The sequence below is a fragment of the Streptomyces sp. MJM8645 genome (assembly GCF_001625365.1).
GTDB lineage: Bacteria > Actinomycetota > Actinomycetes > Streptomycetales > Streptomycetaceae > Kitasatospora.
Genome location: NZ_LJJF01000001.1, coordinates 3713288 through 3828630 on the forward strand (window position 1 = coordinate 3713288; position 115343 = coordinate 3828630).

At 72.5% G+C, this 115343-nt stretch carries 99 protein-coding genes, 3 tRNA genes and 1 riboswitch (2 of these 103 running past the window's edge); of the genes, 43 read left to right on the plus strand and 59 right to left on the minus strand.

The window, feature by feature from the left end; translation table 11 throughout:
- From A6F73_RS15895 to A6F73_RS15905, 3 genes are all read left to right on the plus strand, one after another.
- Positions 1-632, plus strand: partial view of a LacI family DNA-binding transcriptional regulator gene (locus tag A6F73_RS15895; protein WP_063348415.1) — the 3' portion only. 526 nt of this gene lie to the left of the window's left edge; only the last 632 of its 1158 coding nucleotides appear in the window; its start codon lies off the left edge, out of view; its stop codon occupies positions 630-632.
- 114 nt (positions 633-746) lie between these two features.
- The gene (locus tag A6F73_RS41480) at positions 747-1994 is read left to right on the plus strand and encodes a metallophosphoesterase (RefSeq protein ID WP_159398468.1); all 1248 of its coding nucleotides are present in this window, start codon (positions 747-749) and stop codon (positions 1992-1994) included.
- A gap of 240 nt (positions 1995-2234) precedes the next feature.
- Positions 2235-3068, plus strand: a complete 834-nt coding sequence (locus tag A6F73_RS15905) for a hypothetical protein (protein ID WP_079135721.1) — start codon at positions 2235-2237, stop codon at positions 3066-3068.
- Here the strand turns inward: A6F73_RS15905 and A6F73_RS15910 are convergent.
- Positions 3026-3517, minus strand: coding sequence for a hypothetical protein (locus A6F73_RS15910; RefSeq protein WP_063348417.1), 492 nt, complete (start codon positions 3515-3517; stop codon positions 3026-3028). The genes A6F73_RS15905 and A6F73_RS15910 overlap by 43 nt on opposite strands.
- A 212-nt stretch (positions 3518-3729) precedes the next feature.
- Entirely contained in the window at positions 3730-4179 is a 450-nt protein-coding gene (locus A6F73_RS15915; RefSeq protein ID WP_063348418.1) for a DUF5994 family protein, read from the minus strand.
- Positions 4180-4435: 256 nt separating this feature from the next.
- Between A6F73_RS15915 and A6F73_RS15920 the strand changes: the two genes are divergently transcribed.
- Positions 4436-4867: a CBS domain-containing protein gene (locus A6F73_RS15920; protein ID WP_063351243.1), complete on the plus strand. Its 432-nt coding sequence runs from the start codon at positions 4436-4438 to the stop codon at positions 4865-4867.
- A 45-nt stretch (positions 4868-4912) separates the two neighbouring features.
- On the opposite strand, the gene A6F73_RS15925 is transcribed toward A6F73_RS15920, so the two are convergent.
- From A6F73_RS15925 to A6F73_RS15950, 6 genes are all read right to left on the minus strand, one after another.
- The gene (locus A6F73_RS15925) at positions 4913-5320 is read right to left on the minus strand and encodes a type II toxin-antitoxin system VapC family toxin (protein WP_063348419.1); all 408 of its coding nucleotides are present in this window, start codon (positions 5318-5320) and stop codon (positions 4913-4915) included.
- The gene (locus A6F73_RS15930) at positions 5317-5547 is read right to left on the minus strand and encodes a hypothetical protein (protein ID WP_063348420.1); all 231 of its coding nucleotides are present in this window, start codon (positions 5545-5547) and stop codon (positions 5317-5319) included. The genes A6F73_RS15925 and A6F73_RS15930 overlap by 4 nt, the downstream gene beginning before the upstream one ends.
- 109 nt (positions 5548-5656) lie before the next feature.
- Positions 5657-7534 carry a phosphomethylpyrimidine synthase ThiC gene (gene thiC, locus A6F73_RS15935; RefSeq protein WP_079135724.1) on the minus strand — a complete coding sequence of 626 codons (1878 nt, stop codon included), beginning with the start codon at positions 7532-7534 and terminating at the stop codon, positions 5657-5659.
- Positions 7530-7664, minus strand: a riboswitch (TPP riboswitch). It overlaps the preceding gene by 5 nt.
- A gap of 139 nt (positions 7665-7803) precedes the next feature.
- Entirely contained in the window at positions 7804-8004 is a 201-nt protein-coding gene (locus A6F73_RS15940) for a DUF5326 family protein (RefSeq protein ID WP_063348421.1), read from the minus strand.
- Positions 8005-8220: 216 nt separating this feature from the next.
- Entirely contained in the window at positions 8221-8889 is a 669-nt protein-coding gene (gene tenA / locus A6F73_RS15945; protein WP_063348422.1) for a thiaminase II, read from the minus strand.
- A gap of 66 nt (positions 8890-8955) precedes the next feature.
- On the minus strand, positions 8956-9273 hold the full coding sequence (locus A6F73_RS15950; RefSeq protein WP_063348423.1) for a cupin domain-containing protein: 318 nt from the start codon (positions 9271-9273) through the stop codon (positions 8956-8958).
- Between the two features lie 153 nt (positions 9274-9426).
- Here A6F73_RS15950 and A6F73_RS15955 point away from each other — a divergent pair, with 153 nt between their 5' ends.
- Positions 9427-9807: a phage holin family protein gene (locus tag A6F73_RS15955; RefSeq protein WP_063351244.1), complete on the plus strand. Its 381-nt coding sequence runs from the start codon at positions 9427-9429 to the stop codon at positions 9805-9807.
- A gap of 136 nt (positions 9808-9943) precedes the next feature.
- Here the strand turns inward: A6F73_RS15955 and A6F73_RS15960 are convergent, their stop codons facing one another.
- Both A6F73_RS15960 and A6F73_RS15965 read right to left on the minus strand, forming a co-directional pair.
- Positions 9944-10369, minus strand: a complete 426-nt coding sequence (locus tag A6F73_RS15960; protein ID WP_063348424.1) for an SsgA family sporulation/cell division regulator — start codon at positions 10367-10369, stop codon at positions 9944-9946.
- Between the two features lie 250 nt (positions 10370-10619).
- Positions 10620-11495 (minus strand): helix-turn-helix domain-containing protein, encoded by an 876-nt coding sequence (locus tag A6F73_RS15965; protein ID WP_079136277.1) that lies wholly within the window; start codon positions 11493-11495, stop codon positions 10620-10622.
- Positions 11496-11822: 327 nt separating this feature from the next.
- Here A6F73_RS15965 and A6F73_RS15970 point away from each other — a divergent pair, with 327 nt between their 5' ends.
- Positions 11823-12365: an NUDIX domain-containing protein gene (locus tag A6F73_RS15970; RefSeq protein WP_063348425.1), complete on the plus strand. Its 543-nt coding sequence runs from the start codon at positions 11823-11825 to the stop codon at positions 12363-12365.
- Positions 12366-12389: 24 nt separating this feature from the next.
- Here the strand turns inward: A6F73_RS15970 and A6F73_RS15975 are convergent, their stop codons facing one another.
- The 4 genes from A6F73_RS15975 to pdhA form a co-directional block, all read right to left on the minus strand.
- The gene (locus tag A6F73_RS15975; protein WP_244293405.1) at positions 12390-14069 is read right to left on the minus strand and encodes a globin domain-containing protein; all 1680 of its coding nucleotides are present in this window, start codon (positions 14067-14069) and stop codon (positions 12390-12392) included.
- 223 nt (positions 14070-14292) lie between these two features.
- Positions 14293-15615 carry a dihydrolipoamide acetyltransferase family protein gene (locus tag A6F73_RS15980; RefSeq protein WP_208869176.1) on the minus strand — a complete coding sequence of 441 codons (1323 nt, stop codon included), beginning with the start codon at positions 15613-15615 and terminating at the stop codon, positions 14293-14295.
- Entirely contained in the window at positions 15615-16619 is a 1005-nt protein-coding gene (locus A6F73_RS15985) for an alpha-ketoacid dehydrogenase subunit beta (RefSeq protein WP_063348427.1), read from the minus strand. The genes A6F73_RS15980 and A6F73_RS15985 overlap by 1 nt, the downstream gene beginning before the upstream one ends.
- Positions 16619-17758 carry a pyruvate dehydrogenase (acetyl-transferring) E1 component subunit alpha gene (gene pdhA / locus A6F73_RS15990; protein WP_063348428.1) on the minus strand — a complete coding sequence of 380 codons (1140 nt, stop codon included), beginning with the start codon at positions 17756-17758 and terminating at the stop codon, positions 16619-16621. The genes A6F73_RS15985 and pdhA overlap by 1 nt, the downstream gene beginning before the upstream one ends.
- Before the next feature lie 164 nt (positions 17759-17922).
- Between pdhA and A6F73_RS15995 the strand changes: the two genes are divergently transcribed.
- Entirely contained in the window at positions 17923-18369 is a 447-nt protein-coding gene (locus tag A6F73_RS15995; RefSeq protein ID WP_063348429.1) for an Lrp/AsnC family transcriptional regulator, read from the plus strand.
- A gap of 29 nt (positions 18370-18398) precedes the next feature.
- Here A6F73_RS15995 and A6F73_RS16000 read toward each other — a convergent pair whose 3' ends face one another.
- A complete protein-coding gene (locus tag A6F73_RS16000) occupies positions 18399-18983 on the minus strand; it encodes a TetR/AcrR family transcriptional regulator (RefSeq protein ID WP_063348430.1) in 585 nt (194 codons plus the stop codon).
- A gap of 128 nt (positions 18984-19111) precedes the next feature.
- On the opposite strand from A6F73_RS16000, the gene A6F73_RS16005 reads away from it, so the two are divergent.
- The 6 genes from A6F73_RS16005 to A6F73_RS16030 all read left to right on the plus strand — a co-directional run bounded on the left by A6F73_RS16005 (position 19112) and on the right by A6F73_RS16030 (position 29461).
- Positions 19112-20380 (plus strand): glycosyltransferase family 39 protein, encoded by a 1269-nt coding sequence (locus A6F73_RS16005; RefSeq protein ID WP_063348431.1) that lies wholly within the window; start codon positions 19112-19114, stop codon positions 20378-20380.
- 174 nt (positions 20381-20554) lie between these two features.
- Positions 20555-22255 (plus strand): phenylacetic acid degradation protein PaaN, encoded by a 1701-nt coding sequence (paaN, locus tag A6F73_RS16010; protein WP_063348432.1) that lies wholly within the window; start codon positions 20555-20557, stop codon positions 22253-22255.
- A gap of 156 nt (positions 22256-22411) precedes the next feature.
- Positions 22412-23899, plus strand: a complete 1488-nt coding sequence (locus A6F73_RS16015; RefSeq protein WP_063348433.1) for an FAD-dependent monooxygenase — start codon at positions 22412-22414, stop codon at positions 23897-23899.
- A gap of 461 nt (positions 23900-24360) precedes the next feature.
- Entirely contained in the window at positions 24361-26508 is a 2148-nt protein-coding gene (locus tag A6F73_RS16020) for a protease pro-enzyme activation domain-containing protein (protein WP_063348434.1), read from the plus strand.
- 299 nt (positions 26509-26807) lie between these two features.
- Positions 26808-27821: a hypothetical protein gene (locus A6F73_RS16025; protein ID WP_079135727.1), complete on the plus strand. Its 1014-nt coding sequence runs from the start codon at positions 26808-26810 to the stop codon at positions 27819-27821.
- A 299-nt stretch (positions 27822-28120) separates the two neighbouring features.
- The gene (locus tag A6F73_RS16030) at positions 28121-29461 is read left to right on the plus strand and encodes a peptidoglycan-binding protein (RefSeq protein WP_063348435.1); all 1341 of its coding nucleotides are present in this window, start codon (positions 28121-28123) and stop codon (positions 29459-29461) included.
- 234 nt (positions 29462-29695) lie between these two features.
- Here the strand turns inward: A6F73_RS16030 and A6F73_RS16035 are convergent, their stop codons facing one another.
- Complete coding sequence (locus A6F73_RS16035; protein ID WP_063351248.1) at positions 29696-30451, minus strand: RNA methyltransferase; 756 nt, start codon at positions 30449-30451, stop codon at positions 29696-29698.
- 14 nt (positions 30452-30465) lie between these two features.
- Positions 30466-31203, minus strand: coding sequence for a TetR/AcrR family transcriptional regulator (locus A6F73_RS16040; protein ID WP_063348436.1), 738 nt, complete (start codon positions 31201-31203; stop codon positions 30466-30468).
- A gap of 99 nt (positions 31204-31302) precedes the next feature.
- On the opposite strand from A6F73_RS16040, the gene A6F73_RS16045 reads away from it, so the two are divergent.
- Positions 31303-31971, plus strand: a complete 669-nt coding sequence (locus tag A6F73_RS16045; protein WP_063348437.1) for a hypothetical protein — start codon at positions 31303-31305, stop codon at positions 31969-31971.
- A 70-nt stretch (positions 31972-32041) separates the two neighbouring features.
- On the opposite strand, the gene A6F73_RS16050 is transcribed toward A6F73_RS16045, so the two are convergent.
- The 4 genes from A6F73_RS16050 to A6F73_RS44025 all read right to left on the minus strand — a co-directional run bounded on the left by A6F73_RS16050 (position 32042) and on the right by A6F73_RS44025 (position 37504).
- A complete protein-coding gene (locus A6F73_RS16050; RefSeq protein WP_063348438.1) occupies positions 32042-34162 on the minus strand; it encodes an FUSC family protein in 2121 nt (706 codons plus the stop codon).
- A gap of 10 nt (positions 34163-34172) precedes the next feature.
- Entirely contained in the window at positions 34173-35288 is a 1116-nt protein-coding gene (locus tag A6F73_RS16055) for an HTTM domain-containing protein (RefSeq protein WP_244293636.1), read from the minus strand.
- Positions 35289-35506: 218 nt separating this feature from the next.
- Positions 35507-36166: a DUF5819 family protein gene (locus A6F73_RS16060; RefSeq protein WP_063348440.1), complete on the minus strand. Its 660-nt coding sequence runs from the start codon at positions 36164-36166 to the stop codon at positions 35507-35509.
- A gap of 147 nt (positions 36167-36313) precedes the next feature.
- Complete coding sequence (locus A6F73_RS44025; protein ID WP_063348441.1) at positions 36314-37504, minus strand: rhodanese-like domain-containing protein; 1191 nt, start codon at positions 37502-37504, stop codon at positions 36314-36316.
- Between the two features lie 355 nt (positions 37505-37859).
- On the opposite strand from A6F73_RS44025, the gene A6F73_RS16070 reads away from it, so the two are divergent.
- Positions 37860-40673: a SpoIIE family protein phosphatase gene (locus tag A6F73_RS16070; RefSeq protein WP_244293406.1), complete on the plus strand. Its 2814-nt coding sequence runs from the start codon at positions 37860-37862 to the stop codon at positions 40671-40673.
- A gap of 37 nt (positions 40674-40710) precedes the next feature.
- Here the strand turns inward: A6F73_RS16070 and A6F73_RS41485 are convergent, their stop codons facing one another.
- Both A6F73_RS41485 and A6F73_RS16080 read right to left on the minus strand, forming a co-directional pair.
- Positions 40711-41508 carry a hypothetical protein gene (locus tag A6F73_RS41485; RefSeq protein WP_159398469.1) on the minus strand — a complete coding sequence of 266 codons (798 nt, stop codon included), beginning with the start codon at positions 41506-41508 and terminating at the stop codon, positions 40711-40713.
- Positions 41509-41680: 172 nt separating this feature from the next.
- A complete protein-coding gene (locus tag A6F73_RS16080; protein ID WP_063351250.1) occupies positions 41681-43450 on the minus strand; it encodes a phosphatidylglycerol lysyltransferase domain-containing protein in 1770 nt (589 codons plus the stop codon).
- A gap of 401 nt (positions 43451-43851) precedes the next feature.
- Between A6F73_RS16080 and A6F73_RS16085 the strand changes: the two genes are divergently transcribed.
- Positions 43852-44502: a response regulator transcription factor gene (locus tag A6F73_RS16085; protein WP_244293637.1), complete on the plus strand. Its 651-nt coding sequence runs from the start codon at positions 43852-43854 to the stop codon at positions 44500-44502.
- Positions 44499-45647: a histidine kinase gene (locus A6F73_RS16090; protein ID WP_063348442.1), complete on the plus strand. Its 1149-nt coding sequence runs from the start codon at positions 44499-44501 to the stop codon at positions 45645-45647. The genes A6F73_RS16085 and A6F73_RS16090 overlap by 4 nt, the downstream gene beginning before the upstream one ends.
- A 51-nt stretch (positions 45648-45698) precedes the next feature.
- Here A6F73_RS16090 and A6F73_RS16095 read toward each other — a convergent pair.
- Positions 45699-45782, minus strand: a tRNA-Leu gene (locus tag A6F73_RS16095).
- A 418-nt stretch (positions 45783-46200) separates the two neighbouring features.
- Between A6F73_RS16095 and A6F73_RS16100 the strand changes: the two genes are divergently transcribed.
- The 6 genes from A6F73_RS16100 to pknB all read left to right on the plus strand — a co-directional run bounded on the left by A6F73_RS16100 (position 46201) and on the right by pknB (position 54722).
- Positions 46201-47064 (plus strand): DUF3662 and FHA domain-containing protein, encoded by an 864-nt coding sequence (locus tag A6F73_RS16100; protein WP_063348443.1) that lies wholly within the window; start codon positions 46201-46203, stop codon positions 47062-47064.
- Positions 47065-47110: 46 nt separating this feature from the next.
- The gene (locus tag A6F73_RS16105) at positions 47111-47653 is read left to right on the plus strand and encodes an FHA domain-containing protein (RefSeq protein ID WP_063348444.1); all 543 of its coding nucleotides are present in this window, start codon (positions 47111-47113) and stop codon (positions 47651-47653) included.
- 53 nt (positions 47654-47706) lie between these two features.
- The gene (locus tag A6F73_RS16110) at positions 47707-49332 is read left to right on the plus strand and encodes a protein phosphatase 2C domain-containing protein (RefSeq protein WP_063348445.1); all 1626 of its coding nucleotides are present in this window, start codon (positions 47707-47709) and stop codon (positions 49330-49332) included.
- A 160-nt stretch (positions 49333-49492) separates the two neighbouring features.
- Positions 49493-50869, plus strand: coding sequence for an FtsW/RodA/SpoVE family cell cycle protein (locus A6F73_RS16115; RefSeq protein WP_063351252.1), 1377 nt, complete (start codon positions 49493-49495; stop codon positions 50867-50869).
- Entirely contained in the window at positions 50866-52323 is a 1458-nt protein-coding gene (locus A6F73_RS16120; protein ID WP_063348446.1) for a penicillin-binding transpeptidase domain-containing protein, read from the plus strand. Before A6F73_RS16115 ends, A6F73_RS16120 begins: the two co-directional genes overlap by 4 nt.
- A gap of 260 nt (positions 52324-52583) precedes the next feature.
- Entirely contained in the window at positions 52584-54722 is a 2139-nt protein-coding gene (gene pknB / locus A6F73_RS16125) for a Stk1 family PASTA domain-containing Ser/Thr kinase (RefSeq protein WP_063348447.1), read from the plus strand.
- A gap of 156 nt (positions 54723-54878) precedes the next feature.
- On the opposite strand, the gene A6F73_RS16130 is transcribed toward pknB, so the two are convergent.
- The 5 genes from A6F73_RS16130 to A6F73_RS16150 all read right to left on the minus strand — a co-directional run bounded on the left by A6F73_RS16130 (position 54879) and on the right by A6F73_RS16150 (position 58619).
- Entirely contained in the window at positions 54879-55682 is an 804-nt protein-coding gene (locus A6F73_RS16130) for a class E sortase (protein ID WP_063348448.1), read from the minus strand.
- A 37-nt stretch (positions 55683-55719) separates the two neighbouring features.
- On the minus strand, positions 55720-56871 hold the full coding sequence (locus tag A6F73_RS16135) for a class E sortase (RefSeq protein WP_244293407.1): 1152 nt from the start codon (positions 56869-56871) through the stop codon (positions 55720-55722).
- A gap of 5 nt (positions 56872-56876) precedes the next feature.
- Positions 56877-57548, minus strand: a complete 672-nt coding sequence (locus A6F73_RS16140) for an aminodeoxychorismate/anthranilate synthase component II (protein WP_063348449.1) — start codon at positions 57546-57548, stop codon at positions 56877-56879.
- Between the two features lie 63 nt (positions 57549-57611).
- Positions 57612-57791: a hypothetical protein gene (locus A6F73_RS16145; RefSeq protein WP_063348450.1), complete on the minus strand. Its 180-nt coding sequence runs from the start codon at positions 57789-57791 to the stop codon at positions 57612-57614.
- A 69-nt stretch (positions 57792-57860) separates the two neighbouring features.
- Entirely contained in the window at positions 57861-58619 is a 759-nt protein-coding gene (locus A6F73_RS16150) for a DUF881 domain-containing protein (RefSeq protein WP_063351254.1), read from the minus strand.
- 175 nt (positions 58620-58794) lie between these two features.
- Between A6F73_RS16150 and crgA the strand changes: the two genes are divergently transcribed.
- Positions 58795-59043: a cell division protein CrgA gene (crgA, locus tag A6F73_RS16155; protein ID WP_063348451.1), complete on the plus strand. Its 249-nt coding sequence runs from the start codon at positions 58795-58797 to the stop codon at positions 59041-59043.
- Between the two features lie 334 nt (positions 59044-59377).
- Here crgA and A6F73_RS16160 read toward each other — a convergent pair whose 3' ends face one another.
- Complete coding sequence (locus tag A6F73_RS16160) at positions 59378-60223, minus strand: rhomboid family intramembrane serine protease (protein ID WP_063348452.1); 846 nt, start codon at positions 60221-60223, stop codon at positions 59378-59380.
- Positions 60224-60417: 194 nt separating this feature from the next.
- Here A6F73_RS16160 and A6F73_RS16165 point away from each other — a divergent pair, with 194 nt between their 5' ends.
- On the plus strand, positions 60418-61176 hold the full coding sequence (locus tag A6F73_RS16165) for a DUF5324 family protein (protein WP_063348453.1): 759 nt from the start codon (positions 60418-60420) through the stop codon (positions 61174-61176).
- Positions 61177-61292: 116 nt separating this feature from the next.
- Here the strand turns inward: A6F73_RS16165 and A6F73_RS16170 are convergent.
- From A6F73_RS16170 to dnaA, 13 genes are all read right to left on the minus strand, one after another.
- Positions 61293-61365, minus strand: a tRNA-Ala gene (locus tag A6F73_RS16170).
- A 210-nt stretch (positions 61366-61575) separates the two neighbouring features.
- On the minus strand, positions 61576-61704 hold the full coding sequence (locus A6F73_RS42520; protein WP_014137031.1) for a DLW-39 family protein: 129 nt from the start codon (positions 61702-61704) through the stop codon (positions 61576-61578).
- Between the two features lie 246 nt (positions 61705-61950).
- Positions 61951-62316, minus strand: coding sequence for a DUF6191 domain-containing protein (locus A6F73_RS16175; protein WP_063348454.1), 366 nt, complete (start codon positions 62314-62316; stop codon positions 61951-61953).
- A 121-nt stretch (positions 62317-62437) separates the two neighbouring features.
- Positions 62438-62514 (minus strand) — tRNA-Ile (locus A6F73_RS16180).
- Positions 62515-62530: 16 nt separating this feature from the next.
- Entirely contained in the window at positions 62531-63925 is a 1395-nt protein-coding gene (locus tag A6F73_RS16185) for a cyclopropane-fatty-acyl-phospholipid synthase family protein (protein WP_063348455.1), read from the minus strand.
- 260 nt (positions 63926-64185) lie between these two features.
- Positions 64186-64929 carry a DUF3566 domain-containing protein gene (locus A6F73_RS16190; protein WP_244293408.1) on the minus strand — a complete coding sequence of 248 codons (744 nt, stop codon included), beginning with the start codon at positions 64927-64929 and terminating at the stop codon, positions 64186-64188.
- A gap of 150 nt (positions 64930-65079) precedes the next feature.
- Positions 65080-67692: a DNA gyrase subunit A gene (gene gyrA / locus A6F73_RS16195; RefSeq protein ID WP_063348457.1), complete on the minus strand. Its 2613-nt coding sequence runs from the start codon at positions 67690-67692 to the stop codon at positions 65080-65082.
- 59 nt (positions 67693-67751) lie between these two features.
- Complete coding sequence (gene gyrB, locus A6F73_RS16200; RefSeq protein WP_063348458.1) at positions 67752-69767, minus strand: DNA topoisomerase (ATP-hydrolyzing) subunit B; 2016 nt, start codon at positions 69765-69767, stop codon at positions 67752-67754.
- Between the two features lie 268 nt (positions 69768-70035).
- Positions 70036-70575: a DciA family protein gene (locus A6F73_RS16205; RefSeq protein ID WP_063348459.1), complete on the minus strand. Its 540-nt coding sequence runs from the start codon at positions 70573-70575 to the stop codon at positions 70036-70038.
- A gap of 106 nt (positions 70576-70681) precedes the next feature.
- Positions 70682-71815 carry a DNA replication/repair protein RecF gene (gene recF / locus A6F73_RS16210; RefSeq protein WP_063348460.1) on the minus strand — a complete coding sequence of 378 codons (1134 nt, stop codon included), beginning with the start codon at positions 71813-71815 and terminating at the stop codon, positions 70682-70684.
- A 37-nt stretch (positions 71816-71852) separates the two neighbouring features.
- Positions 71853-72728 carry a phosphogluconate dehydrogenase (NAD(+)-dependent, decarboxylating) gene (gene gnd / locus A6F73_RS16215; RefSeq protein WP_063348461.1) on the minus strand — a complete coding sequence of 292 codons (876 nt, stop codon included), beginning with the start codon at positions 72726-72728 and terminating at the stop codon, positions 71853-71855.
- A 182-nt stretch (positions 72729-72910) separates the two neighbouring features.
- The gene (dnaN, locus tag A6F73_RS16220; protein WP_063348462.1) at positions 72911-74041 is read right to left on the minus strand and encodes a DNA polymerase III subunit beta; all 1131 of its coding nucleotides are present in this window, start codon (positions 74039-74041) and stop codon (positions 72911-72913) included.
- A 951-nt stretch (positions 74042-74992) separates the two neighbouring features.
- Positions 74993-76828, minus strand: coding sequence for a chromosomal replication initiator protein DnaA (gene dnaA / locus A6F73_RS16225; protein ID WP_063348463.1), 1836 nt, complete (start codon positions 76826-76828; stop codon positions 74993-74995).
- Between the two features lie 470 nt (positions 76829-77298).
- Here dnaA and rpmH point away from each other — a divergent pair, with 470 nt between their 5' ends.
- The 9 genes from rpmH (at position 77299) to A6F73_RS16270 (ending at position 84086) form a co-directional block, all read left to right on the plus strand.
- A complete protein-coding gene (gene rpmH / locus A6F73_RS16230; RefSeq protein ID WP_030392420.1) occupies positions 77299-77436 on the plus strand; it encodes a 50S ribosomal protein L34 in 138 nt (45 codons plus the stop codon).
- A gap of 18 nt (positions 77437-77454) precedes the next feature.
- Positions 77455-77883: a ribonuclease P protein component gene (gene rnpA, locus A6F73_RS16235; RefSeq protein ID WP_063348464.1), complete on the plus strand. Its 429-nt coding sequence runs from the start codon at positions 77455-77457 to the stop codon at positions 77881-77883.
- Complete coding sequence (gene yidD / locus A6F73_RS16240) at positions 77880-78251, plus strand: membrane protein insertion efficiency factor YidD (RefSeq protein WP_063348465.1); 372 nt, start codon at positions 77880-77882, stop codon at positions 78249-78251. The genes rnpA and yidD overlap by 4 nt, the downstream gene beginning before the upstream one ends.
- Positions 78248-79420: a membrane protein insertase YidC gene (yidC, locus tag A6F73_RS16245; protein ID WP_063348466.1), complete on the plus strand. Its 1173-nt coding sequence runs from the start codon at positions 78248-78250 to the stop codon at positions 79418-79420. The genes yidD and yidC overlap by 4 nt, the downstream gene beginning before the upstream one ends.
- Positions 79421-79502: 82 nt before the next feature.
- Entirely contained in the window at positions 79503-80033 is a 531-nt protein-coding gene (locus tag A6F73_RS16250; protein WP_063348467.1) for a R3H domain-containing nucleic acid-binding protein, read from the plus strand.
- 178 nt (positions 80034-80211) lie between these two features.
- A complete protein-coding gene (rsmG, locus tag A6F73_RS16255) occupies positions 80212-81054 on the plus strand; it encodes a 16S rRNA (guanine(527)-N(7))-methyltransferase RsmG (protein ID WP_079136282.1) in 843 nt (280 codons plus the stop codon).
- Between the two features lie 283 nt (positions 81055-81337).
- Positions 81338-82288 (plus strand): ParA family protein, encoded by a 951-nt coding sequence (locus tag A6F73_RS16260; protein WP_279634954.1) that lies wholly within the window; start codon positions 81338-81340, stop codon positions 82286-82288.
- Positions 82285-83349, plus strand: a complete 1065-nt coding sequence (locus tag A6F73_RS16265) for a ParB/RepB/Spo0J family partition protein (RefSeq protein WP_063348468.1) — start codon at positions 82285-82287, stop codon at positions 83347-83349. Before A6F73_RS16260 ends, A6F73_RS16265 begins: the two co-directional genes overlap by 4 nt.
- Before the next feature lie 119 nt (positions 83350-83468).
- Positions 83469-84086, plus strand: a complete 618-nt coding sequence (locus A6F73_RS16270; RefSeq protein WP_063348469.1) for a GNAT family N-acetyltransferase — start codon at positions 83469-83471, stop codon at positions 84084-84086.
- Between the two features lie 92 nt (positions 84087-84178).
- Here the strand turns inward: A6F73_RS16270 and trxA are convergent, their stop codons facing one another.
- From trxA to A6F73_RS16305, 7 genes are all read right to left on the minus strand, one after another.
- Positions 84179-84505, minus strand: a complete 327-nt coding sequence (gene trxA, locus A6F73_RS16275) for a thioredoxin (protein WP_063348470.1) — start codon at positions 84503-84505, stop codon at positions 84179-84181.
- 143 nt (positions 84506-84648) lie between these two features.
- A complete protein-coding gene (gene trxB / locus A6F73_RS16280; protein WP_063348471.1) occupies positions 84649-85617 on the minus strand; it encodes a thioredoxin-disulfide reductase in 969 nt (322 codons plus the stop codon).
- Between the two features lie 202 nt (positions 85618-85819).
- Positions 85820-86785, minus strand: coding sequence for a hypothetical protein (locus tag A6F73_RS16285; protein ID WP_063348472.1), 966 nt, complete (start codon positions 86783-86785; stop codon positions 85820-85822).
- Positions 86782-87510, minus strand: coding sequence for an RNA polymerase sigma factor SigM (gene sigM, locus A6F73_RS16290; RefSeq protein ID WP_063348473.1), 729 nt, complete (start codon positions 87508-87510; stop codon positions 86782-86784). Before sigM ends, A6F73_RS16285 begins: the two co-directional genes overlap by 4 nt.
- A gap of 42 nt (positions 87511-87552) precedes the next feature.
- Entirely contained in the window at positions 87553-89553 is a 2001-nt protein-coding gene (locus tag A6F73_RS16295) for a protein kinase family protein (protein WP_079135731.1), read from the minus strand.
- 307 nt (positions 89554-89860) lie between these two features.
- Entirely contained in the window at positions 89861-92329 is a 2469-nt protein-coding gene (murJ, locus tag A6F73_RS16300) for a murein biosynthesis integral membrane protein MurJ (protein WP_063348475.1), read from the minus strand.
- A gap of 57 nt (positions 92330-92386) precedes the next feature.
- Positions 92387-94966, minus strand: a complete 2580-nt coding sequence (locus A6F73_RS16305) for a DUF6049 family protein (RefSeq protein WP_063348476.1) — start codon at positions 94964-94966, stop codon at positions 92387-92389.
- 331 nt (positions 94967-95297) lie between these two features.
- Here A6F73_RS16305 and A6F73_RS16310 point away from each other — a divergent pair, with 331 nt between their 5' ends.
- Entirely contained in the window at positions 95298-96722 is a 1425-nt protein-coding gene (locus A6F73_RS16310; RefSeq protein ID WP_063351256.1) for a CCA tRNA nucleotidyltransferase, read from the plus strand.
- 58 nt (positions 96723-96780) lie between these two features.
- Here A6F73_RS16310 and A6F73_RS42205 read toward each other — a convergent pair whose 3' ends face one another.
- The 5 genes from A6F73_RS42205 to A6F73_RS16335 form a co-directional block, all read right to left on the minus strand.
- Positions 96781-97833, minus strand: a complete 1053-nt coding sequence (locus A6F73_RS42205; RefSeq protein WP_063348477.1) for a hypothetical protein — start codon at positions 97831-97833, stop codon at positions 96781-96783.
- A gap of 34 nt (positions 97834-97867) precedes the next feature.
- A complete protein-coding gene (locus A6F73_RS16320; RefSeq protein WP_063348478.1) occupies positions 97868-98527 on the minus strand; it encodes a hypothetical protein in 660 nt (219 codons plus the stop codon).
- Positions 98528-98623: 96 nt separating this feature from the next.
- Complete coding sequence (locus A6F73_RS16325) at positions 98624-99961, minus strand: MFS transporter (protein WP_244293410.1); 1338 nt, start codon at positions 99959-99961, stop codon at positions 98624-98626.
- Between the two features lie 140 nt (positions 99962-100101).
- Positions 100102-101184: an inositol-3-phosphate synthase gene (locus tag A6F73_RS16330; RefSeq protein ID WP_063348479.1), complete on the minus strand. Its 1083-nt coding sequence runs from the start codon at positions 101182-101184 to the stop codon at positions 100102-100104.
- Between the two features lie 126 nt (positions 101185-101310).
- Positions 101311-102012, minus strand: coding sequence for a PadR family transcriptional regulator (locus A6F73_RS16335; RefSeq protein ID WP_063348480.1), 702 nt, complete (start codon positions 102010-102012; stop codon positions 101311-101313).
- 516 nt (positions 102013-102528) lie between these two features.
- Here A6F73_RS16335 and A6F73_RS16340 point away from each other — a divergent pair.
- Positions 102529-105033: a transglycosylase domain-containing protein gene (locus A6F73_RS16340; RefSeq protein ID WP_063348481.1), complete on the plus strand. Its 2505-nt coding sequence runs from the start codon at positions 102529-102531 to the stop codon at positions 105031-105033.
- Positions 105034-105195: 162 nt separating this feature from the next.
- Entirely contained in the window at positions 105196-106764 is a 1569-nt protein-coding gene (locus A6F73_RS16345; RefSeq protein WP_063348482.1) for a glycosyltransferase 87 family protein, read from the plus strand.
- 31 nt (positions 106765-106795) lie between these two features.
- Here the strand turns inward: A6F73_RS16345 and A6F73_RS16350 are convergent, their stop codons facing one another.
- The 3 genes from A6F73_RS16350 to A6F73_RS16360 all read right to left on the minus strand — a co-directional run bounded on the left by A6F73_RS16350 (position 106796) and on the right by A6F73_RS16360 (position 109439).
- The gene (locus tag A6F73_RS16350) at positions 106796-107830 is read right to left on the minus strand and encodes an alanine racemase (protein ID WP_063348483.1); all 1035 of its coding nucleotides are present in this window, start codon (positions 107828-107830) and stop codon (positions 106796-106798) included.
- A 13-nt stretch (positions 107831-107843) separates the two neighbouring features.
- Complete coding sequence (locus A6F73_RS16355) at positions 107844-108962, minus strand: peptidoglycan bridge formation glycyltransferase FemA/FemB family protein (RefSeq protein WP_063348484.1); 1119 nt, start codon at positions 108960-108962, stop codon at positions 107844-107846.
- 177 nt (positions 108963-109139) lie between these two features.
- Positions 109140-109439, minus strand: coding sequence for a hypothetical protein (locus A6F73_RS16360; protein WP_063348485.1), 300 nt, complete (start codon positions 109437-109439; stop codon positions 109140-109142).
- A gap of 315 nt (positions 109440-109754) precedes the next feature.
- Between A6F73_RS16360 and rpsF the strand changes: the two genes are divergently transcribed.
- The 4 genes from rpsF to rplI all read left to right on the plus strand — a co-directional run bounded on the left by rpsF (position 109755) and on the right by rplI (position 111543).
- On the plus strand, positions 109755-110045 hold the full coding sequence (rpsF, locus tag A6F73_RS16365; RefSeq protein ID WP_063348486.1) for a 30S ribosomal protein S6: 291 nt from the start codon (positions 109755-109757) through the stop codon (positions 110043-110045).
- A 96-nt stretch (positions 110046-110141) separates the two neighbouring features.
- A complete protein-coding gene (locus A6F73_RS16370; protein WP_063348487.1) occupies positions 110142-110762 on the plus strand; it encodes a single-stranded DNA-binding protein in 621 nt (206 codons plus the stop codon).
- An 80-nt stretch (positions 110763-110842) separates the two neighbouring features.
- Positions 110843-111079, plus strand: a complete 237-nt coding sequence (rpsR, locus tag A6F73_RS16375) for a 30S ribosomal protein S18 (RefSeq protein ID WP_030304537.1) — start codon at positions 110843-110845, stop codon at positions 111077-111079.
- Positions 111080-111096: 17 nt separating this feature from the next.
- On the plus strand, positions 111097-111543 hold the full coding sequence (gene rplI, locus A6F73_RS16380) for a 50S ribosomal protein L9 (RefSeq protein WP_063348488.1): 447 nt from the start codon (positions 111097-111099) through the stop codon (positions 111541-111543).
- A gap of 128 nt (positions 111544-111671) precedes the next feature.
- Here rplI and A6F73_RS16385 read toward each other — a convergent pair whose 3' ends face one another.
- Complete coding sequence (locus A6F73_RS16385; protein ID WP_063348489.1) at positions 111672-113012, minus strand: MATE family efflux transporter; 1341 nt, start codon at positions 113010-113012, stop codon at positions 111672-111674.
- A gap of 452 nt (positions 113013-113464) precedes the next feature.
- Here A6F73_RS16385 and dnaB point away from each other — a divergent pair, with 452 nt between their 5' ends.
- Positions 113465-115099, plus strand: a complete 1635-nt coding sequence (dnaB, locus tag A6F73_RS16390) for a replicative DNA helicase (protein WP_167745861.1) — start codon at positions 113465-113467, stop codon at positions 115097-115099.
- Positions 115100-115179: 80 nt separating this feature from the next.
- Positions 115180-115343: the start of an acyltransferase gene (locus A6F73_RS16395; protein ID WP_079135734.1), read on the plus strand. It continues 1303 nt past the right edge of the window; the window shows 164 of its 1467 coding nt (coding positions 1-164); the start codon lies at positions 115180-115182; the stop codon falls past the right edge of the window.

The following is a 115343-nucleotide window of genomic DNA, read 5'->3' on the forward strand; positions in this document are numbered from 1 at the left end:
TCGACAACGACCACGAGGCCGCCGTGCTCGGCATCCTCGACCACCTCTCCGAGGCCGGCGCCCGCCGCATCGGCCTGCTCACCGGCACCAGCACCGACACCTACACCCGGCTCTCCACCGAGGCCTACCTCGGCTGGTGCGCCAAGGTCGGCCAGGAGCCGGTCTACGAGGCCTACCCCGCGCACGACCCGGCCGCCGGCGCCGTCGCCGCCGACCGGCTGCTCGCCCGCCCCGACCGGCCCGACGCCGTCTACGGCCTGTTCGACCCCAACGGCACCGACCTGCTCGCCGCCGCCCGCCGCTACGGCCTGCGGGTCCCCGACGACCTGCTGCTGGTCTGCTGCAGCGAGAGCGACGTCTACGCCACCACCGAACCGCCGATCACGACGCTCTCCCTCAAGCCCCGCCGGATCGGCACCACCGTGGTCAACCTGCTCATCGACGCCATCGAGGGCGTCGACTCCGGGACGGGCGTCGACATCGCCCGGCTCTTCCCGCCGCGCTTCCGCACCGCCGGCACCGGCCCGCCACCGGGCACCCTGATGCCGACCGAGCTGATCGTCCGCGCGTCCTCCCTGCGCCGGAGCCCGCGCACCACCGTCAGCCCTCCCCGACCCCCGGGCGAGGTCTAGACCATACCGAGCCGGGACAAAACGGACCTTGCGGGACGGCCCGGCTGACGCTCCGGAGGATTGGATACCCACCAGGTGACGACGCCGGGAGAGTGGTCTTCCTATGATGGGCGAATGACACCCGAGGACCGCTTCCCCGGGCCTGAACACCCCGACTCAGGCCCCCGCCACCAGCCGGACCTCGACGTGCTGCCGTACGGCACCTACTACGAACCGGAGCCCGCCACCGGCTACCCCGGCACGCCGTACGAAGCGGAGACCTACAGCGGCTACGGCGGAGCCCGCTACCTGGAGCAGCACTGGCCCGCCGACGGGCAGGACCACACCGTGCACGCCCCGGAGAACGCCCCGGTCTTCCACCAGGACCACCCCGGTTCCCACCAGGACCACCCCGGCTACGAGCCGACCCTGCCCGACCAGCAGTCCCCCGGCCACCAGGCCCCCGCCCACCAGGCCCCCGGCCGCGACGACCCGCCGACCATCGAACTCGGCCCGCCGCTGCCCGACCCCTCCGCGCCCAGCTACCCGTACCCCGCCCCCGGCCCCGGCGAGCCCCCCGGCCCGCTCTACGTCGTCGGCGACGTGCACGGCTACCTGGAGGAACTGCGCGCCGAGCTGCGCCACCAGGGCCTGATCGACGCCGAAGGCCACTGGTCCGCCGGCCGCTCCCGGATCTGGTTCCTCGGCGACTTCACCGACCGCGGCCCCGACGGCATCGGCGTCATCGACCTCGTGATGCAGCTCGCCGCCGAAGCCGCCGCCGCCGGCGGCTACTGCCGCGCCCTGATGGGCAATCACGAACTGCTCTTCCTCGGCGCCGCCCGGTACGGCGACGAACCCGTCCAGTCCACCGCCGGCACCGCCTCCTTCCTCGCCGCCTGGCGGCTCAACGGCGGCCAGCAGCACGACCTGGACCGCCTGGAGGGCCACCACATCAGCTGGCTCTCCCGGCTGCCCGCCATCGCGCTGGAGGACGGCCACCTGCTGCTGCACTCCGACACCACCGCGTACCTGGAGTACGGCGAGTCCATCCCCGACGTCAACGACGCCGTCCACAGCCTGCTCGCCGACGAGGGCGTCGACGAGTGGTGGGACTGCTTCCGCCGCTTCACCAAGCGCTTCGCCTTCCGCGGCGACGCCGGCCCGACCGCCGTCCACGAACTCCTCGACACCTACGGCGGCACCCGCATCGTGCACGGGCACAGCCCCATCCCGTACCTCACCGGCGCGGTGCACGCCGACGACGGCCAGCCGCCGCACATCCCCGGCCCCTACGTCTACGCCGACGACCTCGCGGTGGCCATGGACGGCGGCGTCACCATGGAAGGGCGCCTGCTCGTCGCCCGACTCCCCGTCAACTGAGGCCCGCAGGCCAGGGTCGGTCGAACGGGCGTTCCCGGCGCCCGGGCCGCCGCACGCGCGCGGGCCGGGGCGCGAAATTCCGGAAACCGACTGTCAGCACGGCCGCGCCCGCCCCTACCATGAGGCACACCACACCCGGCCGCCCGTCCGGCGGCCCGCCTCCGCGCCCGTTTCGGCGCCCCTGAGGGTCCCGCGGCCCCTGGGGCGGAGCGAACCGGGGTGCGCATGAACGGGGTCCCCATGTCCAACCCCCCGCCGCTGCTCGCCGAGGACCGCCCGGAATACGAGCGCCTCCTCGCCGAAGCCCTGCGCGACCGCACCGTCCTCACCGCCCTGCGCGCCCCCGGCGCGCTCACCACCGACCAGCTGCGCATCCGCGCCCTGCGCGACGCCGACGCCATCGCCGCCGCGGCCGCCACCGAGTACACGCACTACACCCGGCTGCGCGAGACCCTGCGCACCACACCCCCGCCGCCCCCGGGCGCCGAACCCATCGCCCCCGGACTGCTCACCCAACTGCGCTCCGCCAACGGCGGCGCCGGGCTCTTCCCCGTCCTCACCGTGCTCACCCCGGTCCTCGCCTGGACCGCCGCCCTCGTCCTGCTGCTCATCGGCTACCTGCTGCGCGCCGCCAACCCCGACCTCACCCTCGCCCGCAGCCTCGTCACCGCCGGCTGGGTCGCCCTCGCCGCCGGAGTCGCCGCGATGGCCATCGGCATCATCGGACTCGTCCTCACCGCCATACGCGACGGCGGCGCCGCCGCCCCGGCCGGCACCGACCCCGAACTCGCCGCCGAACTCGCCGACGCCCGCCGCGAATGGCGCACCGCGCTGCGCGACCGCGGCCTGCTCCCCTACCTGCACACCCACCTGCCCGCCGTCCCCGCCGGCGCCCCCGACTTCACCAGCCCGGGGTACACCTCACCCGACTTCTCCAGCCCGGGCCCCGTCCCCACCGCCGACTACACCTCGCCCGACTTCACCAGCCCCGGCACCGTCCCCACCCCGGCCCCCGACTTCACCGCCCCCGGCTACACCAGCCCCGCCTTCACCAGCCCCGACGACGTCACCTGAACACCGGACACCGGCGGCCGCCCGCCCAGCAGCCGCTCGCCCAGCGCCCGCTGGCCGCGCGCGAGCCACCCCACCGGCCAGCGCAGCAGCACGTACAGGCAGAGCCCCCAGCCGGCCGCGTGCACCGCCCACACCCCGGCCATGGTCGGGCCGCCCCAGGCCTGGTGGTAGTCCGTGTCCAGGTACCAGACCGGGTACCCGAAGTTCCGCACCGAGTTGAAGAGCGAGTACCCCACCAGCAGGAACGCCGCCGCGTCCAACGGCAACCCGAGCGCCGCCCGCCCCAGCACCCGGCCACCGGTCCAGCCCCGGCCCCCGGACACCCACGCCTGCCACCGCGCGGCCCGACCGGGCCGGCCGGCGAGCACCAGCGCCGCCCCCACCACCCCGGCCGGCAACGCCAGGAAGGCCCGGGCGGCGGTGCTGGTCTGACGGCGGATCGCGGACATCTTCGGGCTCCTCACCCTCGTTCGGCTGTTGGCCTCACCCTCCCGTGACACCGACCGGGCGGTCGTCACACCACGGGGCCGGATCAACCGTCATACCCCGGTACGACGTCCGGTGGTGCGCCGCTGCTCCCCCGCACGGGGGAGCCGGTTCCCCCCGGGTGCAGACCGTCGTCTTCCGGCTCGGTTCACCGGGTGCCGGTGGGCAACAGCCGTCAGGAGGTCAGCAGTTCGGCCGCCGGGGTGTGGTTCCCGGTCGCGGACGCCCCCGCCATCGCCGTGGAGGCCTTCTCCGGGTCGGTACGGGGCGGCACCACCAGGAGGAGGAAGTGGTCCTGGAATCCCCGGGTGACGCTGATGGTCGCGTGGCTGCTGGTGAGCCAGTTGACCCTGATCAGGAGGCCGTTCACCACGACGGACCGGGGCACGCCGTCCCAGGCCGAGGTGTCGAGGCCCACCCGGATGATGCGCCCCAGGTGGGCGCCGAGCGCGGTGACCAAGTCCGGCAGTTCGGCCAGCACCCGGTTCGAACGCGGCCACCAGGCGCCGTCGAAGACCCCGCCCCGCGACATCGTCGGCTCCAGCACCAGACGTGGCAGCAACGGGACGCCGGGCACGGACCACGGCCCGGGGGTGGCGGGAACAGGGAGGGGGATCGGCAGCATCAGAAGCCGCCCGTCCGGTCCGCAGGGACCTGTCATGACCTAGGGCGACACCAGCGCCGGTACCGGTATACGGAATGTCCTCGGTTGTCTCCCAACGGTACTCCGCGGCACCCTCCGACGGGCCTCCCGTCACGGGAGTACGCTCGAAGACATCCAGGGCATTCCGCATCCCGGTACCCGTTCCGGCTTCGTTCTGGGTGAAGGGTCGTCCGAGCCGTTCCGGCCGGGCACCCGGGGACGGGAAGCGGTGACCACCATGACCACTCACGCCCCGCAGGCGGCACGCACCGGTCACGGCCTCACGGTCGCCGACGCGATGGAGCCCTGCGAGTACCAGATAGCCGACGACAGCACCGTCGACCAGGCCAACGACATCCTGCGCGGCGCCCACGTCGAGTACCTGCTCGTCCGCGACCACGACGGCCGGTGCGAGGGGCTGGTCACCCGCACCGGGCTCCACACCTTCCTGGAGCACCCCCGGACCACCGAGCGGACCTCGATCGGCGCCACCGTGCACCAGCGCGGCCCGTTCGCCTGGCCGGCCCTGGGCCTGGCCCTGGCCGCGATCACGATGCGGATCAAACGCATGGCGGTCTGGCCCGTCGTCGACGACGACGGCTACATCCTCGGCATCCTCACCGCCGACCGCGCCACCGGCCTCCTCGAACCCGCCGCCGTCCTCGCCTGACCCGCACCGCACCGACGAAGGCACCGCTGAGGCGCGCTGCTCCGGCTAGGGGCCGATCGAGGCGAAGACCTCGATGTCGCACTTCGCCGCGCCGCTGCGCCTGATCCTCGCGTCACTGGTGATCAGCGGTGCGCCGAGGGCCTCCGCCAGGGCGACGTACTGGGCGTCGTAGGCGCTGAGGTTGGCATGCAGCTTCTTCACCCTGTCCCAGAACGCCAGCGTCTCCCGCTTGGCGATGGGAAGGATCCGGTAGGCGGCGACCGCTCGTTCCACTTCCCGCTCGGTCAGCTTGCCGCCCCGCTGCATGCCGAGAAGGGCCGACTGGATCTCGTAGTCCAGGAGGGTGGGGGCGTAGACGTCCCCCGCTGCGGCCACCCGGCCCCGGACGAGTTCTCCGTCCGGGCCGTGCGCCGTGAGGACCAGGACCAGGGCGGAACAGTCGATGACGATCAACGCCCGGCTCGCCCCTCGTCGATGGCCGCGACGACGTCGGCGGCACTGACGCGGGCGGTGGTCTCGCGGTCCAGCCGCGCCATCATCTCCGCCATCGTGGGCCTGGACGTCTCCCTGGCGATCAGGTCCTGCATGAACGCCTGCAGCGACTGGCCGGCCTGGGCGGCGCGGACCTTCAGAGTCTGGATCTGGTCGTCCGGGACGTCCCGGATGGTGAGCGCTGTCATGTCTGCATTCTAGCGCCGATGACTGCACAATGCAGATATCCAAGCCCGGGCTGTTCGACCGCCGAGCCCTCCCCCGCATCCGGGGGAGGGCTCGCCGTGCGCGGCAGCCTCAGTCGGCGAGGGGCAGGTACACCCGGTTGCCCTGGGCGGCGAACTCGGCGGACTTCTCCGCCATGCCCGCCAGGGCCTCTGCGTCGAACTCGGTCTCCACGGCGCTGGAACCGTCGCCGTGCTCGGCGCGGATCTTCTGACTGATCTTCATCGAGCAGAACTTCGGGCCGCACATGGAGCAGAAGTGGGCCGTCTTGGCGGGTTCGGCGGGGAGGGTCTCGTCGTGGAAGGCGCGGGCGGTCTCCGGGTCGAGGGCCAGGTTGAACTGGTCCTCCCAGCGGAACTCGAAGCGGGCGTCGGAGAGGGCGTCGTCCCAGTCCTGGGCGCCGGGGTGGCCCTTGGCGAGGTCGGCGGCGTGGGCGGCGATCTTGTAGGTGATCACGCCGGTCTTGACGTCGTCGCGGTTGGGCAGGCCCAGGTGCTCCTTGGGCGTGACGTAGCAGAGCATCGCGGTGCCCCACCAGGCGATCATCGCGGCGCCGATGCCCGAGGTGATGTGGTCGTAGCCGGGGGCGACGTCGGTGGTGAGCGGGCCGAGGGTGTAGAACGGCGCCTCGTCGCAGATCTCCTTCTGGAGATCCATGTTCTCCTTGATCTTGTGCATCGGGACGTGGCCCGGGCCTTCGATCATCACCTGGACGTCGCGCTCGCGGGCGATCCGGCCGAGTTCGCCGAGGGTCTGCAGTTCGGCGAACTGCGCCTCGTCGTTGGCGTCCGCGATGGAGCCGGGGCGCAGGCCGTCGCCGAGCGAGAAGGTGACGTCGTAGCGCGCGAGGATGTCGCAGAGCTCCTCGAAGTTGCTGTAGAGGAAGTTCTCCTGGTGGTGCGCCAGGCACCAGGCGGCCATGATCGAGCCGCCGCGCGAGACGATGCCGGTCTTGCGCCGGGCGGTCAGCGGGACGTACCGGAGCAGGACGCCGGCGTGGACGGTCATGTAGTCGACGCCCTGCTCGCACTGCTCGATGACGGTGTCCCGGTACACCTCCCAGCTCAGGTCCTCGGCCTTGCCGTCGACCTTCTCCAGGGCCTGGTAGAGCGGCACGGTGCCGATCGGCACGGGGGAGTTGCGCAGGATCCACTCGCGGGTGGTGTGGATGTTGCGGCCGGTGGAGAGGTCCATGACGGTGTCGGCGCCCCAACGGGTGGCCCAGGTCATCTTCTCCACCTCCTCCTCGATCGAGGAGGTGACGGCGGAGTTGCCGATGTTGGCGTTGATCTTCACCAGGAAGTTGGTGCCGATGATCGCCGGCTCCACCTCGGGGTGGTTCACGTTGACCGGGATGACGGCCCGGCCGCGGGCCACCTCGGCCCGCACGTACTCGGGGGCGAGGCCCTCGCGCAGCGCCACGAACTCCATCTCGGGGGTGACCACGCCCCGCTTGGCGTAGGCGAGTTGGGTGACGGCGGCACCGCCGCGGCCGCGCAGGGGGCGGCGCGGGCGGCCCGGGAAGACGGCGTCCAGGTTGCGCAGGTTCCCGCCGCGCGGCGAGGTGTGCTTGATCCCGTCGTCCTCGGGGCGGGCCTCGCGGCCGTCGTACTCCTCGACGTCGCCGCGCAGGCGGATCCAGGCGTCGCGCAGGGCGGGCAGGCCGCGCCGCACGTCGGGTTCGTAGGCCTGGTCGGTGTACGGGCCGGAGGTGTCGTACAGCGGGACGGTCCTGCCGTTGGTGAGCTGCACCTCGCGGTACGGGACCCGCAGGTCGGGCCGGGACCCTTCGCGGTAGGCCTTGCGCCAGGCCGGGGTGGGGTAGCCGGTACCGGCGCTGGTGACGGTGGCGGTGGCGGTGGCGGCCTCGCCGGCCTCGCTGCCGCCGGCCTCGGTGCCGCTGTTCCCGGTGCTGCGGGCAGGCTGCGGCTGTGCTTCGAACGTGGTCATCTGACCTCAAACTCCCTACGCCGGCATTACCCGGTCAGGTTCCTGCGGTCGACGCAGCCGTCGGTCCGTCCGTCGACGTTCCGGTCAGCGCCCTCTCAGCCCGGTGCTCCGAGCTCCCGCGTCGGCAGGCGGTGTTGCCTGCACATGACGCCCAACACCGTAGCGAGCCGATCGCCGCAGGTCCAGCACGCCTCCGGCCGGCCGGACGCCGCGCCGGGAACGCCGAAGGCCCGGCCCCCCGTCCAGGGAGCCGGGCCTCGGGCGGTTGCTCAGCCCTTGGCGGCCTTCTTCACCAGGACCACCACGGCGGCGGCGATGCCGGCGACGACCAGCACCTTGATCATGATGCTCAGCAGGGCGCCGACGACACCGAAGACGAATCCCACGATGTTCCAGAGCAGCACCAGGACCAGCACCGGGATGACGATGTTCCGCACCCAGGAGGGCAGCGACTTCCAGAGCTCAGCCATGACCGTTCCTTCTCTCCCCGTGGGGTCGGCTGCCGTCCGGTGCCGCATCCCGCTTGCTTTCGGTACTTCGATCGTACGGGGACACGAGTGCCGGAACGAGGCCCGATGGCCCGGAGAGAACCCCTAGATCACCCCGACCCGGGGCCCCGGGGAGACCCGGGTACGGGCCTCGGGGACGACCCCCGGGAAGGGCGCCGCACCCCCTGCGACCAGCGGTCAGACCGGCCAGCGCTCGCCGCGCCAGGCGGCGTCCCAGAACATCCACTCGTAGCGCGAGGTGGTCGTGAAGTGCTCGACGACCCGGCGCCGTTCGGCCGGGGAGATCTCCTCGCCGAGGCGGTCGGTGAGCGCCAGCACCCGGCGGACGACGGACTGGAACGCCTCGTCGCCGTAGGTGGCGATCCACTTGGCGTACAGCGGGTCGGGGGAGCCCTGGGCGAGCAGCGCCTCGCCGACCCGGGCGTAGATCCAGTAGCAGGGCAGCACCGCGCCGACGGCCTCGGCGAAGGAGCCGCCGTAGACGGTGGCCAGCAGGTAGCTGGTGTAGGCCCGGGTGGTGGGCAGCACCGGTTCGGCGGCGGCCTGCTCGGCGCTGCCGCCGAAGGCGGTCAGGAACTCGGCGTGCATGCCCTGTTCGGCGGCCAGCGCGCCGACCGCGTCGTCGGCGAAGGCCCGCACGTCCTCCTCGCCGGGCGCCTTGGCGGCGCAGACGGCGAGCGCGCGGGCGTAGTCGCGCAGGTAGTGCGAGTCCTGGACGACGAAGTGGCGGAAGGCCGCACGCGGCAGGGTGCCGTCGGTGAGGCCGCCGATGAAGGGGTGGGCGAGGATCTCGGCGTACACCGGCTCGATGGCCGCCCAGAGTTCTTCCGTCAGGCTCTTGCTCATGCCCAGGACCCTAGACGGTCTGCCCCAAGCCGGTCTCCGGTCGGCCCCCGGCAGGTCCGCAGACGGTCAGCCCTCGGGCGGGGAGAACACCACCAGGACCCGCAGCTCCTCGGTGACGTGGTGGAAGCGGTGCTCGGTGCCGGCCGGGACGTAGACGACGGTGCCGCGCCCGACCGTGGCGGTCTCGGCGCCGACGGTCAGTTCGGCGCGGCCGCTGATCACCTGGTAGATCTCGTCCTGGTCGTGCGCGGTCTGCGGGTCGGTGTCGCCGGGGGAGAGCGCGTAGAGCCCGGCGGACATCCGCGGTTCGCGCAGGAAGCGCAGGTACGCGCCGTCGTTCGCCGCGCGTTCGACGTCCAGTTCGTCCAACCGGAACAGCTTCACCGCTGCTCCCCTCCTTCGTCCATCCACCGTGCGGGCCACGGGCATTCAACACCACGGGCGCCGGACCGGGGGCGCCAAGATGTCCGGCGGGAGCGCCAACATGTCCGAGGAGAGCTTCCCCCGGGGCGGCGGGGCCTGCCAGGCTTGGGCGTCATGAAGGGTTTCCTCATCAAGACAGTGATCAACGCGGTGGCCATCTGGGTCGCCGCCTGGATCGTCAACGGTATCCAACTCGCGAGCGGCAAGGCCGACCTGGGACACAAGGCCCTGACGGTGGTCGCCGTCGCCGTGGTCTTCGGCCTGGTCAACTTCCTGATCAAGCCGCTGGTCAAGCTGTTCTCGTTCCCGCTGTTCATCCTCACCCTGGGGCTGATCACCTTCGTGATCAACGCCCTGATGCTGTGGCTGACCTCCTGGGCCGCGGGCAAGCTGCACCTGGACTTCAACGTCACGGGCTTCGTGCCGGCGCTGCTCGGCTCGCTGATCATCAGCCTGGTCTCGTGGGGGCTGCACCTGGCCCTGGACGACGACTGACCTCGGCCGTGGCCGGGCACCGACTGGCCGAACCCGACCTGGCCGGTCACCGACCGGCCGAACACGAGAGGGGCCCGCGCCCGGGTGGTTCACCCGGCGCGGGCCCCTTCGTCGGTGGCGGCGGCGCGGCCACCGCTCACCCCGCATTCTCACATCCCCGGAGGATGTCCGCGAGCTGGGCGTCGAGTTCCTGCCCGGTGATCTCCTGGCCCATCGGCACCAGCCGGTCGGTGCGCGCCAGGAAGGCGACCAGCGGCGGCGCCGAGGCCCGCAGCAGGGCGTCCCCCTCGGGGGAGTGCAGCACGATGCAGACCTCGGTGAGCTCCTCGCCGACCGGGTGGATGTGCACGTCGCCCTCGCCGGAGGGCCGGCTGATGCCGTCGAGCAGCAGCTCGCGCGCGAACACCCAGGTGACGGGTTCGTCGCCGGGCAGGTGGAAGGTGAACCGGACGGCGTACGGGTCGTCGGGCTCGTACGCCAGGTCCACCACGATGCGGAAGGAGAGCTCGTGCGAGACCACGAGGTTCATCACCAGGTGTCCCTGGACTGTGCTGTGCTGCATGGCGCCAGTACCTCTCGTGGGGCGTGGGGGGGCGGCCGGGTGGGCCGTGGGGTGGAGGGCGGTGGGCTTCGGATGCGGGGGGCTTCGGGCGTGGGGCCGGGATCGTCAATTGCTGGGCTTGGGGCGGTTTCTGACGGTTTTGTGCAACCAATCCCTGTTAGATCACCATCGTCCACGTTTGGGGACGTAGTGGACAAGGTGTGCTTTTTCAAATGGTGAACGGACGGGATCCGTACCGGCGCGAGGAGCGTCAGAGGACGAACGACGGGCCCATCGCGCCCACGCTGCGCCGCAGTTGGCCGGCGACGACGGTCAGCCGGTCGGCCTGTTCGACCGGCAGCGACAGGGCCATGGTGGCGACCATCGGCCCGACGGTGATGGGGACGGCCGCGCAGACGGTGCCGAGCGCGTACTCCTGACGTTCCAGGACGGGCATGGTCGGCCGCAGCGAGGCGAGCCGGCGCAGGACGGCGGCCTCGCCGGTGACGGTGGAGGGGGTGAGCCCGACCGGCGGGTGGCGGGCGAGGTGGTCACGGCGCTCCTCCTCGGACAGTTGGCCGAGCAGGCACTGGCCGATGGCGTGCGCGTGGCCGGTGGCGCGGAGGTCGGCCCAGGGCTGGACGGCGGGGCGACCGGGGTCGTCGGCGACGTCCACCACGTGGATCTCGCCGTCCCGGTAGAGCGCGAAGTAGACCGGGGCCCCGAGTTCGTCCCGTAACCGCTGCATCCGCGCGCGCAGGTCGTGCCGGTCGGACTGCCGGTCGTCGGCCCGGCCTATGCCGTTGACCGACTCCCCGTAGAAGAACCGGCCGTCGGAGCGCCGGAGGTAGCCCTCGTGGGTGAGGGTGCGCAGCAGGTGGTAGGCGGTGCCGAGCGGCAGTCCGGCGGCGCGGGCCAGTTGCTTGGCGGTGGCGCCCTGCCGGAATCCCCCGACGGCCTCCAGCAGCCGCAGCGCCCGCTGGACGGAGCCGATCAGGGTGGGGCCGCGGCCCTTGCCCGGAGAGGTCGACGGCGAGGAGGACGGTGAGGTGGGCGTCGGCGGGCTGCCGGGCGGCGAGGTGGGCGTCGGCGACCTGGCGACGCGCCCGGTGCGGACCGTCCTGGACGGCTCTGCGATCTGATCCATGGCCACGTCCATCCCCCAGCCCGAGTCAATGCACAGAAAGGGCATCCGGAGCGAAGCCCTCCGATCTGCCCGATAGTGGCTCATTGCAGCACAGGGATGACCTCCCTGCAATCACTCTTACAGCGATCACTCGGCAAAATCCTTCGATTCGAAGGTAAATATCAGAATCGATCGACATTTGGAAGATCAGTTCAAGATTCACCTTCGCTATCCAAGATCTATCCGCAGTTACTCCCCGCCCCCGAACGGACGCACCGGTTCGGGCGGGTTTCGGCCGGACCGTCCCGCGGGAGACTCCCGCACAACGCTCCAGCCCCGGAGGTCGCCATGGGCCCCGACAACCGAACCCCGCCGCCCCGCCCGGTGGTGAAGCGCACCGCGCGGGCGATCCTGCTGGAGCTCGACCCGGACGACCCGTACGGCCCGGCCTCGATCGTGCTGATCCGGCGGGTCCGGCCCGGCTCGCCCCAGCCGTACTGGATCACTCCCGGCGGCGGAGTCGAACGCGGCGACCGCACCGTGGTCGAGGCGCTGCACCGCGAGGTGGACGAGGAACTCGGCGGCAAGATCGTCGACGTGGTGCCCGCCTTCGTCGACACCATCAGCCACACGCACCATGACGACGGCACCCTGCTCCACCCGCACGGGGTCAAGGTGCAGCACTTCTTCGCCTGCCGGCTCGCCTCGATGGACCTCAGCCGGCGGCACGGCCCCGAGGTGGACGAGCCCAACGGCGAGTACCAGGTGGTCCGGCTGCCGTTCACCCGCGAGGGGGTGACCTCCGTCAACGTCGTCCCGCCCCGGCTGCGGGCGTACCTGGCGGCCAACATCGAGGGCGTCCGTGCGCTGCTCGCCCCGGACCTCGGCTGACCGACCGATCACCCCGCCGCCCGCTCACCCCGCCGCGAGGTCGCCCACCAGGTCGTGCCGGATCCGCTCGGCCGGCACGCCCGAGCGCAGCAGCACCCCGACGCCCCGGCGGACCATCGCGGGCGGCCCGCTGAGGAACGCCTCCCGCCCGGCCCACGGCCCGAACCGCCCTACCACCTCGGGGAGTTCGCCGGTCAGCGCACCCTCGGCCGGCCCGGCGCCGGAGAGCACCGGCCGCACCGTGAGCCACGGCAGCCGCCGGGCCAACTCGTCCAGCCCGTCCAGCTCGTACAGGTCGGCGGCGCGGCGGGCCCCGTAGAACACGTCGACGGCGCCGACCGGCGTGCCGCGCTCGGCCACCTCCTCGACCAGCGCGCGGATCGGCGCGATGCCGGTGCCGCCGCCGAGGCAGAGCAGGTCCGCGCCGGCGACGTGGTCGGCGGTCATCGTGCCGGCCGCCGGGCCCAGCCGCAGGACGTCCCCGGGCGCGGCCCGGTGGACGAGCGCGTTGCTCACCCAGCCCGCCTGGACGGCCTTCACGTGGAAGGTCAGCAGCCCGTCCGGCCGGGGGGCCGAGGCGAACGAGAAGTGCCGCCAGACCCGCGGCCACCAGGGCGTCTCCAGACTGGTGTACTGCCCGGCCCGGTACGGGTACGCCTGGTCCGGCCGGACGGTGATCACCGCGACGTCCCGGGTGCGGCGCTCGTGCCGGACCACCTCGCCCTGCCACCAGGGCGGCGAGGTGCGGGCGGCGTCCTCGGCGGCCTCGATCATGATCGAGGAGACCAGCCGGTAGACCCGGCGCCAGGCCAGCTCGGTCTCGGCGTCCCACCGGCTGCCCGCGTACCTGGCCAGCGCCTGCACCAGGCACTCGCCCACCGGGCCGTAGTGGCCGGTCAGCGTGCCGTACCGGCGGTGGCCGCGGCCGAGCGCGCCGAGGTAGACGCGCAGGCCGGCCGGGTCGTCGGCGCTGCGGGCGGCGGCCAGCAGCGCACGGAACAGGCGGTCCCGCTGGACGTCCATGGCGGCGGGGAAGAGCGCCCGGACCTCGGGGTGGTGCAGGAAGATCAGCGCGTAGAAGTGCGCGGTGGCGCGGTCGGCGACCGGCTCGACGACCGCCAGGCTGGCCCGGATCAGCTCCACGTCCCGTACGGTGAGCGGCTGTTCGACGGCGGAGGCGCCGCGGCCGGGGGCGCCGCGGTCGGGGGCGGGCAGCGGGGCCGACAGTTGGGTCGGCCGGCCCTCGGCGGGCTCCTGCGCGACCCAGGCCCTGGTCCAACTGTCGCCGGGTCCAGCCCAGTTGAGGCCGGGAGCATCGGCGAACAGCGGCCGGAACGCGGGGGCGGCAGGCGGCTCGGCAGGCGGCTCCGGGTAGCCGGGCGCGGGGACGGCCGGCGGCTGCACCGGCGGGGCGGGCACCCACGGGAGGGCGGGCACCGCCGGGAGGACGGCCGTCGGCACCTCGGCCGGGATCTGCGGCGGGAGGTCCGGCGGGTCCAGCGGCATCGGCGGCCGTTCGGGCCCCGCCCCGGCCGCCCTCGCGGCTGCCATCCCGGCCGCCATCCCGGCCGCCGTCACCTCGGCCGTCACGTGTGCCGTCGGGTCCGCCGCCGCGTCCGCCGGGAGCTCCGGCAGGCCCGGGACGGAGGCGGCGCCCGCCGAGCCGTACCCGGTGCGGACCAGAAGTGTTCTGCGGGACTTCACCGCAACGTTTCGAGTACCCAAGAGAATCGTTTCGCCTCCGGCCGCCCTGCGCCACCACCTGGCTTGTCTCTGCTGGCGCCTAGGCAGCGTGGCACGCCCGAACTGCTCATCCGACAAATCACGCGAAGCCCGGACACCCGGGCCCGGGACGCGCTACTCTCCCTCGATTCACGCCCCGTCGCCCTGGGTGCGGAGCACGCCACCCAGGGCGACCGAGCCGTGCTCAGAGCTGCCGCAGCAGCGTCCCCGGCCGCTCCACGCAGTCCGCGACGAACCGCAGGAAGCCGCCCGCCGTCCCGCCGTCGCAGACCCGGTGGTCGAAGGTGAACGACAGCTGCACGACCTCGCGCACCGCCAACTCCCCCTCGTGCACCCAGGGTTTGGCGACGATCCGGCCGACCCCGAGCATCGCCGCCTCGGGGTGGTTCAGGATCGGGGTGGAGCCGTCCACGCCGAACACCCCGTAGTTGTTCAACGTGAAGGTGCCGCCGGTCAGTTCGGCCGGCGTGAGCGAGCCGTCGCGCGCCGCCTCGGTCAACCGGCCCAGCTCCTCGCCGAGTTGCTCGGTGGTGCGGGCGTGGGCGTCCCGCACCACCGGGACGACCAGGCCCCGCTCGCCCTGCGCGGCGAAGCCCAGGTGCACCACCGAGTGCCGGATGATGCCCGAACCATCCTCCGTCATACTGGAGTTGAGCTCCGGGAAGCGGGCCAGCGCGACCGTGCAGATCCGGGCGAGCAGCGCCAGCACGCTCACCTTCGGGCCCGGGGCGGCATTCAACTGCCGCCGCAGCAGCATCAGTTCGGTGGCATCGGTGTCCACCCAGCAGGTCACGGCGGGGATCTCCCGGTGGCTGCGGCTGAGCTTCTCGGCCACCGCCTTGCGCAGCCCGCGCAGCGGGACGACGCCCTCCCGCGCAACCGGCGCCGGAGCCGTCGGCGCCGTCGGGGCCGCCGCCTTCACCGCGACCGCCCGTTCGACGTCCGCGCGCATGATCAGCCCGTCCGGGCCGCTGCCGGAGAGCGCGGCCAGGTCGACCCCCTGTTCCCGGGCCAGCCGCCGCACCAGCGGCGAGATCACCGGCACCACGCCCGGAACGGTCCGCACCACCAGCGCGGGAGCAGCAACAACAACCGGAACAGCAACAGGAACGACAGCAGGAACAGCACCCCCCACCCGGCGCCGCCGCCCGCCCTTCCCCGGCTCGGCGACCCCGTACCCGACCAGCGGCCGCTCCACCTCCGCCGCCGCCTCGGCCAGCATCCCGGCCGCCGCCTCGACCAGCAGCGAGGCCCCGTCCGCCGGAGCCACCGCGACCGTCACCAGCGGCGCGCCCACGGCGATCTCCTCGCCCTCCCCGCCGTACCGGGCGGTGACCACCCCGCCGTACGGGCAGGGCACCTCCACCACGGCCTTGGCGGTCTCCACCTCCACCACCGGCTGGTCGACCGCGATCACCTCGCCGACCTCGACCAGCCACCGCACCACCTCGGCCCCGGTGAGTCCCTCACCGAGGTCGGGCAGCCGGAACTCGCGCACGACGGGCATCATCCTCGGTCCTCCCACTGCAGCCGGGCGACCGCGTCCAGGATCCGGTCCACCCCGGGCAGGTGGTGGTGCTCCAGCATCGGCGGCGGGTACGGGATGTCGAAGCCGGTCACCCGCAGCACGGGCGCGGCCAGGTGGTGGAAGCAGCGCTCGGTGACCCGGGCGGCGATCTCCGCGCCGGTGCCGCCGAAGCCGCTCGCCTCGTGCACCACCACGGCCCGGCCGAGCGAGCGCACCACCCGACAGACCGTCTCGTCGTCGAACGGCACCAGGGTGCGCAGGTCCAGCACCGCGAGGTCCCAGCCCTCGGCCTTCGCCGTCTCGGCCGCCTCCAGGCAGACCGGCAGCGAGGGCCCGTAGGTGATCAGCACGGCGGAGGTGCCGGGCCGCCGCAGCACGGCCCGGCCGATCGGCTCGACCGGCGCGGCCGGGTCGAACCCGTCCTTGCCCCAGTAGAGCCGCTTGGGCTCCAGGAAGACCACCGGGTCGTCGGAGGCGATCGAGGCCCGCAGCAGCCCGTACGCGTCGGCGACCGTCGCCGGGGTGACCACGTGCAGGCCGGGGGTGGCCGCGTAGTACGCCTCGGAGGCGTCGCTGTGGTGCTCGACGCCGCCGATGCCGCCGCCGTACGGGATGCGGACGGTGATCGGCAGCGGGAGCCGGCCGGCCGTGCGGTTGCGCATCTTGGCGACGTGCGAGAACAGCTGCTCCAACGCCGGGTAGGCGAAGGCGTCGAACTGCATCTCGACGACCGGGCGCAGCCCGTACATCGCCATGCCGATCGCGGTGCCGAGGATGCCGGCCTCGGCCAGCGGGGTGTCCAGGCAGCGGTCGGGGCCGAACTCGGCGGTCAGCCCGTCGGTGATCCGGAAGACGCCGCCGAGCGCGCCGACGTCCTCGCCGAGCACGTGCACCGCCGGGTCCTCGCGCAGGGCGTCGCGCAGCGCCGCGTTGAGCGCCTGCGCCATGGTCGCCGTACGGGTCGGTGTGGCCGTCTGGTTCATCAGTGCTGCACCTCGGCCTCGGCGGCCAGCTCGGCGGACAACTGGGCGGCCTGTTCCCGCAGTTGCGGGGTCGGCTCGGCGAAGACATGGGTGAACAGCGCCATCGGGTCCAGCTCGGGGTCGGCGTGGAACTCGGCCCGCATCCGGGCCGCCAGCGCCTCCGCCTCGTCGGCCGCCGACTGCACCAGCGCGTCGTCCAGGACGCCGAGTTCGCGCAGCGAGCGGTCCATCAGCAGGATCGGGTCGTACTCCCGCCAGGCGGCCACCTCCGGATCGGTGCGGTAGCGGGTGGCGTCGTCGGCGTTGGTGTGCGCCTCGACCCGGTAGGTGAGCGCCTCGACCAGGGTCGGGCCGCCGCCGGTCCTGGCCCGCTCGACCGCCTCGGTCAGGACGCCGTGCACGGCGGGCGCGTCGTTGCCGTCCACCAGCCGGCCCGGCATGCCGTAGCCGACGGCCTTGTGGGCGAGGGTGGGCGCGGCGGACTGCGCGCTGAGCGGGACGGATATCGCGTAGCCGTTGTTCTGCACCAGGAAGACCACCGGTGCCTGGAGCACCGCGGCGAAGTTCAGCGCCTCGTGGAAGTCGCCCTCGCTGGTGCCGCCGTCACCGAGCATGGCCAGTGCGACCACCGGCTCGCCGGCCAGCCGGGCGGCGTGCGCCAGCCCGACGGCGTGCGGGGCCTGGGTGGCGAGCGGGGTGCAGAGCGGGGCGGTGCGGGTGGCGCGCGGGTCGTAGCCGGTGTGGGCGGTGCCGCGCAGCAGGGTCAGCGCCTCCAGCGGGTCGACGCCCCGGGAGACCACCGCGAGGGTGTCGCGGTAGCTGGGGAACAGCCAGTCGGCCTCGCCGAGCACCAGCGCGGCGGCGACCTGGCAGGCCTCCTGGCCGGTGGACGCCGGGTAGACGGCCAGCCGGCCCTGCTTGGTCAGGGTGGTGGCCTGCTGGTTGAAGCGGCGGCCGACCACCAGGCGGCGGTACAGCTCGCGCAGCAGTGCGGGGTCGTACTTCTCCAGCGCGGGGGTGCCGAGCACCCGGACCGGTGAGGCGTCCGGGAGCAGGGGGGCCGGGTCGGTCCGCGGGGCGGTGGCCCCGGGGGTCCAGCCGGGCACCGCCGTGTGGTGTCTGTGGTCGAGAACGGTCATCTCGGGGCACCTCCTGGGGTGGCGGGGGCTCCCTACCGATTGTTCGGTCGTCTGTTCATCTTGACCAGAAGCGTGACAAGGTGGTGGACATTCGGCCTGAGCGGCGGTCGACTGGTGGCAGTGTGTCCAATCGGCGAGGGTGGGGGGTCATGTCGGCTGAACAGATGTCCAGACTCGACCGGGTCGACCGTTCGATCCTGCGGCTGCTGCAGCAGGACGGCCGCGCCTCGATCCGCTCGGTGGCCGAGCGGGTGCACGTGTCCCGGGCGAACGCCTACGCCCGGATCTCCAGGATGGTCGAGGACGGCATCATTCGCGGCTTCACCGCCCGCGTCGACCACGAACGGGCAGGTCAGGGCGCGTCCGCGTACATCACCCTGAAGATCGTCCAGAACTCCTGGCGTACGGTCCGGGAGCAGCTGCTGCAGCTCCCCGGGGTCGCCCACATCGCCCTGGTCGGCGGAGACTTCGACGTCCTGCTGCTGGTGCACACCGCGGACAACCACGCGCTGCGGGAGCTGGTGCTGGGCAGCATCCAGTCCATCCCCCAGGTGCTCGGCACCCGGACCATGCTGATCTTCGAGGAGACCGACCAAGTCCCCCCGGACTGACGGCCGGGCCACCGGCCGGCCGGTGGCGGCTACCGCGCGCGCAGCCCGTCGAAGGCCAGGTGGACGACCGCGTCCGCGACGCCGTCGGTGCCCTTGAGGCCCGGCCGGTACCACTCCACGATCGAGTTGATCATCCCGAACAGCAGCCGGGTGGCCAGCCGCGGCTCGACGTCCGCGCGCAGCGCACCGTCCGCGACCGCCGCCCGCAGCAGCTCGGCGACCTGGTGGTCGAACTCCCGGCGCCGCTCCAGCGCCCACTGCTCGGTCACCGTGTTCCCGCGCACCCGCAGCAGCAGCGTCACGTACGGCAGTTCCGCGAGCAGCACCTCGGCGGTGCGGCGCACCACGTGCTCCAGCCGCTCCACCGCCGGGCCCCGCACCGCCGCCGGCTCGGCCAGGATCGCGAACAGCCCGTCCAGCGCCCGCCCGACGGCCAGCCGCAGCAGCTCCTCCTTGCCGCGGACGTGGTGGTAGATGGACGACTTGGAGATCCCGGCCGCCCGGGACAGGTCCTCCATCGAGGTGCCGTCGTAGCCGCGCTCGTTGAACACGTCGACGGTCACCGCGAGCAGTGACTCCACGGTGTAGGCGGTACGCGTGCTGTGATCGGCCATCCTCCGAGTATCCCCGGCCGCCCCGCGCCGTACGCGATCGGGTCGGTTGGTCCACACCAGGCCCCGATGCGCAGGCCCTAGACTCGGCGGACGATCGTCCACGTCCAGCAGGGTGGGGTCCAGTCCGAATGAACGCAATACCGGCCGTCGCCTCCGACGTGCCCGAGCAGCGCAGCGATGATCCGGGGGGCGTGCCCGGCAGCGGCTGGCGGGAAGGCGCCCGCGCCCTGGTAGTCCGGTTCGGGCCGGCGGTGTGGTGCTACGCGGTGCTGAAGCTGATCGGCTTCACCGTCTTCATGAAGCTGCTCTCCTTCTCCGGCGACTACCTCAAGAAGCCGGCCCGGTTCGGCGGCGGCGCCAACCCCTGGGACGTGCTGGCCACCTGGGACGGCTGGTGGTACCAGCAGGTGGCCCAGTTCGGCTACCACCCGGCGCTGGTCACGATCCCCAACGGCCCGGTCGGCTTCTCCGTCGAGCAGAACTCCGCCGCGTTCTTCCCGCTCTACCCGGGCCTGATGCGGATGACCTCGGACGTCACCGGCCTCGGCCTGTACGGCGCCGGGATGCTGGTGTCGGTGGTGGCCTCGCTGTTCGCCGCCGCCGGGATCTACGCCGTGGTGGACCGGATGGCCGGCCCCAAGGCGGGCGTGATCGCGGCCGGGATCTGGGCGATCGCCCCGGGCTCGGGCGCCGAGTGGGCGGTCTACTCGGACTCCACCTTCGTCGCGCTGGCCGCCTGGGCCTGCTACTGCGTGATGACCAAGCAGTGGGTCGCCGCCGGGGTGATCACCCTGGTCACCGGGCTCAACCGGCCGACCGCCGCGGCACTGATCGGCGCGGTCGGCCTGGCCGCGCTGGTGGAGCTGTACCGGCGGGAGAGCGGCGTCCTGCGCCCGCTGACCGCGATGCTGCTGGCCCCGGTCGGCCTGCTCGGCTACGTGGCCTGGGTGGGCTGGCGGATGGGCGAGTGGGGCGGCTACTTCCGGCTCCAGCACGACGCCTGGCTGCACTACTTCGACTGGGGCCAGGGCACCTGGCACGCGATCCGCGGCGTGCTGCTGGGCCGCAACGACTACCCGTTCGCGTTCCCGGTGCCGGACCTCTTCGCCACCCTGATCGTGCTCACCCTGCCGGTGCTGATCGTGCTGCTGATCCGGCTGCGCCCGCCGCTGGTGCTGACCGCCTACACGCTGGCCACGATCGTCTCGGTGCTGGGGAGCCTCGGCATCTTCGGCAACGTCTCGCGCTACCTGCTGCCGGCGTTCCCGCTGCTGATCGCGCTCGCGGTGGCGATGCGCAAGCTCAGCTGGCCGGTGCTGGCCGCGGTGCTGGGGTTCGGCGCGGTCGCCTCCGGCTGGTACGCGGGGTACGTCATCTTCGAGCTGGGCGTGCCGTAGGCCCTGCCCGGCACCGGCCCACGGGGGCGCGTCCACCACGGACGCGCCCCCGCGCGTTTTCCGGACACCACCCCCGTGCGTTTTCCCGGATTCCGTCCCCTGCACCCTCTTGAGCCGACCGATCGTTCGGTTACCCTGTGACGTGTCCCGTCCTCCCTCCTGAGGAGCGCACAGATGTCCGCAGCGGTCACCCACCCCCTCGTCGGCGAGCTGGTCGAGCGCCACCAGGCCACCCTGGACGCCGCCCTCGACGCCGCCGCCAAGCGCGACTACTGGTCGCCCTACCCCGAGTTCCCGAAGGCGTACGGCGAGAGCGGCCCGGCGGACGGCAAGGCCGCCTTCGACGCCCTGCTCGGCAAGCCGTTCACCCTCGACGGCCACCCCGCCGACGGCGACCTGGTCGGCGGCGAAGCCTCCCCGTACGGCATCGAGCTGGGCATCGGCTACCCGCACGCCGAGCCGGACGCGCTGATCGCCGCGCTGAGCGCCGCCCGGCCCGACTGGGCCGCCGCCACCCCGCTGGAGCGCGCCGCCGTCTGCCTGGAGATCCTGCACCGGATCAACGCCCGCTCCCACGAGTTCGGCCAGGCCGTCATGCACACCACCGGCCAGGCCTACGGCATGGCCTTCCAGGCCGGCGGCCCGCACGCCCAGGACCGCGGCCTGGAGGCGGTCACCTACGCCTACGCCGAGCAGACCCGGCTGCCCCGCCGGGCCGGCTGGACCAAGCCCCAGGGCAAGCGCGAACCGCTGGTGATGACCAAGGAGTTCACCGTCGTCCCGCGCGGCCTCGCACTGCTGGTCGGCTGCAACACCTTCCCCACCTGGAACGGCTACCCCGGCCTGTTCGCCTCGCTGGCCACCGGCAACCCGGTGCTGGTCAAGCCGCACCCGCGCGCCGTGCTGCCGCTCGCGCTGACCGTCCGGACCGCCCGCGAGGTGCTCGCCGAGGCCGGCTACGACCCCAACCTGGTCTGCCTGGCCGTCGAGCACGAGGGCGGCACCGTCGCCCAGACCCTCGCCGTCCGCCCCGAGATCCGGCTGATCGACTACACCGGCTCCACCGCCTTCGGCGACTGGCTGGAGGAGCACGCCAAGCAGGCCGAGGTGTACACCGAGAAGGCCGGCGTCAACGCGGTCGTCATCGACTCCACCGACGACTACAAGGGCATGCTCGGCAACCTGGCCTTCGCCCTCTCGCTCTACAGCGGCCAGATGTGCACCACCCCGCAGAACCTGCTGATCCCGCGCGGCGGCATCGCCACCGACCAGGGCGACAAGTCCTACGACCAGGTCGTCGCCGACCTCGCCGCCGCCATCGACGGCCTGCTCTCCGACGACGCCCGCGCCGCCGCCATCCTCGGCGCCGTGGTCAACCCGGGCGTGCTGCAGCGCTCGGCCGCCGCGGCCGGCGGCGAGTACGGCGAGCTCGCCCTCGCCCCGCGCGCGGTGACCTCGCCGGACTTCCCCGGAGCGACCGTCCGCACCCCCGCGCTGGTCAAGCTGGACGCCGACAAGCCGGACGACCGCGCGGTCTTCCGCACCGAGTGCTTCGGCCCGGTCTCCTTCGCCGTCGCCGTCGAGTCCACCCCCGCCGCCGTCGAACTGCTGCGCACCACCGTCCGCGACAAGGGCGCCATGACCGCCTCCGGCTACACCACCTCGCCCGAGGTGGAGGGCCTGCTGGTGGCGGCCGCGCTCGACGCCGGCGTCTCGCTCTCGCTCAACCTGACCGGCGGCGTCTACCCCAACCAGACCGCCGCCTTCTCCGACCTGCACGGCACCGGTGCCAACCCGGCCGCCAACTCGGCCTACTGCGACGGCGCGTTCGTCGCCAACCGGTTCCGTACCGTGGAGGTCCGCCGGCACGGCTGAGCGCCGTCCCGGCCCCGTCCGATCCGCTCCGGGCCCCGGCGGTCACCCACCGCCGGGGCCCGGCGGTTCACAGCTCCCCGCGGGCCCTGGATGATGGAGTCTGGGAGAACGCCGGACACGGCGTCCAACCGCCCTCCGAACACCGGGAGCTGACACATGACCGCGAAGCCGACGACCGCCACCGACATCCTGATCGTCGGTGCCGGACCGACCGGACTGCTACTGGCCGGCGATCTCGCCGCGGCCGGGGTCGGCGTCACCGTCCTGGAGAAGCGCGGCGCCGAGTCCAACCTGACCCGGGCCTTCGCCGTGCACGCCCGCAGCCTGGAGCTCCTGGACGCCCGCGGCCTCGCCGACGACCTCATCGCCACCGGCCGCCCGGTCACCGGCCTGAGGATGTTCGACCGCTTCGGCATCGACCTGAGCTCGCTGCCCACCCGCTTCCCGTTCGTCCTGATCACGCCGCAGTACCACGTCGAACGGCTGCTCCAGGAGCGCGCCGAGCAGGCCGGCGCGACCATCCTGCGCGGCGCCGAGGTCACCGCCCTGCGCCAGGACGCCGAGGGCGTCACCCTGGAGACCCGCGACGGGAACACCTTCACCGCCCGGTACGCGGTCGGCACCGACGGCGTCCGCTCCACCGTGCGCGACCTGCTCGGCATCCCGTTCCCCGGCGAGTCCGTGGTCGACTCGGTGATGCTCGCCGACGTCCGGCTGGAGCGCGAGCCCGCCGACACCATCACCGTCGGCGCCAACGAGACCGGCTTCTCCTTCCTCGCCCCCTTCGGCGACGGCTGGTACCGGCTGATCGCCTGGGACCGCAAGGAGCGGCAGCCGGACGGCACCACCCCCTCCCCGGAGCGCCTCGCCGCCATCGCCCGGACCACCCTCGGCGAGGACTACGGCCTGCACGACGTCCGCTGGAGCTCCACCTTCCACAGCGACGAGCGCCAGGCCCCCAACTACCGCTCCGGCCGGTTCTTCCTGGCCGGCGACGCCGCGCACTGCCACTCCCCGGCCGGCGGCCAGGGCATGAACACCGGCCTCCAGGACGCCGCCAACCTGTCCTGGAAGCTCGCCGCCGCCCTCCAGGGCCGCGCCACCGACGCCCTGCTCGACACCTACCAGAGCGAACGGCACCCGGTCGGCCGGACGGTGCTGCGCACCTCCGGCGCGCTGATCCGGCTCGCCCTCGCCGAGTCCGCCCCCACCCGCGCACTGCGCGGGGCGCTCACCACGCTCGGCGGCCACCTCGACCTGGTCACCGAGCGCGGCGCCCGGATGGTCTCCGGCATCGACATCTCCTACCCGGCCCCGAAGGACGCCCACCCGCAGGTCGGCAAGCGCGTCCCGGACCTGCGGCTGACGGCGCTGCGCAAGCCCGTCGAGGGCGCCCCGGCCGCCCCCGAGCGGCTCTACGAGGCGCTGCGCGAGGGGAAGTTCGTCCTGGTCAGCAACGACGAGCTGGCCGCCGCCGAACCCTGGGCGGACCGCATGGTCACCGCCGCCCCGGCCGACCCGCACGGCAAGCTGCGCGACACCGTCCTGCTGATCCGCCCGGACGGCTACGCCGCCTGGGGCGCCGTCGACCCCGGCCAGGGCGAGCTCCGCACCGCCCTCACCGCCTGGCTCGGCACCCCCTGACCCCCGCCGGCGGGTGCGCGGCCTCCCCGCGCACCCGCCCCGGCCCGCCGTCAGGGCTTCCAGGCCCACCGTCAGACCCTCCCGGCCCCCTCCGTCGGCCCCTCCCGGCCCGACGTCAGAGCAGCTGCCGGGCCGCGCCTTTCACATAGTCCCGCGCCGCCCGCGCCCGATTTCCGCGCGTCGTCATTCGGCCCACGCCAGCCGTGCTTCCCGCCCGGCCCCACCCGATTCCACGTCCGTCCCTTCCGCCCCCCACCGGTAGTGACCGGTTCCGGAATCCGGGCCATTCACTGTATGGAATCCCCGCATTCCGGGTGTCCACAGTTGACTGTTTTTTAGCAACGAATTGCTTGACCATGAGCCACTTTGCCCACTGGTTCTGTCATGTTCTAGCCAGCGTTTTCGACTCCGGAACGCTCTGGCCCCTTGCCGGCCCCCACAGCCGGCCAGAGGAGGATCCGTTGCGCCCCCGCTCCCTTGCCCTCGCCGCGGCGATAGCCGTGCTGCCGCTGACCGCCGTCTCGCTCGGTGTCTCCACCGCGCAGGCCGCCCCCGCTCCCCGTGTCGCGCTCCCGAACACCGTCAACCCGGCGGTGGCCCACTCGGAGAAGAAGGGCGACGTCCCGGCCGAGCAGCAGATCTCGGTGGCCGTCAGCCTGAAGCTGCGTGACACCGCCGCCCTGGAGCACTTCCTCACCGCGGTCGCCACCCCCGGCACCCCCGAGTTCGGCAAGTACCTGACGCCGGAGCAGTTCACCGCCCGGTTCGGGCCGACCCAGGCCGCCGTCGACCAGGTCAAGACCTACCTGGCCGCCCAGGGCCTGACCGTCACCGAGGTGAGCGCCAACCGCCAGGTGGTCAGCGCCCACGGCACCAACGCGCAGATCTCGCAGGCCTTCGGCACCCACGAGAGCTCCTACGTCGACCCGCAGCTGCAGCGCGCCTTCTTCGCCAACGACGCCGCCGCCTCCGTCCCGGCCGACCTGGCCGACGTGGTCCAGGGCGTGAGCGGCCTGGACAACCACGCGGTCCGCAAGAACCGCCTGGCCAAGCCGAACTCGGTCACCCCGCACACCGCCTCCTCGACCCCGAGCGGCTTCGGCCCGTCGCAGTACGACGGCGCCTACAACCTGAACAAGACCGGCGCCGACGGCACCGGCACGACGGTCGCCCTCTGGGAGTTCGACGGCTACTCGTCCTCCAACCTGACCACCTACGACTCGCAGTACGGCCTGTCCGGCCCGGCCGTCTCCACGGTCTCGGTGGACGGCGCCAACTACGACTCCGCCCCCGGCCAGGGCCAGGGCGAGGTCGAGCTGGACAGCGAGATCGTCCGCGGCGCGGCGCCGAAGGCGACCCAGCTGGTCTACGAGGCGCCCAACAGCGACCAGGGCGAGATCGACATGGCCAACAAGATCGTGGCCGACAACCAGGTCTCGGTCATCTCGATCTCGTGGGGCTCCTGCGAGCCGGACACCACCGCCGCCTCGATGACGGCCGTGGACAACGCCTTCAAGCAGGCCGCCGCCCAGGGCATCTCGATCTTCTCCGCCTCCGGTGACGACGGCTCCCGCGACTGCACCCGCTCCACCAGCGGCTCGTCGGTCAAGGCGGTCGACTTCCCGGCGTCCAGCCCGCACCAGACCGGCGTCGGCGGCACCAACCTCCAGGTGTCCGGCACCTCGTACTCCTCGGAGAGCGCCTGGAGCAGCGCCGGCGGCGGCGTCTCCACCGTGTTCGGCAAGCCGACCTGGCAGACCGGCACCGGCACCGGCAGCGGCACCATGCGCACCGTCCCGGACGTCTCCTCCAACGCCGACCCGGCGAGCGGCTTCGCGATCTACACGGCCGGCTCCTGGCAGGTCTACGGCGGCACCAGCGCGGCGGCGCCGCTGTGGGCCGGCTACGCGGCCCAGTTCAACCAGAAGGCCAAGGCGGCCGGCCAGCCGGTGCTGGGCGAGGCGAGCCCGAAGCTGTACGCGGTCGCGAACAGCAGCAACTACTCGGGTGCCTTCCACGACGTGACCAGCGGCTCCAACCAGGACTTCCCGGCCGGTACGGGCTACGACCAGGTCACCGGCTGGGGCACCCCGATCGCCGACGGCCTGACCACCGCCCTACTCGGCGGCGGCTCCACCACCCCGCCCGGCGGCTGCACCGCGGCCCAGCTGATCGGCAACGGCGGCTTCGAGACCGGCACCGCCGCCCCGTGGACCACCTCCAGCGGCGTGGTCGACAACAGCTCCTCGCAGGCGGCCCACTCGGGCAGCTGGAAGGCCTGGCTGGACGGCTACGGCAGCGCCCACACCGACACCCTGTCGCAGACCGTCTCGGTGCCGGCCGGCTGCAAGTCCGCCAGCCTCACCTTCTGGCTGCACATCGACACCGCGGAGACCGGCACCACCGCGTACGACAAGCTGACCGTCCAGGCCAACGGCACCACGCTGGCGACGTACTCCAACGTCAACGCCGCCGCCGGCTACGTGAAGCGCACCCTGGACCTCTCCTCCTTCGCCGGCAAGAGCGTGACCATCAAGTTCACCGGCACCGAGGACGGCTCCAACCAGACCAGCTTCGTGATCGACGACGTCGCGCTGAACGTCAACTGACCACCAGCGGGTAGCACCACCTGACCCCCGCCGGGGCGGCGCCGACAGGGCCCGCCCCGGCGGTGTGCGTCCGCCCGTCCCGGCGGGCGGCGCGGGCGGGCGGCGAGGGCGTGTGTTTCCGAACTGTTTCAAGATCACTAACCCTTCGGTTCACCTGCCGTGACCCCTGTCATACGCACGACTGATGACGTAGCCTCTCGACCGTGCATAGGGTTCCCCAAAGCTCGGTGAAGCCGTCGGCGGCGAGCCTCGGCGCCGGCCAGGCCCCTCCGAACTCACCTGGCGGGGAGGGTCACCGCATGGCCGCACAGCAGCCTCAGGACTCCGCGCGACTCCGGCTGGTCGGACTGCGCCCGGAGCGCCCCGGCCCGTCCGTACCCGCACCGCCTCCGGCACCCGCGCACGCCGGGCGGGCCACCGCCCCGGGCGGCTTCGCGGACACCCTGCACCTGGCCATCGAGGCCAGCGGCCTCAGCCTGGACAGGATCAGAGCCGCCCTCACCCAACGTGGCGTCAGAGTCAGTGTCACGACGCTGAGTTACTGGCGGCGCGGGCGCAGCCAGCCCGAACGGGCCAGCTCGCTGAGGGCCGTCCACCTGCTGGAGGAACTGCTCGGACTGCCGCACAGCGCGCTCACCTCGCTGCTCGGCCCGCCCCGCCCGCGCGGCCGCTGGGCCGCCGTCGCGAACACCTGCCACCTCGGCCTGGAGGACGTCTGGCCGGGCGAACGGCAGATCGCGGACATCTTCGCCGAGCTGGACGCCCCGCCGCAGGGCGAACTGGAGCGGCTGAGCATCCACGACTCGTACTACGTGGACGCCGAGCGGCGCGGCAACCTGCTGCGGATGCGCCAGGTGGTGCGCGCCACCGTCGGCGGCGTGGGCCGCTGCCTGGTCGTGCACAAGGCCGACGAGGAGGCGACCGGCTGCCCGGAGATCACCTCGGTGCGGCACGGCCGGCTGGGCCGGGTCCGGCGCCGCCCGGAGGCCGGCCTGACCGTCGGCGAGCTGATGCTGGACCGCCCGCTGGCGCTCGGCGACAGCACGGTCTTCGAGTACGAGGTGGAGATCCCGCCGGGCGGCCCGACGCTGGAGTACAGCCGCCGCTTCGCCACCCCGGTGCGCGAGTACGTGCTCCAGGTGCACTTCGACCCGGCGGCCGTCCCCGCACACTGCGAGCGCTACGACCGCGAGCCGGGCGCGGACGTCGACCACCGCCGCGAGCAGCTCTGGATCGGCGCCTCCGCGAGTGCCCACGTGCTCGCCCCGGACCAGCAGCCCGGACACATCGGCATCCGCTGGGAGTGGCAGTAGCCGCCCCCCGGCGTCCAGTCATCCCTGACATCCAGCCGCCCCCGCCGTCCTCGAACCGGCCCGTGCACCCCCGCCACGCCTGACCGGCCGCCAGGCCCCGCACCGGCACTACCGTCTCCTCCTCGCCCCCGCCACGCCCGGGCCGCCGAACGGTTGTCACCCGTCCGGCGCAATCCGCCGTGCCACCTTCCGCCCGCTTTGGGACTTTGGTCCCGATAACACGCGGGGCCGGCCCGGGAAGGCCAGTCCTGTCACGCCGTCAGGCGTCGACCAGGAAGACCGCAGGAAAGAGGCGGAGCATGACCCGTACCGACCACCTGTCCCCGCTGCTGGAGTTCGACGAGGTCGAACCGGACGAGGACTGCATATGCGGGGGCTGCAGCGCCCGCCGCCGCGCCCGGCGGCACGCCGCACCGGTCCACGAGGGCGGGCACGCCGCGGCCCGCAGCATCCGCCGCCGGGCCGCCGTGCTGATGGCCGCCGTCGGCACCGCGGTGGGCGGCGGGACGGCCGCCGCCGGACACGCCACCGCCGCCCCCACCCCCGGCCCCACCCCGGGCGGCAGCAGCACCGCCCAGCCCCCGCAGACCCCGCAGGGCGAGGTCAGCGGCCTCTACGGACAAGCGCCCGGCGCCCGCGCCTTCGCCGCCCCGCGCGCCGCCACCCAGCCGCCCACCCGGGCGCAGATCATCCAGCGCGCCCAGGGCTGGGTCGACCAGCAGGTGCCGTACGGCATGGGCAGCTACTGGTCGGACGGCTACCGCCAGGACTGCTCCGGCTTCGTCTCGATGGCCTGGGGCCTCGGCAGCAGCCAGACCACCTGGACCCTGCCGAACTTCGCCGAGCGGATCGGCAAGGCCGACCTCCAGCCCGGCGACGTGCTGATCTACAACAACCCGGCCAGCCCGCAGTCCGGGTCGCACGTGACGATCTTCGGCGGCTGGACGGACTCCTCCCTCACCCGCTACCTCGCCTACGAGCAGACCTCCCCCGGCACCAAGAAGCGCGACACCCCGTACGCCTACTGGAACAACTCCGGCGCCTACGTCCCGTACCGCTACACCGGCCTGTCCGGCGGCAGCAACGACGGCGCCCCGGCCACCGCCTTCCCGGGCACGGACAAATTCGGCCCCGGCGCGAACAACGCGTACGTCACCGAGCTCGGCCGGCTGCTGGTGCAGCGCGGTGGCGCCCGGTTCTACTCCGAGGGGCCCGACCCGCGCTGGGGCGAGGCCGACCGGCGGGCCACCCAGGCCTTCCAGGAGGCCCAGGGCTGGCGCGGCGCCGAGGCCGACGGCATCCCCGGCAAGGACACCTGGGACTACCTGGTCAACGGCAAGGGCCGCGCCATCGGCGCCGGCACCACCCCGCTGCCGCCGCCGGTCCAGCCCGGCACCGGGGCGCCCGCCTTCCCCGGCCGGCAGTACTTCGGCCCGGGTCAGAACAACGACCAGGTCCGCCTGCTGGGCGAGCAGCTGGTCCGCAAGGGCTTCGGCGGCTCGTACGGCGTCGGCCCCGGCCCGCGCTGGAGCGAGAGCGACCGGCGGGCCGTCCAGGCCTTCCAGCAGGCCCAGGGCTGGCGCGGCGCCGAGGCCGACGGCTACCCCGGCCCGGACACCTGGCGCCGGCTCTTCGCCTAGGCCCTGTCCGGCCGATCTTGGCGGATCAGCCCGCGGCGTTGGGCGCCCGGCTGGGCGTGCGCCCAAATCGTCCTCGTACTGGACGTACTTGGGCGATTCGGGCGTGCGTCCAGGCGGGATGCGTAATGGGGGTACCTCCCGGCCGAAGGCTGGGGGAGTCGCGGGCCCGGCAAGATCGGCCGGACAGGGCCTAGCCCGTGAACGGCGTGGTGCCCGCCCGGCGGGCGCCACGCCTCACCCCTGCGGCTTCGACGACATCCAGTGGAAGAGGCCCATCGCCACGCTGGTGGCCAGGTTGAAGCTGGACACCCCCGGCTGCATCGGCACCGAGACCAGGTGGTCCGCCCGCGCCTTGAGCTCCGCCGAGACCCCGTGCCGCTCGGTGCCGAAGGCGAGCAGCGCGTCGTCCGGGAACGGCAGCGTCCGGATGTCCGCGCCCTCCGGGTCCAGCACGTACAGCGGCCCGGCGGGCAGCTCCGGCAGGGCCAGCCGCTCCACCGCGGTGGCGAAGTGCAGGCCCGCGCTGCCGCGCAGCACGGTCGGGTGCCAGGGGTCCAGATCGCCGGTGGTCACCACGCCGGTGGCGCCGAAGCCGGCCGCCAGCCGGATCACCGCCCCGACGTTGCCCAGGTTGCGCGGGTTCTCCAGCAGCACCACCGGGGCCGGGCGCGGGCGCCGGGCCAGGGCCGCCAGGTTCGCCCCGACGGACGGCCGCGCGGCCAGGGCGACCACCCCGGTCGGGTGCAGCCGGGGTGCCAGCGTCCGCAGCCGGTCCTCGGGCAGCTCCACCGCCAGCGTGTCCAGTGCCGGGGCGACGTCCGGCGCCAGTTCCCCGGCCAGGGCCAGCAGCGCCGCCCGGTCGGCGGTCAGCACCCGCCGGACGTCCCCGCCGAAGCGCAGCGCGTGCTTCAGCGGGTGGAACCCGTCCAGCAGGACGGCCCCCGGCTCCCGCTCCGCCGCCCGCCACGCCCGCAGCACCTCGTCGTCCATGGCGTTCATGGCGTTCACTCTGCCACCTCGCCCGAGGCCGTCTGATCCAGGGCCACCTGATCCAGGACCGCCTGATCCGGGGCCACCCCGCCCGGGGCCACCCCGCCCGGGACGATCCCGCCCGGGTCGGGCTCGCCGGGGCGGCCGGCGGCGGCGATCACCTCGTCGAAGCCGAGCGGCCGGCCGGTCGGGCCGTCCGGATCGGCGGCCAGGCCGGCGAGCGCGAGGTCGAGGTGCCGGTGGACCAGCGAGCCGTCCGCGTCGAGCGCGGCCAGCGCGCCCGGCAGCGGGCGGGACACCCGGACGCAGAGCAGCACCAGGTCGCCCATCCCCACGTCGGCCCGCAGCCGCCCGACGTCCTGGGCGGCGCGCAGCAGTGCCTCGACGGCGGTGACGGCGTCGCGGCGGACGGCGACCAGGTCCTGGTCCACCACCAGCCGCTCCAGCAGCACCACGATCGCCGCGCCCATCCGCAGGTCGGCGGCGGCGTGCACGAAGCGGCGCAGCGCCCGGTACGGGTCGGTCTCGTCGCGGCGGGCCTGTGCGGCGGCCTCGGCGAGCCGGGCCAGCAGGTCGGTGACCAGGGCGCGGACCAGGGCCTCCCGGTCGGGGAAGCGCCGGTAGAGGGTGGCCGGGCCTACCCCGGCCCGGCGGACCACGGCGTCCAGCGGGGCGTCCGGGCCCCGTTCCAGGAACACCTCGCAGGCGGCGTCCAGGATCCTGCGCCGGCTGCGTTCCGCGTCGGCCCTCATCGGCAACTCCCTAACCGGAGAAATTCTCTCCCCCTATGTTAGCGTCCAGTGAAGCGGAGAAAATCTCTCCGCATCGTTGAGGAGCCGAGGAGTGACGCCGTGACCACCACCGCGCTCACCGTCCACACCGACATCGACGGCACCAGCCACCCGCGCGAGGCCGTCCTCGCCTGGGAGCTCGACCGCGCCCGCACCGCCCTGCGCCTGCTCAAGCAGCGCCTCGGCGACGACCGGACGCGCGAACTGCTCACCCCCGACACCACCGCCGCCGACACCGCCCTGGCCGCCTGGGCCCACGCCTCCGGCGGCCGGTGGAGCACCGCCGTCACCGAGCTCACCGCCACCGGCATCGACGCCGACCGCTTCCTCACCTGGTGGCAGGGCCGCCTGCACGCCCCCGACCGGGACGCCCTGCTCGCCGCCAACCCCGAGCACTACCTGGCCGACTCCACCGGCGAACGGGTCGAGATCATCGAGACCCTCGGCACCGGCCCGGCCCGCTTCTTCCTGCGCTTCCACGACGACGTCCCGATCGCCGGGCCCGGCCACCAGGCCTTCCCGGTCCGCATCGGCGGCACCGGCACCCTCGCCGACGGCACCGAGGTGCTGCGGGTGATGCACGAGTTCGCCGACACCCCGGACGGCCTGCGGATCCGCCTCACCGTCCAGTTCCCCGAGGCCGCCCCCGCCCTCCTCGGCACCGGCCACCAGTGGCACTTCGCCTGCGAGTTCGCCAACTGGCTGGAGGCCGCCGCCCGCGCCGCCTGACGCCCCGGCGCCGTTCGCCTCCCCGACGTTCGCCCCCGCCGTTCGCCCTTCCAGGAGGGGCGAACGGCGCCTACTGCGGCCCCCGCACGTCCTCCCGCCCCCGCAACGCCCGTTCCAGGTCCTTCAGCGCCTGCCCCAGCAGCCGCGTCCCCGCCCGCACCACGTCCCGCTGCACCCCCGCCGGCGCCTGCGCCAGCCGTTCCTCCAGCCGCGCCTGCGCCTCCCGCACGGCGCCGAACTCCACCGGCTGCCCGGTGAGCAGCGCCGCCCCCGCGAGCGCGGTGGCCAGCCGCAGCTCCTCCGCGTACTCCGCCGTCCCCGGCACCGGGTCGGCGTCGGCGGCCGGCAGGTGCGCCTCCAGCAGGACGGCGACCCGCCCCAGGTGCCCGACGGCCGCCCGGGCCCGGTCGACCTGGCGCCGGGACACCCCGGGCAGCCCGGAGGCGTGCCGGCCCGGTTCGGCGTCGGCGCGCTGCATGGCCTGGAGCAGTTCCGAGCGGGCCTCCCGGGAGTCCAGTAGCGCGGCCCGCACGGCCCGCCCGCGCGGCGCGGCCGGGTCCTCGTAGCAGGCGACCACCGCGGCCGCGTACCGCCCGGCGGCGGCGAGCCACTCGGCCAGCCGCTCCCCGAGCCGGGCGGTCTGCCAGGTCGGGAAGAGCGCGTACGTCACCAGCGCCACCGACCCGCCGAGCAGGGTGAGCCCGACCCGTTCGAAGGCCGTCGTGAGCGGGTTCCCGGCCTGGAGCCCGAGCAGGAACACCACGTACGTCGAGATCCCGACCGTCGTCAGCGCGTACCCGGTCTGGAACGCGAGGTACGACCCGCCGATGCACAGCACGGCCAGCGCGGCCAGCACCCACTCCCCGGGGTGGGTGAGCTGCACCACCAGCGTCGAGACGGCGACCCCGACGACCGTCCCGGCCAGCCGGGCGACACCCCGGCTGTAGGTCTGGGCGAAGTCCGGCCGCATCACCATCGCGGCGGTCATCGGCGCCCAGTAGCCGTGGTGGAAGCCGACCAGTCGGGCCAGCAGGTAGGCGACGGTGACCACCCCGGCGAGCCGGACGGCGTGCTGGAAGATCGCCGAGCGCGGCCGCAGCTGCCGGCGCACCGTCCGCAGCGCGACCGGCAGCATCCGGAGGATCGACGGCTTGTGCAGCGCCCCGCCCGCGCCGATCACGGGTGTGGTGATGGTGTCCGCGTCGCCCCGCTCCAGCGTGTCCGCGGCCTTGCGCAGCAGCCCGCCCAGCCGGCGGGCCGACCGCCGGGCCGCCCCCTGCAGCCGCGGCCCCTCGTCCGGCGGGACCAGGGTGAGCGTGGGCGCCGAGCGGGGCAGCCGGACGGGGTCGCCGGTGCGGACGGCCCGGGCCAGGGCGTCCATGACCTCGGCGGCGGCCGCCAGCACCTCACGGGCCCGGTCGCGTTCGGGCCCCTCCTCCGGGGCGCCCACCTTGGGGTCGGCGAGCGCGGCCAGGGTGGGCCGGATGCGCTCGGCGAGGCCGCGCAGGCCGCGCAGTTCGGCCGGCCGGTGGCGGTCCTGCCAGGGGGTCAGGGCGGCGGCGTGCCGGGCCGTCATGAACGGCGCCGGGTCGACGTGCGCGGTCGGGTCCTGCCTCAACCTGCGCGCGTAGTCGGCGAGTTCCGCGTAGGTGTCGGCGAGGGCGTCCCGCTGGGCACTCCAGCTCCCGATCGGCCACAGGGTGATGACGACGGCTTGGACGACCCCGCCGAGGGCGGCGACCAGCCCGTGTCCGAGCGCGGCGGTCGCGCTGACCGGGAGCTGGACGACGATCAGCATCACCGAGACGGTGTTGGTCGCGACCACCCCGGCGGTCGGCCCGATCGCCCAGGCGAGCCCGGCGCCGAAGGCCCACACCGCGAGCAGCACCGGGAACAACCCGGGCACCCCGGCCGCCAGGTAGCCGAGGAAGGTGCTGACCCCGAGCCCGGCCCCGGCCGCGACGGCGAGGCTGGCCCGGGGCCGGAAGCTGCGCTGGAAGGTGGCCGTGCCGGCGATGAAGGCGCCCATCGCGGCCGAGGTGGCGAGCGCGACCCCGCCGAGCGCGAGGGTGGGGAAGAGCACCAACGCCACCGCGACGGCCCCGCGCAGGGCCCGCTTGGGGTCGGTGAGCGCCCGGTCGAGGGTGAGTCCGGTCCGCGCGGTGTCGCGAAGGGCGGCGAACCAGGACATACGGGTCAGCCTAGGGCACGCCCTCGGCGACCGGCGCTCGTGACCGCCGGATCCGCCGCAGCCGCGCCGCCGCCCAGAGCAGCGCGCCGGTCGGCAGGAACACCGCGTCCGCCGCGATCATCGCGAGCGAGAACACCGGCAGCCCGAGCAGCAGCGCGATCCCCAGGTGCTCGGCCAGCAGCACGGCCAGCAGCACGTTCTTGACCCGCCGGTTGAGCAGCGTGAACGGGAACGCGACCTGCACGATCACCGTGCCGTACGAGATCAGGAAGACCGGCAGCAGCGCCGCGCCGACCAGCCCGGACAGCCACGGCCAGGGCGTGAAGTAGTCCAGGTGCAGCGGGTAGTACAGCGCGGTGCCGTCCTGCCAGCGCGAGCCCTGCACCTTGTACCAGCCGGCCGTCGCGTAGATCAGCACCACCTCGACGGCGATCACCAGCATCGCGCAGTTGTGCACCATGTTCGCCAGCGCGTCGAGCACCGCGCGCGGTTCGCCGTCCGGCCGCAACCGCCCGAGCGTCCACCAGAGCCCGGCCACCGCCCAGAGCCCCCAGAACAACGGCGCCCAGCCGACGTACGGGAAGGTCCGGACCGTCCAGGTGAGGCTCTCACCGGAGAAGCCGCCGACCTGGCAGGCCGCCAGGACGGCGCCGAGCAGCACCCAGAGCACCACCCCGGCCCGCCCCGGCCGGGCCCGCCGGGCGTCCAGCGACCACACCTCGGCACAGCGGGTGAAGACCAGGTAGACCGCCATCAGGTGGACGACGTTGTCACCGCCGTCGCCGAGGAAGACGTTGCGGTTCTGCAGCGACAGCACGGTGACCAGGAACAGCACCGCACTCGCCCTGGTCCGCCAGCCCAGCACCACCGCGACGGCGGCCAGCACCGCCAGGTGGTAGACCAGCTCGGACCAGGGCCGCCCGCCGAACCACGGCAGCACGGTGAACGCCCCGTTGTCGGTCAGCAGCCGCTCGGCCAGGTCCATCGACCAGGGCGACCGGTCCCCGTACAGCACCCGCCGGTTGGGCCACTCGCGCAGCAGGTAGGCGAGCCAGACCAGCCCGAAGCCGATCCGCACCACGGCGGCCTGGTGGCGGCCCAGCGCCCGCCCGGTGAAGGCCGCCATCGCCCGGGCGGCCAGGTCGGCCGGGCCGGGCCCGCGCGGCGCCGGGTCGGGCCGGGGCCCGGGGGCCGAGCCGGCGGCGGGCGGTTGCCCGGCCTGGCGCGGGATGCCCTCCGACCACCGCTGCTCGGGCTGCGGCGATACCTCCGGCGAGAACTCGGGCGAGAACTCGGACGCCACGTCGGGCGAGAGTTCGGGCGACACCTCCGGCGACACCTCGCTCACCCGAGCTCCCGGTAGTCCTCGTCGTCCACCGGCCACCAGGGCAGCTCCCGCACCTTCGGCGCCGGTGGCGCGGCCTCGCCGCTCCAGGACGGCGGTGGGACGGTCACCGCGGTGGCCCGGAACTCGATCTCCAGGATCCGCTCGCCGTCCACCTCCCGGCCGATCCGCTGCAGCGCGATCCGCTTGAGGTACTGCTCGGCGAGCCTGCCGCGGGTGTTGGTCAGTGCCTCGTCCTGCGGGTTGTGCGAGCCGTCGTAGAAGTCCCAGGCCCGGCGCAGCAGGTTCTGGTCGACGTGGCTGGGGGCGGGGTTGTGCCGGATCGCGGCGAGGTCCTGCGCGGTCAGCCCGGTCCAGTCGCGGGTGCGGGTAGTGCCGTCGGCGGCGGCCGTGCGCACCCGGGCGTCCAGGCTGACGTTCTGCTGCAGCGGATTCGGCGCGAACAGCCGCCAGTTCTGCTCGAACTCCGGGTACACCAGGCCGTCGACCTCGTCCCGGTACTGCCGGGACAGCGAGTTGGCCGGCGCGACGTGCAGGAACACCGCCGCGAGGAAGAGCCCGGTGCCGACCACCAGCACCGCCGCGGTCAGGCCGAGCACGAGCTGCGCGGGCGTCGACCAGACCCGTCCGGCGGCCGGGCGGTCCGTCGTCTCCGTCATGGCCTCCCCGGCCCGGTCGGCGCGCCGCCCGGGTCCCGTCCCGGCGCGGTCGCGCGCCCATCCTGCCCTACCGGGCGAACACGACGGTGCCGGACGGGGCCACCGGACCACCGGACCACGGGGCTACGAGGCCACAGACCTACAGACCTACAGGACGAAGGCGTCCTGGTCGGTGCTGCTCACCATCGGACGGCCCGCGCCCTCCCAGGCGTACATGCCGCCGTCCACGTTCACCGCGTCCCGGCCCTGCTGCACCAGGTACTGGACGACCTGCGCGGAGCGGCCGCCGACCCGGCAGAGCACGTACAGCTTCCCGTCCGGCAGTTCGCCGATCCGGGCGATGACCTCGCCGAGCGGGATGTGCAGCGCGCCGTCCACGTGGCCGGCGTCCCACTCGTCCTGCTCGCGCACGTCCAGCAGGGCTGCGTCGGCGGGCACTGCGGCGGCGGTGGTGGAGGGGATCTGCGCGAACATCGTGTGGCTCTCCTGGGGCTGGGTCGGGTCGGTGCCATTGTCGCCCACCGGCTGCCGGTGGCCGTCGCCCGCCGCGGCCGGGGCGCCGAGCAGCCGCTCCAGTTCGGCCTGCTGGGCGGCGGCCTTGGCGAGCAGTTCCTCGGCGAGCTGCTCCAGCAGCCGGTCCGGGTCCTGCGGGGCCAGCGCGAGCAGCTGGCCCATCGGGGTCTGTTCCAGCCGGACCTGCTCGGTGGCGGTCTCGGTGATCTTGCCGGTCAGCCACTCCAGCCGGCGGCGCAGCCACTCCAGCCGGTCGGGGGAGTCGGCGCCGGGCGCGGCCTCGGGCGCGGTGGACCACTCGGCGGACAGGCCCTCCAGCGCGGCGGCGTCGCCGACCGCGTAGGCCTCGTTCACCCGGGCCAGGAACGCGGCCCGGCGCTGCTGCTCGGCCGGGTCGGTGCTGAGGTCGGGGTGGGCCCGGCGGACCAGCTCGCGGTAGATCCGCTGGGCGTCCCGCCCGGGGCGCACCCGGGCCGGCGCGGCGGGCGGCGGCGGGGCCGCCTCCTGCTCCCGGACGGAGTCGAACAGCGCGTCGAGGTCGGGCAGTTCGTCGACCTGCCGGCGGGCCTCGGCGGCCCGGCGGAGGTCCTCGGGGTGCCCGGTCCTGGCCGCGACCGCCTCGGCGACCAGCGCCTCCAGCTCGTCCAGCCGGGCGTAGAGCGGGCCCAGCAGCTGATGGTGGATCAGCGCGAAGTTGTCGATCTCGACCCGCAGCGTCTGCACGTCGACGTCCATGCTGAGCCAGGCGAGTTCGGCGGCGGCGACCCGCTCCTCCAACTCCTGCTGCTGCGGGTCCGTCCAGCGGACGGGGCTCTGCGCGGTCACTTCTCGCCTCTGTCTCGTCCGGCCGGCTGCGTCCTGCGGAGCCGCCTCGCGGGGTGGCCCGGCCTGCCACCCTACCCTCGCGCGCGAAAGCCCCGTCCGGGTGAACGGGGAGTGCGAACCGGCGCGCGCCGCACGGCACGCAACCGATCCTGAGGAATCTCCCCGTTTCGCTATCACGCCCGGGCCGGTCCGTGCTTCGCTAGGGCGTGTCTGATGATTCGCGTCGGATCAGCGCGCGGCGTCGGGCACCCGGCGGACTCGTTCAGACACGCCCTCAAGCCCGGCACGATCCACAGGACACGCCCCGGGTTTCCGCACAGCGTGCCTTCCTCCGGAGAGACGGCCGCCTCCAGGCGTGGCGGCCAGGCGGGAGCAGACCGAATCCATGGTGGCCGAGTCCAACTCCACACCGCGTCCGGCGGACGCCGAGGCCGTACCGGGTGACCACCCGACCGGCGTGGCCGCCCTGGTCCGGCTCGCCCTCGTCCTGATCGACCGGGCCGGACGGATCGCCCAGTGGAGCCGGGCCGCCGAGGAACTGTTCGGGCACCGCGCCGAGGTCGCCCACGACCGGCCGGCCAGCGGACTGCTGCCCGCCGTGGAACCGCTCGCCGCCCCCGGCCAGGCCGCCGGGTCCGCCGTGCGCCGCCGCTGCGACGCCCTGGACACCCTGGCCGCGCTGACCGCCGACGGGCGCCCCTGGGCCGGCCAGCTGGCCGTCATCGACCGCGAGGAGCACCTGCGCGACGTGCTCTGGTGGGCCTGGCCGCTGCCCGACCCGTTCGGCGGCCTGCTCGCCCTCGCCGCCGACGCCCGACCGCTGCGCACCGCCGGCCCCCGGCTCGCACTCGGCGAGCGGCTGCTGCCGTTCGCCGCCACCCCGCCCGCCCGGGGCGGCTTCCACCGGCTGGGCGCGGCCCTGACCCCGCCCGGCCGGCTGCGCGCCGGTCTGCTGTCGGCCGACCGGCTGGCCGGGCTGCTGCCGGCCGGTTCGGCCGCCCGCCGGGCGCTGCTGCTCGACGTGCTGGACCAGGCCGGTCTGCCCGCCCTGCGGCTGGACCCGGCCACCGTGCTGCCGGTCCTGCCCGCCGACCCGCAGACCGCCGCCGCGCACGCCGCCGCCGGACTCGGCCGCCGCTACCCGACCGCCCAGCAGCGCGCCGCCCGGGTCGGCCCGCCGCCGCAGCCCGAGCAGTCCGCGCCCCCGGCCCGGACGGTCCGGGGGCGGACGCCCGGCCCGCTGCCGGCCCAGCGCGAGACCGCCGAGCGGTCCGCGGCCGCCCAGCCGTCCGGCGCCGTCGGCGCCCCGGCGGGCGTCCCACCGACCACCCCGGCCCCGGCGGTCACGCTCCCGACCGCCCCGTCCCCGACCGGAGGAGGAGCCGCCATCGAGCCGGCCGCCGCCGAACCGCCCGCCAACGGCCGTCCGCCCCGCCGTAGCGACCAGACCCCCACCGGCGCCGAGGGCGCCCCGTCCGGGCGGCTGAGCCCGTTCCTGACCAACGGGCAGGCCGGCGAGCAGCTGGCACTGCTGAACGAGGTCGGCGGCAAGGTCGGCACCACCCTGGACCTCGGCTTCACCGCGCACGAGCTCTGCCAGGTGCTGGTCCCCCGGGTCGCCGACTTCGCCTGCGTGGACCTGGTGGACGGGCTGATCTCCGACTCCGAACTGCCGGCCGCCCGCCCGGACGACGACACCATGCTCCGCCGGGTCGCCCTGGTCTACAACGAGACCGGCGGCGCCTGGGACCACGTGCTGTCCGAGGGCTCGCTGGTCAGCATGCCGCGCCGCACCCCGCCGGGGATGGCCCTGCAGCTGAACCAGCCGGTCCTGGTCCCGGTGATCAGCGCGGACGTCGCGGTCGACTACGCGATCGCGCTCGGCGGGGCCCGGCTGGCCCAGGTGGTCTCCGGCCGCTCGATGCTGGTGGTGCCGCTGTCCGCCCGGGGCACCGTGCTGGGCATCCTCAAGCTGCTCCGGCTGCCGGACCGCGCACCCTTCGACGAGAGCGACGCCGCCACCCTCAAGGAGCTGGCCGTCCGCGCCGCGCTCTCCCTGGACAACGCCCGGCTGCACCGCGCCGAGGCCAGGGTGGCCACCACCCTCCAGCGCTCGATGATCCCGACCCGCCCGCCGCAGATCCCCGGCGTCCAGATCGCCCACCGCTACCTGCCGGGCGACCCGAAGGCCGAGGTCGGCGGCGACTGGTTCGACGCGATCCAGCTGCCCGGCAGCCGGGTCGCCCTGGTGGTCGGCGACGTGATGGGCCACGGCCTGCACTCGGCGGCCGCGATGGGCCGCTTCCGGACGGCCATGCAGACCCTCGCCGCGCTCGACCTGCCGCCCGGCCAGCTGCTGCGGCACCTGGACAACCTGGCCCACAAGCTCGGCGACGACCACCTCGCCACCTGCCTGTACGCGGTCTACGACCCGATCAACCGGACCTGCGAGCTGGCCAGCGCCGGCCACGTCCCGCCGGTGCTGGTGCACCCGGACGGCTCCGGCGAGCTGCTGGAGATCCCGGCCGGCGCGCCGATCGGGGTCGGCGGGGTGCCGTTCGTCGCCAAGACCATCGACGTCTCGGACGGCTCGATGCTGGTGCTGTGCACCGACGGCCTGGTCGAGGTCCGGGGCGGCGACATAGGAGCGGGCCTGGCCGCGCTGTGCGGCAATCTGATCGACCCGCGGCAGAGCCCCGAGCAGGCCTGCGACGTGGTGCTCAAGCGGCTGCACTCGGACGACCGGAAGGACGACGTCGCCCTGCTGGTGGCCCGCTTCGACGGGGTCGCCCCGTCCGAGGTGGCCACCTGGGACCTCAGGGTGGACCACCGCGAGGTGCGCCGGGCCCGCTCGCTGGTCCGCGAGCAGCTGGCCGGCTGGCACCTGGAGGCGCTCAGCGACATCACCGAGCTGCTGGTCAGCGAGCTGGTCACGAACGCCGTCCGGGTGGCCCGGGACCGCGTCCGGCTCCAGCTGATCCGGGTGGACAAGCTGCTGGTCGAGGTCAGCGACGACAACCACAACCTGCCGTCGCTGGAACCGGCCGAGCAGTTGGGCGAGACCGGCCGCGGCCTCACTCTGGTGACCAAGCTCGCCGAGCGCTGGGGCACCGCCCGCAAGGCGGTCGGCAAGGTGGTCTGGTTCGAACTCCCCCTGCCGCACGCCTGACGGCCGGCTGCCCGACGGCCGTCAGACGGCGGGTGGGTCAGGGGACGAGCGCGCCCGCCGGGCGCCGCCGGGCCTCCACCGCGACCTCCCGCGACGCGGTCGCGGCCACCGAGGTGGCGGCCCCGACCCCGGCCAGCACCCGCGGCCAGAAGTCCCCGAACACCTCGACCGCGACGGCGAGCAGCAGCGCGGTGATCACCGCGACCACGTGCTCCAGACCGGCCAGGTTCGGCAGCACGACCGCCTCGCCGACCATCATGACCACCACCAGGCCGGCGGTGAGCCAGGCCCGGCAGCGGAACGCGATGCAGATCGCCAGTGCCACCACCGCGGCCGACGGCCCGGTGTCCCGCACGTAGGCGACCCACTTCGGGAAGCCGAACAGGTGATCCGGGCCGAGTGCCACGCCGATCCGGGCGAACAGCGTGCCCGCCAGGGTGCAGGTGTAGGCCACCACCAGGGTCATCCGCCGGCCGAGCACGATCTCGGCGACGCCGAAGACCACGAACACCTGGGCCAGTGCGCCCCAGACCGGCAGGTCCAGCGCCGGCACGTACAGCGAGAGCGGGGTCCGCAGCAGCGAGACGTCCAGCGGCAGCGCCGCCTTCACCACCCCGATGCGGTTGACGAAGTGCTCACCGCCCGGCAGGTGCTGGGTGATGCTGAACAGGAGGATCAGAAACGTCGCCGCCGTGGCCATCGGAACGGCGGCGAACTTCTTGCGCACCACCGCGTCCCGCACCGTCGCGTACAACGTCCCCCACTCGGCGGCAGCGGCCGATCTGGCCAACACCAGCGACCCCTCCCGCACGCCCCCCGCGTGGGTCCTGTCCATCACAACCGTTACTCCCGAATCCCCGAACTTTCTGAGCTACTCCAACATTAGAAGCCTCTTAACAAATCCACATCGGCATAGATGCGGATCAGGGTCATCCTCTGGGGGGAGGGATATCCCTGACCTCACCCCCTATCCGACCGCCCGGTCCCCTCCGCCCCCCGGCGGAGGGCTACCCCTTCCCGTCCCGCGCCGCGACCGGGAGCCGGGGCGCCACCACGGCGGCCCCGGAGTGCCGGCGGCGGAACAGGGCGGGCAGGCTCGGCGCGACGATGAAGCCCTCGGCCCGCGCGCTGGCGATGCCGATCCGCGGGATCTCGCTGCTCTTCTCGAACAGCAGGTAGCGGGGCTCCCAGATCGGCCGGTACTTGGCGTTCGCGCGGTACAGCGACTCGATCTGCCACCAGCGCGAGAAGAAGCCCAGGACGGAACGCCACAACCGCAGCACCGGGCCGGCGCCGAGCCGCGAACCGCGCTCGAAGACCGAACGGAACATCGCGAAGTTCAGCGACACCCGCTTCAGCCCGACTTCCTCGGCACGCTGCAGCAGCTCGATGACCATGAACTCCATCAGGCCGTTCTCGGTGTCCCGGGCCCGGCGCATCAGGTCCAGCGAGAGCCCGTCCGGGCCCCACGGGACGAAGCTCAGCAGCGCCTTGAGCTCGCCGTCGCCGTCGTGGCACTCCAGCATCACGCAGCGGCCGTCGCCCGGGTCGCCGAGCCGTCCGAGCGCCATCGAGAAGCCGCGCTCGGTCGCCCCGTCGCGCCACTGGTCGGCCTTGGCCACCAGTTCGGCCATCTCGCACTCGGGGATGTCCTCGTGCCGGCGGATCCGCGTCGTGTACCCGGCCCGCTTGACCCGGTTGTACGCCTGGCGGACCACCCGCATCGCCCGGCCGTCCAGCGAGAACTCGTCCAGCTCGACGATCGCCTCGTCGCCCAGCTCCAGCGCGTCCAGCCCGTGCCGGGCGTAGATCACCCCGGCCTCCTCGGAGGCGCCCATCACGGCCGGCGCCCAGGCGTGCTCGCGGGCCTCGGCCAGCCAGGAGTCGATCGCGCCCGGCCAGGCCTCCGGGTCGCCGATCGGGTCGCCCGAGGCCAGCGAGACCCCGCCGATCACCCGGTAGGTCACCGCCGCCTTGCCGCTGGGGGAGAAGATCACCGCCTTGTCCCGGCGCAGCGCGAAGTAGCCGAGCGAGTCCCGCTCGCCCTGCTTGTCCAGCAGCGAGCGCAGCTTCGCCTCGTCCTCGGGGTTCAGCAGCTCCTTGCCGCGCGGGCTGCGGAAGGCCACGTAGAGCACCAGCAGGAAGAGCACCGCGCCCATCGCGTTGATCGCCGCGTTGACCCAGGTCGGCGAGGAGATCACCGAGCGCAGGTGCTCCGAGGGGTTGATCGTGATCATCCGGCCGACGGAGTAGCGGAAGAGGTCCCAGAAGCCCGCGCCGCCGAGCCCGTTGGTCGCCCAGACCAGCAGCGCGCCGACGACCCCGCCGAACAGCAGCCCGCCGACGAAGGTGGCCGCCGCAGTCTTCGGGTTGGAGCGGTCGCCCTTGGACGTGAAGTCCTTCCGCCCGATGACCAGCGCCAGGACGAACAGGCAGGTCAGCACGGTGGAGATGTAGTTGAGCGGGTGGGCCTTGAACCGCTCGCCGGGCATCACCATGGCCAGCAGGTACAGCACCGCGAACATGCTGGCCAGGGCCGCGTTGAAGATCCAGGCGGCCCGCTTGCGCCGCCGCATCGCGATGGCCAGGAAGACCGCCAGCACCGCGCTGGCCAGACCCGAGGTCATCAGGTACGGGGTGAAGTACTCACCCTCGTTGTGCTCGTTGACCTGGTTCCCCCACGGCACCAGCAGCACCGTCGCCACGTTCAGCAGCGCCAGCAGCCGGAGGTACCACACGGAGACGGCGGCGGCCCGCGGGCGCCAGCGGTCGAGCACGCCGACGGGCCGGGGCCCGGTGGACGTGGCGGAAGGCTCCGACTTCACAGTGGACGACACAGCTCAATTCCAAACGATCAGATGGTGGGGCGCATCCGCACACGGCCCGGCGACGGGTGCCCGCAGGGGCCCGACGGACTGACCGGCGGCCCTCACCTCGACCGGGCGCCCACTGAATGGAGCAGGCCGACAAAGGGCAGCCAACTCCATGGTTCCCCACCCGGCCTGAGAATTGCGTGAACCGGGTAGCGGATTCCCACCCCCGCCATGTGGCGGGGGTAAGGACCGCCATCCGTTCGGCGCCCCACCCCGGCTACCCCTACCCTCGAAACGACCCGCGCGGACCGCCCGACCCCGGCCGCCAGAACCGAGGAGGCACCATCACCGACACCCGCGTGCTGATCGTGGACGACGAGATCCTGGTCCGCTCCGGCCTGGGCCTCATCGTCGGCTCCGCCCCCGACCTGGAGGTCGTCGGCGACTGCTCCGGCGGCCAGGCCGAGGAGCACGTCCAGCGCCTGCGCCCGCACGTGGTGCTCCTCGACATCCGGATGCCGGACCTCGACGGCATCTCGGTGCTGCGCCGGCTGCGCGCCCTGCCGGACCCGCCCGCCGTGGCGATGCTCACCACCTTCGACAGCGACGAGTACATCGGCACCGCGCTGCGGGCCGGCGCCTCCGGCTTCCTGCTCAAGGACACCGCCCCCGAGCAGCTGGTCCACGCCGTCCGGGTGCTCGCGGCCGGCGGCAACATCCTGTCCCCGACCGTCACCCGCACCGTGATCGGCGGCTACGTGGACGGCGGCGGCCCGGACGCCGAGGCCACCTCGCTCGCCCGCACCCTCACCGGCCGGGAGCTCGACGTGCTGGCCCTGCTCGGCGAGGGACTGTCCAACGCCGAGATCGCCGACCGGCTCTTCCTCGGCACCGGCACCGTCAAGGACCACATCAGCGCGATCCTCGGCAAGCTCGGCGCGGCCAACCGGGTCCAGGCGGCGGTGCTCGCCCACCGGGCCGGGCTGGTCCGGCCGAAACCCGGCGACGGGGCATGACGGCCACCGAACAGCTGCCGTCCAGACGGCTCCCGGCCTGGTGCACCGCCCCCTGGCTGATGCTGCTGCTGCCCGCCCTCTACTCCCTCCTGGACGCCGCCCTGGTGGCCCGGAACTCCCCGTGGTGGCAGATCGCGCTCTCCACGCTGGCCGCCGTCGCCCTGCTCTGGCGCCGCCGCTTCCCGGTGGCGGCGCTGCTGCTCACCATGCCCGGCAGCTACGTCGACGACATCTGGCTGGCCCCGATCACCGCCGTCTACACGGTGGCCGCCGAACGCCCCCGCCCGCGGATCGTCATCCCCTGCGCGACCCTGTTCACGCTGGTCGAGTTCTTCCACTGGCCGCTGTCCGAGCAGACCCTCGGACTCAGCCGGGACACCGCGCTCTACGCCATCCAGTCGGTGATGCTGGCCGCCGGCCCGGCCGCCACCGGGCTGCTCGCCCGCACCCGGCGGGAGCTGGCCGCCCGGCTCGACGAGCTGACCCGCGGCCAGGAGCGGGAGAGCCGGCTGCTCGCCGAACGGGTGCTGATCAGCGAGCGCGGCCGGCTCGCCCGGGAGATGCACGACGTGGTCTCGCACCAGGTCAGCCTGATCAGCATCCAGGCCGGCGCGCTCCAGGTGAGCACCGCCGACCCGGCCGCCGCGACCACCGCCCGCACCATCCGCGAACTGGCCGTCCGCACCCTCGACGAGCTGCGCCAGATGGTCGGGGTGCTGCGCAGCACCGCCGGCCCGCGCCCGGACGCCCCGCTCGCCCCGCAGCCCCGGCTGGCCGACCTGCCCCGGCTGATCGCGGAGAGCGGGCTGGCCGCCGACACCGAACTGAACCCCGGTGACCGCCCGTGGCCGGAGGCGGTCGAGCGGGCCGCCTACCGCACCGTCCAGGAGGCGCTCACCAACATCACCAAGTACGCCCCGGAGGCGGCGGTGCACGTGAAGGTCCGGGCGAAGGGGCGCCGGCTGCGGGTCGAGGTGCGCAACGACGCGCCCCCGGTCCACCCGGACGAGATCCTGCCGGGCGGCGGCCACGGCCTGGTCGGCCTGCGCGAGCGCGCACAGCTGCTGGGCGGCTCGCTCAGCGCCGGCCCCACCCAGGACGGCGGCTTCGAGGTCCGCGCCGAGCTGCCCGCCACCCGTTCCTGACCGGGACAACGAGAAAGCCCCGCAGATCCGTAGATCTGCGGGGCTTCGCTGTGCGCGAGGGGGGAGTTGAACCCCCACGCCCTTTCGGGCACTGGAACCTGAATCCAGCGCGTCTGCCTATTCCGCCACCCGCGCATGGGTGTCGTCTTCGTTGCCGACCGATCTTCCGAACCGCTCGGTACCATGTGGTCTTCGCGTTTCCTTGGACCGGCCTCCCTGGTGGGCGGCCCTTCCGACGTGGAAAACAGTAGCACGACCCGGGGGGCCGCTCCGAATCCGTTCTTCGGCGGGACGAAGCGCATCCGAACGGATGCACGACGAACGGGCGAGCGAGTGACGGGAGCCCACCCGGGCGGGCACACCTGGCGTGCCGTACCCGGTATGCGTCACCCTGTGTGTCCGAGCCCACCCCCGGGCACCACGCTGTCCGGGAACCGTACGGAAGGGCCCGGCGTGGATACGATCAGTACGGAAGTACCGCAAGTAGGCACGACCGACTCCCGGCGGGATCCGGTCGGCAGGCAGGCGAACGAACCCTGGAAGGGGGTGTCCCATGGGAGTGCTGAAGAAGTTCGAACAGCGACTTGAGGGTCTCGTCAACGGCACCTTCGCCAAGGTGTTCAAGTCCGAGGTCCAGCCCGTGGAGATCGCCGGTGCGCTGCAGCGCGAGTGCGACAACAACGCGAGCATCTGGAACCGCGACCGCACCGTCGTGCCGAACGACTTCATCGTCGAGCTGAGCCCGCACGACCACGAGCGGCTCAGCCCCTACTCCGGGCAGCTGGGCGCCGAGCTGGCCGGCATGGTCCGCGAGTACGCGGAGGCCCAGCGGTACAGCTTCATGGGCCCGCTCCAGGTGAACCTGGAGAAGGCCGACGATCTGGACACCGGCCTGTACCGGGTGCGCAGCCGCACCCTGGCGGCCGAGGAGCCCCAGCAGTACGCCCCGCAGCAGCAGCAGCCCGGATACGACCGCCAGCCGGCCGCCCCGGCCCCCGGCGCACCGTGGCAGCAGACCGGCGCCGGCCAGTACGGCGCGCCCCCGCCGCCGGCCGCGCCCCCGGCGATGCCCCAGGGCCCGCCCGCGACGTCCGGCGGCAACGTCCGCGCCTTCCCCGGCGCCGGCCACGGCGCCTCGCTCCGCCGCTGGATCGAGGTGAACGGCGCCCGCCACCAGATCACCGGCGCGGCCTGCGTGCTCGGCCGCTCGACCGAGGCGGACGTGCGGATCGACGACCCCGGGGTCTCCCGCAAGCACGCCGAGATCCGCCCCGGCACCCCTTCGATGGTCCTCGACCTGGGATCCACCAACGGCATCGTGGTGGACGGACAGCACACCCAGCGCGCTACGCTCCGCGACGGCTCCCGCATCGTCGTGGGCTCCACCACCATCGTCTACCGACAGGTCGAAGGGTAGTGTCCGAGTTGTTCGCGCGCCTCGCTCACCGACAGGCGGGCCGGCCATGTCAGAACTGACCCTCACGGTCATGCGGCTGGGCTTCCTGGCCGTGCTGTGGCTGTTCGTCATCGTCGCGATCCAGGTGATCCGCAGCGACCTGTTCGGGACCAAGGTGAACCCCCGCTCCTCCCGTCGCGGCGCCAACGCCGCTCCGGGCGGCGCCGCCGCCGCTCCGGCCGCCGGGCGCACCGCGCAGGCCCCGGCCGCAGGCCCCGCGGCGGGCCAGACCCAGGGCGGCGGCCGCCGCCGCGGCGCCCCGACCCAGCTCGTGGTGGTGCAGGGCTCGCTGGCCGGGACCACCGTCGCGCTCCAGGGCCAGACCATCACCCTGGGCCGCGCGCACGACTCCACCATCGTGCTGGACGACGACTACGCGTCCTCCCGGCATGCCAGGATCTATCCGGATCAGACTGGGCAGTGGACGGTCGAGGATCTAGGCTCCACCAACGGCACCTATCTGGACCGGCAGCGCCTGACCGCGCCCACTCCGCTCCAGCCGGGCATGCCGATCCGTATCGGCAGGACCGTCATCGAACTGCGGAAGTAGTAGCGCATGAGGGACAGCATCCCGTCCATGACCCAGAGGGGGGCACAGGTCGCATGACCCTGGTGCTGCGCTTCGCCGCCGGCTCCCACAAGGGACTGATCCGGGAGGGGAACGAGGACTCCGGCTACGCCGGGCCGCGGCTGCTGGCCGTGGCCGACGGCATGGGCGGCGCCGCGGCCGGCGAGGTCGCGTCCTCCGAGGTGCTCGGCTCGATCGTCCGACTGGACGAGGACGTGCCGGGCGCCGACCTGCTGACCCTGCTGGGCGACGCCGTCCAGGGCGCCAACGACCGGCTCCGGCAGATGGTCGAGGAGGACCCGCAGCTGGAGGGCATGGGCTGCACACTGACCGCGATGCTCTGGACCGGCCAGCGGATGGGCATGGTGCACGTCGGCGACTCCCGCGCCTACCTGCTGCGCGACGGCTCGCTGGTGCAGATCACCCAGGACCACACCTGGGTGCAGCGCCTGGTCGACGAGGGCCGGATCACGCCGGAGGAGGCCGAGACCCACCCGCAGCGCTCGCTGCTGATGCGGGCGCTCGACGGCCGCGGCCAGGTCGAGCCCGACCTGTCGATCCGCGAGGTCCGCGCCGGCGACCGCTACCTGATCTGCTCCGACGGCCTCTCCGGCCCGGTCAGCCACCAGACCCTCCAGGACACCCTCGGCAGCTACTACTCGCCCGAGCAGACCGTGCAGGAGCTGATCCAGCTCGCGCTGCGCGGCGGCGGTCCGGACAACATCACCTGCATCGTGGCGGACGTCATCGACGTCGGTGCCACGGACACCACGAGCGGCCAGTACAACGACGTCCCGGTGGTGGTCGGCGCGGTCGCCGACACCCCGCCGTCCTCGGCCGCCGCGGACCGCTCGATCGCCGACACCCCGGCCGGCCGCGCCGCCGGCCTCGGCCGCACCCCGCAGGGCGCCTTCGGCCCGGCCGAGGGCTACGACGCCGGCTACGGCGCCGCCCAGGGCGGCTTCGGCCCCGCAGAGGGCTACGAGGGCGAGTACGGCTACGGCTCCGGCGAGCCCTCGGTGTACGGCGCCGAGGAGTTCGACGAGGAGCCGCCCGCGAAGCGCAAGCGCAAGGGCCTCACCGTCTCGGTGGCCGTCCTGGTCACCCTCGGCCTGCTCGGCGGCGCCGGGTTCTTCGGCTACCAGTGGACCCAGGACCAGTACTACGTCGCCAAGCAGGGCGACCACGTCGCGGTCTACCAGGGCATCAACCAGAACCTGGCCGGCCTGAGCCTGTCCTCGGTGCACACCGCGTACAAGGACGTCGAGCTCAAGTACCTGCCGCAGGACCAGGCCGAGCACCTGAACAAGACCATCTCGGCCGACAGCCTGGGCGCCGCCACCGCGACCGTCCAGGAGCTCGACGGCTGGGTCAAGCTCTGCAAGAAGGTCGCCGACGCCCGGACCAACCCGGGCGCCCAGGGCACCCAGGCGGCGCAGGCCACCCACGCCGCGTTCCTGGCCGTCACGCCCACCCCGGGCGAGAAGACCCGCCCCCCGGTGGCCCCCACCACTCCGACCCCGGCCACCCCGACCCCGACGGCCCCGAGCCCGACCGCACCGGCGCCGAACGCCGCCGCGCCGAACACCGGCCCGTCGGGCGACCTCTCCGGGCTGACCGAGGAGGAGCGCAGCCGGGCCGACTCCTGCCCGAAGCAGTGACCTCCGTGATCCGACATAGGCCCGCCCCGAGCGGGGCAGCCGGCCGTCAGGGAGCGGTCACCACGTGAGCACCTACGACCTGAGCGACGACACCGGCCGGGCCGGCAGGCGCCGGACGGCCACCGACCGCGCCGCCTCCCGGCGCCGGGCCAACACCACCATCTCCCTCCAGGGCGCGCCGAACCGGCGCAACACCGAGCTGGCCCTGCTGGCCTTCGCCGTCGTGCTGCCGATCCTCGCGTACGCCAACGTGGGCCTCGCGATGGACTCCGCGCTGCCGAGCGGAATGGTCGGCTACGGGCTCGGCATGGGCGCGCTGGCGCTGGTCGCGCACCTGCTGGTGCGCCGCTTCGCGCCGTACGCGGACCCGTTGATGCTGCCGATCGCCACCCTGCTGAACGGTCTCGGCGTGGTGATGATCTGGCGGCTCGACAAGGCCGGCAAGCTGCTCAGCGCCAACTTCCCGGCGGCCCGCAACCAGCTGATGTGGTCGGCCCTCGGGATCGGGCTGTTCATCGGCGTGATGGTGTTCCTGAAGGACCACCGGGTGCTCCAGCGCTACACCTACATCTCGATGGTGGCGGCGCTGGTCCTGCTCGCCGCGCCGGCCTTCTTCCCGGCCCGGGCGGAGGACTTCGGCGCCAAGATCTGGATCCGGATGGGCGGCTTCTCCATCCAACCCGGCGAGTTCGCCAAGATCATCCTGACGGTGTTCTTCGCCGGCTACCTGATGGTCAAACGCGACGCCCTCGCCCTGGCCAGCCGCCGCTTCATGGGCCTGTACCTGCCGCGCGGGCGCGACCTCGGCCCGATCGTCGTGATCTGGCTGCTCAGCCTGCTGATCCTGGTCTTCGAGAACGACCTCGGCACGTCCTTCCTGTTCTTCGGCCTGTTCGTGGTGATGCTCTACGTGGCCACCGAGCGGACCAGCTGGATCCTGTTCGGCCTGCTGATGTCGATCGGCGGCGCGGTCGCGGTCGCGATGACCACCAGCCACGTCAAGGTCCGCATCGACGCCTGGCTCGACCCGATGGCCGCCTTCGGAGCACACCCGCCGAAGGGCGCCACCGAGCAGATCGGCCAGTCCCTGATGGCGCTCGGCTCCGGCGGGGTAACGGGCTCGGGCCTCGGCCAGGGCCGCTCCTGGCTGATCAACTTCGCCGCGAAGAGCGACTTCATCCTGGGCTCGTTCGGCGAGGAGCTCGGGCTGACCGGCCTGATGGCGATCTTCCTGCTGTACGCCCTGCTGGTGCAGCGCGGACTGCGCACCGCCCTCGCCGCCCGCGACCCGTTCGGCAAGCTGTTCGCCGTCGGGCTCTCGTCGGCGATGGCGCTGCAGGTCTTCGTCGTGGCCGGCGGCGTCACCGGGCTGATCCCGCTCACCGGTATGACCATGCCGTTCCTCGCCCAGGGCGGGTCGTCCGTGGTCGCCAACTGGGCGCTGGTCGCGATCCTGCTGAAGATCAGCGACAGCGCCCGCCGACCCGGGGTCGAAGCGACTCCGGCCACCGAGGGCCAGGGAGGACCCGTCCGATGAACAAGCCGATCCGCCGGGTCTCGATCTTCTGCCTCGTCCTGATCCTGGCCCTGATGGTGCGCACCAACTGGGTGCAGGGCGTCCAGGCCGACGCCTGGGCCACCAACAAGAACAACAAGCGCCAGCAGTACGACCGGTACGCCCACCCGCGCGGCAACATCATCGTCGGCGGCCAGCCGGTCACGAAGTCCGACTTCGTCAACGGCCTGCGCTACAAGTACAAGCGCTCCTGGGTCGACGGCCCGATGTACGCCCCGGTCACCGGCTACTCCTCCCAGGTCTTCGGCTCCAGCCAGCTGGAGAACCTGGAGGACGGCATCCTCTCCGGCACCGACGACCGGCTGTTCTTCCGCAACACCCTGGACATGCTGACCGGCGAGCAGCAGCGCGGCGGCGACGTCGTCACCACGATCAACGCCAAGGCCCAGAAGGCCGCCTGGGACGGCCTCGGGGACAAGAAGGGCGCCGCCGTCGCGATCGACCCGAAGACCGGCGCGATCCTGGCGCTGGTCTCCACCCCGTCCTACGACCCGGGCACCATCGCCGGCAGCGAGAGCGGCGACTCCAAGGCCTGGACGGACCTCAACGCCGACCCCAACAAGCCGATGCTCAACCGGGCGCTGAAGGAGACCTATCCGCCCGGCTCCACGTTCAAGCTGGTCACCGCGACCGCCGCGTTCGAGAACGGCCTGTACCAGAACATCGACGACCAGACTGCGACGCCGGACCCGTACACCCTGCCGGGCACCCAGACGGTGCTCAACAACGAGTCGCCGCTCGAGAAGTGCGGGAACGCCACGGTCAAGTCGGGGATGGACCAGTCCTGCAACACGGTCTACGCCAAGATGGGCGCGGACCTCGGCAAGGACAAGATGCGGGCGCAGGCCGAGAAGTTCGGCTTCAACAGCACCATCGACACCCCGGTCCGTTCCGAGAAGAGCATCTTCCCGAGCAGCGCGAGCCTGGACGGCACCGCGCAGGACTCGATCGGCCAGCACGACACCCGCGCCACCCCGCTGCAGATGGCCATGGTGTCCGCCGCGATCGCCAACAACGGCAGCCTGATGCAGCCGTACCTGGTCGACCAGGAGCGCTCGGCCTCGCTGACCACCATCTCCAAGCACACCGAGAAGCAGTTCTCCCAGCCGATGAGCCCGGCCACCGCGCAGAAGATGCAGGACCTGATGGTCTCGGTGGTGGAGAACGGCACCGGCAAGAGCGCCAAGATCCCCGGCCTCCAGGTCGGCGGCAAGACCGGTACCGCGCAGCACGGCGAGGACAACGCCGGGCTGCCGTTCGCCTGGTTCACCTCGTGGGCCAAGACCACCGACGGCCAGTCGGTGGCGGTCGCGGTCGTGGTCGAGGACGGCTCCAACAACCGCGACGGCATCAGCGGCGGCCGGCTGGCCGCCCCGATCGCCAAGGCGGTGATGCAGGCCGTCCTCGGCAAGTGAGGAGGAGGCCCGGCCGTGAGTGGAAAGTCACGATCGACACCCCCGTCCGGATACCGGTCTGATATCGGCCGACGGCCGACTCCGGTCCGATGCGGTGCGACCGGTAGCGTATCCGCCAGCAGCGGGTGTGCCCGTTGCCGCCCGCGAGACGGCGCACGGCCCGGCCGGAGAACCGGTCGAGACCCGCTCGGCGTCACCCTGAGCGTGCGGGGACACCTACGTCACAACCTCGCCGGCAGGTGAGGGAGAGGGTCGGAACTATGGAAGAGCCTCGTCGCCTAGGCGGCAGGTACGAGCTCGGCGGCGTCCTCGGACGCGGCGGCATGGCCGAGGTGTACCTCGCCCATGACACCCGGCTCGGCCGTTCCGTCGCAGTGAAGACGCTCCGGGCCGACATGGCCCGGGATCCGTCGTTCCAGGCCCGCTTCCGCCGCGAGGCGCAGTCCGCGGCGTCCCTGAACCACCCCGCGATCGTCGCCGTGTACGACACCGGCGAGGACTACATCGACAACATCTCCATCCCGTACATCGTGATGGAGTACGTCGAGGGGTCCACCCTGCGCGAGCTGCTGCACTCCGGCCGACGGCTGCTGCCCGAGCGCGCGCTGGAGATGACCATCGGCATCCTGCAGGCGCTGGAGTACTCGCACCGCGCCGGCATCGTGCACCGTGACATCAAGCCGGCCAACGTGATGCTGACCCGGCAGGGCAACGTCAAGGTCATGGACTTCGGCATCGCCCGTGCGATGGGCGACGCCGGGATGACCATGACCCAGACCTCGGCCGTCATCGGCACCGCCCAGTACCTCTCCCCCGAGCAGGCCAAGGGCGAGCAGGTCGACGCCCGCTCCGACCTCTACTCCACCGGCTGCCTGCTGTACGAACTGCTGACCGTGCGCCCGCCGTTCGTCGGCGACTCACCGGTCGCGGTGGCCTACCAGCACGTCCGGGAGGAGGCGCAGCCGCCGTCCGTCTTCGACCCCGAGGTCCGCCCCGAGATCGACGCGATCGTGCTGAAGGCGCTCGCCAAGGAGCGCGACTACCGCTACCAGAGCGCCGACGAGATGCGCGACGACATCGAGCGCTTCCTCGACGGCCTGCCGGTGGCCGCCGCCCAGCAGGCCGCGGCGTACGGCATGGGCGCCGGGTACGGCTACGACCAGAACGGCTACCCGCAGCAGCACGACCCGTACGGCCAGACCAACGTGCTGCCGCAGCAGCCCGGCGGCGGCCCGACCACCGTCCTGCCGCAGGCCGGCGGCCAGCCCGGCTACGGCCCGCAGGGCGGCTACCAGGACGACGGCTACGGCCAGGCCTACGCCGACGGCCCGGCGGGCGGCGGCCACGACGACGGCTACGGCCGGGACGGCGGCCGGCGCGGCGAGCAGCCGCCGAAGAAGAGCAACACCTCCTGGATCGTGCTGGCGGTCGCCGCCGTGCTGGTCCTGGTCGGCACCTTCTTCGTGGCCCAGGCCATGTTCAACGGCAACGGCGGCGGCACCACGGAGACCCCGAAGGTCGCCGTGCCGAACCTGGTCGGCAAGAGCCTGGCGGACGCCAAGACGGCCGCGGCCGCGGCCGGTCCCAAGCTCGTGGTGGCCGAGGGCGACAAGCTCGCCTGCCCGGACGCCAACATCAAGAAGGACCAGGTCTGCACCCAGAACCCGGCCGTCGGCGGCCAGGTCGCGGAGAACAGCACCATCACCGTGCAGCTCTCCTCCGGCCCGGCCAAGGCCCCCCTGCCGAACGTGGTCGGCAAGACCAAGGACCAGGCGACCAAGGCGCTCGGCGACGCCGGCTTCACCAACGTCACCACCGAGTACAAGGACGACGACACCGCTCCGCAGGAGAACGTCACCGCCCAGGACCCGGCGGCGGGCACCGCCGGCGACCCGACCGCCCCGGTCAAGCTGACCGTCTCGCAGGGCAAGTCGAAGGTGACCGTGCCGAACGTGGCCGGCGCGCAGAAGGAGGTGGCGCAGGCCCAGCTGGAGGGCCTGGGCTTCCAGGTCGACACCTCGAAGACGGTGCAGACCACCGACCAGAGCAAGGCGAACACCGTCGCCGCGCAGTCGGTCCAGGCCAACACCAAGGTCCCGGCCAACACGAAGATCACGCTGACGATCTTCAAGATGCAGGACAAGCCCCAGGTCCCGCCGCTGCAGAACGTCAAGCTGTCGGACGCCATCTCGCAGCTGGGCAAGGTCGGGCTGCTCTACACGGTGGTGTCCGGTCCGTCGGACCCGAACGCCATCGTCGTGAGCACCAACCCGCCCGCCGGCACCCAGCTGGACCCGAACACCCAGGTGATGCTCATCACGAAGCCGGCCGATCCGCCCAAAGGGGGTGACCCCCTCTCCCCCTCACCCTCCAACACCAAAGGGGGGAGCAACAACTAAGCCCTGGTTCCCCTGGATCTGAGGCTTGGTGGGAGTTGTCCGGCCGTACGCCCGAGGGCCCGTCGCAGCGGTTGCGACGGGCCCTCGGGCGTTCTCGGTGCAGGGCGTTCTCAGTGCCGGGCCGTAAGGGCCGGGCCGCAGCAGCGGCCGACGGGCTCAGGGCTGGCGCAGCTCCGGCGGCGGGGTGCGCTTGGCGTCCACGTCGTCCACCCGCACCAGGCTCCCCCAGACCGCCATCCGGTAGCGCGAGGTGTACACCGGCGTGCAGGTGGTCAGCGTGATGTACCGGCCGGGTCCGGTGTAGCCGGAGCCGACCGGGACGGGCGCGACGATGCCGGTGTCGTACTTGGACGTCTCCGGCAGGGTGCTGTCGACCCGGTAGACGTACCACTTGTCCTTGGTCTCGACGACGACCGCGGCGCCCCGGTGCACCGCGTCCAGGTCGTGGAACTTGGCTCCGTGGCCGTCCCGGTGGGCGGCCAGCGCGAAGTTTCCGGCCTGGTCCCAGGGCATCGCGGCGCGGTAGGGCTGCTCGTACACCCCCGCCACGCCCTCGGCCAGGGTGTCGCTGTCGGTGCCCATCCGGATCAGCACCTGGTAGTCCCGGCCCATCGCCGGGACGTGCAGGAAGCCGACCGCGTCCCCGGCCGCGAACGGCGCGGCGGGGGCGGGCGTCCCGCCGGGGGGCGCCGAGGGGGTGCCGGTCGGGCTCGCGGCCCAGGTGTCGCGCAGCCGGTCGGAGGCCGCGGCCGCCGAGCGGTCCGCCTCGACGTTGGTCCACCACAGCGAGTAGGCCACGAACAGGCCGAGCACCAGTCCCAGGGTGATCAGCAGCTCGCCGAAGACGCCGAGTGCGGCCAGCGCCCGGCTGCGGCCGCGCCGGGCGGGCGCGGGGCCGGTCTCGGGCGGCGGGAAGGCCTCCTCCCGCGGCTCGGCCGACTGCGCGGTCTCGTCCGTCATCTCCGGTGCTCCCCCTTCGTGCCGGGTGCCCGGGCGGTCACCCGCCCGTGATCGCGGCCGGCTTGCCTTGGCTGCGCGGCCGTTCCTCGGTCATCTTGCCAAAGACGATGAGGCGGAACTTGGAGGTGAACTCCGGGGTGCAGGTGGTCAGCGTGATGTACCGGCCGGCGCCCGCGTAACCGGCGCCGTTGGGGACAGGCTTGATCACGCTCACGTTGTTGGGGGAGGTCTCCGGGATGCTGCTGGTGACCTCGTAGGTGTAGTACGAGGTGGCGGTCTCCACCACGATCTTGTCGCCCTTGCCGAGCTGGTTGATGTACCGGAACGGCTCGCCGTGGGTGTTGCGGTGCGCGGCCAGCGCGAAGTTGCCCGCCTTGTCGGCCGGCATCCCGGTGCCGGTGTAGTGGCCGACCAGGCCCTTGTCGAGCACCGCCGGCTTGGAGGTGCCCTCGGCGATCGGGAACTTCAGCCCCAGCTTGGGCAGGTAGATGATGGCGAAGCCCTTGCCGGGCTCGAACGACTCCGGCTTGGCCGGGTCCGGAGCCGGCTGCCCGGGCTTCGGCGGCGCCAGGGCCGCGTCGAACTGCTGCTCCAGCCGGTTGCGGGCGCCGTCGGCGGCCGCGTCGGCCTGCACATTGGTCCACCAGAGCTGGTACGAGACGAAGAGCAGCATCACCACGCCGAGCGTGATGCACAGCTCCCCGACGAGCCGCGCGGCCACCACGACCGCGGACTCCTTGGGCCGCGCCTTCGCCCCGGCGCCCCGGCCGCTCGCCCGGCGCCGACCGACGCCGGCGCGCACGGAGGTCCGGCCCTGGGCGGCCCTGCGGCGCTCGGCCCGGCCGCCGGTGGGCGGGGCCGGTTCCGCGGTCGGCCCGCCGATGTCGAGGGGCAGGCGCAGCTGGAGCGTCTGGTCGGGCAGCCACGGGTACTCGGGTCCGGACGCGGCGGGCTGCTCGGCCTGCTCGTACACGCCCCAGGCCTCCTCGGCGGCGCCCTGTCCGGGCTGCGCCGGGTACGGCTGCGGGTACGCCGCCGCGGCGCCGTGGTGCTGCCCGTCGCCGTACGGACCGCCGCCGTACGGACCGCCGCCGTACGCGCCGTCGCCGTGCTGCGCGCCGCCGTACGGCTGTCCGTCCCCCGGGCCCGCCGCCGACTGGTATCGCCCCTCCGGACGCAGCGCGGTCACGCCGCTCAGCCCCGGCCGATCACCGGGGCGAGCCCGGCCGACCGGTCCACGGCCTGCGGGTAGCCGCACTCCGCCAGCCAGTTGGCGAGCATCCGGTGGCCGCCCTCGGTGAGCACCGACTCGGGGTGGAACTGCACGCCCTCGACGGGCAGTTCGCGGTGCCGCAGACCCATGATCACGCCGCTGTCGGTGCGCGCGGTGACCACCAGCTCGTCCGGCACGGTGGCCGGCTCGACCGCCAGCGAGTGGTACCGGGTGGCGGTCAGCGGCGAGGGCAGCCCCTCGAACACCCCGCCGTCCTCGTGCTCGACCGGCGAGGTCTTGCCATGCAGCAGTTCCGGTGCCCGGTCGACCACCGCGCCGTACGCGACCGCGATCGACTGCAGGCCCAGGCAGACGCCGAACACCGGCAGCCCGATCCCCGCGCAGTGGTGCACCATCCCGATGCAGACCCCGGCCTCCTCCGGCGCCCCGGGCCCGGGGGAGAGCAGCACCCCGTCGAAGCCCTGGTCGTCCTCGCCGCCGGACCGGCGGACGGCGTGTTCGACGGTCACCTCGTCGTTGCGCACCACCTCGCAGGTGGCACCGAGCTGGTACAGGTACTGGACCAGGTTGAAGACGAAGCTGTCGTAGTTGTCCACGACCAGGATGCGGGGCGCGGTCGGCTGGGTGGTCATTCTCGCGTGGTCTCCGTGGGATGCGGGGCGGGGTCGGCAGGGTGGAGGAGCAGGGCCGCCGGTTCAGCCGGCCGCGGCACCTTCGCCGCCGTCCACTGTGACGTCACCGAAGGGGAGCAACGGTTCCGCCCACGGGAAGACGTAGGTGAAGAGGAGATAGACGATCCCCGCGATGAGGAGCAGCGAGACGACGGCGCGGACCAGGGTGTTTCCCGGGAGGTGACGCCAGATCCAGCCGTACATGGTGCTCCCTCGACGTAGCGGACTGGGGTCAAGAGTAGACCCGGGATCAACGACCGCGAGGCCGGTCCGCTACTGCTGCCCGCCCGCCGACCGCAGCTCGGTGGTCCCGGAGTATCCGGGGAGGGTCAGGTCACCGCTCTCCTGGACCTTCCAGCCGAGCCCGTACGCCTGGACGTACTGGAGGTAGTTGCGGATCGTCGGGTCGCCGTCCACGGCGGCCTTCAGCGCATCGGTGCGGCCGACCGCCCGGACCACGTACGGCGGCGAGTAGACCCGGCCCTGCAACAGCAGGGTGTTGCCGACGCAGCGGACGGCGCTGGTGGAGATCAGCCGCTGGTCCATCACCTGCACCCCTTCGGCTCCGCCCCGCCACAGCGCGTTGACCACGGCCTGGATGTCCTGCTGGTGGATGACCAGGTCGTTGACGCCCGGCTCGGGGACGCCCGGGATGCGGGCGGTGGCGTTCGGCGGGGCGTCGTTGAGGGTGACGGTCAGGCCGCCGCCCTGCAGCGGCTCCAGGGCCGCGCCGAGCCGCAGGTCGTCCAGCCGGGCGGCGTCGGCGGGGTTGCCGCCCTGCTGCCCGGTGAGCTCCTGCGCGCGGGCCTGGAGGTCGGCCAGCTGGGCCTGGGCCTGCTGGTTCTGCGAGCTGCGCTGGCGTATCACGTCGCCGAGGCTCAGCAGCGAGTTGTCGGTCCGCAGGTCGGTGCCGCGGGCGGTCTGCGCGCTGATGTAGAACAGCAGTCCGGCGAGCGCGAAGACCGCACAGGTCAGGGCACGCCCGACAATTCGGGTGCCGGAGCGGCGGGTAGTGGTCGGCCGAGGGGGAATCGACAAATTAGGCACCGTACCCTTATCTCCTTAAGACCCACCGAGCCACTACGCTAACGGACGCCGGTGGCGCGTGCGGGAACGGTCCCGTGCGTTCCGCACCGCCCGTCGCCGGCAGACCGACCCCCGCTGCACCTCTGCGCGGTCTCACAGCGCATCGACAGGAGAGCTCCTCGTGCCGAAGTCTCGACTCCGCAAGAAGTCCGACTACACCCCGCCGACCACGGCCACGGTGAAGATCAGTTCGGGCCGTAGTTGGGTCGCACCGTTGATGCTGGCGCTGTTCCTGATCGGCCTGGTCTGGATCGTCACCTATTACGTGACCAGCGGCAGCTACCCGGTCGAGGGCTGGCGGAACTGGAACATCCTGGTCGGTTTCGGGTTCATCGCCGCGGGGTTCGGCGTCTCCACCCAGTGGAAGTAGCTTCCCGCTCCTCCTGAGGCTCCGATCGAGCCACCTCCGCCGCTTCGGGCCACTGGTGCCGGGCGGCGGTCAGGCATGCCCGGACACGGGCGGGAAACCGGTCGGTTATCCCCATCATCAGATGGTCACGCTTATCCACATGGTTATCCACACTGGGGAAAAGTCTCCCCAGCCTGTGGATAACTTTTCGACCGCAGGCTTTCCACGGCTGTGCACAACTTCCCGAGAATGGGAAAACCGCACAGCAGGACACGCGTAGAACAGCAGTCCACACCCCGGGCGGCACACAGCCTGTGCACAACCCCGCACCCGCTGTGGACAAACACCCGCGGCGTCACGCGCCGTAGCGGGCCATCCCGATCATCAGCATCGCCGCCACCACGGCCAGCGACCCCGCCAACGCCAGTCCCTGGACCAGGCCACGGCGCTCGCGCGGGGCGTACATCAGGCCGGCCGCCGTCAGCGCGCCCACCACCAGGCCGCCGATGTGCGCCCGCCAGTCGATGTCCGTCCGCGAGAAGGTGACGACCAGGTTGAAGACCAGGAACGCCATCACCGGAGCGAGCGGGCCCCGGTTCCGCAGCTGCATCACCACCGTGGCGCCGATCAGCCCGAAGATGGCGCCCGAGGCCCCCACCGACCGCAGCGAGTTGCCGTCGATCAGGAAGGCCAGGGCGCTGCCCCCCAGGCCGGAGAGCAGGTAGAGGGCCAGGAACCGCAGCCGGCCGAGCGCCGCCTCCAGCGTGGGGCCAAGCCAGTACAGGACCAGCATGTTCATCCCGATGTGCCACCACTGCAGGTGCAGGAACACCGAGGTCAGCAGCCGGTACCACTGGGCGGGGCCGTCGGCGACGCCGTCCGGACCGCCCAGGACGGCCCGCCCGACGCTGTACAGCTCCCAGACCTGGCCCAGCCGCGGCGTGAGCACGTAGGCGGCCAGCACGAAGACCACCACGTTGATGCCGATCAGCACCCTGGTGACCAGCCCGCCGTCCTGGGCGATCGCCCCGCCGAACCGGGTGGTCGCCCGCCGCGTCCCGGCGTGCCCGCCGCCGACGCACTCCGGGCACTGGAAGCCCACCGAGGCGGCCACCATGCACTGCGGGCAGATCGCCCGCTCACAGCGGGTGCAGGAGACGCCGGTGGCCGTCTGCGGGTGCCGGTAGCAGCCGGTCAGCATCAGGTTCTTCCCCTCCCGTACGGGACCGCCGGAATCGCCAGCCTACTGCGGCGGATCCGACATCGGGCCTTCTCCCCGGCCGCTCCCACAGTCCGCGTACGGCCCACTCCGACATGCCGGTGGACAAATCAGCATGCATGATCAGCATTCAGGTGGATATGTGCATAAAGGACGCCACCCAGGAGGAGAGACTCGTGACCTTTTCGGACTCGGCTCGTGAGACGGCCACCAAGACCCGGGACACCGCCGCGCACCTCGCGGACGCCGCCAAGCAGCACCTGGGCCCGGCCCTGGACACCCTCGGGCCGAAAGCCGCCCAGGCCGCCCAGAGCCTCCGCGTCCAGTACGACCGGCACATCGCCCCGCAGTTCGGTCACGCCTTCGCCAGCCTGCCCCCCGAAACCCAGCAGCACGTCCTGAAGGCCTTCCACCGCGCCCAGGAGGCCGCCCTGGCGGCCCGGCTCTCCGCCGCCCGCGCAGCCGACCAGGCCCGCTCCACGGTCGGTCCCAGGGTCGTCCAGGCCGTCGAGGAGGCCCGCGCCGCCGTCACCCCGGTCGCCCAGGAGGCCCAGACCCGGGGCGCCGCCGCGCTGACCGCGCTGCACGGCAACGTCACCTCGGCCGAGATCAGCCACCTCGCCGCCCGCAACGCCCGGAGGAAGCGGTGCAACGGCCTGGCCACCGGCCTCGCCGTGGCCGGTGCGCTGGCGATCGGCGGCGGGATCGTGGCCTGGCAGTGGTGGCGCCGGCACAGCAACCCGGAGTGGCTGGTCGAACCCCCGACCGACCGGGCCGACCAACCCGCCGGTGCGCACGCCGCCGGCGCGACGGCCCCCGGGCCGGTCGACGCCGCCACCCCGGCGGACACGGCCACCGAGCCCGCTCCGCCACCCGGCCGGCCCGACGACGACGGCGACCACCCCAAGCCGCACGACCCGCGCGGACCGCACTGACCCGTCGCCCGGCCCTCTGGGCGTGTCCGACACCCCCAGAGGGCGCGGAAACGCCGATCGGCCGCTGACCGGGATTCAGGTCAGCGGCCGATCGGCGTCACGACTGCGATGAGCTGTGGAGCATAGGAGACTCGAACTCCTGACATCTGCCTTGCAAAGGCAGCGCTCTACCAACTGAGCTAATGCCCCTCGACGGCACCGCAGGTGCCGACGGGCACTAGCGTACCGGGTTCCGGCGCCGTTCCCGGCGTCCTACCCCCGGGCCGACCGGACCTGCCGCCGAGGCGGCGTCCGGGCGGTGCCTGGGATCCGGCCGATCCGGTCGGGTGACCGGGCCGGCCGGCCCTGGAGGCGCGGTGAAGCGCCTCCGAAGATCGTTGATCGTCGGATCGTCCGGGCTCAGCGACCGGCCGGAACCGGGTCGGTGGCCTCGGTCCACAGGTCCTGCTCGGCGCGGTCCGCCTGGACCTGACGGTAGACAAAGAAGCCGCCGAGGGCGACCAGGGCGACCAGGAGAAGCTTCTTCACCGCGGGACCTCGTCCTTCTTGCGTTGGCGGACTCAAGAGCCGGTGCTCCGGCCGGACTGACCGGGCCGACGAGTCCAGATGTGTTTCGATCGCGAGCGGGCTGCCGGGTGCCAGACTGCCCTTGCGGCCGATGATACACACCAGTGTCCCAATCGTGACCAGCCACCGCTGCGGCCAACCCGGCGGTCCGGGCGGAGGATTGACGCCGCACCTCCTGCCGTACGGCCGGCCCTCCCCGGCCGGGCCCTACGGCGTGCCCGGCGGGGCGCTGGACGGGTGGTCCGACGAGCGGTCGGACAGGCGGTTCGACGGCGTCACCACCACGGCCTTCCCGCCCGCCAGGTCCACCCTGGTCCGGGGCGGCGCCCCCTCACCCTCCTCGTCGCGCAGCATCAGGGTCGTGCCGCGTTCGTCCAGCTCGTGCTGCTTGCCGGCGGCGAACTGCGCGTGCAGCTGCTCGAAACCGGTGGCCGAGATCTGCCCCTCCCGGCCGGTCCCCCGCCACGGCACCCAGCGTGAGCGGCGCGCCCGCAGCGCGAGCTGGTCGACCGCCGCGAGCACCACCAGGGCGCAGATCAGTCCGGGGATGCTCATCGCCCAGAAGATCGCCATGTCGTCACCATCCCTCCACACGTTCCCTCCCGGGAGAACAGCCCGGCGGGGCACGCGGTTCCCGGAACGGCGGGGGGAAACGCCGAAGGGCCCGGAGTGCATCACTCCGGGCCCTTCGCGGTGGTGGGCCTAACAGGACTTGAACCTGTGGCCTCTTCCTTATCAGGGAAGCGCTCTAACCGTCTGAGCTATAGGCCCTTGCCGCACTGAAAGATTAGCGGACCGATGGCCGATCTCCCAAATCCGGGCCGGCGGGGTTCCCGGCGGGCACCCCGCCGACCAGCGGCGGCGCTCCGGCGGCCGGGCGCAGCAGCCATTCCTCGCGGGTCGCCGGGAGGCCGGCCGCGCCCTCCTCGGTGCTGCGGACGGCGAGGATCTGGTTGATCCCGATCCGGTTCTCCTCGAAGGCGAGCGCGCTGGCGGCCATGTACAGCCGCCAGACCCGGGCCCGGCCGCGGCCGACCAGCCGGACCGCCTCGCTCCAGTGCGCCTCCAGATTGGCCACCCATTCGCGCAGGGTCAGCCCGTAGTGCTCGCGCAGCGACTCGACGTCCCGGACCTCGAAGCCGGCCTCCTCCAGCCGGGCCACGGTGGAACCGACGGGGGAGAGCTCGCCGTCGGGGAAGACGTAGCGGTCGATGAAGGGGCTGGTGCGGTGCGGCTCACCGGGGTGGTCGGGGCGGCGGGCGATCTGGTGGTTGAGCAGCCGGCCGCCGGGCACCAGCAGCCGGTGCAGGCCCTCGGCGTAGACCCGGTACTGCTCGGAGCCCACGTGCTCGGCCATCCCGACGCTGGAGATCGCGTCGAACGGGCCGTCGACGATCTCCCGGTAGTCCTGGAGCCGGACCTCCACCCGCCCGGCCAGGCCGGCCTCCTCGACCCGCCGGCGGGCCAGCGCGACCTGCTCCCGCGAGATGGAGACGCCGACCGCGGTGACGCCGTAGCGCTCGGCCGCGTGCAGCAGCAGCGAGCCCCAGCCGCAGCCGACGTCCAGCAGGCGCATCCCGGGCCGTAGGCCGAGCTTGCGGCAGATCAGGTCGAGCTTGGCCTCCTGGGCGGCCTCCAGGCTCTTGGCCTCCGGGGTCCAGTAGGCGCACGAGTAGACCATGGAGGAGCCCAGGACGAGCCCGTAGAAGTCGTTTCCGACGTCGTAGTGGTGGCTGATGGCCGCGCGGTCCCGGCTGCGGCTGTGCAGCCGTCCGCGGGCCTTGCGGACCTCCTCCGGGGGCGGCGTGGGCTCGGGGCCGAGCGCCCCGGCCCGCAGCGCGGCCGCGAGGACGCGGCGCCCGTTGGCGCCGAGCACGTCCCGCGGGCCGAGGTCGAGGCGGCGGATCTCCGGCCGCTCCACGAACCGGGCGACGGCCGAGAGCACCTCGTAGAGGTCGGTGCCGGGGGCGATCTCCAGATCCCCCGCGACGTACGCCCGGGCCAGGCCCAGCTCGCCCGGCTGCCAGAGCAGGCGGCGCAGCGCCCGGCGGTTGCGCAGGACGACCGTGGGGGCTCCCGGCGGCCCGGCGACGCTGCCGTCCCAGGCCTGGACCCGCAGCGGTACCGGAACCCCCAACAGCCCGTCCAGGGCCTCGACCAGTTGACCTGCGAGCTTCGCCACCGCGCGCCTCCGTCCAGCCGTCCTGCGGAACGTCTCCTGACCCGGCCGGGCGGACCGGGGGCGGCCTGCGGCACTCCCAGGCGTGGACCGGGCGCCACCCAGCTAATCCCACCGCGGCCGGCCCGCTCCCGGGCGGCACGCCGCGGGCGGCCGGCTGTCACCCGAAATGCCGACGGGCCCCGCAGGCTGCAACAGCCTGCGGGGCCCGTCCATTCCGTCCGTGGACGGCGAACTGACCGGGGGTCAGGATCCGACCGGGGTCAGTCCTCCTCGGCCAGGGTCAGCTCGACGCCGCCGGTGAAGCCGGCCGCCGCGTTGTAGATGAACGCCGAGAGCGTGGACAGCGCCGTCAGCAGGACGACGTCGACCACGGCGATCAGCGAGGTGAAGGTCATCACCTTGCCGAAGCCCACGTAGTCCATCAGGTTGAGGCCGCCGGCGCTGTCCGAGCCGGTGACGTCCTTGAGGGTCTTGGTCAGCGAGTCGAAGACGCCGAGCGAGTCCAGCGTCATCCACAGCACCGCCGCGGCCACGATGATGATGATCCCGACCGCCAGCGACAGCAGGAAGCTGACCTTCATCACCGACCACGGGTCGACCTTGGTCACCCGCAGCCGGGCCTTGCGGGTCCGGCCGAGGCCGACACCGGCGGCCGCCGCGGGGGCGGCCGGGGCGGCCGGCCGGCGCGCCGCGCCCGGGACGGGCGTGCCGCCGGGCGGGGTGTTGCCGCTGGTCCGGGTGCCCCGGGCCGGGGTCGGCTGCCCCTTGGCATAGGTGGTCGGCTGCGAGAATCCGCTCGCGCCCGGCGCCGGAGCGCCCGGCGGCGGGGGCGTCTGCCCGCCGTAGGTCGCGCCGCCCTGCCCCGCCCCGCCGACCGGTGGCATCAGCGAGGTGGACGCGGCCGAGTGCTCGGCCGGCGGCTGCTGCGCGCCGTACCCACCCCCGCCCTGCGCGCCCGGACGGCCGCCGGAGGGCCCTCCCGCAGCACCCGTGGCTCCACTCACCTGGTCCTCCCGCACTTCCCACCAGGACGGCGGCACCGTCCTGCTTCGTCACTCGTCATCCAGCGCCCGGCGGGATTGCCCGGAACTGGTGGGCGGCCGGTGCCGCCACGCCCTCTATCAGGACGCGACGGCACCGGCCCGTGGTTCGGTTCAGACCTCGGCGTCGCCGCCGGCCGTCGTCTCCGCACCCTCAGCCGTTTCGGTGGACGCGGTGTCCGCGACCTCGTCCTCCACCGTCTCCTCGTCCTCGGCTTCCGCGTTGCGGGCCATGCCCACGACCGCGTCGCGCTTACCGAGGTTGATCAGTTGGACGCCCATGGTGTCACGTCCGGTTTCACGAACTTCGGAAACCCTTGTGCGGATCACCCCACCCGAAAGGGTGATCGCCATGATCTCGTCGGTGTCGTCGACCACGAGCGCGCCGACCAGGGAGCCCCGGCCCTCGACGATCTTCGCCGCCTTGGTGCCGTAGCCGCCACGCCCCTGGACACGGTACTCGTCCACGGCCGTGCGCTTGGCGTACCCGCCGTCGGTCGCGGTGAACACGTACGTTCCCGGGCGGACGACGTTCATCGAGAGCATTTCGTCGTCCTCGCGGAAGGCCATGCCCTTGACGCCGGAGGTGGCGCGGCCGGTGGGCCGCAGCGCGTCGTCGGTCGCGGTGAAGCGGATCGACTGGGCCTTCTTGGAGACCAGCAGCAGGTCGTCCTCGGCGGAGACCAGCTCGGCGCCGATCAGCTCGTCGTCCCGGCCCTCCTCGTCCTGGCGCAGGTTGATCGCGATCAGGCCGCCGGAGCGCGGCGAGTCGTAGTCCTTCAGCGCGGACTTCTTCACCAGGCCGGCCCGGGTGGCGAGGACCAGGTAGGGCTTGTCCTCGTAGGTGCGCACGGCCATCACCTGGGCGATGTGCTCATCCGGCTGGAAGGCCAGCAGGTTGGCCACGTGCTGGCCGCGGGCGTCGCGCCCGGCGTCCGGGAGCTCGTAGCCCTTGGCGCGGTAGACCCGGCCCTTGTTGGTGAAGAACAGGATCCAGTTGTGCGTCGTCGTCACGAAGAAGTGGTCGACGATGTCGTCCTGCTTGAGCTGCGCTCCGCGCACGCCCTTGCCGCCGCGCTTCTGCGAGCGGTAGAGGTCGGAGCGGGTCCGCTTGACGTAGCCGCCACGGGTGATCGTGACGACGATGTCCTCCTCGGCGATGAGGTCCTCGATCGAGAGGTCGCCGTCGGACGGGATGAGGGTGGAGCGCCGCTCGTCGCCGTACTTCTCGACGATCGCGGTGAGCTCCTCGGAGATGATCTCCCGCTGGCGGGTCGGCGAGGCCAGGATCGCGTTGTACTCGTCGATCTTGCGCTGCAGCTCGTCGTGCTCGTCCATGATCCGCTGGCGCTCCAGGGCGGCCAGGCGGCGCAGCTGCATCTCCAGGATGGCGTTGGCCTGGAGCTCGTCGATGGAGAGCAGCCCCATCAGGCCGGTGCGGGCCGCGTCGGCGCTCGCCGAGGCCCGGATCAGCGCGATGACCTCGTCGATCATGTCCAGGGCGCGCAGCAGGGCGCGCAGGATGTGGGCGCGCTCCTCGGCCTTGCGCAGCCGGAAGGTGGTGCGCCGGACGATGACCTCGACCTGGTGGTTGACCCAGTGCCGGATGAAGGCGTCCAGCGACAGCGTGCGCGGCACGCCGTCGACCAGGGCCAGCATGTTGGCGCCGAAGTTGGTCTGCAGCTCGGTGTGCTTGTAGAGGTTGTTCAGCACGACCTTGGCGACGGCGTCGCGCTTGAGCACGACCACCAGGCGGGTGCCGGTGCGGGACGAGGACTCGTCGCGGACGTCGGCGATGCCGGCGACCCTGCCGTCCTTGACCAGGTCGGCGATCTTCAGCGCGAGGTTGTCCGGGTTGACCTGGTACGGCAGCTCGGTGATCACCAGGCACTGGCGGCCCTGGATCTCCTCGACCTCGACCACGGCGCGCATGGTGATCGAGCCGCGGCCGGTGCGGTAGGCGTCGTCGATCCCGCGGTGGCCGACGATCAGCGCGCCGGTGGGGAAGTCGGGGCCCTTGATCCGCTCGATCAGGGCTTCGAGCAGCTCCTCGTTGGAGGCGTCCGGGTGCTCCAGCGCCCAGAGCGCGCCGGAGGCGACCTCGCGCAGGTTGTGCGGCGGGATGTTGGTGGCCATGCCGACCGCGATGCCGGTGGCACCGTTGACCAGCAGGTTGGGGATGCGCGCGGGCAGGACGGTCGGCTCCTGCGAGCGGCCGTCGTAGTTGGACGCGAAGTCGACGGTGCCCTCGTCGATGTCGCGCATCATCTCCATGGCGAGCGGCATCATCTTGCACTCGGTGTAGCGCATGGCCGCGGCCGGGTCGTTGCCCGGGGAGCCGAAGTTGCCGTTGCCGTCCACCAGCGGCATCCGCAGCGACCACGGCTGGGCCAGGCGCACGACGGTGTCGTAGATGGAGGTGTCGCCGTGCGGGTGGTAGTTGCCCATGACGTCGCCGACGACGCGGGCGCACTTGTAGTAGCCCTTCTCGGGGCGGTACCCGCCGTCGTACATCGCGTAGAGCACGCGCCGGTGCACCGGCTTGAGGCCGTCGCGGACCTCGGGGAGCGCCCGGCTGACGATCACGCTCATCGCGTAGTCGAGGTACGAGCGCTGCATCTCGGTCTCGAGCTCGACCGGCTCGATCCGCATGGTCACCTGGGCGGTGGCCTCGGCGGCTGTGGGGGTCTCGGGCTGTTCGCCTTCGGGACGGTTGTCGTCGACCACTGGTGGTCAGTTTCCTTTCACGCGGACTGGTACGTGGTTTCGCTGCCGGTCGGGCGGCGTCACACGTCCAGGAAGCGGACGTCCTTGGCGTTGCGCTGGATGAAGGAGCGGCGTGCCTCGACGTCCTCGCCCATCAGCACGGAGAACAGCTCGTCGGCGCGAGCGGCGTCCTCCAGGGTGACCTGGAGCAGCAGCCGGTGCTCGGCGTCCATGGTGGTGACCCGGAGCTCCTCGGCGTTCATCTCGCCGAGGCCCTTGAAGCGCTGGATCGCGTCGTCCTTGGGCAGCCGGCGCCCGGCCTCGACCCCGGCCGCGATGACCGCGTCGCGCTCGCGGTCCGAGTAGGCGTACTCGAAGTCGTCCTTGCCCCACTTGATCTTGTACAGCGGCGGCATGGCGAGGTAGACGTACCCGGACTCGACCAGCGGCCGCATGAAGCGGAACAGCAGGGTGAGCAGCAGGGTGCGGATGTGCTGCCCGTCGACGTCGGCGTCCGCCATCAGGACGATCTTGTGATAGCGGAGCTTGGAGTCGTCGTAGTCCTCCTGGATGCCGCAGCCGAAGGCCGAGATCAGCGCCTGGACCTCGGTGTTCTGCAGCACCTTGTCGATCCGGGCCTTCTCGACGTTCAGGATCTTGCCGCGGATCGGCAGGATGGCCTGGGTGCGCGGGTCGCGGCCCTGCTTGGCCGAGCCGCCGGCGGAGTCACCCTCGACGATGAAGATCTCGCACTCGGCCGGGTCCTTCGACTGGCAGTCGGAGAGCTTGCCCGGCAGCGAGGCGGACTCCAGCAGGCCCTTGCGGCGGGTGAGGTCGCGGGCCTTGCGGGCGGCGACGCGCGCGGTGGCGGCCTGAATGGACTTGCGGATGATGTCCGAGGCCTCGTTGGGGTTGCGGTCCAACCAGTCGTTGAGGTGCTCGTGGACGACCTTCTGGACGAAGGTCTTCGCCTCGGTGTTGCCGAGCTTGTCCTTGGTCTGGCCCTCGAACTGCGGCTCGCCGAGCTTGACCGAGATGATCGCGGTCAGGCCCTCGCGGATGTCCTCGCCGGAGAGGTTGTCGTCCTTCTCCCGGAGCAGCTTCTTGTCCCGCGCGTAGCGGTTGACCAGACCGGTCAGCGCCGCGCGGAAGCCCTCCTCGTGGGTACCGCCGCCGTGCGTGTGGATGGTGTTGGCGAAGCTGTAGACCCCCTCGGTGTAGGAGGAGTTCCACTGCATCGCGATCTCCACCGAGATCGCCCGGTCCTTGTCCTCCGCCTCGAAGTCGATCACCGAGGGGTGGATCACCTCGCCCTTGCGGGAGTTGAGGTGGGCGACGAAGTCGGCGATGCCGCCGTCGTACTTGTACGTGACGGTGAGCGGCTTGCCCTCCTCGTCCACGTGCTCGGGGCGCTCGTCGGTCAGCGAGATGGAGAGGCCCTTGTTGAGGAAGGCCATCTCCTGGAAGCGCCGGGACAGCGTCTCGAAGGAGTAGACCGTGGTCTCGAAGATCTCCGGGTCGGCCCAGAAGGTGACGGTCGTGCCGGTCTGCTCGGAGCCCTCGTGCGTGGCCAGCGGCGCGGTCGGCGCACCGGCCTTGTACTCCTGGGTGAAGCGCGAGCCGTCGCGGTGGATCTCCACCGCCAGGCGGGTGGACAGCGCGTTCACGACCGAGACGCCGACACCGTGCAGACCACCGGAGACGGCGTAGCCGCCGCCGCCGAACTTGCCGCCGGCGTGCAGGACGGTGAGCACGACCTCGACGGCCGGCTTCTCCTGGCCGGGGACGATGTCGACCGGGATGCCACGGCCGTTGTCCACCACCCGGACCCCGCCGTCGGCGAGGAGCGTGACGTCGATGGTGTCGGCGTACCCGGCCATCGCCTCGTCGACGGAGTTGTCCACCACTTCCTGCACCAGGTGGTGCAGGCCCCGCTCGCCGGTGGAGCCGATGTACATGCCGGGGCGCTTGCGGACGGCGTCGAGGCCTTCCAGCACCTGGATGTTGCTACCGGTGTAGGAAGCCTGGTCGGTCTGGTCTGGGGTCTGGCTGGGGTTGCCGGAATCGGCCACGAAGCGCCCTCTCTGGCACAGCACGGGCCGCATTCCCGCCCCGTGTGGGCAGGCGTGCGACCACGGCGTTTAGACTCGGTTGCCACTAGCAACAGTGTTTGGCTCTCAGTCTACCGGTACGACTGACAGAGATGGGCGTTTGGCAGCCCTTGAAGGCAGATATGCCGCCCTGAATCCCCTCTGGACATGTCCCGATACTCGCCCGGGGGGCCCAGAGCGCCTGGAAGGGCTGTCAGGGGTTCCGGAAGATCGTGGTCCGCTCCACGCCCTCGACGGCGGGCCGGCAACCCGGTCAGCCCCAGGTGTCGCCCGGCCCCTTGCTTCCCGGAGCGCGCAGCCGGCCGTAGCCGCGGGCGGGCGCCGCCGGGCCCAGCACCTTGATGGTGCGGACCGTGCCGTGGCCCAGCTCATGGTTCAGGCGGGCCACCAACTGCCTTGCCAGCCACCGTAGTTGGGTGGCCCATGCGGTGGAGTCACACTGCACGGTGAGCACCGCGGCGGCGTCGTCGTAGGAGGAGGGGTGGCAGTGCGCGGCGATGTCCGGGCCGACGATCTGGGGCCAACGGCCCATCACCCCGCCGACCGCGGCCGAGGACTCCCAGCCCCGTTCGGTCAGCAGCCGGTTCAGCGCCGCCCCCAGCGGGACCGGGTCGCGGCCGTCCGACCGGGCTCCGCTGCGCAGGCCGTGCCGCTTCGCCTCGCGCTTCTCCCGGACCTGCTCGCCGCGCTGCCGCGCCTGGGCCCGGGCCGCCCGCAGCGCCGAGCGGGCGAGGTCGGCGCCGGTCGGCGCCGCGTCGCCCGGCTGGGGGGAGTGCTCCGCCGGCTCGCTCACGGCGATCTCCTTTCCCCAGCCTGTGGACAACGGTCGCGGACGCGCGCCGGTGAGCCGTCCAGCCTACGGGAGTGCCCGGACGGCGGTTGCGAAGGTGCGGGGGGAGTCAGGCGTCGATCCGGCGGACGGCGCCGTCGGCGACCGCGAACCGGGCGCCGGCCAGCGCCTTCGGCACGTCCTCGGCGACCGCCGCGGTGACCAGCACCTGCTCGCCGTCGGCCACCAGTTCGGCCAGCCGGTCCCGGCGGGCCGCGTCCAGCTCGGCGAACACGTCGTCCAGGATCAGCACCGGCTCGCCGCCGTCGGCGCGCAGCAGCTCGTACGAGGCCAGCCGCAGCGCCAGCGCGAACGACCAGGACTCGCCGTGGCTCGCGTAGCCCTTGGCGGGCAGCGGGCCGAGGCTGAGCACCAGCTCGTCGCGGTGCGGGCCGACCAGGGTGATGCCGCGGTCCACCTCCTGCTTGCGGACCGTCGCCAGCGCGTTCAGCAACTGCTCCTCGGCCTGCTCGCGGCTGGTCGGCAGCCCGCCCTCGAAGGAGCTGCGGTACTCCAGGACGGTGTCGCCGCCGCCCGGGGCCAGCTGCCCGTACGCGGCCGCCACCAACGGCTGGAGGGAAGCCACCAGCTGGATCCGGAAGGCCGTCAACTCGGCTCCGGCCCTTGCCAGATGGCCGTCCCAGACCTCCAGGGTGGAGAGGTCGGCGCCCTTGCCGCCACCGGCCCGGCGGGCCATCGCGGCGGTCTTCAGCAGGGCGTTGCGCTGCTTGAGGACCCGCTCGTAGTCCTGCCGGACCCCGGCCAGCCGGGGGGCCCGGGCGGTCAGCAGCTCGTCCAGGAAACGGCGGCGCTCACCCGGGTCGCCCTTGACCAGACTGAGGTCCTCGGGGGCGAACAGGACGGTCCGCAGCAGGCCCAGCACGTCGCGCGGGCGGACGTTGTCGGAGCGGTTGATCCGGGCCCGGTTGGCCTTGCCCGGGGTCAGCTCCAGCTCGACCAGGGTGGTGCGGCCGCGGTCCACCACCGAGGTACGGACCACCGCCCGCTCGGCGCCCAGCCGGATCAGCGGGGCGTCGGTGGCGACCCGGTGGCTGCCCAGTGTGGCGACGTAGCCGATCGCCTCGACCAGGTTGGTCTTGCCCTGGCCGTTGGGCCCGACGAAGGCCGTCACGCCCGGGTCGAGGGGAACCTCGACCCGGGCGTACGACCGGAAGTCGGCGAGCGACAGATGCGCGACGTGCATGGCTGTGGACTGCGCTCGCCTTCTGGGGAGGTGCGGGTTACTTGGACTCGACCGCGTGGCCGCCGAACTGGTTGCGCAGCGCGGCGATCATCTTCATCTGCGGCGAGTCGTCCTGGCGGGAGGCGAAGCGGGCGAACAGCGAGGCGGTGATCGCCGGCAGCGGCACCGCGTGGTCGATCGCGGCCTCGACGGTCCAGCGGCCCTCACCGGAGTCGGCGGCCCAGCCGCGCAGCTTCGCCAGGTGCTCGTCGTCGTCCAGCGCGCGGACGGCCAGGTCCAGCAGCCAGGAGCGGATGACGGTGCCCTCCTGCCAGCTGCGGAAGACCTCGCGCACGTCGGTGACCTCGGGGGCGGCCTCCAGCAGCTCCCAGCCCTCGGCGAAGGCCTGCATCATCGCGTACTCGATGCCGTTGTGGACCATCTTGGCGAAGTGGCCGGCGCCCACGGCGCCCGCGTGCACCGAGCCGAAGTCGCCCTCGGGCTTGAGCGAGTCGAACACCGGCTGGACGCGGGCCACGTGCTCGGCGTCGCCGCCGTACATCAGGGCGTAGCCGTTCTCCAGGCCCCAGACGCCGCCGGAGACGCCGCAGTCGACGAAGCCGATGCCCTTGGCGGCCAGCGCCTCGGCGTGCTTGATGTCGTCGGTCCAGCGGGAGTTGCCGCCGTCGACCACCACGTCGCCGGGGGAGAGCAGCTCGGCGAGCTCGTCGACGGTCGCCTGGGTGGCGGCGCCGGCCGGGACCATCACCCAGATCACCCGCGGGCCCTGCAGCTTGGAGACGAGCTCCTGGAGGCTCGCGACGTCGGAGATGTCCGGGTTGCGGTCGTAGCCGATGACGGTGTGGCCGGCGCGGCGGATCCGCTCGCGCATGTTGCCGCCCATCTTGCCGAGACCGATGAGGCCGAGCTCCATGACCAAGTCCTTACCTGTGGTGACGTGCCTGCCGGCGGCGCCGTTGCCGCACGCCCCGAGCCTACGCGCTGCGGCGGTGGCGGCTCCCTGTGGTCGGGCCGACCGGGGGAGGACGCCCACAGGCTGTGCACAGCCGATGTGCACAGCCTGTGGGTGACGGCCTGCGGGCAGCGGCCGCGAGGTCAGCCGGAGAGGCGGACCGGCATGATCAGGTACTGGTACGCCTTGTCCTCCTCGGCGTCCACCGAGGCCTTGCCGCTGAGCAGCGCGGGCTTGGTCGGGGTGGTGAAGCTCAGCTGGGCGTAGGCGGAGTCGATGGCCTTGAGGCCCTCCTCCAGGTAGCCCGGGTTGAAGGCGATCGAGATGTCGTCGCCCTCCAGGTCGGCGTCGATCCGCTCGGTGGCCTGGGCGTCGTCGCCCGAGCCCGCCTCCAGGGTCAGCACGCCCTGCTCGAAGCTGAGCCGGACCGGGGTGTTGCGCTCGGCGACCAGCGAGACGCGCTTGAGCGCCTCCAGGAAGGGCTGGGTCTGGATCGCGGCGACGGCGCTGAACTCCGTCGGGAACAGGCTGCGGAACTTGGGGAACTCGCCCTCCAGCAGCCGCGTGGTCGTCCGGCGGCCGGCGCCCTCGAAGCCGATCAGGCCCTCGCCCGCGCCGCCCGAGGAGAGCGCGATCGAGACGGTGTCGCCGCTGCCCAGGGACTTGGCGATGTCCTGCAGCGTCTTGGCGGGCACCAGGGCGACGGCCGAGATGTCCGACTGCTCCGGCTTCCACAGCAGGTCGCGGACCGCGAAGCGGTAGCGGTCGGTGGCGGCCAGGGTGATCCGGTCGCCCTCGATCTCCACCCGGACACCGGTGAGCACCGGGAGGGTGTCGTCTCGGCCGGCGGCCACCGCGGCCTGGCTGACCGCGGAGGCGAACACGTCGCCCGAGACGGTGCCCGTGGCGGTCGGCATCTGGGGCAGTGCCGGGTACTCGTCCACCGGGAGGGTGGGGAGGGTGAAGCGGGAACTGCCGCAGACCACGCTGACCCGCTGGCCGTCGGTGGAGATCTCCACCGGCCGGTTCGGCAGGTTGCGCGAGATGTCGTTCAGCAGCCGACCGGAGACCAGGACGGTGCCGGCCTCCTCGATGTCGGCCTCCAGCTCGACCCGGGCCGAGACCTCGTAGTCGAAGCCGGACAGCGCCAGGCTGCCGTCCTGTGCCGTCAGCAGCAGGCCGGCCAGCACCGGCACCGGCGGCCGTGCCGGGAGGCTGCGGGCAGCCCAGGCCACCGCCTCCGCGAGGACGTCACGCTCCACCCGGAACTTCACCGGTAACCGCCTCCTGGATCGAGCGCTCCCGCTCGCACTCTGGTTCGTCTGATCTTGATCGTCGGTCGGACTGTCCACCGAGCTCTGCCACTCCGCTTCCGGTCGCCGAGGACAGTCTGACGTACTCCGCCGACAGACGGGGCAGACGGGCGGAAGCAAGCCGAACAGATGTCGGGGCGCGGTTGTCCACAGATTCGGGGCCCACCCACTTTCAAGCGAGTCGATGGGTCTAAATGTGTAGTGGTAGTAGTAGGGCCTGTGGAAACCGTGGATAACCCCGTTTCCGCAGGTCAGACCCACTTTTTTGTCCACAGCGGGTGTGGACGGCGGCTGTGGACGAACACGCCGTGCTGTGGACAGCGGAGCGTTACCCACAGGGCACGCTGGGTATCCACAGGTTATCCCCAGGGCTGTCCCCAGATTCCGGCCCGGTTATCCACGGGCGCCGGTCAACTTTACGTGACGCCTTTCACACCAGGGCATGAACGCCGCCCCACGCTTGTCGAACTGTGGATCATGCTGTGGACAACCTGGGGATAACCGCCCCTCCCCTGGGGACAACCGGTGGACAACCCGGATGGCCCATTGGCGGCCCGTCAATTGTCCACAGCCTGTGGATAACGGTTGTGCACAAGTCCACAGGCACCTGACCTGCGCGGAAGAGCGTAGCGGCGACACGCCTGTGGACGAATTCTGGATAACTTCGGACGCCCCGGCCTGTGGACTACGGGGAAGGCGCCCGGCCTGTGGACAACTGCCCTGCGCGGCCCCGGTTTTCGAATCACCGGTCAAATGTTCGGCGCGGGCTGTGGACTGGCGCAACGTCCGTCGACGGCATCTCTGCCCAGCCGGCGCCCGAGGCACACCTGTGGATGTGCGAAAAGGGCGCCAGGATCGCTCCTGACGCCCTTTCCGGCCACCTCGGCGCCGGACCCACCACCGGCCCTGCGGCTAGCTCTTGATGCGGTTGGTCAGCTCGGTGACCTGGTTGTAGATCGACCGGCGCTCGGCCATCAGCGAGCGGATCTTGCGGTCCGCGTGCATCACCGTGGTGTGGTCGCGGCCGCCGAACTGCGCGCCGATCTTCGGCAGCGAGAGGTCGGTCAGCTCCCGGCAGAGGTACATGGCGATCTGACGAGCCGTCACCAGGACGCGGCTGCGCGAGGATCCGCAGAGGTCGTCCACACTCAGCCCGAAGTACGCGGCGGTCTGCTGCATGATGACCTGCGCGGTGATCTCCGGCCCGGCGTCCTCGTCCCCGCCCGGGATCAGGTCCTTGAGGACGATCCCGGCCAACTCCAGGTCCACCGGCGCCCGGTTGAGGTTGGCGAAGGCGGTGACCCGGATCAGGGCGCCTTCCAACTCCCGGATGTTGCGGGTGATCCGGGACGCGATGAACTCCAACACGTCGGCCGGGGCGTTGAGTTGCTCCTGGATCGCCTTCTTGCGAAGGATCGCGATCCGGGTCTCCAGCTCCGGTGGGGTGACGTCGGTGATCAGGCCCCACTCGAAGCGGTTGCGCAGCCGGTCCTCCAGCGTGGTCAGCAGCTTGGGCGGCCGGTCCGAGGAGAGGACGATCTGCTTGTTCGCGTTGTGCAGGGTGTTGAAGGTGTGGAAGAACTCCTCCTGCGTGGACTCCTTGCTCGCGAGGAACTGGATGTCGTCCACGAGCAGGATGTCCATGTCCCGGTAGCGCCGGCGGAAGGTGTCCGCCTTGCCGTCCCGGATCGAGTTGATGAACTCGTTGGTGAACTCCTCCGAGGACACGTAGCGCACCCGGGTGCCCGGGAAGAGACTGCGCGAGTAGTGCCCGATGGCGTGCAGCAGGTGGGTCTTGCCCAGCCCGGACTCGCCGTAGATGAAGAGCGGGTTGTACGCCTTGGCCGGAGCCTCGGCGACCGCCACCGCCGCCGCGTGCGCGAAGCGGTTGCTGGCGCCGATGACGAAGGTGTCGAAGAGGTACTTGGGGTTCAGCCGGGCGGCCGGCTCGTCCTTGCGGGAGCCGCCGGCCGGCGGGGCGCCGGGCGGGGCGGGCACTCCGGGGACGGCCGGGCGCTCGGTGGCGCGCTCCGGCGCGTTCTTGTCCGCAGGACGGCCGCCGGCCGGGCGTGAGCCGGGGGCGCGGCGGCCGGCGCCGGCGCGGGGCTGCTCGTTCGGGCCGGGGCCGTAGGCGCCGCCGAACAGGTCGCCCTGGGTGGTCGAGGGCGGGCCGGGCATCGGGCGCGGCGCCGGCCGGGACGGCTCGTCGGCCTCGCGGTAGCCGGGGGGCCGCTCCGGGTAGCCGCCCTGCTCCTGGTACCCGCCCTGCTCGGGGTAGCCCGGCCAGGCCGGTCCGGCCGCCGGACCGCCGTACGGCGCGGGGCGCTGCTCGTAGCCGCCGGTGTCGTAGCGGGGCCGGTCGTAGTCCTGCTCGTACGGCTGCTGGTAGTCCTGACCGCCGTAGCCGCCGGCATCCTCCTCGGTCGGGCCGGGGTACGGCTCGGCCGGGGCCTGGGCGGCGGGTGCGGGGGTGGTCGGGACGGCGTTGGCGTCGACCATCACGGCGATCCGCACCGGACGGCTGAGCTCGCGGCTGAGGGCCTCGGTGAGCTGCGGCAGCAGCCGGCCCTCCAGCACCTGCTTGGCCCGCTCGTTGGGGGTCGCCAGCAGGGCGGTGTCGTGCATCATCCACATCGGCTGGGTGCGCTGCACCCACTGCTTGTCCATCTCCCCGACGTCCGGGTCGCTGACCAGCCGCTCGACGACTCTCGCCCAGACCGGGACGAGGTCGCTGTTGACATCAGCCACTGGTGCACGCTTTCTCGGTTCCCCGCGGCTCCAGCAGGGGGTGGTGGATCAGGAGACTGTGGATCGGCGGGTCCGTCTCCGGCGGACCGACCCCACGAGGAAGAACACGAAGAACAAACCAGACAAGTCCTGCAACGGTAGTCAGCGAACAGGGCCGGATCAAGTCGTTGTCCACAGGCTGTGGGCAAAGGGGGCTCCGGACGCCCTCGGGGGGCCGCTCGAAAAAGCCGGTTTGACCCTCGCGCCCCGTCCCGCGTACCGTAACCAGGTCGAGTTGTCGATGGCCGCTGCCGCATGTCCGCGGGTCCACCCGCTCCATAAGGCGCGCAGCACGGGCGCCGTGGATTGCCTTGAACCCCAGCCGAACTGGGGCGATGGGTCGGATTTCCGAATCAGGGGAGATCACGCGGACGCACGGTGACGGCCAAGCGATTCCCCGTCATCCTACGATTCACCTCAGGAGCCCCCGAGTGAGCAAGCGCACCTTCCAGCCGAACAACCGTCGTCGCGCGAAGACCCACGGCTTCCGGCTGCGTATGCGTACCCGCGCCGGCCGCGCCATCCTGGCTGCCCGCCGTGGCAAGGGCCGCACCAGCCTGTCCGCCTGATCCACGACAGAGTCTGTTGTGCTGCCCTCCGAGAATCGGCTGCGGCGGCGCCAGGACTTCGCGACCGCAGTGAAACGCGGTCGCCGGGCCGGCCGGCCCCTTCTGGTCGTCCATCTCAGCAGAGAAGACGACCCCAAGGGGCAGACCGACCGGACCAGCGACTCCCGCCCGCACGTCGCCGAGGGGACTCCTTCGGCGCGTGCGGGTTTCGTCGTGAGCAAGGCCGTCGGCCCGGCGGTCGTTCGCAACCTGGTCAAGCGCCGGTTGCGGCACCTCGTTCGTGATCGTCTCTCCAGGCTGCCCGCCGGTAGCCTGATAGTGGTGCGTGCGCTGCCCCAGGCCGCGACCGCCTCGTACCAGGACCTCGAACGTGACCTGGACGCGGCGCTGAAACGGTTGCTGAAGGTGGAGCCCGCCACGACGGCGCCGACGGGAGCAGGACGATGAAGTTCCTGCTGATGGGTTTGATCAGGGTCTACCAGTGGACCATCAGCCCACTGCTCGGTCCGGTCTGCCGTTACTACCCCTCCTGCTCGCACTACGGCTACGAGGCCGTGAAGGTGCACGGGGCGGTCAAGGGCGGCGGACTGACCGTGTGGCGCATCCTGCGCTGCAATCCGTGGACGCCCGGCGGGGTCGATCACGTTCCGCCGCGTAAGCATCCGGTGTGGCACCGGCGGCTGCGAGACTGGCTGAGCAGCCGGTCCGCCACCGGACAGCCGGTGACCACGACCCCCGCCGGTCCGGACCCCGAGGGCCCGGCGACCATTGGCCCCGAGGGGCCAATCCACATGTCCAAGGAGCCTGACCGGTGACCTTCTCCTTCCTGAATCCCCTGTACACAGCGGTGTCCTGGATCATCGTCCAGTTCCACTCGCTGTACAGCAACATCTTCGACCCGGACGGTGGCTGGGCCTGGGGTCTGGCCATCGCCTCGATGGTGGTCGTCATCCGGATCTGCCTGATCCCGCTCTTCGTGAAGCAGATCAAGGCGACCCGGGCCATGCAGGCGATCCAGCCGAAGATGAAGGCCATCCAGGAGCGCTACAAGAACGACAAGCAGCGCCAGTCCGAAGAGATGATGAAGCTGTACAAGGAGGCGGGTACCAACCCGTTCTCCAGCTGCCTTCCCATCATCGTGCAGGCGCCGTTCTTCACCGCCCTCTACGGCGTGCTCGCCAAGGTCGCCAAGAGCGAGCAGATCGGCGTCATCCACGGCGACCTGCTGCTGAGCGCCGGCAAGGCGCACATCTTCGGTGCCCCGCTCTCGGCGACCTTCGTCAGCAGCCACGAGACCAGCGTCAAGATCGTCACCGCGGTGATGATCATCATGATGTCGCTCTCGCAGTTCATCACCCAGCGCCAGCTGATGACCAAGAACGTCGACCTCACGGTCAAGACGCCGTTCATGCAGCAGCAGAAGATGCTGATGTACGTCTTCCCGGTGATGTTCGCCGTGATGGGCATCAACTTCCCCGTCGGCGTCCTGGTCTACTGGCTGACCACCAACGTCTGGTCGATGGGCCAGCAGCTGATCGTCATCCACAACAACCCGACCCCGGGCAGCAAGGCGTGGGACGAGCGGCAGGTCCGGCTGAAGAAGGCCGGCCGGCTGAACCCGGACGGTTCGGAGATCAAGGGTGCGCTCTGGGGCCTGCTGCCCCCGTCCAAGTCGACCCTCGACGCCGCCTCGGCGGCGGCCGCCGTGGTCGAGGAGTCGGCGCAGGCACGCCGCCAGCAGCCCCGCAAGCAGACCAAGGCGCAGCGCCAGCAGGGCGGTGCTCAGCACACCGCCGACCTGACCAAGGACACCGAGGCCCCGGCCGAGGAGCCCGCCGAGGAGCCCGCCGACACCGTCCCGGCCGACTCCGGCGCCAAGCCGGCGGCCGCCCAGCAGGGCCCGGCCAAGCCCGGCGCGGCCAAGCCGGGCACCGGTCGGCAGCAGCCCAAGCGTGGCGGCCAGCGGCCGAAGAGGAAGTCCTGACCGGCCCTGGATCCGTTGTGACAGCGCGCAGAGCTTCGTTCCCGGCCCACCAATCTGGGCCCATCTCCGAAGGAGTCCATCAGTGACGGAAGGCACCACCTCCGCCGTCGAGGCCGAGGCCGCCGCCAGCACCGACGAGAACGTCATCGCCCGACTGGAGCAGGAGGGCGACATCGCGGCGGACTACCTGGAGGGTCTGCTCGACATCGCCGACCTCGACGGTGACATCGACATGGACGTCGAGGGCGACCGCGCCCTGGTCTCCATCGTCGGTGAGGGCAACGACCGCGCGCTGCAGCGCCTGGTCGGCCAGGACGGCGAGGTGCTGGAGGCGCTGCAGGAGCTGACCCGGTTGGCTGTCCACCGGGAGACCGGGGAGCGCAGCCGCCTCATGCTGGACATTGCCGGCTTCCGGGCCCGCAAGCGCTCCGAGCTGGCCGCGCTCGGTGCCGAGGCCGCCGAGCAGGCGAAGAGCAGTGGCGAGCAGGTCAAGCTGCGGCCGATGACGCCCTTCGAGCGCAAGGTCGTCCACGACGCGGTCGCGGCCGCCGGTCTGCGCAGCGAGTCGGAGGGCGAGGAGCCCGAGCGGTGCGTGGTCGTGCTGCCGGTCTGAGGCCGGCGGTACGACGACCGGCCGCCTCGGCGGCCGGTGGGCTTCACCGGACGCGACCCCGTCCGCCTCGTGCGGGCGGGGTCGTCGTCCATTCGCGGGGCATGGGCCCGGCGCGAGATGTTTCACGTGAAACTGTGCGGAGAGCGGGTCGGTGGATCCGGGGATCGGAGAGGTCGAGATGGACACGGAGAACGCGGCCGCTGGCCGGCCGGGGGCGGACGACGTGAATCCGGCCGCTGCGGGGCCGGCCGCCGAGGCGGTCGAGGCGACCGAGGTGCCCGAGGTGCCCGAGGCCCCGGCCGTCGCCCGGGAGGTCTTCGGTGATCGTTTCGACGCCGCGGTCCGCTACACCGAGCTGCTGGCCACCGCGGGCGTGCGGCGCGGGCTGATCGGGCCGCGCGAGGTGCCCCGGCTCTGGGACCGGCACGTCCTCAACTGCGCGGTGCTCGCCGAGCTGCTGCCGGCCGGCTCCACCCTGTGCGACGTCGGCTCCGGCGCCGGCCTGCCGGGCATCCCGGTGGCGCTGGTCCGTCCGGACGTCTCGGTGACGCTGCTGGAGCCGCTGCTGCGGCGGACCACCTTCCTGGAGGAGGTCGTCCGGGAGCTGGGGCTGGAGAACGTCACGGTGCTGCGCGGCCGCGCCGAGGAGATGGTCGGCAAGCTCGCGGTGGACGTGGTGACCGCCCGGGCGGTGGCGCCGCTGGACCGGCTGGCCGGCTGGGGGATGCCGCTGCTCCGTCCGCACGGGCAGATGCTGGCGCTCAAGGGCGACAGTGCCGAGCAGGAGCTGGCCGACTCGCGGGCCGGGCTGACCAAGCTGGGCGCGGTCGAGTGGAGCGTGATCTCGGTCGGCGAGGGCACCCTGGAGACCTCGACCCGGGTGGTCCAGGTCAAGGCGGGGGAGAGCCCCGGCGGGGTGAAGGCCGCGACCCGGCGGGCGAAGGCGGCCCGGGCCGGACGGAACGCGGGCGGCGTCCGGACCGGCGAGCGCAGCCGGGGCGGGCGGCGCCGCACCCGCTGAGGCGGGTGACGCCTGGCACGCTCGACGACGGGCGGGTGGTTCCTCCTGAGGGGGGAGCCACCCGCCCGTCGGCGTTCCGGTGGCCGTCGGGGTGACGGCCGGTCGACGGGAGGACACCGGAGTGTCGCAACGTCAGATTTCCGACATAGCGGGCATGGTGTTTCACGTGAAACGTCGCTCCTTGCTCTCGGGAATCCTCGGCCGCAGCCGGGCGGCGACTGTTGCCGCTCCGGTTTCACGTGAAACACTGACCCCCATGCAGGACTCGGAGACCATCGGCCAGATCGATGACACGCCCATCGCGAGGGCTGCCCAGGCTGCGGTTCAGGCGATCGGCCGAGCGGGTGAGGGTCTGCCCCGCCCCGCCGCCACCCGGGTGATCGTGGTCGCCAACCAGAAGGGCGGGGTCGGCAAGACCACCACCACCGTCAACCTGGCCGCCTCGCTCGCCATGCACGGACTGCGCGTCCTGGTCGTCGACCTCGACCCGCAGGGCAACGCCTCCACCGCCCTCGGCATCGACCACCACGCCGAGGTGCCGTCCGTCTACGACGTCCTGGTCGAGGGCAAGCCGCTCGCCGACGTGGTGCAGCCGGTGGTGGACGTCGAGGGGCTGTTCTGCGTCCCCGCGACCATCGACCTGGCCGGCGCCGAGATCGAGCTGGTGTCGCTGGTGGCCCGGGAGAGCCGGCTCCAGCGCGCCATCGCCGCCTACGAGCAGCCGCTGGACTACGTCCTGATCGACTGTCCGCCCTCGCTGGGCCTGCTGACGGTCAACGCCCTGGTGGCCGGGCGGGAGGTGCTGATCCCGATCCAGTGCGAGTACTACGCGCTGGAGGGCCTGGGCCAGCTGCTGCGCAACGTCGAGCTGGTGCGCGCGCACCTCAACCCCGCGCTGCACGTCTCGACCATCCTGCTCACCATGTACGACGCCCGGACCAGGCTGGCCGCCCAGGTCGCCGAGGAGGTCCGGACGCACTTCCCGCAGGAGGTGCTGAGCACCGCGATCCCGCGCTCGGTGCGCATCTCGGAGGCGCCCAGCTACGGTCAGACGGTCCTCACCTACGACCCGGGCTCGACCGGGGCGCTCTCCTACCTGGAGGCCGCCCGCGAGCTCGGGCTGCGCGCGGCGGCGGTCGGCGGCGGCCCGCTCCTGGGGCAGCAGCGGCACGGCAGCGGTACGGGGCACGGAGCCCCGGTGGCACAGCACGGTACGACGGAGGGTCATCGGTGAGTGGTCGCAGGGGTTTGGGACGAGGGCTGGAGGCGCTGATCCGCCCCGCCGTACCGGTGGACGGCGGGGCGGCGGCCGCGCCCGCACCGGCCCCGGTGGGGGCGATCGGCGCGGCGTCGCCGACCTCGGTACCGACGCTGCCGACCGGCCGCGGCACGGTGGCGGCCCGGGCGGCCGCGGAGAAGCAGGCCGAGCAGGCGCAGCCGGCGCCGGTGGCCGGTGCCTTCTTCGCCGAGCTGCCGCTGGACGCGATCGAGCCCAACCCGCGCCAGCCCCGTGAGGTCTTCGACGACGACAAGCTGGCCGAGCTGGTCGTCTCGATCAAGGAGGTCGGTCTGCTCCAGCCGATCGTGGTGCGCCAGGTCGCGCCCGATCGTTTCGAGCTGATCATGGGCGAGCGCCGCTGGCGCGCCTCCAAGGAGGCCGGGCTGAAGCAGATCCCGGCCATCGTCCGTGCCACCGAGGACGACAAGCTGCTGCTGGACGCCCTGCTGGAGAACCTGCACCGGGCCGAGCTGAACCCGCTGGAGGAGGCGGCCGCCTACGACCAGCTGCTGCGGGACTTCTCCTGCACCCACGACGAGCTGGCCGACCGGATCGGCCGCTCGCGCTCGCACGTCTCCAACACGCTGCGGCTGCTGAAGCTCTCGCCCACCGTGCAGAGCCGGGTCGCCGCCGGGGTGCTGACCGCCGGCCACGCCCGGGCGCTGCTCGGGGTGCCGGATGCCGAGCGGCGGGAGCTGCTGGCCAAGCGGATCGTCGCGGAGGGCCTCTCGGTGCGGACCACCGAGGAGATCGTCGCGCTGATGGGCGAGGAGGAGGACCGGAAGCCGAAGCGCCAGGCGCCGAAGGCGGGCAAGCTGATCTCCCCGGCCTTCAACGATCTGGCGAGCCGGCTGTCGGACCGCTTCGACACCCGGGTCAAGGTCGAGGTGTCGCAGCGCGGCGGCAAGCTGGGCAAGGGCAAGGTGGTGCTGGAGTTCGGTTCGGTGGAGGACCTGAACCGGATCCTGGACAGCCTGGCCCCGGGCGAGGACGGTCTGCGGCTGTCGCAGGGCTGAGCCGGGGACGATACCCGATGGGTGCATGTTCCGCGTGAGCACTGTTTCACGTGAAACATGCACCCATCGGCGTCTGTGGGGGCATGCTCGACCGTGAAGTGGAGGAGGAGGTGCGGGGCATGGGACGCCGGATCGCTCCGCTGACCCTGGACAACCTCGCCGATCTGCCGACGACCTGCCGCTCCTGTGTGTTCTGGGAGCTGGATCCGGTCAGCGGGAAGGCGGCGGTGGAGTCCGGGAAGCCGGAGCTGGAGAAGGAGGGGTGGATCTCCGCGGTGCTGCTGGAGTGGGGTTCCTGCGGTCGGATCGTCTACGTGGACGACCAGCCGGCCGGCTTCGTGCTGTACGCGCCGCCCGCCTACGTCCCCCGGTCGCAGTCCTTCCCGACCAGTCCGGTCTCGCCGGACGCCGTCCAGCTGATGGTCAGCCGGGTGGTTCCGGGCTACCAGCGACAGGGGCTCGGCCGGGTGCTGGTGCAGACCGTGGCCAAGGACCTGCTCGGGCGCGGGGTGCGGGCGATCGAGGCCTTCGGCTCGGCCGGTCCTGAGCCGGTCGGCTGCGTGCTGCCGGCCGACCACCTGCTCGCGGTCGGCTTCAAGACCGTCCGCTCGCACCATCGCTACCCGCGGCTGCGGCTGGAGGCGCGCACCACGCTGTCCTGGCGGGGCGATGTGGAGGTGGCGCTGGAGCGGCTGCTCGGCGGGGCGCGCAAGGAGCCGGCGCTGCGGCCGTTCTGAGGCGGGAGGCGCGTGGAAACGACGACGGCGGGGCTCCCCGGTGTGGGGAGCCCCGCCGTCGTACGGTCGACGACCGGTCGACCGGACAGGGCCTAGATGAAGCCGTCCAGCTCGCGCAGCAGCGCGGCCTTCGGACGGGCACCGGTGATGGACTTCACCGGCTCGCCGCCCTTGTAGAGGATCAGGGTCGGGATCGAGATGACGCCGTACTGGGCGGCGGTCGCCTGGTTGGCGTCCACGTCCAGCTTGGCGATGGTCAGCTTGTCGCTGTGCTCGGAAGCGATCTCGTCCAGGATCGGGGCGACCTGGCGGCACGGGCCGCACCAGGTGGCCCAGAAGTCGACCAGCACGGGCTTGTCGCTGTCCAGGACGTCGGCCTTGAACGTCGCGTCGGTGACGGTGGTGGTGGCGCCGGCCACGGGAACTCCTCGGGTTCGGACGGAGGGGGCTGCTGCCAGGAGAACAACGGGCGGGCCCGTTCTGTTTCGCCCTGGCCGGGGCGGGGGTGTTTCACGTGAAACGGGTGTCACACCCCCGCGGGGGTCGGTCGGTGGCGAGGGGGTCAGACCGCCACGGCGGCGGTGGCCTTGGCCTCCAGGTCGTCCAGGGCGGCGAGGTAGCGCTCGGCGTCCAGGGCGGCGGAGCAGCCGGTGCCGGAGGCCGTGATGGCCTGGCGGTAGGTGTGGTCCACGACGTCGCCGGCGCCGAACACGCCCGGGATGTTGGTCCGGGTCGAGGGCGCCTCGACCTTGAGGTAGCCCTCCGCGTCGAGGTCCAGCTGGCCCTTGAACAGGTCGGTGCGCGGGTCGTGGCCGATCGCGATGAACAGGCCGGTGACGGCCAGCTCGCGGGTCTCGCCGGTGGTGGTGTCGCGCAGGGTGACACCGCTCAGCTTCGGGTCGCCGTGGATGGCCTCGACCGCGCTGTCCCACTCGAAGCGGATCTTCTCGTCGGCGAAGGCGCGCTCCTGCATCGCCTTGGAGGCGCGCAGGCTGTCCCGGCGGTGGATGATCGTGACGCTCTTGGCGAAGCGGGAGAGGAAGGTCGCCTCCTCCAGGGCGGTGTCGCCGCCGCCGACCACGGCGATGTCCTGGTCGCGGAAGAAGAAGCCGTCACAGGTGGCGCACCAGGAGACACCGCGACCGGAGAGCTTGTCCTCGTTCGGCAGGCCCAGCTTGCGGTGCTGGGAGCCGGTGGTGACGATCACGGCGCGCGCCCGGTGCACGTTGCCCTCGGAGTCGGTGACGGTCTTGATGTCACCGGTGAGGTCGACCGAGACGATGTCGTCCGGGATCAGCTCGGCGCCGAAGCGCTCGGCCTGCGCCCGCATGCTGTCCATCAGCTCGGGGCCCATGATGCCGTCCCGGAAGCCCGGGAAGTTCTCGACCTCGGTGGTGTTCATCAGGGCGCCGCCGGCGGTGACGGCCCCCTCGAAGACCAGCGGCTTGAGGGAGGCCCGCGCCGTGTAGAGCGCGGCCGTGTAGCCGGCCGGGCCGGAACCGATGATGATCACGTTACGGACGTCGCTCACTGCATCTCCTGGTTCGCATCGCGACCCGCGCTAGGTGCGGGGAGGGCGGTTCTGCTCCGCCGCCCGGGACAACGACTGACCAGTGTCTCGCATTCCCAGGCGGATCAGTACCAGGCGACCGCACTGTGGGAGCGGCGCGGCGCCCTGCTCGTCGATCGCATGGGAACGGAGCCCGGATCCCCGGGGCGCCCGCCCCGGGACGTCAACGGGTGGGCACGGTGCGCTGCAGCACGACCGGGCCGCAGTCGGGGGAGCGCAGGTAGACGTCCGCGAACCCGGGCCGGCCGGGTGCCGGGTAGACCAGGACCTCGACCGGGGCGCCCGCGTAGCTGCCGTGGTCGGTGGCCAGCGGCACGCCCTCGGCGAGGGCCTGGCAGGACGGCGGGGAGGACGGCGGGGAGGCCTGGGTGGTGAGCTCCTGGCGGCCGTCGGCGGGCATCGCGGCGGAGGGCTTGGCGGGCCCGGTCGGGCGCAGCCCGGGGGCGGTGCCCGACCGGGCCAGCAGCTGCTGGATCTGGGCGGCGAGCTGGTCGTCCCGGTACACCGGGCCGGCCCCCGCGGCGTGGCCGGCGCGGGGGCTCTGCGCCGTGCCGGGGCTTGCGCCGGTGCCGAGGGAGGCGGAGGCGGGGGCACCGGCGGACAGGGTCGGGTGCTGGTCGTCCTGGTCGGCCGGGTGCAGCAGCAGGGCTGCGCCGAGGGCGATCGCGGCCAGGGCGGCGGTCGCGCCGAGCAGCAGGCCGGCGCGTCGCCGCCGGGGGCGGGGGCGGCCCGGGCCGGTGGGCGCGGCGGGCCGGGAAGGGGGTGCGGCGGGCGCCGCGGCGGCCCGGGGGGCCGGGGCAGGGGTGGCGGTCCGGGAGGCCGCGAGGGGGGCGTTCTCGGCCTCCTCCTCCGTTGTTGTGGAGGCGGCGGCCGCGGCGAGGGCGGCGTCCAGCCGGGCGGCGACGTCGGCGGGCATCGGCGGGGCCTCGACGGCGCCGAGCAGTGCCTGGACCTCGCCGAGCGCGTCGGCGGTCTCGCGGCACTCGGCGCAGCCGTCCAAGTGCCGGCGCAGCGTCCGGGCGGCGTCGGCGGACTCGACCAGCCCCTCGGCGAGGTCGGCGAGCTCGTCGACGGAGGGGTGGGCCTCGGCGGGGCCGATGGGGCCGGAGGAGGAGAGGTGGGCCGTCATCGCGTGCTCGCGTCTCCTTCCAGAACCGTCCGACCGGTGTTCGGGCCTGTCCCTGTGACGGTGCGGATGCCCGTCGGGTTCCCCGGCGCGTTCCGCCGAGGTGACGGAGCCGTGCCGGGGGCGTTCGGTGTTTCACGTGAAACATCCGGCCCGCCACCGCCGCTCTCGCGCAGATGGCGGACCAGCGGGAGCAGCCGGGCCCGGCCCCGGGCGCAGCGGCTCTTCACCGTGCCCACCGGGACGCCCAGCAGCTCGGCGGCCTCGGCGACGGGGTAGCCCTGCATGTCGACCAGGACGAGTGCGGCCCGCTGCTCGGCGGGCAGTTCGGCGAGCGCCGCGGCCAGCTCGCGCTGCACCTCGGCCCGGACCACCGGGGAGTCGGCCGGTTCCGCGGCGCCGACCAGGGTGTCCAGGCGCCGCGGGTCCTCGTCGAGCGGGGTGGTGCGGCGGGTGGCGCTGCGCCGGGCGCGGTCCAGACAGGCGTTGACCACGATCCGGTGCAGCCAGGTGGTGACCGCCGAGCGGCCCTGGAAGCCGGGGGCGGCGCGGAAGGCGGAGACCAGGGCGTCCTGGAGGGCGTCGGCGGCCTCCTCGCGGTCGCCCAGGGTGCGCAGGGCGACCGCCCAGAGCCGGTCGCGGTGGCGGTTCACCAGGAGGCCGAAGGCGTCCGGGTCGCCGGCGACGTGCCGGGCGAGCAGCGCCGCGTCGTCCTCCGCCACCGTCACCCCTCGCCCCCCTCGCCGTCGTTCCGCAGGCCGGACCTGCGGTCAGCCGGAGACCTTGACCTCGGCGACCTGCCCGCGGAACTTGCCATCCGTATCCTTCGGCAGGCTGGTCAGCCAGATCAAGAGGTAGCGGGTGTTCGTCGGGGCGCTGAGGGTGAAGTCGACGTTGCTGCCGCTCTTCTTCCCCGCGACCGTGAAGGAGGTCAGCGGCGCCTTCTGCGGGTTGTCCGCCGCCTGGGCGTTCGGGATCCGCAGCTCGGCCGTGGTGGTGCCGACGAACTGGACGTTCACCGAGCTGACGGCGTGCGACGAGCCGAGGTCGATCAGCAGACCGGTGCCCTCCTTGTAGCCGCCCGGGACGAACTGGTCGTCGTAGCCGTAGGTCGGCCAGCTCGTGCTGGGGTCGCCGTCGATGGCCTTGGGGAGGGCCCAGGCGGATTCCGCCGAATCGCCCTTCGGGTTGTACGAGAGGGCGGCCTTGGGCGCGATCGGCGTCGGGTTGTGGGTGCTGGCCTGCGGGGTCGGTGCGTCGCTGGTGGCCGAGGTCTGCGGGGGGGTGGTCGGGCTGGTGTTGCGCAGGGTGTCCACGAACTGCCAGGAGGCGACGCCGATGGCGCCCAGGGCGACCGTCCAGGCCGTCGCCTTGATCACCCGGCGCAGCCGTCGCCGGGTGCGCCGGCTCGCGGTCGGCCGGGACGAGGCGGGCAGCGGGGCGACGGCCGGGTCGGCCACCCGGGTCGGGTTGGGCGCGGTCGGCAGCGCGTGGGTGTTGTGCCGGGGCGGGGCCGGGAAGGGGGGCAGCTCCGGTTCGGGCTGGCGGATCCGGGGCATCTGCGCGATCGCCCGGGTCAGCTCCTCCGGGGTGGTGATCGGCTCGGCGTGGTGCGGCGGGTGGTCGAACAGGGCCCGCGCGGCCAGCTCGGACAGGCCCTTGTGGACGCCCGCGCGGACCTGGTCCGGCGCGGCGTTCTGGAGGCCCTTGGGCAGGCCCTGGAGGTCGTAGCGGTCCTCCGGGTAGGGCCAGCGGTGGGTGAGCGCGGCGAACAGCAGGGCGCCGATCGCGCGGGTGTCGGTGCGCTCGGAGCCGTCGGTGCCGTCCTCGTCGGGCAGCCCGCGCAGGGCGGCGTCCACCGCGATGCCGTTGATCCGGTACTGGCCGCTGTCGGTGCGCAGCACGCAGCGCGGGGTGAGCCGCAGGTGGGCCTGGCCGCGCCGGTGGGCGGCGGCGACCGCGTCGGTCACCTGGCGGACCATCTGGTACGCCTCGTGCGGCTCCATCGGGCCGTCGGCGAGCAGCTTGGCGAGGTCGGAGGCGTGCGGCAGCCACTCCCGCACGACGTAGACCAGCTCGCCCTCCTGGACGGCGTCCAGGACCTGGACGAAGCGCGGGTCGCCGAGCAGGGCGGCGGACTTGGCGGCGGCGAGCACCTTGCGGGCGCGCTGGTGGCCGGAGGCCATCAGGTGGACGCCGACGGCCCGGCGCAGCTTCTCGTCGACCGCGCGCCAGCTGCTGAAGGTCTCGGTCTGGGAGATGCACTCCTCCAGCCGGTACCGGTGGCCGATCGTGTCGCCGCTGTGCCGCAGCGGGGCGGGGAGGGTGCGGGGCAGGGTGGCGGTGTCGCGCGGGTCGACGGTGGGCTGCGGGTCGGTGGGGCGGCGCTTGGTGGCCGCGGGCTCCGGGGCGGCGGGCTTGCGCCGGGCGGTGCCGCCGGCGGCCAGCTCGGCGGCGATCTCGTGGACCGAGAGCGGAGCGGTGATCTCCGAGGTCTCCTCGCCGCGGGGGGCGTCCTGGCCGGCGTCGGAGAGGTCGGAGGGCTCGGAGGGGTCGGCGGGGTCGGTGTCCGGGTCCGGGTCGGCGGCCACCGGGGTGTCCGGGGCGGCGCCCCGGTCCTCGGAGGCGTCCTGGGAGGAGGCGTCGGCGACGGCGCCCGCCGGGGCTGCCTTCCCCGCCGTGAGCTCGTCGATCGCCGCGGCCAGTGCGGCCTCGTCCGCCGCCGCGTCAGCTGCTGACGTGTCGACGACCGCCTTGGTGCCATCAGCCACCGTGGTCCTGCCTCCCCTTGTGTCGCCCCGGCTTGAGAGAGTCGCTGGAGCCCGCGGGTTGGCGGCCACGTGCTCCAGGACAATTGTGCCCACTCTTCTCCACCGAGTACGACCGCTGAGGGGCGCGCTCGGTTGCGTGCTGGTGGAGAGATGTGGTGCAGATCCGACACCGGGCCGCCATCTCGCGGCCCGGGCGGAGCCGGGCGCGGGCGGCGGCCCGGCACCCGGCCGGACGGGCGGAGGAGCTGGTGGCTCCCGTCGACACCCGGTCAGGGCGTCCGCTCGTCCGGTCGGTCGGTGTGGTGGATCAGCGGCCCAGCCGGCCGCGCACCATGCCGAGCATGGCGTTGAGCTCCTCGATCCGCAGGCGCTTCGCGATGAGCACGAACACGGCCAGCTGGAGGCCGCCGCCCGCGACGAGGGACAGCACGCTGCCCAGCCAGCCGTCCAGCACCTGCTGGACCGCCAGGCTGACGCCGAGGCCGACCAGCGCGGACGGCACGCCGGCGGTGGCCAGCCGACTGTAGGTCTTGCCGATCCGCTTGCTGTCCAGCCCGCCGATCTTCTTCTTCAACTTCGGCAGTGCGACCGTCACCCCGACGGCGTAGGCCAGACCATAGCCGAAGGACATCCCGATCACGGCCCACTGGGCGGGCAGCGTGAACCAGCAGACCACCGAGAACCCGGCCTGGCAGACCGCGACCCAGACGGTGTTGGAGAACGGCGTCCGGGTGTCCTCGTAGGCGTAGAAGCCGCGCAGCATGACGTACTGGGCCGAGTACGGGATCAGCCCGAGCGCGAAGGCCGAGAGCATCAGGCCGACGTTGGAGGCGTTGTCCAGGGCCCGGTCACCGCCGCCGATCCCGTAGATCGAGCGGGCGATCGCCGGGCCGAGCGACAGGAACAGGAAGGCGCCCGGGACGACCGCCACCGCGGTGGTGCGCAGCCCGTACGACAGGTCGTCGCGGACGGCGCCGGCGTCCTCGTCGGCCGCCGCCCGGGAGAGCCGGGGGAGCACCGCGCTCATGATCGAGACGGTGATCACGGCCTGCGGGAGCTGCCAGATCAGCAGGGCGTTGGAGAACGCCGCGAGGCCGACGCCCTCGTGGCCGCCCTTCTCTGCGGCGCTGCCGGCGGCGGTGGCCAGCTGGGTGATGACCAGGAAGCCGGCCTGGTTGGCGAGCACGAAGAAGAAGGTCCACTTGGCCAGCCGGGCGGCCTTGCCCAGGCCGTGGCCGCGCCAGTCGAAGCGCGGCCGGTAGCGGAAGCCGGCCGACCGCAGGTACGGGATCATCGCCAGCGACTGGACGACCAGGCCGAGCAGGGTGCCGAGGCCGAGCAGCCGGACGCCCTCGGGCGAGATGCCCTCGGGCGTCACGTGCGTGCCGCTGTAGCCGCCGTACACCCAGATGTAGGCGCCGAAGGTGAAGATCACCACGATGTTGTTGAGGACCGGGGTCCACATCATCGCGCCGAACCGGCCGCGGGCGTTGAGGATCTGCCCCATCACCACGTGGACGCCCATGAAGAAGATGGTCGGCAGGCAGTACCGGGCCAGCGCGACCGTGGTCTCGGCGCGGTCCGCGTTCTCCATCATCGAGTGCGAGATCAGCTGCACCAGCAGCGGTGCCCCGAGCACCGCGAGGAACACCACGCCGCCGAGCCCGACCATCACCAGGGTGAGCAGCCGGTTGGCGTACGCGGTGCCGCCGTCCTCGTCGTTCTTCATGCTGCGCACCAGCTGCGGCACGAAGACGGCGTTCAGCGCGCCGCCGCCGATCAGGATGTACAGCAGGGTCGGCAGGGTGTAGGCGGCGTTGTACGAGTCACCCATGGCGGCGACGCCGATGGCGGCGGTGATCACCATGGTCCGGACGAAGCCGGTGCCGCGGGAGACCAGCGTGCCGGCCGCCATGATCGCGCTGGAGTTCAGCAGGCTCGCGACCTTGCCGCCGCCGCCGGCCGCCGGGGCGGGCTCGGCCGCGGGCGCCGGCTGTGCGGCGCGCTCCTCGGCGACGAGGTCCGCCAGCGGCTCCACCGCCGGCGGCACCGCCACGGCGGCCACCTGCATGGTGGCCTCGTCCTCGGAGAGCGGCGGGTCGAACTCGATCGGGGGGACGAAGGGGCGGTGCCCGTCCGGGCCGGCGTACTGCTGCTGCCCCGGGTAGCCGCCCACCGGCGGGTACGGCGAGGCGGCAGCGGGGGGCGGGGGCGCGACCGGCGGTGCCATCGGGTGCACCGGGGCGGGCGGGGGCACCGGCGGCTGGGCCGCCGCCTGCTCCTGGTGGCCGCCGAACAGCGCGTCCACCCCGACGTACTCGGTGGTCTCGCTGTCCCAGGTCGAGTGCGCCGGGCCCGGCTCCCACTGCGGCCGGGGCTGCTCCTGGCCGCCCCACTGGCCGCCGCCGGCCGGGGCCGGGGCCTCCTGCCAGGCGGCCTGCACCGGGGTGTCCCAGCCGGGCTGCACGGGCGGCACCGGGGCCGCGAACGGCGTCGGCGCCGAGTACTGCGCCGGCGGCACCGGCGTCGGGTAGCCGCCGCCCTGCGGCGGCAGCTGCGGCGGCACGTCGTACGCGGTGGCCGGCGGCTGAGGCGCCGCGGGCCGGTCGGCCCGCAGACCGTACGGGTCCTGGCCGGCCTGCGGGTTCCCGTACGCGTCGGCCGCGTACGGGTCCTGGGCGTAGGTGTCGGCCACGTACCAGTCGCCGGACGGCGACTCGGCGCCCGGCCGGTTCTCACCGCGGCCCGGCGGCCGCTCCTCGCTGCGCCCGGTCATGTCACCTCTTCGCTGTCGTGGGGGAGGCCGGCCCGGCGTTGCGGGGGGTCGGCGGTATCAAGGACCAACCTTCTCATCACTGGCGGTCCGATCCCGGCCATCCGCGTTGCTGCCGCGCGGTGTCTGCGCGGGGCCGGCCTCGGCGGATCCGCCGCCGGAGCCGTCTTCGGGGCCGCCGCCGGGGCCGTTCCCGGAGGGTTCGCCGGCACCGCCCCCGGCCTCGCCGTCGGGCTTCTCCCCGCTCGCGTCCCCGCCCGCGTCCTGCGCCCCGTCCCGGGCCTCGTCCGCCGCCGGGGCCGGTGCGCCGTCCGCCGCCGGGCCGTCGACCGGCTGGTCGCCGTCGGTGTGCGGCTGCCCGGCCCGCCGCTTGCGCTGGCGCACGAAGCGCAGCGCGGCCAGCAGCAGCAGGGCGGCGCCGGCCGCGAAGACGTACAGCACGCCGTTGGTCACCGAGGTGACGTCCACCCTGAACTGCTGCGGTGCGCCGTACTTCTGCGGGTTGGGGCCGGTGGTCCAGAGCTGGGCGGTCATGTTGACCGGGCCGTTGTTGTGCGCCTCGGCGTTGAACCGGAGGGTGACGCTCTGGGAGGCGGGGATGACCAGTTCCTCCTCCTTGCCCACCCGCAGCCGGTTCGGCTGCGGCGAGGTGAGCACCAGCTTGAGGTTGGTGACGGTCTGGGTGAGGTCGTTGCGGACGCTGACCGGGAGCAGACCGGTGTTGCCGGCGAAGGTGACGACGTTCTTCTTCGGCACCCGGACGGCCCCGGTCAGTTCGTCCAGGTACTTGGCGACGTCCGCGCGGTAGGTGCTGCCGGCCGCCGCGTCGGTGCGCCACGCGGTGGACAGCGAGCGGACCATCGCGGCGCTGAACGGGCCGCGCACCCGCTGCGGCAGGGTGAGCACCCGCATCAGCGTGTCCAGGTTCTGCTGGATCTCGTCGGTGCTGCTCAGCTCGGCCGCGGACAGCTCCGAGGCGCGGACCTGGGCCGGGTAGTCGGCGGCCGCCGGGACGGCGGTGTTGGCCTTCTGGTCGGGCGCGGCCTGGGCCAGGGTGTCCAGCTTGACCGGGGCGAGCCACTTGTTGTCGGAGGCCGTCTGCAGGGCGTCCGCCAGCACCTTGGCGGTGCTCGCGGTCAGGTCGCGCGGCGGCATCACCAGCAGGCCGCGCTGGTTCTGCGGCTGCTCGTGGGTGATCGTGTAGGTCTCGGCGAGGAAGCGCTGGTTCGCCTTGGTCTGTGCCTGCGGGGTGGCGAGGTCGGTCTGGAACAGCGAGGAGACGGTCTCGTCGGCGACCACCGCGTTCTGCCCGCTGCCGATCGGGCGCACCGCGGTCGGGGTGTAGTTCATCGCGTCCGGCTCCGGCATGCTCGCGCCGTTGACCAGGACCAGGCCGTCGCCGGCCTGCTGGGCGATGCCCGCGATCTGCTGGTCGAGGTAGCCCTGGTACGGCCAGGCCACGTCCGAGCGGGTGTCGACGGACAGCCGCCCCTCGACGGTGAGCCGGCCGGCGGTGGCCGCCTTGCCCAGGGCGGTGCCCATCCCGGTCAGGTCGGCGCCGTTGTGCGCGATCGAGGCGAGGTCCGGGTCGGCGTAGGGCAGTGACACCACCTGGCCGCCCGGCTTGGCGACGGCGGCCCGCAGCTTGTCCAGCCAGGCCGTGGCGGCGGCCTGGCCGGTGCCGGGGACGGTGTTGTCGTCCTTGGCCGGCTTGCCGACGTCCTGGCCCGGCTTCTGCACCCGGTACGGCCTGGTCATCGCGAACGCGGTGTCCAGCAGGTCCGGGTCGACCACCCAGGTCAGCCCGGTCATCTTGGCCCCGGTGTCCACCAGCTCGTACAGCCGGCCGCCCGGGGAGAACTCGGCGGTCAGGCTGTCGTCGCGCAGGACGGGGACGGGCTGGTCGTTGTCGGAGTAGGTCTGCGCGGCCAGCACCGGCGCGTGCACCAGCGGCCAGAGCGTGGTGACCTTGCTGGGCTGCGCCTCGGCGCCGCCCGGGTTGTACGGCAGGAAGGTCCGGGCGATGCCCAGCGGCCGGTCGCGCTGGTTGTCGGCGGTCGAGCCCCAGGCGTCCACCGCGAGCTCGTAGACGCCGCTGTCGGACAGCCCGAGGTCGCTCACCGAGACGCTCAGGGTGTAGGGCTGGTTCTGGCCCGGGCCCAGCTCCGGCAGGGCGTACTGCGGGCTGTCCAGCTCCACGCCGTCGGAGTTGGTCGGGCCGCTGCGGGTGGTCACCAGGGACAGGTCGCTGCGCCGCTGCAGCGGCTTGCTGGACAGCGGCTTGCGGACGGCCGCGTGGGCGTTCTTGACCGCGGCCTTGCCGGTGTTGGTGACGTGCCCGGTGATCTTCACGATGCCGTTCGGGCTGGCCACCTGCGGTGCCACCGTCTCGATGGTCATCTCCACCGGGTACTCGGCCGAGACGCCGTTGTCGGTGGTCGGCCGGACGCCGCCCCCGGCGGGTAGCGCCGCGGCCGGGGCGACCGCTGAGAACAGGGCCAGGGCGGCCCCGCAGGCGGCGGCGAGGCGGCGGGCCGCCTGCCCCGCGCGCCGCCCCGTGCCGTGCCCTTCGACGGGGCGTTGGGTCCTTCCGGGCCGTCGGTCCGCCCCCAGGCCCGAGTGCCGTGCCGGCTCACTCACTCGTTCCGCCCTCGCCGTTCTCGATCGCTCGCTGCTGATGCTGTTCGCTTGACGTTCTTCGCTCGACGCAGTTCGCCGCGCTGGTGCCGCGGGAGCTCCGCCGGCCACGGCGGCACGCGACACCGCATCCCCTGTCCGGTGCCCGAGACTCGTCCACCGGCATGGTAACGATGCAGCCCGCGGTGCAGTGTCGCGGGCCTTGGGGTGAGACGCCCAAAACGCGCGGGCGGTTGACCTGTCGGGCCACGTACTCTTGTGAGCCGTGTCCACTGCCAATGAGTCCACCGCGCACCTCGACCGTTCCAGCACCGCCGTCCAGGCCGTCCCAGGCCTGAGCGAGGCCCAGACCCTGGGGCTGCAAGAGCTGCTGCGGGTGTCGCCGGTGGCCGACGAGATCGCCCGTCGGTTCGAGGCGGCCGGCCACCGGCTGGCCCTGGTCGGCGGCTCGGTGCGGGACGCCCTGCTCGGCCGGCTCGGCAACGACCTGGACTTCACCACCGACGCCCGCCCGCAGCAGGTGCTCAGGCTGGTCAAGGGCTGGGCGGACGCGGTCTGGGATGTCGGCATCGCCTTCGGCACGGTCGGCGCCCGCAAGGACACCCCCGAGGGCTCCTTCCTGATCGAGATCACCACCTACCGCTCCGAGGCGTACGACCGGACCTCCCGCAAGCCCGAGGTCACCTACGGCGACACCATCGAGCAGGACCTGGTCCGCCGGGACTTCACCGTCAACGCGATGGCCGTCGACCTGCCCGGCCGCGGCTTCGTCGACCCGCACCACGGCCTGGACGACCTGGAGGCCCGGGTGCTGCGCACCCCCGCGACCCCCGAGGAGTCCTTCTCCGACGACCCGCTGCGGATGATGCGCGCCGCCCGCTTCGCGGCCCAGCTCGACTTCGAGCCGGCCCCCGAGGTCGTCGCCGCGATGACCGCGATGGCCGAGCGGATCACCATCGTGTCCGCCGAGCGCGTCCAGGCCGAGCTGAACAAGCTGCTGCTGGCCAAGCACCCGGTGAAGGGCCTGCGGCTGCTGGTCGACACCGGCCTGGCCGACCACGTGCTGCCCGAGCTGCCCGCACTGCGGCTGGAGCGCGACGAGCACCACCGGCACAAGGACGTCTACGAGCACTCGCTGACCGTCCTGGAACAGGCCGTCGACCTGGAGCAGGACGGCCCGGACCTCACCCTGCGGCTGGCCGCGCTGCTGCACGACATCGGCAAGCCGCGCACCCGCCGCTTCGAGTCGGACGGCCGGGTCTCCTTCCACCACCACGAGGTGGTCGGCGCCAAGATGACCCGCAAGCGGATGCGCGAGCTCAAGTACTCCAAGGAGCTCACCGAGGACGTCTCGCAGCTGGTCGAGCTGCACCTGCGCTTCCACGGCTACGGCGGCGGCGAGTGGACGGACTCCGCGGTGCGCCGCTACGTCACCGACGCCGGACCGCTGCTGGAGCGCCTGCACAAGCTCACCCGCTCCGACTGCACCACCCGCAACCGCAAGAAGGCGGCGGCGCTGTCGCGCACCTACGACGGCCTGGAGCAGCGGATCACCGAGCTGAAGGCCCAGGAGGAGCTGGACGCCGTCCGCCCGGCGCTGGACGGCAACCAGATCATGGAGCTGCTCGGGCTCAAGCCCGGCCCGCAGGTCGGCAAGGCGTACAAGCACATGCTCGAACTCCGGCTGGAGCACGGCCCGCTGGAGCACGACGCGGCGGTGGCCGCGCTGCGGGCCTGGTGGGCCGAGCAGCAGGGCTGAGAGGTGCTGCGAGGGGTGGTCCCGGCGTCGGCCGGGACCATCCCTCGGGTGTGTCGGGTCAGCCGTGGAGGCTCTGCAGGCAGAGCACGTAGTTGAGGGCCGGCAGGTTGGAGTAGGTGCGGGTGTAGGTGCTGTCCGACTTCGGCTGCTTCTCGCAGACCTTCTCGTCGGAGGTGGCCAGGTACTTGAAGACCACCTTGTACTGGGCGCGGGAGTCGCCGCAGGGCAGCATGGTGATCTTCGGGTTGGCGTCGTGGGTCGCGCCGGTGCCGTTCTCGTTGCGCAGGCAGTCGCCGGGGTTGGCCCGGTCGATGCTGTCGGCAGCGGTGCTGGGGGCGGTCGGCGGCGGCAGCGTGATGGTGGGCACCGGCGGCATGCTGAACGTCGGCGAGGGGAACGGCCGCGGCGTGTAGGTCGGCGGCGGCGAGAAGGTGGTCACCGGGGGCACCGTCACCGTCGGTATCGCGATCGGCGCGACCGGGTCGTCCTTCTTCGGGCCGAGCACCCCGGTGGCGGCCAGGACCAGCGTGACGACCACCGAGAGCGGCAGCAGCAGCATCAGCGCGTGCGGCCGCCGGCCCAGCGGGACGCCGGGGTCGAGCTGGGGGCCGTGGCTGCCCGGGACGGGCGGCGGCAGCCGCTTGACCTTGCCGTTGGCGGCGAGGTTCAGCAGCAGGGTGATCGGCGCCAGCAGCACCGACGCCGGGCTCCACCAGCCCTGGACCAGGGTGCGGGCGGACAGATCGCGCACCGTCGCCGTCCCGCAGGTGCGGCAGAACGGGCCCGGCATCCGCAGCATCCGGTAGGCCAGGACCAGGCCCTGGTGGCCGCGGACGGTGGCGTCCACGGCCGGGAAGCCGCCGCAGAAGCGGCAGGCGGGTCCGTCCTGCGGCGCCGGTGGCGGGTACCCGTACCCGTAGCCGGGCGCGGGCTGCGGGGGGTAGCCGTACGGCTGGTCGGGTGGTGGCGGGGCGGCCGGGTAGCCGTAGCCGGGCGGTGGGCCCGGCGGCGGGGGCGGGGTCGGCCGGCCGTAGGGGTTGCCGGTGGCGTACGGGTTGCCGTCGTCGGGCGGCGGGGCGCCGTACGGCAGCTGGGGCGGCGGAACGGACAAGAGGTCCCCCGGGGATGCGGTGGTGGTGGAGAGGTCAGGCCTTCCCCGGCAGCGGGGCGCCGGCCGGGGTCATCGGGCCGAGGCAGAGCACGTACCGCTTCTTGTTCCAGCGGCGTCCGCTCTTGCCCGAGACGGCGCTGGTGGTCTGCGGCGTCTGCCGGCAGCGGTTCACGTCGGTGGTGTCGCCGAACGTCGACAGGACCCGGTAATTCGCTTTGGCGTCAGTGCACTTGACGATCTCGACATCGCGGGTGCCGCTCACCCGGACGCAGTCGCCGGGCTTGGCGCTGCTGACGCTCGGGCCGCTGGCGAAGTAGCCGACGGCCAGCGCGAGACAGCCGCCGACCAGGCCGACGATCCGCAGCTTCGCCTTGACGCCGCGCTTCGCGGAGGGCGTCTCGGCGGCGGAGGCGGGCGGCGGGTAGCCGTACGGACCGGCGGGCGGCTGCTGGCCGTACGGCGACTGGGCGCCGTAGCCGGGCGGCTGCTGGCCGTAGGCCGGGGGCGGTCCGAAGCCGGGCGGTGCGGGCTGGGGCGGTGCGGGCTGGGGCGGCCCGGGCGGGGGCGGTCCGAAGCCGGGCGGTGCGGGCTGGGGCTGCGACGGGATGTACGGCACCTGCCCGTACGGCGGGGCCGGCTGCGGGGGCGGCCCGTACGGCGGAGGTGGCCCGTACGGGCCGGGCGGTGTGCTCATCAGTTCGTCCCCCGAGGCCGAGTGCTGTCGCTCCGACAGGTCTGACGTACCTTAGCGACTCGGTCGGACGCCACCGTTCCGAGGGGCCGAGGGCCTTCAGGAGGCTCGGTCGCCGGGGAGCGGCCCGTACCGCCGGGCGGAGCGCAGGTAGAGGAGCGCCGAGAGCCCGTACACCGCGGCGACCCCGACCACCACCACGACCGAGCGGCCGGAGAGCGGCAGCACCAGCGCCGTGACCAGGGCGGCGGTCACGAAGGCGACGTTGAACAGCACGTCGTAGATCGCGAAGACCCGGCCGCGGTACTCGTCCTCGACCGACTCCTGGACCACGGTGTCGGCGCAGATCTTGGTGCCCTGGGTGACCACCCCGAGCAGCAGCGCCGCGAGCAGGCAGGGCAGCAGGGTGAAGCTCAGGCCGAGCGCCGGGACGAAGACCACCGGGGCCGCCAGGCAGACCGTCAGCCAGCCGGCCAGGCCGAGCCGCCGGGTGCACCAGGGGCTGACCAGCGCGGCGACGAAGAACCCGGCGGCGGACAGGCCGACCGCCTGGCCGAGCGTGACCAGTCCGGCCGCGCTGTCGTTCGGGTCGTTGAAGGTGTACCGGGCGAGCATCACCACGACCACGATCAGCACGCCGTAGCAGAACCGGGCCGCGGTGACGGCGGCCAGCGCGTGCACGGCGGGCCGGCAGTCCCGCACCAAGTGGCGCACGGCGGCGCCGAGTTCGACGGCGGCCCGGACCAGCGCCTGGCCGAGCGCCGGGCGGTCGCCGTGCTTCTCCGGGCCGAGCAGGTCGCGGTCCATCCGGCGGGCGGCCAGTGCGGCCGACAGGTAGAGCAGCGCGGCCACCGTGACCAGCGCGGCGTCGGCCTTCGGCCCGGGGGTCATCACCTGGTGCAGCAGGAAGCCGACCCCTCCGCCGGAGGCGGCGGCGACCGTGCCCAGCGTGGGGGAGAGCGCGTTGGCGGTGACCAGCTGGTCCTGCTCGACCACCCGGGGCAGGGCGGCGGACAGGCCGGCCAGGATGAACCGGTTGAGCGCGGTGACCAGCAGCGCCGAGGCGAAGAACAGCCAGGTCGGCGCCTCCGCCAGGAGCAGGGCGCCGGTGACGAGGCCGAGCCCGAAGCGGGCCAGGTTGCCGTAGTAGAGCACCTGGCGGCGGCGCCAGCGGTCCAGCAGCACCCCGGCGAACGGGCCGATCACCGAGAACGGCAGCAGCATCACGGCCAGCACCGAGGCGATGTCGGCGGGGGAGGACTGCTTCTCCGGGGAGAACACGACGTAGGCGGCGAGCGAGACCTGGAAGACGCCGTCCGAGAGCTGGGAGAGCACCCGGGCGGTCAGCAGCCGCCGGAAGTCCCGGCCGCGGAGCAGACCGAGAAGCGTGGCACGGTGTGCGGACTGGTGGGTGCTGCCGTTCTCGGTGATCGCCACCCGCCCAGAGTGCCATGGAACCGGCCGCTGTTTCACGTGAAACATTCGCCGAGAAACGGTGAAGGGCCCACGATCCGATGATCGTGGGCCCTCCGGCGCGGCCGGCGGCGGTCACCCGCCGCCGGCTCCGGCGCTCTACCTCAGCGCTCGACCTCGCCGCGGATGAACTTCTCGACGTTCTCCTTGGCCTCGTCGTCGAAGTACTGCACCGGCGGGGACTTCATGAAGTACGAGGAGGCCGACAGGATCGGGCCGCCGATGCCGCGGTCCTTGGCGATCTTCGCGGCGCGCACGGCGTCGATGATGACACCGGCGGAGTTCGGGGAGTCCCAGACCTCGAGCTTGTACTCCAGGTTCAGCGGGACGTTGCCGAACGCGCGACCCTCCAGGCGGACGTACGCCCACTTGCGGTCGTCCAGCCAGGCCACGTAGTCCGACGGGCCGATGTGGACGTTGTTGGCGCCCATCTCGCGGTCGCGGATCTGCGAGGTGACGGCCTGGGTCTTGGAGATCTTCTTGGACTCCAGGCGCTCGCGCTCGAGCATGTTCTTGAAGTCCATGTTGCCGCCGACGTTCAGCTGCATGGTGCGCTCGAGGATGACACCGCGGTCCTCGAACAGCTTGGCCATCACGCGGTGCGTGATGGTGGCGCCGACCTGGGACTTGATGTCGTCACCGACGATCGGCACGCCGGCCTCGGTGAACTTGTCCGCCCACTCCTTGGTGCCCGCGATGAACACCGGCAGGGCGTTCACGAAGGCGACCTTGGCGTCGATGGCGCACTGGGCGTAGAACTTGGCGGCGGCCTCGGAACCGACGGGCAGGTAGCAGACCAGGACGTCGACCTGCTGGTCCTTGAGGATCTGGACGACGTCGACCGGGGTCTCGTCGGACTCCTCGATGGTCTCCCGGTAGTACTTGCCCAGGCCGTCGAGGGTGTGGCCGCGCTGGACGGTGACGCCGGTCGGCGGCACGTCGCAGATCTTGATGGTGTTGTTCTCGCTGCTGCCGATGGCGTCGGCCAGGTCGAAGCCGACCTTCTTGGCGTCGACGTCGAACGCGGCGACGAACTCCACGTCGCGGACGTGGTACTCACCGAACTGGACGTGCATCAGCCCGGGGACCTTGCCGGCCGGGTCGGCGTCCTTGTAGTACTCGACACCCTGCACCAGCGACGCGGCGCAGTTGCCCACGCCCACGATGGCTACGCGAACCGAACCCATTCCGGTTGCTCCCTGTGATCTCATGAGGGCCGCCGGGGTCGACGGCACTCGTCCTGCTTCTTCGATGACTGCTTGTACGGGCGCGAGGCGCCCACTCCTGCCGCGCGGCACAGGGCTGACGCGGTGTCAGCGCTCCTGGGCGGAGCGCCCCGGGCGGTCGTACGGTGGCCCGGGCGGGTCCTGGGACCCTTCCTCCTGGCCACGGCCGTCCGAAGTCTTGTGGGGTACGGCGGTGGTGTTGCCGCCGGTGGCGGGCCCGGTCCGGCCGGTGCGGTTGGCCCGCTCGGTCTCGATCAGCTCGTTGAGCCACCGGACCTCGCGCTCCACCGACTCCAGTCCGTGCCGCTGCAGCTCGACGGTGTAGTCGTCGAACCGCTCGCGGGCGCGGGCCAGCGAGTTGCGCATCTTCTCCAGTCGCTCCTCCAGCCGGCTGCGACGCCCTTCCAGGACGCGCATCCGCACGGCCCGGTCGGTCTGGCCGAAGAACGCGAAGTGGACGCCGAAGTGCTCGTCCTCCCAGGCGTCGGGCCCGGAGTCGGCGAGCAGCTCCTCGAAGCGCTGCTTGCCTTCGGGGGAGAGCCGGTAGACGGTCTTGGACCGCTTGCCGTTGAGCGCGGTGGCCGGGACGTACTCGACGTCCGGGTTGTCCTCGACCAGGAAGCCCTGGGCGACCAGGCTCTTCAGGCACGGGTAGAGCGTTCCGTACGAGAACGCCCGCAACGTTCCGAGCAGGACGTTGAGCCGCTTGCGCAGCTCGTAGCCGTGCATCGGGGCGTCGTGGAGCAGACCGAGAACGGCGAACTCCAGCACTCCTGAGCGCCTGCCCATTGCCGTCGTCCTCCTTACCTCTCGGCCGTTGTCCGGCCGCTGCATCGGGCGGTATGCCGCGTCGATGTATCGGCTCGATATATCGAGAACAGTAAACCGGGCCCTCGGAACGGGCAAGGGGGGCGCGCGTGAAGGTGATCACAAGCCGACGCGCAGGAGCGGTTGGCAACGGGCGTGTAATGATCTGCTGCCGTTTTGCGGTCATTGGGGACTGATGCCCGATTAGTTGGGATTCCCGGCTGCGTACGCTGTCGCGTGTGCACGAGGACCACCTCCGGGGTTAGGGCGGTTGGCGGGCATCGGACGTGAACCCTGCCTTCAGGCTGGAACCGCCTGGCGAGGAGTGGCTGCAACATGAGTGAACGACGGCGAAGGACGCCCAGCCCGGGCGGTGACGGGCAGCAGCCCCCGGGTGGTGGTGGCCGTCAGGGCGGACCAGGCCGGGGCGAGGTGAGCTCGGACGGCGTCGGCCGTCGGCGCCCCCCGGGCGAACGGGAGACCGCTCAGCAACCCCGGATGACCCGCGCCGAACTGCGCAAGGCCGGCCAGAAGGGCGGCAAGGGCGGCCGCGGACGCGGTGCCGCCGCCTCCGCGTCCGCGGCCGCCGCCGCAGGCCCCGGCAAGAAGCGGTTCATCGACTACCCGCGCTTCGGCAAGACCGGCGTCCGGCGCTGGCTGCCGTCCTGGCGGCAGTGGCTGAGCGGCTTCCTGATCTTCTTCGCCACCTGCGTGGGCGGGGTCTTCTACCTCTACCAGACCACCGAGATCCCGCAGCTCAAGGATCTGATGAAGGACCAGAACACGATCTACTACTGGGCCGACAACACGGAGATGACCCGCAAGGGCGAGACCAACCGTCAGATCGTCGAGCTCTCCGACATCAGCCCCAACCTGCAGAACGCCGTGATCGCGGCGGAGAACCAGACCTTCCGCGAGGACAGCGGCATCGACCCCAAGGGCATGCTCCGCGCCGTCTACAACATGGCCAAGGGCGGCGAGACCCAGGGCGCCTCGACGATCACCCAGCAGTACGTGAAGAACGCGTACCTCAGCCAGGAGCAGACCCTCAGCCGCAAGCTGAAGGAGTTCTTCATCACGCTGAAGATCAATCAGAAGATGCAGAAGCCGGACATCCTCAAGGGGTACCTGAACACCAGCTGGTTCGGTCGCGGCTCGAACGGCGCCCAGGCCGCCGCACAGGCCTACTACGGGGTCGACGCCAAGGACCTCGACCTCTGTCAGAGCGCCATGCTGGCCGGCCTGTTGAAGGGCGCGTCGTACTACGACCCCAGCAACCCGGCCAACAAGGAGCGGGCCGAGGGGCGGTGGTCCTGGATCCTCGACAACATGGTGAAGATCAAGGCCGTCACCCCGGAGGAGCGTGCCAAGTGCAGCACGTTCCCCGCCCCGATCCCGCAGAAGCCCAACTCCAGCATGAACGGTGAGGTCAGCTACCTGGTCGACACCGCCAACAAGTACCTGATGGCCACCGACAAGACGATCACCCAGCAGATGATCGACAAGGGCGGCCTGAAGGTCTACACCACCTTCGAGAAGGACAAGGTCGACGCCCTGAAGAAGGCCGTCGACGACGTCAAGGGCGAGAACCTCAACGCCCAGAAGCGCCCCAACAACGACACCTTCATCCAGTTCGGCTCCGCCAGCATCCGCCCCGGCGACGGCGCGATCGTCGCCCTCTACGGCGGCGACGGCGTGGAGAACGGCCACTTCGACAACAACGCCGACGCCATCGGCGTCCAGGTCGGCTCGACCTTCAAGCCCTTCGTGCTGGCGACCGCCATGCAGATCGGCGTCCAGACGGCCACCGACGACAAGGGCAAGCCGAAGCGGATCAACGCCGACAGCCGCTACCTGTCCGACGACATGTCCGAGATCCGCAAGCCGGACGGCTCGCTGGTGATCGGCGACGACGGCAAGCCCTACCGGCAGAAGAACGAGGACTCAGGCAAGCGCGGCTACGTCTCGCTGCGGTCGGCCATGCAGAACTCGTTCAACGTGCCCTTCGTCCAGCTCAACCAGGACGTCGGCGGTCAGAACGTGGCCAACATCGCCGAGCAGATGGGCGTCAGGAAGGAGAGCTTCGCCGACCCGAAGACCCCGACCTTCGCCCTCGGCACCTCCACCATCAGCCCGATCCGGATGGCCACCGCCTACGGCACCCTGGCGGCCAGCGGCAAGGAGGCCGAGCCCTACTCGGTCACCAAGGTCGAGGTGAACGGCGCCGAGCGCCCGGGCTTCGGCAAGAAGGACGCCAAGGTCGCCCTGGAGCCGGCCGTCGCCGACAACGTCACCGACGTGCTGGTGAACGTGGTGAAGAACGGTACCGGTTTCAAGGCCAAGGAGCTGGGCCGCCCGGTGGCCGGCAAGACCGGTACCACCGACCAGAACAAGTCGGCCTGGTGGGTCGGCTACACCCCGCAGCTGGTGACCAGCGTCGCGATGTGGCGCGAGGACCCGAGCAAGCACGAGCGGCTGTCGCTCAACGGCACCGGCGGCAAGGAGTCCATCCACGGTGGTGACATCCCGACCGACGTCTTCACCCGGTACATGAAGGCCGCGCTGGCCAACGAGAAGAAGATGGACTTCCCGGCCCCGCAGCCGGTCGGCACCCAGGTGGACTCCTCCGGCGCCCCGGTCTCGCCGAGCATGACGCCCACGCAGACGACGAGCGAGACCCCGTCGGCCCCGCCCGCGACCCAGCCGGGCACCAACAACCAGCCCCCGCCGACCAACAACAACCAGCCGCAGCCGCCCGTGTCCACCCAGGGCCCGGGCTGTGTCCCGGGCGTGGACTGCCCTGGCACGCAGCCGAGCCAGACACCGTCGCACACCAGGACCAACCCCGGTCCGACGAGCAGCTGCGGCCTCCTCGGCTGCACCACGCCCCCGCCCACGGCGCCGCCGACGGACCCCCCGGCGACGAGCAGCAAGCCGAGCGGCAAGCCGCCGACACCGTCCTCGACCGGCGGTGGCGGTGGGCAGAACGCACTGCTGCCCTGACCACCACCCGCTGAGCGGATGAACCGAACGGCGGTGGCGGCCCTCTCCGGAGGGCCGCCACCGCCGTTTCGTCATGATTCGCCGTGCCGCCGGGCGACGGAGGCCGGGCCCGTTGCGGGGTCCTCCTCGTCCCGGTGGGGCCGGTGCGGCAGGATGTCCGGCATGACGTCGAGCGATCGTGACGAATCCGCAGGGCCGGCCGGGCCCGGCGACGCCGCAGGGCCGGTCGTCGCCACGGCCGCGCCGCCGGTCAACACCGTGGTCGTCCCGGCCGACGAGGACCCGGTGGCGGCGGCCAGCAGCGAGGTGATCGGCGGCCCGCCGGGCCGCCGGGCGCTGCTGGGCGTCTCCTGGTGGATCCCGGCGCGCTTCCTGGCGCTGGCGGTGATCGTGATCTCGGTGCTCGGCATGGTGCAGAAGGCGCCCTGCTACAACCAGGCCTGGTTCCAGCCGGGTTCGCCGCAGTACATCCACGCCTGCTACAGCGACATCCCGCACCTGTTCTCCGGCCGCGGCTTCTCGGCCGGGCTGCACCCGTACGTGGACCGCATCCCGGGCACCTCCGGGGATCTGCAGTACCTCGAATACCCGGTGCTGACCGGCCTGTTCATGCAGGTCGCGGCCTGGCTGACGCCCGGCGCCGGCACCTCGCAGGACCAGGAGCGGTGGTTCTGGGCGATCAACGCGGGGCTGCTGATGGCCTGCGCGGTGGTCGCCGTGGTGGCGCTCTCGCGCACCCACCGCCGCCGCCCCTGGGACGCCCTGCTGTTCGCGCTCGCGCCCGTCCTGCTGCTGAACGGCACGGTCAACTGGGACCTCCTCGCGGTCGCGCTGGCCGCCGTGGCGATGGCCTGGTGGTCCGGCTCCCGGCCCGGCTGGGCGGGTGTCTTCATCGGCCTGGCCACCGCGGCCAAGCTCTACCCGGTGCTGCTGCTCGGCCCCCTGCTGGTGCTCTGCTGGCGGGCCGGGAAGTGGCGCGAGTTCCGGGTGATGCTGGCCGGCGCGGCCGGCTCCTGGCTGCTGGTCAACCTGCCGATCATGGCGGCCAACTGGCAGGGCTGGTCGACCTTCTACGTGTTCAGCAAGCACCGCGCCGAGGACTACGGCTCGTTCTGGCTGATCCTGATGCAGAGCCGGGGCACGGGGCTGGCCGACCTCGACCTCTACATCGGCGTGCTGATGGTCCTCGGCTGCCTGGCCATAGCGTGGCTCGGCTTCACGGCGCCCCGCCGCCCGCGCTTCGCGCAGCTGGCCTTCCTGGTGGTCGCCCTGTTCGTGCTGGTCAACAAGGTGTACTCGCCGCAGTACGCGCTCTGGCTGCTGCCGCTCGCGGTGCTGGCCCGGCCGCGCTGGCGGGACTTCCTGATCTGGCAGGCCTGCGAGGTGCTGTACACCCTGGGCATCTGGTCCCACCTGGGCTTCGTCACCGGGCCCAAGCAGCACGGGATCGGCGAGGCCTGGTACCACTTCGCGGTCGTGCTGCACCTGCTGGGCACGCTCTACCTGGTGGTCATGGTGGTCCGCGACGCCCTGCAGCCGGACCGCGACCCGGTGCGCTGGGACGGCAGCGACGACCCGTCCGGCGGGGTGCTCGACCGGGCCCCGGACGTGTTCGTGCTCGGCACCGCCCGGACGCTGCGCGAGGAGGAGAGCTACGCCGGATACGCGCCGGCCGGCTCCGAGCAGTGGCTGGACGAGCCGGAACTGCCGGAGCCGGCCGAGAAGGCGTAGGCGCTTCAGTCGTTCTAGGGCCGGACAGGGCCTAGCGGTCCACCACGCGGTCGAAGTGCGTGGTGGTGTGCCGGACCTGGAGGCCGAGCTCCTCGCCGATCGCGGGGGGCTTGGTCTCGCCGTCCAGGAACAGCAGTGAGACCTGCATGTGCGGCGGCTCGGCGAACCAGAGCTGCTTGCCGGCCCAGTGGAACGGCGACTTGGTCTTGTTGACGGTCGCCAGGCCGGCCCGGGCGATGCCCTTGGCCCGGGAGGCCATGGTCTGCACGTACTTGGGCGCCTCCAGGCCGATGCCGTGCGCGGTGCCGCCGGCCACCACCACGATGTGGCCGTCGGCCGGCGCCGGGTGCTGGCGGTAGCCGTAGCGGTCGCCCTTCTTCACCGGGGTGACGTCCAGCACCGTGGCCCGGACCTCCAGCGCGCCGTGGTCGCCCAGCCAGAGCCGGGTGCCGATCCGGGCCCGGAAGACGATGTCCGGGTAGCGCTGGGCCAACTGCTCCATGCCGGCCGCGCCGAGGTGGCTGACGTACACGGTGTGCACCGGCACCCCGGCCGCCCGGGCGGTGTCCACCCAGTGGACGACCTCCTCGGTCGGGCTGGAGCCGTCCGGCCGGTCCATCGGCAGGTGCAGCGCCAGGCCCTCGAAGGCGACGCCGTCCAGCTCGGCGGCGACGGCCGTGAGGTCGGCGGCGCTCACCCCGTGGCGGCGCATGGAGGTCATGCACTCCACCACCACCCGGGCGCCGCGCAGCGCCCGCAGCGCGTCCAGGTTCGCCACCGTCCGGATCACCCGGGCGTGCGGCAGCGGCAGCGCCTCCTCGCCGACCCGGTACGGGGTGAGCACCAGCAGCTCGCCGCCGTACCACTCGGCGGCGTCGGCCGCCTCGTACGCGGTGCCGACGGCCAGCACACCGGTGCCCAGCAGCGTCGCCTCCTCGGCCAGCCGGTGGTTGCCCAGGCCGTAGCCGTTCCCCTTGGCGACCGGCACCAGGCCGGGGAACTCGGCGAGGACGGAGCGCTGGTGGGTGCGCCAGCGTTCGGTGTCGAGGTAGAGCGACAGCGTCATCGGGTCAGCCTCCTCAGCGGCGGGACATGTAGAGGTCGAGGGCCTTGTGCAGCAGCTTGTTGAGCGGGAAGTCCCACTCGCCGAGGTACTCGGCGGCCTGGCCGCCGGTGCCGACCTTGAACTGGATCAGGCCGAACAGGTGGTCGTTCTCGTCCAGGGTGTCGCTGATGCCGCGCAGGTCGTACACGCCGCCGCCGAGCGCGTAGGAGTCGCGCATCATCCGCCACTGGATCGCGTTGGACGGCTTGACCTCGCGCTTGTGGTTGGCCGAGGCGCCGTAGGAGTACCAGACGTGCTCGCCGACCACCAGCATCGTGGTCGCGGCCAGCGGCTCGCCGTCGTGGTAGGCGATGTAGAGCCGCATCCGGTTCTGGTCCTCGGCGGTGAGGGCCTTCCACATCCGCTGGAAGTAGGACAGCGGGCGCGGGGTGAACTTGTCGCGCTCGGCGGTCACCAGGTAGAGCTGGTGGAAGATCGGCAGCTCGTCGTAGCCGCCCTGGTACACCTCGACGCCGCTCTTCTCGGCCTTCTTGATGTTGCGGCGCCAGAGCTGGTTGAAGTTCTTGTGGATGTCGTCCAGCGAGCGGTTGGCCAGCGGCACCTGGAACACGTAGCGCGGCTGGACGTCGCCGAAGCCGGCGCCGCCGTCCTCGCCCTGCAGCCAGCCGGCCTTGCGCAGCCGGTCGGCCACCTCGAAGGCGCGCGCCTCGTACCAGTCGGCCTCGACGTCGCGCAGGCGCTTGGCCTGCTTGCCGGCGATGGCCTCCTTGATGGTGGGGGCGTTCCAGCGGCGGATGACGATCGGCGGGCCCATCTTGACCGAGAACGCGCCCTGCGACTTGAGGTGGGCGAGCATCGGGGAGAGCCAGCGGTCGAGGTCCCGGTCGAACCAGTCGATGACCGGGCCCTCGGGCAGGTAGGCAAGGTAGCGCTTGAGCTTGGGCAGCTGCCGGTAGAGCACCAGGCCGGCGCCGACGAGCTGGTTGGCCTCGTCGAACCAGCCGATCGACTCCGAGCGCCACTCGGCCTTCACGTCGCCCCACGACGGCACCTGCATGTGGCTGGCCGAGGCGCGGCTCCTGATGAAGGCGAGGTGCTCCTCGCGGGTGATCGTCCTCAGGCGCAGGCTCATTGCTCGGTGCTCCTCGTCGGTCGGGCTGCGGTGGGCCCAGGTTCTCGGGCTGACCCTATCGTCCGGGGCCCGGGCGCCCGCCGCTGCGGGCGCGACGGCGCCCCCGTCGCGTACCTGTCTCCTTGCAGATACGCCACGGGGGCGCCGAGGGTTCCGGAACGGTGCGACCGGGGCGGCTCAGCCCCAGAGGCCGCCGCGGGCGATGCCGAGGTAGAAGCCGATGGCGGAGGCGCCGAGCGTGATCATCAGCACGAAGCGCTCGGCCGTGGTGACCGAGACGAACATGCCGAGCAGCCCCGTGATGATCCCGAACAGGCCGGTCCACGAGGTCAGCAGGTGCAGGTTGTGGAAGAACGAGGTGGTGAAGGCGATCACGCCCAGCACGGCGGTGAGGCCCACCAGGGCGTTCTCGCGGGGGTGCGGGTGGCCGTCGGTGTTCAGTGTGAGCGCGGGCATGCGGTGGACGGACTGGGCCATGAGTCCCACCTCCTGGCGTGGAGACGAACGGGCAGGAATCCCGTTCCGTCCAGATTGCGGCGGTTGGGCCGGTCTCACAACCCCTATGCGTTTTGTTCGGCCGTCCGGGTGCGGGTAGGCTGTGCCGTCTGCACTGGTGTAGTTGTGCCCCCTTGCGCTCTCTTCCGGGCGACCACCCTGTCGGGTGAGCGGGGCCCGATTGTCGGACCCGGCCGCTACGGTGGCCGGTGTCGTCACTGCTCCGGTGCCGACGCTGCACAACCCTCCTGCCACGGAGAGACCGTGGCCGTTGAGTCCAAAGGAGGTGGGTTACCCATGCGTCACTACGAGGTGATGGTCATCCTCGACCCCTCGGTCGAGGAGCGCGCTGTCTCCCCCCTGATCGAGAACTTCCTCACCGTCGTCCGGAACGCCGGCGGCAAGGTGGAGAAGGTCGACACCTGGGGTCGTCGCCGTCTGGCTTACGAGATCAACAAGCAGTCCGAGGGCATCTACTCGGTCATCGACCTGAAGGCCACGCCTGAGGTCGTCAAGGAGCTCGACCGCCAGATGGGCCTGAGCGAGTCGGTTCTGCGGACCAAGGTCCTGCGCCCGGACACCCACTGAGCCACCTCTGAGGCCTTCGGGTCTCGGGTAGCTCGCGTCCGCTGTTTCACGTGAAACAGCGGTGAACGGACATCTTCCCGAGAGGTCATCACCACCATGGCAGGCGAGACCGTCATCACCCTCGTCGGCAATCTCGTCGACGACCCCGAGCTGCGCTTCACCCCGTCGGGTGCGGCGGTCGCGAAGTTCCGTATCGCGTCCACCCCCCGCACCTTCGACCGTCAGACGAACGAGTGGAAGGACGGCGAGAGCCTCTTCCTCACGTGCAACGTCTGGCGGCAGCCGGCGGAGAACGTGGCCGAGTCGCTGCAGCGCGGCATGCGCGTCATCGTGCAGGGCCGACTGCGCCAGCGGTCTTACGAGACCAAGGAAGGCGAGAAGCGGACGGTCTTCGAGGTCGAGGTCGACGAGGTCGGCCCGAGCCTGCGCTCGGCGACCGCGAAGGTCACCCGGGCCAACCGGTCCGGTGGCCCCGGCGGCTCTGGTGGCGGCTTCGGCGGCCAGCAGGGCGGCGGCGGTGGCCAGCAGGGCGGTTGGGGCGGCGGTGGCGGCCAGCAGGGCGGCGGCGGCAGCTGGGGTGGAAACTCCGGCGGCGGCGGCCAGTCCGGCCCCTCCGACGACCCGTGGGCGTCCAGCACTCCGTCCGGCGGCCAGCAGGGCGGCGGCAGCTGGGGTGCCCCGTCCGGTGGCGGCTTCTCGGAAGAGCCTCCGTTCTAAGAGCTGACAGATTTCGTGCGGCCCGGCCGCCGGCGTCCTGAGGACGCCGGCCGGGCCGTGAACCCCAAATGGAGCACACAATGGCGAAGCCGCCTGCTCGCAAGCCGAAGAAGAAGGTTTGCGTCTTCTGCAAGGACAAGGTCAACTACGTTGACTACAAGGACACGAACCTGCTGCGGAAGTTCATCTCCGACCGTGGCAAGATCCGTGCCCGCCGGGTCACCGGCAACTGCACCCAGCACCAGCGTGACGTCGCCACGGCCGTGAAGAACAGCCGTGAGATGGCGCTGCTGCCCTACACCAGCACCGCGCGCTAAGAGAGGGTGACCAAGTAATGAAGATCATCCTCACGCACGAGGTGCCGGGTCTCGGCTCCGCCGGCGAGGTCGTCGAGGTCAAGGACGGCTACGCCCGCAACTACCTGGTTCCGCGTGGCTACGCCATCCGCTGGACCAAGGGCGGCCAGAAGGACGTCGACGCGATCCGTCGCGCCCGCAAGATCCACGAGATCCAGACCCTTGAGGCCGCCAACGAGGTCAAGGGCAAGCTCGAGGGCGTCCAGGTCAAGCTGGCCGTTCGCTCGGGTGACGCCGGCCGTCTGTTCGGTTCGGTGACCCAGGCCGACGTCGTGGAGGCCATCAAGGCCGCCGGCGGCCCGGCCGTGGACAAGCGCGCCGTCGCGATCGCCTCGCCGATCAAGACCGTGGGCACCCACAAGGTCTCGGTCAAGCTGCACGCCGACGTCCAGGCCAACCTCGACGTCGCCGTCGTCGCTGCCTGAGTTCCGTAGCAGTGGCCTGAGGGCCGGACTCCTCCGGGAGTCCGGCCCTCGGTCGTGTTCCGGAGCGTTCGGCCCCTGCGCATTCGGTGTCGGCGCATTCCGTGCCGGAGCCCTCGGCCCCGGCGCCGTCAGCTCCGGACGGCCCCGGTGACCAGCCAGCGGCCGCCGCGCGCCCGCCCGACCAGGAAGGCCGCGCGGACCAGCATGAACAGGTTCATCGCCCACCACAGCCCGGCCAGCCCGGTGCCGGTGGCCGGCACCGCGATCGCCGCCGGGGTGAACACCGCCAGGGTCGCGATCGCCGCCCAGGCCAGGTAGGGGCCGTCCCCGGCGCCCATCAGCACCCCGTCCAGCACGAAGACCAGACCGGCGACCGGCTGGCTGAGCGCGAGCAGCAGCAGGGCGGTGTCCAACTGCCCCTGCACCGCCGGATCGGGCGTGAACAGCGGGACGTACAGCGGGCGGGCGGCCACCAGCAGCAGACCCAGCAGCACGCCCGAGCCGATGCCCCACTCGACCATCCGACGGGTGGCGGCCCTGGCGCCCGGGATGTCCTCGGCGCCCAGGTAGCGGCCGATGATCGCCTGGCCGGCGATCGCGATGGCGTCCAGGGCGAAGGCCAGGAAGCTGAACAGCGTCATGGTGATCTGGTGCGCGGCCACCTGGTCGTCGCCCAGCCGGGCGGCCACCGCGGTGGCGATCATCAGCACCGCGCGCAGGCTGACCGTCCGGACCAGCAGCGGACCGCCCGCCCTCGCACTGGCCCGGATGCCGGCCGCGTCCGGCCGCAGCGAGGCGTGCTCGCGCCGCGCCCCGCGCACCACCACGACCAGGTAGACGGCGGCCATCCCGGTCTGCGCGAGCACGGTGCCCCAGGCCGAGCCGGCCACCCCGAGCCCGGCGCCGTACACCAGGCCGGCGTTCAGGCCGATGTTGGCGGCGAAGCCCGCGATCGCCACCAGCAGCGGCGTGCGGGTGTCCTGGAGGCCGCGCAGCACGCCGGTGGCGGCCATCACCATGAGCATCGCGGGGATGCCCAGGGCGCTGATCCGCAGGTACGTCACGGCGTAGGGGGCGGCGGTCTCCGAAGCCCCCAGGACGTCGGCCGCCCAGGGGGCCAGCAGCACGGTGAGCAGCACCACCGGGACGGCCAGACCGAGGGCGAGCCAGATGCCGTCGACGCCCTGCTGGACGGCGCCGCGGCGGTCCCCGGCACCGATCCGGCGGGCCACCGCCGCGGTGGTGGCGTAGGCGAGGAAGACGAACACGCCGGTCGCGGTGGACAGCGCGGCGGCGGCGATGCCGACCCCGGCCAGCTGTGGGGTGCCGAGGTGGCCGACGATCGCCGAGTCGGCCATCAGGAAGAGCGGTTCGGCGACCAGCGCGCCGAAGGCCGGGACGGCCAGTGCGAGGATCTCCCGGTCGTGCTGGCGTCTGGAGGGGGTCGGGGCTGCGGGAGGGGCGGTCATGGGCTCCAGGCTACTCATCCACAGGTAATGACTGCTAGTGGCAGTTGTCTATTACTCGAATTCTTGAGCGAGGTGTTCGACCCGCTTCGCGCCCGCGGGGGTCCGGCTGTGTGTGAAGAATTTCTCATGCACAGGCCCGGAAAGAGGTAATACCTGGTCAACAGGTTGACGGTGGACAGATGGTCCGGTTATCCACAGGGCCTTCCACAGGGGCGTCCACAGCTTTGCGGCACTTCTCCACAGCCCAGGGCCGCTCGTCCACACCCCCTGTGGATAACCGCCTTGGCTGAACGGCTCCCGGCGCCTTAGCGTGGGCCCTCCGCCCGACACTCCCGCCCGCCCCGGCGTCCGATTTGTCGGTGCCGTGGCGTACAAAGAGGAGCGGCTCCGCTCCACCCAGCCACCGGCAAGACCCGCTCCAACTCGCACCACTCGCTGATCGGGGAACACGCGTGACCGGCCCCCAGTACGACGACCACGACGCCCCGCCGCCGGAGGAGGACTGGCAGCCCGCCGAGGACCCCTTCCCCGCCGGCGCCTTCGACGACGCGTCCTTCCCCGACGGGCCCGGCGACCGGCTCCCGGTCTCCCGCGGCCGCTCCGGCCAGGGCGGCAACCGCGACGGCGGCGGCCGCGAGGGCGGCTTCCAGAAGGGCGGCAAGGGCGGCCGGAGCGGCTCCCAGCGCGACGGTTCGCAGAGCGGTGGCGGTGGCGGCGGCTGGCAGCGCCGTGGCGACGACGAGGGCCAGGGCGGCGCGGACGGCTTCGAGCGCGTCCCCCCGCAGGACCTCGCCGCCGAGCAGTCCGTCCTCGGCGGCATGCTGCTGTCCAAGGACGCCATCGCCGACGTGGTCGAGGTGCTCAAGCCGGCCGACTACTACCGGCCCGCGCACGAGATGGTCCACGGCGCGATCCTCGACCTGTACGCCCGCGGCGAGCCGGCCGACCCGATCACCGTGGCCGGCGAGCTCACCAAGCGCGGCGAGCTCCAGCGCGTCGGCGGCGCCTCCTACCTGCACACCCTGGTCAACTCCGTCCCGACCGCCGCCAACGCCGAGTACTACGCCCAGATCGTCCACGAGCGCGCCGTCCTGCGCCGCCTGGTCGAGGCCGGCACCCGGATCGCCGGCATGGGCTACGCGGCCGAGGGCGACGTCGACGAGATCGTCAACGCCGCCCAGGCGGAGATCTACGCCGTCACCGAGCAGCGCACCAACGAGGACTACGCGCCGCTCGCCGACATCATGGAGGGCGCCCTCGACGAGATCGAGGCGATCGGCTCCCGCAACGGCCAGATGTCCGGCGTCCCGACCGGCTTCGCCGACTTCGACGCGCTCACCAACGGCCTCCACCCCGGCCAGATGATCGTCATCGCGGCCCGCCCCGCGATGGGCAAGTCGACCCTGGCGCTGGACTTCGCCCGCGCCTGCTCGATCCAGAACAAGCTGCCGAGCGTGATCTTCTCGCTCGAAATGGGACGCAACGAGATCGCCATGCGCCTGCTGTCCGCCGAGGCCCGGGTCGCGCTGCACCACATGCGTTCCGGGAACATGACGGACGACGACTGGACCCGCGTCGCCCGCCGGATGCCCGACGTCAGCGAGGCGCCGCTGTTCATCGACGACTCCCCGAACCTGTCGATGATGGAGATCCGGGCCAAGTGCCGCCGGCTCAAGCAGCGCAACGACATCAAGCTGGTCGTCATCGACTACCTCCAGCTGATGCAGTCCGGCGGCTCCCGCCGGGCCGAGAACCGCCAGCAGGAGGTCTCCGACATGTCGCGAAACCTGAAGCTGCTGGCCAAGGAGCTGGAAGTCCCGGTCATCGCGCTCTCCCAGCTGAACCGTGGCCCCGAACAGCGCACCGACAAGCGGCCGATGGTCTCCGACCTGCGCGAGTCCGGCTCGATCGAGCAGGACGCCGACATGGTCATCCTGCTCCACCGCGAGGACGCCTACGAGAAGGAGTCCCCGCGCGCCGGCGAGGCCGACCTGATCGTCGCCAAGCACCGTAACGGCCCCACCGCCACCATCACGGTGGCCTTCCAGGGCCACTACTCGCGCTTCGTCGACATGACCCGGGACTAGCACTGACGAGGGGCACCGGGGGGCCTCGTCCGACCGTCACCGAGGCCAACGCAGCAGTGTGATGAGCTACTGTCCGTGCGGTGAAAACGATACGACAGCTGTCCGCCCGCCGGGCCGGGGGAAGCACGAAGGCTCGGGCGAGCGGGTCGGCCAGTCGGCTGGGCTGGCTCGACGCGCTTCGCGGCGTGGCCGCCCTGGTGGTGGCGCTCCACCACTTCGACGTCCTGAAGATGCTGCCGGACGG

What these genes read in the sequence shown, in the direction of transcription:
- A6F73_RS41480 (WP_159398468.1), top strand. Translation starts at nt 747, where the DNA reads ATGACACCCGAGGACCGCTTCCCCGGGCCTGAACACCCCGACTCAGGC.
- A6F73_RS15905 (WP_079135721.1), top strand. Translation starts at nt 2,235, where the DNA reads ATGTCCAACCCCCCGCCGCTGCTCGCCGAGGACCGCCCGGAATACGAG.
- A6F73_RS15910 (WP_063348417.1), bottom strand. Translation starts at nt 3,517, where the DNA reads ATGTCCGCGATCCGCCGTCAGACCAGCACCGCCGCCCGGGCCTTCCTG.
- A6F73_RS15915 (WP_063348418.1), bottom strand. Translation starts at nt 4,179, where the DNA reads ATGCTGCCGATCCCCCTCCCTGTTCCCGCCACCCCCGGGCCGTGGTCC.
- A6F73_RS15920 (WP_063351243.1), top strand. Translation starts at nt 4,436, where the DNA reads ATGACCACTCACGCCCCGCAGGCGGCACGCACCGGTCACGGCCTCACG.
- A6F73_RS15930 (WP_063348420.1), bottom strand. Translation starts at nt 5,547, where the DNA reads ATGACAGCGCTCACCATCCGGGACGTCCCGGACGACCAGATCCAGACT.
- thiC (WP_079135724.1), bottom strand. Translation starts at nt 7,534, where the DNA reads ATGACCACGTTCGAAGCACAGCCGCAGCCTGCCCGCAGCACCGGGAAC.
- A6F73_RS15940 (WP_063348421.1), bottom strand. Translation starts at nt 8,004, where the DNA reads ATGGCTGAGCTCTGGAAGTCGCTGCCCTCCTGGGTGCGGAACATCGTC.
- tenA (WP_063348422.1), bottom strand. Translation starts at nt 8,889, where the DNA reads ATGAGCAAGAGCCTGACGGAAGAACTCTGGGCGGCCATCGAGCCGGTG.
- A6F73_RS15955 (WP_063351244.1), top strand. Translation starts at nt 9,427, where the DNA reads ATGAAGGGTTTCCTCATCAAGACAGTGATCAACGCGGTGGCCATCTGG.
- A6F73_RS15960 (WP_063348424.1), bottom strand. Translation starts at nt 10,369, where the DNA reads ATGCAGCACAGCACAGTCCAGGGACACCTGGTGATGAACCTCGTGGTC.
- A6F73_RS15965 (WP_079136277.1), bottom strand. Translation starts at nt 11,495, where the DNA reads ATGGATCAGATCGCAGAGCCGTCCAGGACGGTCCGCACCGGGCGCGTC.
- A6F73_RS15970 (WP_063348425.1), top strand. Translation starts at nt 11,823, where the DNA reads ATGGGCCCCGACAACCGAACCCCGCCGCCCCGCCCGGTGGTGAAGCGC.
- A6F73_RS15980 (WP_208869176.1), bottom strand. Translation starts at nt 15,615, where the DNA reads ATGCCCGTCGTGCGCGAGTTCCGGCTGCCCGACCTCGGTGAGGGACTC.
- A6F73_RS15985 (WP_063348427.1), bottom strand. Translation starts at nt 16,619, where the DNA reads ATGAACCAGACGGCCACACCGACCCGTACGGCGACCATGGCGCAGGCG.
- pdhA (WP_063348428.1), bottom strand. Translation starts at nt 17,758, where the DNA reads ATGACCGTTCTCGACCACAGACACCACACGGCGGTGCCCGGCTGGACC.
- A6F73_RS15995 (WP_063348429.1), top strand. Translation starts at nt 17,923, where the DNA reads ATGTCCAGACTCGACCGGGTCGACCGTTCGATCCTGCGGCTGCTGCAG.
- A6F73_RS16000 (WP_063348430.1), bottom strand. Translation starts at nt 18,983, where the DNA reads ATGGCCGATCACAGCACGCGTACCGCCTACACCGTGGAGTCACTGCTC.
- A6F73_RS16005 (WP_063348431.1), top strand. Translation starts at nt 19,112, where the DNA reads ATGAACGCAATACCGGCCGTCGCCTCCGACGTGCCCGAGCAGCGCAGC.
- paaN (WP_063348432.1), top strand. Translation starts at nt 20,555, where the DNA reads ATGTCCGCAGCGGTCACCCACCCCCTCGTCGGCGAGCTGGTCGAGCGC.
- A6F73_RS16015 (WP_063348433.1), top strand. Translation starts at nt 22,412, where the DNA reads ATGACCGCGAAGCCGACGACCGCCACCGACATCCTGATCGTCGGTGCC.
- A6F73_RS16025 (WP_079135727.1), top strand. Translation starts at nt 26,808, where the DNA reads ATGGCCGCACAGCAGCCTCAGGACTCCGCGCGACTCCGGCTGGTCGGA.
- A6F73_RS16030 (WP_063348435.1), top strand. Translation starts at nt 28,121, where the DNA reads ATGACCCGTACCGACCACCTGTCCCCGCTGCTGGAGTTCGACGAGGTC.
- A6F73_RS16035 (WP_063351248.1), bottom strand. Translation starts at nt 30,451, where the DNA reads ATGGACGACGAGGTGCTGCGGGCGTGGCGGGCGGCGGAGCGGGAGCCG.
- A6F73_RS16040 (WP_063348436.1), bottom strand. Translation starts at nt 31,203, where the DNA reads ATGAGGGCCGACGCGGAACGCAGCCGGCGCAGGATCCTGGACGCCGCC.
- A6F73_RS16050 (WP_063348438.1), bottom strand. Translation starts at nt 34,162, where the DNA reads ATGTCCTGGTTCGCCGCCCTTCGCGACACCGCGCGGACCGGACTCACC.
- A6F73_RS16055 (WP_244293636.1), bottom strand. Translation starts at nt 35,288, where the DNA reads ATGGCGGCCTTCACCGGGCGGGCGCTGGGCCGCCACCAGGCCGCCGTG.
- A6F73_RS16060 (WP_063348440.1), bottom strand. Translation starts at nt 36,166, where the DNA reads ATGACGGAGACGACGGACCGCCCGGCCGCCGGACGGGTCTGGTCGACG.
- A6F73_RS41485 (WP_159398469.1), bottom strand. Translation starts at nt 41,508, where the DNA reads ATGGACAGGACCCACGCGGGGGGCGTGCGGGAGGGGTCGCTGGTGTTG.
- A6F73_RS16090 (WP_063348442.1), top strand. Translation starts at nt 44,499, where the DNA reads ATGACGGCCACCGAACAGCTGCCGTCCAGACGGCTCCCGGCCTGGTGC.
- A6F73_RS16100 (WP_063348443.1), top strand. Translation starts at nt 46,201, where the DNA reads ATGGGAGTGCTGAAGAAGTTCGAACAGCGACTTGAGGGTCTCGTCAAC.
- A6F73_RS16105 (WP_063348444.1), top strand. Translation starts at nt 47,111, where the DNA reads ATGTCAGAACTGACCCTCACGGTCATGCGGCTGGGCTTCCTGGCCGTG.
- A6F73_RS16110 (WP_063348445.1), top strand. Translation starts at nt 47,707, where the DNA reads ATGACCCTGGTGCTGCGCTTCGCCGCCGGCTCCCACAAGGGACTGATC.
- A6F73_RS16120 (WP_063348446.1), top strand. Translation starts at nt 50,866, where the DNA reads ATGAACAAGCCGATCCGCCGGGTCTCGATCTTCTGCCTCGTCCTGATC.
- pknB (WP_063348447.1), top strand. Translation starts at nt 52,584, where the DNA reads ATGGAAGAGCCTCGTCGCCTAGGCGGCAGGTACGAGCTCGGCGGCGTC.
- A6F73_RS16130 (WP_063348448.1), bottom strand. Translation starts at nt 55,682, where the DNA reads ATGACGGACGAGACCGCGCAGTCGGCCGAGCCGCGGGAGGAGGCCTTC.
- A6F73_RS16140 (WP_063348449.1), bottom strand. Translation starts at nt 57,548, where the DNA reads ATGACCACCCAGCCGACCGCGCCCCGCATCCTGGTCGTGGACAACTAC.
- A6F73_RS16145 (WP_063348450.1), bottom strand. Translation starts at nt 57,791, where the DNA reads ATGTACGGCTGGATCTGGCGTCACCTCCCGGGAAACACCCTGGTCCGC.
- A6F73_RS16160 (WP_063348452.1), bottom strand. Translation starts at nt 60,223, where the DNA reads ATGCTGACCGGCTGCTACCGGCACCCGCAGACGGCCACCGGCGTCTCC.
- A6F73_RS16175 (WP_063348454.1), bottom strand. Translation starts at nt 62,316, where the DNA reads ATGGCGATCTTCTGGGCGATGAGCATCCCCGGACTGATCTGCGCCCTG.
- recF (WP_063348460.1), bottom strand. Translation starts at nt 71,815, where the DNA reads ATGCACGTCGCGCATCTGTCGCTCGCCGACTTCCGGTCGTACGCCCGG.
- gnd (WP_063348461.1), bottom strand. Translation starts at nt 72,728, where the DNA reads ATGGAGCTCGGCCTCATCGGTCTCGGCAAGATGGGCGGCAACATGCGC.
- yidD (WP_063348465.1), top strand. Translation starts at nt 77,880, where the DNA reads ATGAAGTTCCTGCTGATGGGTTTGATCAGGGTCTACCAGTGGACCATC.
- rsmG (WP_079136282.1), top strand. Translation starts at nt 80,212, where the DNA reads ATGGACACGGAGAACGCGGCCGCTGGCCGGCCGGGGGCGGACGACGTG.
- A6F73_RS16270 (WP_063348469.1), top strand. Translation starts at nt 83,469, where the DNA reads ATGGGACGCCGGATCGCTCCGCTGACCCTGGACAACCTCGCCGATCTG.
- A6F73_RS16285 (WP_063348472.1), bottom strand. Translation starts at nt 86,785, where the DNA reads ATGACGGCCCACCTCTCCTCCTCCGGCCCCATCGGCCCCGCCGAGGCC.
- murJ (WP_063348475.1), bottom strand. Translation starts at nt 92,329, where the DNA reads ATGACCGGGCGCAGCGAGGAGCGGCCGCCGGGCCGCGGTGAGAACCGG.
- A6F73_RS16320 (WP_063348478.1), bottom strand. Translation starts at nt 98,527, where the DNA reads ATGAGCACACCGCCCGGCCCGTACGGGCCACCTCCGCCGTACGGGCCG.
- A6F73_RS16330 (WP_063348479.1), bottom strand. Translation starts at nt 101,184, where the DNA reads ATGGGTTCGGTTCGCGTAGCCATCGTGGGCGTGGGCAACTGCGCCGCG.
- A6F73_RS16335 (WP_063348480.1), bottom strand. Translation starts at nt 102,012, where the DNA reads ATGGGCAGGCGCTCAGGAGTGCTGGAGTTCGCCGTTCTCGGTCTGCTC.
- A6F73_RS16340 (WP_063348481.1), top strand. Translation starts at nt 102,529, where the DNA reads ATGACCCGCGCCGAACTGCGCAAGGCCGGCCAGAAGGGCGGCAAGGGC.
- A6F73_RS16345 (WP_063348482.1), top strand. Translation starts at nt 105,196, where the DNA reads ATGACGTCGAGCGATCGTGACGAATCCGCAGGGCCGGCCGGGCCCGGC.
- A6F73_RS16350 (WP_063348483.1), bottom strand. Translation starts at nt 107,830, where the DNA reads ATGACGCTGTCGCTCTACCTCGACACCGAACGCTGGCGCACCCACCAG.
- A6F73_RS16355 (WP_063348484.1), bottom strand. Translation starts at nt 108,962, where the DNA reads ATGAGCCTGCGCCTGAGGACGATCACCCGCGAGGAGCACCTCGCCTTC.
- A6F73_RS16360 (WP_063348485.1), bottom strand. Translation starts at nt 109,439, where the DNA reads ATGGCCCAGTCCGTCCACCGCATGCCCGCGCTCACACTGAACACCGAC.
- rpsF (WP_063348486.1), top strand. Translation starts at nt 109,755, where the DNA reads ATGCGTCACTACGAGGTGATGGTCATCCTCGACCCCTCGGTCGAGGAG.
- A6F73_RS16370 (WP_063348487.1), top strand. Translation starts at nt 110,142, where the DNA reads ATGGCAGGCGAGACCGTCATCACCCTCGTCGGCAATCTCGTCGACGAC.
- rpsR (WP_030304537.1), top strand. Translation starts at nt 110,843, where the DNA reads ATGGCGAAGCCGCCTGCTCGCAAGCCGAAGAAGAAGGTTTGCGTCTTC.
- rplI (WP_063348488.1), top strand. Translation starts at nt 111,097, where the DNA reads ATGAAGATCATCCTCACGCACGAGGTGCCGGGTCTCGGCTCCGCCGGC.
- A6F73_RS16385 (WP_063348489.1), bottom strand. Translation starts at nt 113,012, where the DNA reads ATGACCGCCCCTCCCGCAGCCCCGACCCCCTCCAGACGCCAGCACGAC.